General features: G+C 52.0%; 98 protein-coding genes and 4 pseudogenes (1 of these 102 cut by a window edge). 32 read left to right on the top strand and 70 right to left on the bottom strand.

Annotated features, from left to right (window positions below):
• On the top strand, positions 1 to 221 hold a 221-nt coding region (locus tag ACJHXA_RS10380), incomplete at its 5' end, for an integrase core domain-containing protein (RefSeq protein ID WP_025653426.1).
• Between the two features lie 374 nt (positions 222 to 595).
• On the opposite strand, the gene ypaB is transcribed toward ACJHXA_RS10380, so the two are convergent.
• Positions 596 to 739 carry a protein YpaB gene (gene ypaB / locus ACJHXA_RS10375; RefSeq protein ID WP_001300064.1) on the bottom strand — a complete coding sequence of 48 codons (144 nt, stop codon included), beginning with the start codon at positions 737 to 739 and terminating at the stop codon, positions 596 to 598.
• 127 nt (positions 740 to 866) lie between these two features.
• Here ypaB and nrdA point away from each other — a divergent pair, with 127 nt between their 5' ends.
• The 3 genes from nrdA to yfaE all read left to right on the top strand — a co-directional run bounded on the left by nrdA (position 867) and on the right by yfaE (position 4,625).
• Complete coding sequence (gene nrdA, locus ACJHXA_RS10370; RefSeq protein ID WP_001075170.1) at positions 867 to 3,152, top strand: class 1a ribonucleoside-diphosphate reductase subunit alpha; 2,286 nt, start codon at positions 867 to 869, stop codon at positions 3,150 to 3,152.
• A gap of 88 nt (positions 3,153 to 3,240) precedes the next feature.
• On the top strand, positions 3,241 to 4,371 hold the full coding sequence (gene nrdB, locus ACJHXA_RS10365; RefSeq protein ID WP_000332036.1) for a class Ia ribonucleoside-diphosphate reductase subunit beta: 1,131 nt from the start codon (positions 3,241 to 3,243) through the stop codon (positions 4,369 to 4,371).
• Complete coding sequence (gene yfaE / locus ACJHXA_RS10360; protein ID WP_000135040.1) at positions 4,371 to 4,625, top strand: ferredoxin-like diferric-tyrosyl radical cofactor maintenance protein YfaE; 255 nt, start codon at positions 4,371 to 4,373, stop codon at positions 4,623 to 4,625. The genes nrdB and yfaE overlap by 1 nt, the downstream gene beginning before the upstream one ends.
• A gap of 53 nt (positions 4,626 to 4,678) precedes the next feature.
• Here the strand turns inward: yfaE and inaA are convergent, their stop codons facing one another.
• Positions 4,679 to 5,329, bottom strand: a complete 651-nt coding sequence (gene inaA / locus ACJHXA_RS10355; protein ID WP_000301050.1) for a lipopolysaccharide kinase InaA — start codon at positions 5,327 to 5,329, stop codon at positions 4,679 to 4,681.
• 79 nt (positions 5,330 to 5,408) lie between these two features.
• A pseudogene (locus tag ACJHXA_RS10350) lies at positions 5,409 to 5,513 on the bottom strand (hypothetical protein); the annotation flags it as partial.
• Here ACJHXA_RS10350 and ACJHXA_RS10345 point away from each other — a divergent pair.
• Positions 5,508 to 5,750: pseudogene (locus ACJHXA_RS10345) on the top strand (LysR family transcriptional regulator); the annotation flags it as partial. The pseudogenes ACJHXA_RS10350 and ACJHXA_RS10345 overlap by 6 nt on opposite strands.
• Before the next feature lie 41 nt (positions 5,751 to 5,791).
• On the opposite strand, the gene glpQ reads toward ACJHXA_RS10345, so the two are convergent.
• Entirely contained in the window at positions 5,792 to 6,868 is a 1,077-nt protein-coding gene (glpQ, locus tag ACJHXA_RS10340; protein ID WP_000779084.1) for a glycerophosphodiester phosphodiesterase, read from the bottom strand.
• Between the two features lie 4 nt (positions 6,869 to 6,872).
• Positions 6,873 to 8,231, bottom strand: a complete 1,359-nt coding sequence (gene glpT, locus ACJHXA_RS10335) for a glycerol-3-phosphate transporter (protein ID WP_000948732.1) — start codon at positions 8,229 to 8,231, stop codon at positions 6,873 to 6,875.
• A 272-nt stretch (positions 8,232 to 8,503) separates the two neighbouring features.
• Here glpT and glpA point away from each other — a divergent pair, with 272 nt between their 5' ends.
• From glpA to ACJHXA_RS10315, 4 genes are all read left to right on the top strand, one after another.
• On the top strand, positions 8,504 to 10,132 hold the full coding sequence (gene glpA / locus ACJHXA_RS10330; RefSeq protein ID WP_000857257.1) for an anaerobic glycerol-3-phosphate dehydrogenase subunit A: 1,629 nt from the start codon (positions 8,504 to 8,506) through the stop codon (positions 10,130 to 10,132).
• Positions 10,122 to 11,381 carry a glycerol-3-phosphate dehydrogenase subunit GlpB gene (glpB, locus tag ACJHXA_RS10325; RefSeq protein WP_001209921.1) on the top strand — a complete coding sequence of 420 codons (1,260 nt, stop codon included), beginning with the start codon at positions 10,122 to 10,124 and terminating at the stop codon, positions 11,379 to 11,381. The genes glpA and glpB overlap by 11 nt, the downstream gene beginning before the upstream one ends.
• Positions 11,378 to 12,568 (top strand): anaerobic glycerol-3-phosphate dehydrogenase subunit GlpC, encoded by a 1,191-nt coding sequence (gene glpC / locus ACJHXA_RS10320; RefSeq protein ID WP_001000358.1) that lies wholly within the window; start codon positions 11,378 to 11,380, stop codon positions 12,566 to 12,568. The genes glpB and glpC overlap by 4 nt, the downstream gene beginning before the upstream one ends.
• A gap of 193 nt (positions 12,569 to 12,761) precedes the next feature.
• On the top strand, positions 12,762 to 13,664 hold the full coding sequence (locus ACJHXA_RS10315; RefSeq protein WP_000140553.1) for an ISNCY family transposase: 903 nt from the start codon (positions 12,762 to 12,764) through the stop codon (positions 13,662 to 13,664).
• A gap of 40 nt (positions 13,665 to 13,704) precedes the next feature.
• Here ACJHXA_RS10315 and ACJHXA_RS10310 read toward each other — a convergent pair.
• The 3 genes and pseudogenes from ACJHXA_RS10310 to ACJHXA_RS10300 form a co-directional block, all read right to left on the bottom strand.
• Positions 13,705 to 14,166, bottom strand: a pseudogene (locus ACJHXA_RS10310) (aldolase/citrate lyase family protein); the annotation flags it as partial.
• A gap of 63 nt (positions 14,167 to 14,229) precedes the next feature.
• Positions 14,230 to 15,432, bottom strand: a complete 1,203-nt coding sequence (locus ACJHXA_RS10305) for a nicotinamide mononucleotide deamidase-related protein YfaY (RefSeq protein ID WP_000921643.1) — start codon at positions 15,430 to 15,432, stop codon at positions 14,230 to 14,232.
• A gap of 99 nt (positions 15,433 to 15,531) precedes the next feature.
• Positions 15,532 to 16,074, bottom strand: a complete 543-nt coding sequence (locus ACJHXA_RS10300; RefSeq protein WP_000717009.1) for a YfaZ family outer membrane protein — start codon at positions 16,072 to 16,074, stop codon at positions 15,532 to 15,534.
• Positions 16,075 to 16,352: 278 nt separating this feature from the next.
• On the opposite strand from ACJHXA_RS10300, the gene nudI reads away from it, so the two are divergent.
• Complete coding sequence (nudI, locus tag ACJHXA_RS10295; RefSeq protein WP_001249889.1) at positions 16,353 to 16,778, top strand: nucleoside triphosphatase NudI; 426 nt, start codon at positions 16,353 to 16,355, stop codon at positions 16,776 to 16,778.
• Between the two features lie 38 nt (positions 16,779 to 16,816).
• Here nudI and ais read toward each other — a convergent pair whose 3' ends face one another.
• Complete coding sequence (gene ais / locus ACJHXA_RS10290) at positions 16,817 to 17,419, bottom strand: lipopolysaccharide core heptose(II)-phosphate phosphatase Ais (RefSeq protein WP_001297077.1); 603 nt, start codon at positions 17,417 to 17,419, stop codon at positions 16,817 to 16,819.
• 307 nt (positions 17,420 to 17,726) lie between these two features.
• Between ais and arnB the strand changes: the two genes are divergently transcribed.
• The 7 genes from arnB to arnF are packed head-to-tail and all read left to right on the top strand — an operon-like array spanning position 17,727 to position 25,077.
• Entirely contained in the window at positions 17,727 to 18,866 is a 1,140-nt protein-coding gene (gene arnB, locus ACJHXA_RS10285) for a UDP-4-amino-4-deoxy-L-arabinose aminotransferase (protein ID WP_001342601.1), read from the top strand.
• A gap of 3 nt (positions 18,867 to 18,869) precedes the next feature.
• Positions 18,870 to 19,838 (top strand): undecaprenyl-phosphate 4-deoxy-4-formamido-L-arabinose transferase, encoded by a 969-nt coding sequence (gene arnC, locus ACJHXA_RS10280; RefSeq protein ID WP_283512303.1) that lies wholly within the window; start codon positions 18,870 to 18,872, stop codon positions 19,836 to 19,838.
• Positions 19,838 to 21,820, top strand: a complete 1,983-nt coding sequence (arnA, locus tag ACJHXA_RS10275; RefSeq protein ID WP_283512302.1) for a bifunctional UDP-4-amino-4-deoxy-L-arabinose formyltransferase/UDP-glucuronic acid oxidase ArnA — start codon at positions 19,838 to 19,840, stop codon at positions 21,818 to 21,820. Before arnC ends, arnA begins: the two co-directional genes overlap by 1 nt.
• A complete protein-coding gene (gene arnD, locus ACJHXA_RS10270) occupies positions 21,817 to 22,707 on the top strand; it encodes a 4-deoxy-4-formamido-L-arabinose-phosphoundecaprenol deformylase (RefSeq protein WP_000169738.1) in 891 nt (296 codons plus the stop codon). The genes arnA and arnD overlap by 4 nt, the downstream gene beginning before the upstream one ends.
• Complete coding sequence (gene arnT, locus ACJHXA_RS10265; RefSeq protein WP_000844046.1) at positions 22,707 to 24,359, top strand: lipid IV(A) 4-amino-4-deoxy-L-arabinosyltransferase; 1,653 nt, start codon at positions 22,707 to 22,709, stop codon at positions 24,357 to 24,359. Before arnD ends, arnT begins: the two co-directional genes overlap by 1 nt.
• Positions 24,356 to 24,691 (top strand): 4-amino-4-deoxy-L-arabinose-phosphoundecaprenol flippase subunit ArnE, encoded by a 336-nt coding sequence (arnE, locus tag ACJHXA_RS10260; RefSeq protein WP_000638031.1) that lies wholly within the window; start codon positions 24,356 to 24,358, stop codon positions 24,689 to 24,691. The genes arnT and arnE overlap by 4 nt, the downstream gene beginning before the upstream one ends.
• Positions 24,691 to 25,077, top strand: coding sequence for a 4-amino-4-deoxy-L-arabinose-phosphoundecaprenol flippase subunit ArnF (arnF, locus tag ACJHXA_RS10255; RefSeq protein WP_000523005.1), 387 nt, complete (start codon positions 24,691 to 24,693; stop codon positions 25,075 to 25,077). Before arnE ends, arnF begins: the two co-directional genes overlap by 1 nt.
• On the opposite strand, the gene pmrD is transcribed toward arnF, so the two are convergent.
• The 9 genes from pmrD to ACJHXA_RS10210 form a co-directional block, all read right to left on the bottom strand.
• A complete protein-coding gene (gene pmrD / locus ACJHXA_RS10250) occupies positions 25,071 to 25,337 on the bottom strand; it encodes a signal transduction protein PmrD (protein WP_001297080.1) in 267 nt (88 codons plus the stop codon). The two genes, arnF and pmrD, sit on opposite strands and share 7 nt — an antisense overlap.
• Positions 25,338 to 25,446: 109 nt before the next feature.
• Positions 25,447 to 26,802 (bottom strand): o-succinylbenzoate--CoA ligase, encoded by a 1,356-nt coding sequence (gene menE, locus ACJHXA_RS10245; protein ID WP_000577556.1) that lies wholly within the window; start codon positions 26,800 to 26,802, stop codon positions 25,447 to 25,449.
• Positions 26,799 to 27,761 carry an o-succinylbenzoate synthase gene (gene menC, locus ACJHXA_RS10240; protein WP_001255609.1) on the bottom strand — a complete coding sequence of 321 codons (963 nt, stop codon included), beginning with the start codon at positions 27,759 to 27,761 and terminating at the stop codon, positions 26,799 to 26,801. The genes menE and menC overlap by 4 nt, the downstream gene beginning before the upstream one ends.
• Positions 27,761 to 28,618, bottom strand: coding sequence for a 1,4-dihydroxy-2-naphthoyl-CoA synthase (menB, locus tag ACJHXA_RS10235; protein ID WP_000639996.1), 858 nt, complete (start codon positions 28,616 to 28,618; stop codon positions 27,761 to 27,763). The genes menC and menB overlap by 1 nt, the downstream gene beginning before the upstream one ends.
• Before the next feature lie 14 nt (positions 28,619 to 28,632).
• Positions 28,633 to 29,391: a 2-succinyl-6-hydroxy-2,4-cyclohexadiene-1-carboxylate synthase gene (gene menH, locus ACJHXA_RS10230; protein WP_000600496.1), complete on the bottom strand. Its 759-nt coding sequence runs from the start codon at positions 29,389 to 29,391 to the stop codon at positions 28,633 to 28,635.
• Positions 29,388 to 31,058, bottom strand: a complete 1,671-nt coding sequence (menD, locus tag ACJHXA_RS10225; RefSeq protein ID WP_001297082.1) for a 2-succinyl-5-enolpyruvyl-6-hydroxy-3-cyclohexene-1-carboxylic-acid synthase — start codon at positions 31,056 to 31,058, stop codon at positions 29,388 to 29,390. Before menD ends, menH begins: the two co-directional genes overlap by 4 nt.
• 88 nt (positions 31,059 to 31,146) lie before the next feature.
• Entirely contained in the window at positions 31,147 to 32,442 is a 1,296-nt protein-coding gene (gene menF / locus ACJHXA_RS10220) for an isochorismate synthase MenF (protein ID WP_001191399.1), read from the bottom strand.
• Positions 32,443 to 32,520: 78 nt separating this feature from the next.
• A complete protein-coding gene (gene elaB, locus ACJHXA_RS10215; protein WP_000070621.1) occupies positions 32,521 to 32,826 on the bottom strand; it encodes a stress response protein ElaB in 306 nt (101 codons plus the stop codon).
• Positions 32,827 to 32,880: 54 nt separating this feature from the next.
• On the bottom strand, positions 32,881 to 33,342 hold the full coding sequence (locus ACJHXA_RS10210) for a GNAT family N-acetyltransferase (protein WP_000574091.1): 462 nt from the start codon (positions 33,340 to 33,342) through the stop codon (positions 32,881 to 32,883).
• A gap of 64 nt (positions 33,343 to 33,406) precedes the next feature.
• On the opposite strand from ACJHXA_RS10210, the gene rbn reads away from it, so the two are divergent.
• The 4 genes and pseudogenes from rbn to ACJHXA_RS10190 all read left to right on the top strand — a co-directional run bounded on the left by rbn (position 33,407) and on the right by ACJHXA_RS10190 (position 37,355).
• Positions 33,407 to 34,324, top strand: coding sequence for a ribonuclease BN (rbn, locus tag ACJHXA_RS10205; RefSeq protein WP_001300687.1), 918 nt, complete (start codon positions 33,407 to 33,409; stop codon positions 34,322 to 34,324).
• Positions 34,325 to 34,511: 187 nt separating this feature from the next.
• Complete coding sequence (elaD, locus tag ACJHXA_RS10200; protein ID WP_103262048.1) at positions 34,512 to 35,732, top strand: deubiquitinase ElaD; 1,221 nt, start codon at positions 34,512 to 34,514, stop codon at positions 35,730 to 35,732.
• 384 nt (positions 35,733 to 36,116) lie between these two features.
• Positions 36,117 to 36,749, top strand: a pseudogene (locus tag ACJHXA_RS10195) (hypothetical protein).
• A gap of 102 nt (positions 36,750 to 36,851) precedes the next feature.
• Complete coding sequence (locus ACJHXA_RS10190; RefSeq protein ID WP_000525365.1) at positions 36,852 to 37,355, top strand: YfbM family protein; 504 nt, start codon at positions 36,852 to 36,854, stop codon at positions 37,353 to 37,355.
• Positions 37,356 to 37,421: 66 nt separating this feature from the next.
• Here the strand turns inward: ACJHXA_RS10190 and nuoN are convergent, their stop codons facing one another.
• The 14 genes from nuoN to lrhA all read right to left on the bottom strand — a co-directional run bounded on the left by nuoN (position 37,422) and on the right by lrhA (position 54,015).
• Positions 37,422 to 38,879 carry an NADH-quinone oxidoreductase subunit NuoN gene (gene nuoN / locus ACJHXA_RS10185; RefSeq protein ID WP_000156701.1) on the bottom strand — a complete coding sequence of 486 codons (1,458 nt, stop codon included), beginning with the start codon at positions 38,877 to 38,879 and terminating at the stop codon, positions 37,422 to 37,424.
• A gap of 6 nt (positions 38,880 to 38,885) precedes the next feature.
• The gene (gene nuoM / locus ACJHXA_RS10180) at positions 38,886 to 40,415 is read right to left on the bottom strand and encodes an NADH-quinone oxidoreductase subunit M (protein ID WP_000926441.1); all 1,530 of its coding nucleotides are present in this window, start codon (positions 40,413 to 40,415) and stop codon (positions 38,886 to 38,888) included.
• 163 nt (positions 40,416 to 40,578) lie between these two features.
• On the bottom strand, positions 40,579 to 42,420 hold the full coding sequence (gene nuoL / locus ACJHXA_RS10175; protein WP_001533105.1) for an NADH-quinone oxidoreductase subunit L: 1,842 nt from the start codon (positions 42,418 to 42,420) through the stop codon (positions 40,579 to 40,581).
• Positions 42,417 to 42,719 carry an NADH-quinone oxidoreductase subunit NuoK gene (nuoK, locus tag ACJHXA_RS10170; protein ID WP_000612644.1) on the bottom strand — a complete coding sequence of 101 codons (303 nt, stop codon included), beginning with the start codon at positions 42,717 to 42,719 and terminating at the stop codon, positions 42,417 to 42,419. Before nuoK ends, nuoL begins: the two co-directional genes overlap by 4 nt.
• The gene (gene nuoJ / locus ACJHXA_RS10165; RefSeq protein ID WP_000393511.1) at positions 42,716 to 43,270 is read right to left on the bottom strand and encodes an NADH-quinone oxidoreductase subunit J; all 555 of its coding nucleotides are present in this window, start codon (positions 43,268 to 43,270) and stop codon (positions 42,716 to 42,718) included. Before nuoJ ends, nuoK begins: the two co-directional genes overlap by 4 nt.
• An 11-nt stretch (positions 43,271 to 43,281) precedes the next feature.
• Positions 43,282 to 43,824 (bottom strand): NADH-quinone oxidoreductase subunit NuoI, encoded by a 543-nt coding sequence (gene nuoI, locus ACJHXA_RS10160; protein WP_000172749.1) that lies wholly within the window; start codon positions 43,822 to 43,824, stop codon positions 43,282 to 43,284.
• A gap of 14 nt (positions 43,825 to 43,838) precedes the next feature.
• Positions 43,839 to 44,816, bottom strand: a complete 978-nt coding sequence (nuoH, locus tag ACJHXA_RS10155) for an NADH-quinone oxidoreductase subunit NuoH (RefSeq protein WP_000118507.1) — start codon at positions 44,814 to 44,816, stop codon at positions 43,839 to 43,841.
• Positions 44,813 to 47,539 carry an NADH-quinone oxidoreductase subunit NuoG gene (gene nuoG, locus ACJHXA_RS10150; RefSeq protein ID WP_001560196.1) on the bottom strand — a complete coding sequence of 909 codons (2,727 nt, stop codon included), beginning with the start codon at positions 47,537 to 47,539 and terminating at the stop codon, positions 44,813 to 44,815. Before nuoG ends, nuoH begins: the two co-directional genes overlap by 4 nt.
• A 52-nt stretch (positions 47,540 to 47,591) precedes the next feature.
• A complete protein-coding gene (gene nuoF / locus ACJHXA_RS10145; RefSeq protein ID WP_000789502.1) occupies positions 47,592 to 48,929 on the bottom strand; it encodes an NADH-quinone oxidoreductase subunit NuoF in 1,338 nt (445 codons plus the stop codon).
• Positions 48,926 to 49,426, bottom strand: coding sequence for an NADH-quinone oxidoreductase subunit NuoE (nuoE, locus tag ACJHXA_RS10140; protein ID WP_000545042.1), 501 nt, complete (start codon positions 49,424 to 49,426; stop codon positions 48,926 to 48,928). The genes nuoF and nuoE overlap by 4 nt, the downstream gene beginning before the upstream one ends.
• 2 nt (positions 49,427 to 49,428) lie before the next feature.
• On the bottom strand, positions 49,429 to 51,231 hold the full coding sequence (gene nuoC, locus ACJHXA_RS10135) for an NADH-quinone oxidoreductase subunit C/D (protein WP_000247878.1): 1,803 nt from the start codon (positions 51,229 to 51,231) through the stop codon (positions 49,429 to 49,431).
• A 93-nt stretch (positions 51,232 to 51,324) separates the two neighbouring features.
• The gene (gene nuoB, locus ACJHXA_RS10130) at positions 51,325 to 51,987 is read right to left on the bottom strand and encodes an NADH-quinone oxidoreductase subunit NuoB (RefSeq protein WP_000386733.1); all 663 of its coding nucleotides are present in this window, start codon (positions 51,985 to 51,987) and stop codon (positions 51,325 to 51,327) included.
• Positions 51,988 to 52,002: 15 nt separating this feature from the next.
• On the bottom strand, positions 52,003 to 52,446 hold the full coding sequence (nuoA, locus tag ACJHXA_RS10125; RefSeq protein WP_000062997.1) for an NADH-quinone oxidoreductase subunit NuoA: 444 nt from the start codon (positions 52,444 to 52,446) through the stop codon (positions 52,003 to 52,005).
• Between the two features lie 630 nt (positions 52,447 to 53,076).
• A complete protein-coding gene (gene lrhA / locus ACJHXA_RS10120) occupies positions 53,077 to 54,015 on the bottom strand; it encodes a transcriptional regulator LrhA (protein ID WP_000622286.1) in 939 nt (312 codons plus the stop codon).
• 919 nt (positions 54,016 to 54,934) lie between these two features.
• Here lrhA and alaA point away from each other — a divergent pair.
• Together alaA and yfbR are read left to right on the top strand one after the other, a co-directional pair.
• Positions 54,935 to 56,152: an alanine transaminase AlaA gene (gene alaA / locus ACJHXA_RS10115; protein ID WP_000074527.1), complete on the top strand. Its 1,218-nt coding sequence runs from the start codon at positions 54,935 to 54,937 to the stop codon at positions 56,150 to 56,152.
• 83 nt (positions 56,153 to 56,235) lie between these two features.
• Complete coding sequence (yfbR, locus tag ACJHXA_RS10110; RefSeq protein WP_000813848.1) at positions 56,236 to 56,835, top strand: 5'-deoxynucleotidase; 600 nt, start codon at positions 56,236 to 56,238, stop codon at positions 56,833 to 56,835.
• A 58-nt stretch (positions 56,836 to 56,893) separates the two neighbouring features.
• Here yfbR and ACJHXA_RS10105 read toward each other — a convergent pair whose 3' ends face one another.
• From ACJHXA_RS10105 to yfbV, 4 genes are all read right to left on the bottom strand, one after another.
• Complete coding sequence (locus ACJHXA_RS10105; RefSeq protein ID WP_001012899.1) at positions 56,894 to 58,726, bottom strand: SLC13 family permease; 1,833 nt, start codon at positions 58,724 to 58,726, stop codon at positions 56,894 to 56,896.
• A gap of 86 nt (positions 58,727 to 58,812) precedes the next feature.
• A complete protein-coding gene (gene hxpA / locus ACJHXA_RS10100) occupies positions 58,813 to 59,463 on the bottom strand; it encodes a hexitol phosphatase HxpA (protein ID WP_001203410.1) in 651 nt (216 codons plus the stop codon).
• Positions 59,464 to 59,473: 10 nt separating this feature from the next.
• On the bottom strand, positions 59,474 to 59,968 hold the full coding sequence (locus tag ACJHXA_RS10095) for a YfbU family protein (protein ID WP_000426124.1): 495 nt from the start codon (positions 59,966 to 59,968) through the stop codon (positions 59,474 to 59,476).
• Positions 59,969 to 60,050: 82 nt separating this feature from the next.
• Positions 60,051 to 60,506 carry a terminus macrodomain insulation protein YfbV gene (yfbV, locus tag ACJHXA_RS10090; protein WP_000106627.1) on the bottom strand — a complete coding sequence of 152 codons (456 nt, stop codon included), beginning with the start codon at positions 60,504 to 60,506 and terminating at the stop codon, positions 60,051 to 60,053.
• A 337-nt stretch (positions 60,507 to 60,843) separates the two neighbouring features.
• Between yfbV and ackA the strand changes: the two genes are divergently transcribed.
• The 3 genes from ackA (at position 60,844) to yfcC (ending at position 65,975) form a co-directional block, all read left to right on the top strand.
• Complete coding sequence (gene ackA, locus ACJHXA_RS10085; RefSeq protein WP_000095707.1) at positions 60,844 to 62,046, top strand: acetate kinase; 1,203 nt, start codon at positions 60,844 to 60,846, stop codon at positions 62,044 to 62,046.
• Positions 62,047 to 62,120: 74 nt separating this feature from the next.
• The gene (gene pta / locus ACJHXA_RS10080; RefSeq protein WP_000086722.1) at positions 62,121 to 64,265 is read left to right on the top strand and encodes a phosphate acetyltransferase; all 2,145 of its coding nucleotides are present in this window, start codon (positions 62,121 to 62,123) and stop codon (positions 64,263 to 64,265) included.
• A 189-nt stretch (positions 64,266 to 64,454) separates the two neighbouring features.
• Complete coding sequence (yfcC, locus tag ACJHXA_RS10075; RefSeq protein WP_001274481.1) at positions 64,455 to 65,975, top strand: putative basic amino acid antiporter YfcC; 1,521 nt, start codon at positions 64,455 to 64,457, stop codon at positions 65,973 to 65,975.
• Positions 65,976 to 66,007: 32 nt separating this feature from the next.
• Here yfcC and yfcD read toward each other — a convergent pair whose 3' ends face one another.
• From yfcD to yfcF, 3 genes are read right to left on the bottom strand one after another with little or no spacing between them, the layout of a single operon-like run.
• Positions 66,008 to 66,550 (bottom strand): NUDIX hydrolase YfcD, encoded by a 543-nt coding sequence (gene yfcD, locus ACJHXA_RS10070; protein WP_000437935.1) that lies wholly within the window; start codon positions 66,548 to 66,550, stop codon positions 66,008 to 66,010.
• Positions 66,551 to 66,607: 57 nt separating this feature from the next.
• Positions 66,608 to 67,159 (bottom strand): phosphodiesterase, encoded by a 552-nt coding sequence (yfcE, locus tag ACJHXA_RS10065; RefSeq protein WP_000772452.1) that lies wholly within the window; start codon positions 67,157 to 67,159, stop codon positions 66,608 to 66,610.
• A gap of 55 nt (positions 67,160 to 67,214) precedes the next feature.
• Complete coding sequence (gene yfcF, locus ACJHXA_RS10060; RefSeq protein WP_000042440.1) at positions 67,215 to 67,859, bottom strand: glutathione transferase; 645 nt, start codon at positions 67,857 to 67,859, stop codon at positions 67,215 to 67,217.
• A gap of 135 nt (positions 67,860 to 67,994) precedes the next feature.
• Here yfcF and yfcG point away from each other — a divergent pair, with 135 nt between their 5' ends.
• The 3 genes from yfcG to ACJHXA_RS10045 are packed head-to-tail and all read left to right on the top strand — an operon-like array spanning position 67,995 to position 69,975.
• Positions 67,995 to 68,642 carry a GSH-dependent disulfide bond oxidoreductase gene (yfcG, locus tag ACJHXA_RS10055; RefSeq protein WP_000566471.1) on the top strand — a complete coding sequence of 216 codons (648 nt, stop codon included), beginning with the start codon at positions 67,995 to 67,997 and terminating at the stop codon, positions 68,640 to 68,642.
• Positions 68,643 to 68,698: 56 nt separating this feature from the next.
• On the top strand, positions 68,699 to 69,061 hold the full coding sequence (folX, locus tag ACJHXA_RS10050) for a dihydroneopterin triphosphate 2'-epimerase (protein WP_000068457.1): 363 nt from the start codon (positions 68,699 to 68,701) through the stop codon (positions 69,059 to 69,061).
• A gap of 20 nt (positions 69,062 to 69,081) precedes the next feature.
• On the top strand, positions 69,082 to 69,975 hold the full coding sequence (locus ACJHXA_RS10045; protein ID WP_001028343.1) for a TIGR01777 family oxidoreductase: 894 nt from the start codon (positions 69,082 to 69,084) through the stop codon (positions 69,973 to 69,975).
• A gap of 47 nt (positions 69,976 to 70,022) precedes the next feature.
• On the opposite strand, the gene rpnB is transcribed toward ACJHXA_RS10045, so the two are convergent.
• The 16 genes from rpnB to pdxB form a co-directional block, all read right to left on the bottom strand.
• Complete coding sequence (rpnB, locus tag ACJHXA_RS10040) at positions 70,023 to 70,925, bottom strand: recombination-promoting nuclease RpnB (protein ID WP_000156113.1); 903 nt, start codon at positions 70,923 to 70,925, stop codon at positions 70,023 to 70,025.
• A 196-nt stretch (positions 70,926 to 71,121) separates the two neighbouring features.
• The gene (hisP, locus tag ACJHXA_RS10035; protein WP_001293612.1) at positions 71,122 to 71,895 is read right to left on the bottom strand and encodes a histidine ABC transporter ATP-binding protein HisP; all 774 of its coding nucleotides are present in this window, start codon (positions 71,893 to 71,895) and stop codon (positions 71,122 to 71,124) included.
• A gap of 7 nt (positions 71,896 to 71,902) precedes the next feature.
• The gene (locus ACJHXA_RS10030; RefSeq protein WP_000569958.1) at positions 71,903 to 72,619 is read right to left on the bottom strand and encodes an ABC transporter permease; all 717 of its coding nucleotides are present in this window, start codon (positions 72,617 to 72,619) and stop codon (positions 71,903 to 71,905) included.
• Complete coding sequence (gene hisQ, locus ACJHXA_RS10025) at positions 72,616 to 73,302, bottom strand: histidine ABC transporter permease HisQ (RefSeq protein ID WP_000965518.1); 687 nt, start codon at positions 73,300 to 73,302, stop codon at positions 72,616 to 72,618. The genes ACJHXA_RS10030 and hisQ overlap by 4 nt, the downstream gene beginning before the upstream one ends.
• Positions 73,303 to 73,391: 89 nt before the next feature.
• Positions 73,392 to 74,174 (bottom strand): histidine ABC transporter substrate-binding protein HisJ, encoded by a 783-nt coding sequence (gene hisJ, locus ACJHXA_RS10020; RefSeq protein ID WP_000737621.1) that lies wholly within the window; start codon positions 74,172 to 74,174, stop codon positions 73,392 to 73,394.
• Between the two features lie 220 nt (positions 74,175 to 74,394).
• Positions 74,395 to 75,177, bottom strand: coding sequence for a lysine/arginine/ornithine ABC transporter substrate-binding protein ArgT (gene argT, locus ACJHXA_RS10015; protein WP_000748261.1), 783 nt, complete (start codon positions 75,175 to 75,177; stop codon positions 74,395 to 74,397).
• A 265-nt stretch (positions 75,178 to 75,442) separates the two neighbouring features.
• Entirely contained in the window at positions 75,443 to 76,012 is a 570-nt protein-coding gene (gene ubiX, locus ACJHXA_RS10010) for a flavin prenyltransferase UbiX (RefSeq protein WP_000825704.1), read from the bottom strand.
• 94 nt (positions 76,013 to 76,106) lie between these two features.
• Positions 76,107 to 77,624, bottom strand: a complete 1,518-nt coding sequence (gene purF, locus ACJHXA_RS10005; protein WP_000334220.1) for an amidophosphoribosyltransferase — start codon at positions 77,622 to 77,624, stop codon at positions 76,107 to 76,109.
• A gap of 36 nt (positions 77,625 to 77,660) precedes the next feature.
• Positions 77,661 to 78,149, bottom strand: coding sequence for a colicin V production protein (cvpA, locus tag ACJHXA_RS10000; protein ID WP_000262113.1), 489 nt, complete (start codon positions 78,147 to 78,149; stop codon positions 77,661 to 77,663).
• 258 nt (positions 78,150 to 78,407) lie between these two features.
• Positions 78,408 to 79,070, bottom strand: coding sequence for a cell division protein DedD (gene dedD / locus ACJHXA_RS09995; protein WP_103262126.1), 663 nt, complete (start codon positions 79,068 to 79,070; stop codon positions 78,408 to 78,410).
• Positions 79,060 to 80,328, bottom strand: coding sequence for a bifunctional tetrahydrofolate synthase/dihydrofolate synthase (gene folC / locus ACJHXA_RS09990; RefSeq protein ID WP_000584575.1), 1,269 nt, complete (start codon positions 80,326 to 80,328; stop codon positions 79,060 to 79,062). Before folC ends, dedD begins: the two co-directional genes overlap by 11 nt.
• A 69-nt stretch (positions 80,329 to 80,397) precedes the next feature.
• Positions 80,398 to 81,312 carry an acetyl-CoA carboxylase, carboxyltransferase subunit beta gene (gene accD / locus ACJHXA_RS09985; protein WP_000118404.1) on the bottom strand — a complete coding sequence of 305 codons (915 nt, stop codon included), beginning with the start codon at positions 81,310 to 81,312 and terminating at the stop codon, positions 80,398 to 80,400.
• Positions 81,313 to 81,467: 155 nt separating this feature from the next.
• Positions 81,468 to 82,127, bottom strand: a complete 660-nt coding sequence (locus ACJHXA_RS09980; protein WP_000364331.1) for a DedA family protein — start codon at positions 82,125 to 82,127, stop codon at positions 81,468 to 81,470.
• An 82-nt stretch (positions 82,128 to 82,209) separates the two neighbouring features.
• Positions 82,210 to 83,022 carry a tRNA pseudouridine(38-40) synthase TruA gene (gene truA, locus ACJHXA_RS09975; protein ID WP_001283590.1) on the bottom strand — a complete coding sequence of 271 codons (813 nt, stop codon included), beginning with the start codon at positions 83,020 to 83,022 and terminating at the stop codon, positions 82,210 to 82,212.
• The gene (locus ACJHXA_RS09970; RefSeq protein ID WP_001289162.1) at positions 83,022 to 84,035 is read right to left on the bottom strand and encodes an aspartate-semialdehyde dehydrogenase; all 1,014 of its coding nucleotides are present in this window, start codon (positions 84,033 to 84,035) and stop codon (positions 83,022 to 83,024) included. The genes truA and ACJHXA_RS09970 overlap by 1 nt, the downstream gene beginning before the upstream one ends.
• A 65-nt stretch (positions 84,036 to 84,100) precedes the next feature.
• On the bottom strand, positions 84,101 to 85,237 hold the full coding sequence (gene pdxB / locus ACJHXA_RS09965) for a 4-phosphoerythronate dehydrogenase PdxB (RefSeq protein WP_000699121.1): 1,137 nt from the start codon (positions 85,235 to 85,237) through the stop codon (positions 84,101 to 84,103).
• Positions 85,238 to 85,335: 98 nt separating this feature from the next.
• On the opposite strand from pdxB, the gene flk reads away from it, so the two are divergent.
• Complete coding sequence (gene flk / locus ACJHXA_RS09960) at positions 85,336 to 86,331, top strand: flagella biosynthesis regulator Flk (protein WP_000615813.1); 996 nt, start codon at positions 85,336 to 85,338, stop codon at positions 86,329 to 86,331.
• Here the strand turns inward: flk and ACJHXA_RS09955 are convergent.
• The gene (locus ACJHXA_RS09955; RefSeq protein WP_000127762.1) at positions 86,328 to 87,506 is read right to left on the bottom strand and encodes an MFS transporter; all 1,179 of its coding nucleotides are present in this window, start codon (positions 87,504 to 87,506) and stop codon (positions 86,328 to 86,330) included. The two genes, flk and ACJHXA_RS09955, sit on opposite strands and share 4 nt — an antisense overlap.
• 301 nt (positions 87,507 to 87,807) lie before the next feature.
• On the bottom strand, positions 87,808 to 89,028 hold the full coding sequence (gene fabB, locus ACJHXA_RS09950; RefSeq protein ID WP_000817178.1) for a beta-ketoacyl-ACP synthase I: 1,221 nt from the start codon (positions 89,026 to 89,028) through the stop codon (positions 87,808 to 87,810).
• A 158-nt stretch (positions 89,029 to 89,186) separates the two neighbouring features.
• Here fabB and mnmC point away from each other — a divergent pair, with 158 nt between their 5' ends.
• A complete protein-coding gene (mnmC, locus tag ACJHXA_RS09945; protein WP_001533118.1) occupies positions 89,187 to 91,193 on the top strand; it encodes a bifunctional tRNA (5-methylaminomethyl-2-thiouridine)(34)-methyltransferase MnmD/FAD-dependent 5-carboxymethylaminomethyl-2-thiouridine(34) oxidoreductase MnmC in 2,007 nt (668 codons plus the stop codon).
• Between the two features lie 120 nt (positions 91,194 to 91,313).
• On the opposite strand, the gene ACJHXA_RS09940 is transcribed toward mnmC, so the two are convergent.
• From ACJHXA_RS09940 to prmB, 6 genes are read right to left on the bottom strand one after another with little or no spacing between them, the layout of a single operon-like run.
• On the bottom strand, positions 91,314 to 91,592 hold the full coding sequence (locus ACJHXA_RS09940; RefSeq protein WP_000559764.1) for a YfcL family protein: 279 nt from the start codon (positions 91,590 to 91,592) through the stop codon (positions 91,314 to 91,316).
• Between the two features lie 33 nt (positions 91,593 to 91,625).
• Positions 91,626 to 92,174 carry an elongation factor P hydroxylase gene (gene epmC / locus ACJHXA_RS09935; protein WP_001089235.1) on the bottom strand — a complete coding sequence of 183 codons (549 nt, stop codon included), beginning with the start codon at positions 92,172 to 92,174 and terminating at the stop codon, positions 91,626 to 91,628.
• Complete coding sequence (locus ACJHXA_RS09930) at positions 92,174 to 92,983, bottom strand: sulfite exporter TauE/SafE family protein (protein ID WP_000447359.1); 810 nt, start codon at positions 92,981 to 92,983, stop codon at positions 92,174 to 92,176. The genes epmC and ACJHXA_RS09930 overlap by 1 nt, the downstream gene beginning before the upstream one ends.
• Positions 92,983 to 93,807 (bottom strand): penicillin-insensitive murein endopeptidase, encoded by an 825-nt coding sequence (gene mepA / locus ACJHXA_RS09925; RefSeq protein WP_001043821.1) that lies wholly within the window; start codon positions 93,805 to 93,807, stop codon positions 92,983 to 92,985. Before mepA ends, ACJHXA_RS09930 begins: the two co-directional genes overlap by 1 nt.
• A gap of 3 nt (positions 93,808 to 93,810) precedes the next feature.
• A complete protein-coding gene (gene aroC, locus ACJHXA_RS09920) occupies positions 93,811 to 94,896 on the bottom strand; it encodes a chorismate synthase (RefSeq protein WP_000918470.1) in 1,086 nt (361 codons plus the stop codon).
• 34 nt (positions 94,897 to 94,930) lie between these two features.
• Positions 94,931 to 95,863 carry a 50S ribosomal protein L3 N(5)-glutamine methyltransferase gene (gene prmB, locus ACJHXA_RS09915; RefSeq protein WP_001295704.1) on the bottom strand — a complete coding sequence of 311 codons (933 nt, stop codon included), beginning with the start codon at positions 95,861 to 95,863 and terminating at the stop codon, positions 94,931 to 94,933.
• Between the two features lie 165 nt (positions 95,864 to 96,028).
• On the opposite strand from prmB, the gene smrB reads away from it, so the two are divergent.
• The gene (gene smrB, locus ACJHXA_RS09910; RefSeq protein ID WP_000730816.1) at positions 96,029 to 96,580 is read left to right on the top strand and encodes an endonuclease SmrB; all 552 of its coding nucleotides are present in this window, start codon (positions 96,029 to 96,031) and stop codon (positions 96,578 to 96,580) included.
• A gap of 72 nt (positions 96,581 to 96,652) precedes the next feature.
• Here smrB and ACJHXA_RS09905 read toward each other — a convergent pair whose 3' ends face one another.
• The 7 genes from ACJHXA_RS09905 to ACJHXA_RS09875 form a co-directional block, all read right to left on the bottom strand.
• Entirely contained in the window at positions 96,653 to 97,504 is an 852-nt protein-coding gene (locus ACJHXA_RS09905) for a StfH/YfcO family fimbrial adhesin (protein WP_001315753.1), read from the bottom strand.
• A gap of 1 nt (position 97,505) precedes the next feature.
• The gene (locus ACJHXA_RS09900) at positions 97,506 to 98,045 is read right to left on the bottom strand and encodes a fimbrial protein (protein WP_000844750.1); all 540 of its coding nucleotides are present in this window, start codon (positions 98,043 to 98,045) and stop codon (positions 97,506 to 97,508) included.
• Positions 98,042 to 98,530 carry a fimbrial protein gene (locus tag ACJHXA_RS09895; protein ID WP_000714139.1) on the bottom strand — a complete coding sequence of 163 codons (489 nt, stop codon included), beginning with the start codon at positions 98,528 to 98,530 and terminating at the stop codon, positions 98,042 to 98,044. The genes ACJHXA_RS09900 and ACJHXA_RS09895 overlap by 4 nt, the downstream gene beginning before the upstream one ends.
• Positions 98,527 to 99,036 (bottom strand): fimbrial protein, encoded by a 510-nt coding sequence (locus ACJHXA_RS09890; RefSeq protein WP_000018471.1) that lies wholly within the window; start codon positions 99,034 to 99,036, stop codon positions 98,527 to 98,529. The genes ACJHXA_RS09895 and ACJHXA_RS09890 overlap by 4 nt, the downstream gene beginning before the upstream one ends.
• A gap of 15 nt (positions 99,037 to 99,051) precedes the next feature.
• Entirely contained in the window at positions 99,052 to 99,804 is a 753-nt protein-coding gene (locus ACJHXA_RS09885) for a fimbria/pilus periplasmic chaperone (protein WP_000482748.1), read from the bottom strand.
• Between the two features lie 19 nt (positions 99,805 to 99,823).
• Positions 99,824 to 102,466 (bottom strand): fimbrial usher protein YfcU, encoded by a 2,643-nt coding sequence (yfcU, locus tag ACJHXA_RS09880; protein WP_001315754.1) that lies wholly within the window; start codon positions 102,464 to 102,466, stop codon positions 99,824 to 99,826.
• 81 nt (positions 102,467 to 102,547) lie between these two features.
• Positions 102,548 to 102,828: the 3' end of a fimbrial protein gene (locus tag ACJHXA_RS09875; protein ID WP_000033328.1), read on the bottom strand. Its footprint extends 283 nt past the window's final position; only the last 281 of its 564 coding nucleotides appear in the window; its start codon lies off the right edge, out of view — the gene reads right to left on this strand; the stop codon is at positions 102,548 to 102,550.

Raw genomic sequence — 102,828 nt, 5'->3', positions numbered from 1 at the left:
GTAACGGCATAGCAGAGAGCTTCGTGAAAACGATAAAGCGTGACTACATCAGTATCATGCCTAAACCAGACGGGTTAACGGCAGCAAAGAACCTTGCAGAGGCGTTCGAGCATTATAACGAATGGCACCCGCATAGTGCACTGGGTTATCGCTCGCCACGGGAATATCTGCGGCAGCAGGCCAGTAATGGGTTAAGTGATAACAGGTGTCTGGAAATATAGGGGCAAATCCAATCTTTCTTTTGTAAATTGTCCAACCCGATGCAATGGCTATTTTGTTATTATTTGATGAATAATATCAGTGCGTCATAATTCAAGTTAATAACCTTAAGGGATACCAGTTATATTTAAACTAAATTAAAGTAATGAATAATTTTCTTATAATATAAGGTAAATTAACAAAATGGCTTCGCATTTAACAATAACCGAATAGAAAACAACCATTTCGACATCAACAATCGCTTACATTCGTTTATATATTGACCACAACTGATACATCAGATTATGTGATGACTCGTGCTTAGATCAATTTTTGCAATCATTAGCAAAAAGATTAATAAACCATCTATATCAATTTATCCAACCTATTCTGCCGTTCAAGAAATCGCCGAACAGTTATTTTTAACAAATTTTTCTCTTCCCATTGACTTTCCCGGACACCTTGTCTGACCTAAGGTGCGCGAAAGCCACTTTTTCCTTCCTGAGTTATCCACAAAGTTATGCACTTGCAAGAGGGCCATTTTCACACTATCTTGCAGTGAATCCCAAACATACCCCCTATATATAGTGTTCTAAGCAGCTTCCCGTACTACAGGTAGTCTGCATGAAACTATTGCGGAAAGAATTCCAAAAACAGGTACGACATACATGAATCAGAATCTGCTGGTGACAAAGCGCGACGGTAGCACAGAGCGCATCAATCTCGACAAAATCCATCGCGTTCTGGATTGGGCGGCAGAAGGACTGCATAACGTTTCGATTTCCCAGGTCGAGCTGCGCTCCCACATTCAGTTTTATGACGGTATCAAGACCTCTGACATCCACGAAACCATTATCAAGGCGGCCGCAGACCTGATCTCCCGTGATGCGCCGGATTATCAGTATCTCGCCGCGCGCCTGGCGATCTTCCACCTGCGTAAAAAAGCCTACGGCCAGTTTGAGCCGCCTGCGCTGTACGACCACGTGGTGAAAATGGTCGAGATGGGCAAATACGATAATCATCTGCTGGAAGACTACACGGAAGAAGAGTTCAAGCAGATGGACACGTTTATCGATCACGACCGTGATATGACCTTCTCTTATGCTGCCGTTAAGCAGCTGGAAGGCAAATATCTGGTACAGAACCGCGTGACCGGCGAAATCTACGAAAGCGCCCAGTTCCTTTATATTCTGGTTGCCGCGTGCCTGTTCTCGAACTACCCGCGTGAAACGCGCCTGCAATATGTGAAGCGTTTTTACGACGCGGTTTCCACATTTAAAATTTCGCTGCCGACGCCAATCATGTCCGGCGTGCGTACCCCGACTCGTCAGTTCAGCTCCTGCGTACTGATCGAGTGCGGTGACAGTCTGGATTCCATCAACGCTACCTCCAGCGCGATTGTGAAATACGTTTCCCAGCGTGCCGGGATCGGCATCAACGCCGGGCGTATTCGTGCGCTGGGTAGCCCGATTCGCGGTGGTGAAGCGTTCCATACCGGCTGTATTCCGTTCTACAAACATTTCCAGACAGCGGTGAAATCCTGCTCTCAGGGCGGCGTGCGCGGCGGTGCGGCAACGCTGTTCTACCCGATGTGGCATCTGGAAGTGGAAAGCCTGCTGGTGTTGAAAAACAACCGTGGTGTGGAAGGCAACCGCGTGCGCCATATGGACTACGGGGTACAGATCAACAAACTGATGTATACCCGCCTGCTGAAAGGTGAAGATATCACCCTGTTCAGCCCGTCCGACGTACCGGGGCTGTACGACGCATTCTTCGCCGATCAGGAAGAGTTTGAACGCCTGTATACCAAATATGAGAAAGACGACAGCATCCGCAAGCAGCGTGTGAAAGCCGTTGAGCTGTTCTCGCTGATGATGCAGGAACGTGCGTCTACCGGTCGTATCTATATTCAGAACGTTGACCACTGCAATACCCATAGCCCGTTTGATCCGGCCATCGCGCCAGTGCGTCAGTCTAACCTGTGCCTGGAGATAGCCCTGCCGACCAAACCGCTGAACGACGTCAACGACGAGAACGGTGAAATCGCGCTGTGTACGCTGTCTGCTTTCAACCTGGGCGCAATTAATAGCCTGGATGAACTGGAAGAGCTGGCAATTCTGGCGGTTCGTGCACTTGACGCGCTGCTGGATTATCAGGATTACCCGATCCCGGCCGCCAAACGTGGAGCGATGGGGCGTCGTACGCTGGGTATTGGTGTGATTAACTTCGCTTACTATCTGGCGAAGCACGGTAAACGCTACTCCGACGGCAGCGCCAACAACCTGACGCATAAAACCTTCGAAGCGATTCAGTATTACCTGCTGAAAGCGTCTAATGAGCTGGCTAAAGAGCAAGGCGCGTGCCCGTGGTTTAACGAAACCACTTACGCGAAAGGGATCCTGCCGATCGATACCTATAAGAAAGATCTGGATGCCATCGCTAATGAGCCGCTGCATTACGACTGGGAAGCATTGCGTGAATCAATCAAAACGCACGGCCTGCGTAACTCCACGCTTTCTGCCCTGATGCCGTCCGAGACCTCTTCGCAGATCTCTAACGCCACTAACGGTATTGAACCGCCGCGCGGTTACGTCAGCATCAAAGCGTCGAAAGACGGTATTTTGCGCCAGGTGGTGCCGGACTACGAGCACCTGCACGACGCCTATGAGCTGCTGTGGGAAATGCCGGGTAACGATGGCTACCTGCAACTGGTAGGTATCATGCAGAAATTTATCGATCAGTCGATCTCTGCTAACACCAACTACGATCCGTCACGTTTCCCGTCAGGAAAAGTGCCGATGCAGCAGTTGCTGAAAGACCTGCTCACCGCCTACAAATTCGGGGTCAAAACGCTGTATTATCAGAACACCCGTGACGGCGCTGAAGACGCGCAGGACGATCTGGTGCCGTCAATCCAGGACGATGGCTGCGAAAGCGGCGCATGTAAGATCTGATAATCCCCCAGCCTTTGCACCAAACCGTCCCCTCTCCCCTTGCGGGAGAGGGTTAGGGTGAGGGGTAATAAAACCACAGGACACACTCATGGCATATACCACCTTTTCACAGACGAAAAATGATCAGCTTAAAGAACCGATGTTTTTTGGTCAGCCGGTCAACGTGGCTCGCTACGATCAGCAAAAATATGACATCTTCGAAAAGCTGATCGAAAAGCAGCTCTCTTTCTTCTGGCGTCCGGAAGAAGTTGACGTCTCCCGCGACCGTATCGATTACCAGGCGCTGCCGGAGCACGAAAAACACATCTTTATCAGCAACCTGAAATATCAGACGCTGCTGGACTCCATTCAGGGTCGTAGTCCGAACGTGGCGCTATTGCCGCTTATTTCTATTCCGGAACTGGAAACCTGGGTCGAAACCTGGGCGTTCTCAGAAACGATTCATTCCCGTTCCTATACTCATATCATTCGTAATATCGTTAACGATCCGTCTGTTGTGTTTGACGATATCGTCACCAACGAGCAGATCCAGAAACGTGCGGAAGGGATCTCCAGCTATTACGATGAACTGATCGAAATGACCAGCTACTGGCACCTTCTGGGCGAAGGCACCCACACCGTTAACGGTAAAACTGTGACCGTTAGCCTGCGCGAGCTGAAGAAAAAACTGTATCTCTGCCTGATGAGCGTTAACGCGCTGGAAGCGATTCGTTTCTACGTCAGCTTTGCTTGTTCCTTCGCATTTGCAGAACGCGAATTGATGGAAGGCAACGCCAAAATTATTCGCCTGATTGCCCGCGACGAAGCCCTGCACCTGACCGGCACCCAGCATATGCTGAATCTGCTGCGCAGCGGCGCGGACGATCCTGAGATGGCGGAAATTGCCGAAGAGTGTAAGCAGGAGTGCTATGACCTGTTTGTTCAGGCAGCTCAACAGGAGAAAGACTGGGCGGATTATCTGTTCCGCGACGGTTCGATGATTGGTCTGAATAAAGACATTCTCTGCCAGTACGTTGAATACATCACCAATATCCGTATGCAGGCAGTCGGTTTGGATCTGCCGTTCCAGACGCGCTCCAACCCGATCCCATGGATCAACACCTGGCTGGTGTCTGATAACGTGCAGGTTGCTCCGCAGGAAGTGGAAGTCAGTTCTTATCTGGTCGGGCAGATTGACGCGGAAGTGGACACCGACGATTTGAGTAACTTCCAACTCTGATGGCCCGCGTTACCCTGCGCATCACTGGCACACAACTGCTGTGCCAGGATGAACACCCTTCCCTTCTGGCGGCGCTGGAATCCCACAATGTGGCGGTTGAGTATCAGTGTCGCGAAGGTTACTGCGGCTCCTGTCGCACCCGTCTGGTTGCAGGTCAGGTTGACTGGATTGCCGAACCGTTAGCCTTTATTCAGCCGGGGGAAATTTTGCCCTGTTGTTGCCGGGCAAAAGGCGATATTGAAATCGAGATGTGAATTGGTTGTAGTGCCAGATACAACGCTTATGCGTCTTATCTGGCCTACAACGATTACATGGCGTAGTAATACGCTTTCACCTGCTCCCAGTCCGCTTTGGGGATTGGCTCCAGATATTTTTCCAGCTGGCGGAAGTCATGATTAATCGCTTTATCGCGACGCAAGCGGCGACGACTTTTCTCCAGGTCAAGAAAACCAGCTTCTGCATTACCTTCTGTTTTCACATAGATATGGCGAACATAACAACAGCCATGCTGACGATTAATGCTATGCATTTTCTTAAACGCCAGCGCCACTGCTTTCAACATGGCTTGCCGTACTTCGTCAGAATAAGGCGATACTGCATGCTGGGCATACCAGTCAGCAATGCTGATGAACCCCGCCATATCTTCAGTCACCAGCAACGCTCGCCATTCACCCTCAATTTTCACCGCTTCACCAAAAACGATCTTCGGCACGATGACACCGGCCCGTTCCAGTTCTTTAATTACCGCAACCTCACGGACAATCGTTGGTCGGCCGAACGGATAACGTACGGAATGAAACAGATGATGCGTCATGCGCTTTACATACAGCTTTTTGCCGTTGCGCTCGACGCATTGCACCCCGCTCATACCATTACGGCGATAGTTAGGCTCTTCAACCCAGTCGCCCTCTGTTGCCCACCAGTGATTAAATTCGTCGTACTTTGCTGAAACTGCCATACCCTATCGCCTGTTATTTTTATTAACGACAATGACTATAGGTGGTTACCTGAGGAAAATCTTAATGAAACGTGTCGTATTAATGAATTTCTTTTGCCACTACTAGCTTGACACCGCTTTTACCCTTCATTTGCAGCGCATAGATTCCACCAGCCACTACCACTAATAGTGCGCCCAGCAGATAAAATGTGAATTTAATCAGGCGGATACAGCGATGAATTTTATTCGACAGGGATTAGGCATCGCCTTACAACCAGAGTTAACGCTGAAAAGCATTGCAGGTGAATTGTGTTCCGTTCCTCTCGAACCAACTTTCTATCGACAGATTTCGTTGCTGGCTAAAGAAAAGCCGGTAGAAGGCAGTCCACTGTTTTTACTACAAACGTGTACGGAACAACTCGTGGTGAATGGAAAAATTTGATGTGAGACAGGATGGCGCATGAACGCCATCCTGCAGTAGCATTACTCTTTATTAAGGAATTTTACTGCCTTATCAGGGAAATCAGTAAACAGCCCATTTACACCCGCTTTGTTATACAGAGCATCATATAACTGATTCACATCAGTAGTGTATTCAGGCAGTTTATCTGACCGCACGGTATAAGGATGCACTACCAGTTTATTCTGCTGAGCATCTTGCACCATGCCAGTGAGTTTGATATTACCCGGCTGCGATGTTTCCTCAATCAACATATGGTAATCCGGCCCGATACCGTCGGCATATTCCGCCACCTGTTTCATAGCACCCGGCTTAAACATCCAGTCGTAGTTGTAATTAACCCAGCTTCCATCCGGCTGTTTCTGCTGCGTTTCATTCCAGTCGGTATAGGCAATCAACTGTACCAGATTGAGATCCATGCCCATTTTAGGTTCCAGCTCATTCTTAATACGCTTCAGCTCATCAGCATCAAAACATTGCAAATAAACTTTGTCGTCCTTACCGGTGTAACCATATTTCTTCAGCACTTCCAGCGTTTTTGCCGCAATATCCTTCCCTTCCTGATGATGGAACCACGGCGCTTTGATTTCAGGATAAATACCGATATTTTTCCCGGTAGAGTGATTTAACCCCTGAACAAATTCAATCTCTTCTTCAAAGGTGTGCACCCGGAAGTCGGACTTACCCATTGGGAAACGCCCCGGATAAGTCTGCACTTTTTTACCGTTTTCAATATCGAAACCTTCGGTAAATTTCAGCGACTTAATTTCATCCAGCGTGAAATCTATCGCGTAGTAACGACCGTCTTTGCGCGCCCGATCCGGGAAACGATCGGCAACATCAGTAACACGATCGAGATAATGGTCATGCAGAACAACCAGATGGTCGTCTTTGGTCATCACCAAATCCTGTTCCAGATAATCCGCTCCCTGCGCATACGCCATCGCTTTTGCTGGCAGCGTATGCTCCGGCAAATATCCACTGGCACCGCGATGGGCGATGACTATTTTTTCGTTGCTGTCCGCCGCCATTGCACTGCTTCCCATGACTATAGTGCTCATCATGATCGCCATGCTAAGGTTTTTCAGCGTCAATTTCATGCCATTAGCCTCCGTTGCGTTTTTGCAGTAATTGTTCATGGCGACGTTTTTCGCCAATCATCACAACAATCAACAAGATAACCGCCAGAATGCTGCCGCCAATCATTACCATAAAGCCGCCATCCCAGCCGAAGAAGTCCACGGTGTAGCCAACAATCGCGCTCGCCGCCACCGAACCGCCCAGGTAACCAAACAGCCCGGTAAAGCCCGCTGCCGTACCTGCCGCTTTTTTCGGTGCCAGTTCCAGCGCATGCAGACCGATCAGCATCACAGGACCGTAGATCAGGAAGCCGATAACAATCATACAAATCATATCGACGGTTGGGTTACCTGCCGGGTTCATCCAGTAAACGATAGTCGCGATGGTCACCAGTGTCATAAAGAAAACGCCGGTTGCCCCACGGTTGCCACGGAAGACTTTATCCGACATCCAGCCGCACAGCAGAGTGCCCGGAATACCTGCATATTCATAAAGGAAGTAGGCCCAGGAGGATTTATCCAGCGCGAAATGCTTAACCTCTTTCAGATAAGTCGGTGACCAGTCGAGGATGCCGTAACGCAGCAGATAAACGAACACGTTGGCGATGGCGATATACCACAGCAGTTTGTTCGGCAGTACGTACTGCATGAAGATTTGCTTCGCCGTCAGCTCCTGTTCCGCTTTTTCGTTATAGTCGTCCGGATAATCATTTTTGTACTCTTCGATCGGCGGCAAGCCACAGGATTGCGGGGTATCGCGCATCATCGCAAAGGCGAATAATGCCACCAGAATGGCGCAGAAAGCAGGCATATAGAGCGCCGCATGCCAGTCATTGAACCAGGCCATCCCCAGCAGGAACAGCAGCGGCGGAATACCACCACCGACGTTGTGCGCACAGTTCCACACTGACACAATGCCGCCACGTTCTTTCTGCGACCACCAGTGCACCATAGTACGACCACACGGCGGCCACCCCATCCCCTGGAACCAACCGCAGAGGAACAACAGTACAAACATCACCGCAATGCTCGACGTCGCCCATGGCACAAAGCCCATAAACAACATCACTGCCGCCGCCAGAATCAAACCTGCGGGCAGGAAAACGCGCGGATTCGAGCGATCCGATACCGAACCCATGATGAATTTCGAAAATCCATAAGCAATCGAGATCCCCGAAAGGGCAAAACCTAAATCACCGCGTGAGAATCCCTGCTCAACCAGATAAGGCATAGCAAGCGCAAAGTTCTTACGAACCAAATAGTAAGCCGCATAGCCAAAGAATATCCCCAGGAAAATTTGCCAGCGCAATCGACGATAAGTCGGATCGATCTCCGCAGCAGGTAAGCGCGCTTTGTGTGGCGCTGGTTTAAAAATACTCAACATTGAAAGCCTCCGTGGCCCGTGGTCTTATTTATGATTAACAGACTGATTCAGTGGGAGAACCTGCCGTTTCTTTAGTTGCCGCGATGTTAAGAAAACATTCAGAAATTAAATGTGAATTGCCGCACACATTATTAAATAAGATTTACAAAATGTTCAGAATGACGCATGAAATCACGTTTCACTTTCGAATTATGAGCGAATATGCGCGAAATCAAACAATTCATGTTTTTACTATGGCTAAATGGTAAAAAACGAACTTCAGAGGGATAACAATGAAAACTCGCGACTCGCAATCAAGTGACGTGATTATCATTGGTGGCGGCGCAACGGGAGCCGGGATTGCCCGCGACTGTGCCCTGCGCGGGCTGCGCGTGATTTTGGTTGAGCGCCACGACATCGCAACCGGTGCCACCGGGCGTAACCACGGCCTGCTGCACAGCGGTGCGCGCTATGCGGTAACCGATGCGGAATCGGCCCGCGAATGCATTAGTGAAAACCAGATCCTGAAACGCATTGCACGTCACTGCGTTGAACCAACCAACGGCCTGTTTATCACCCTGCCGGAAGATGACCTCTCATTCCAGGCCACTTTTATTCGCGCCTGCGAAGAAGCAGGGATCAGCGCAGAAGCTATAGACCCGCAGCAAGCGCGCATTATCGAACCTGCCGTTAACCCGGCACTGATTGGCGCGGTGAAAGTTCCGGATGGCACCGTTGATCCATTTCGTCTGACCGCAGCAAACATGCTGGATGCCAAAGAACACGGTGCCGTTATCCTTACCGCTCATGAAGTCACGGGGCTGATTCGTGAAGGCGCGACGGTGTGCGGTGTTCGTGTACGTAATCATCTCACCGGCGAAACTCAGGCCCTTCATGCACCTGTCGTGGTTAATGCCGCTGGGATCTGGGGGCAACACATTGCCGAATATGCCGATCTGCGCATTCGCATGTTCCCGGCGAAAGGATCGCTGCTGATCATGGATCACCGCATTAACCAGCATGTGATCAACCGCTGCCGTAAACCTTCCGACGCCGATATTCTGGTGCCTGGCGATACCATTTCGCTGATTGGTACCACCTCTTTACGTATTGATTACAACGAGATTGACGATAATCGAGTGACGGCAGAAGAGGTTGATATTCTGCTGCGTGAAGGGGAAAAACTGGCCCCCGTGATGGCGAAAACGCGCATTTTGCGGGCCTATTCTGGCGTGCGCCCGCTGGTTGCCAGCGATGACGACCCGAGCGGACGTAACGTCAGCCGTGGCATCGTGCTGCTCGACCATGCTGAACGCGATGGTCTGGACGGATTTATCACCATCACCGGTGGCAAACTGATGACCTATCGGCTGATGGCTGAATGGGCTACCGACGCGGTATGCCGCAAACTGGGCAACACGCGCCCCTGTACGACTGCCGATCTGGCACTGCCTGGTTCACAAGAACCCGCTGAAGTTACCTTGCGTAAAGTCATCTCCCTGCCTGCCCCGCTGCGCGGTTCTGCGGTTTATCGTCATGGCGATCGCACGCCTGCCTGGCTGAGCGAAGGCCGTCTGCATCGTAGCCTGGTATGTGAGTGCGAAGCGGTAACTGCGGGTGAAGTTCAGTACGCGGTAGAAAATTTAAACGTTAATAGCCTGCTGGATTTACGCCGTCGTACCCGTGTGGGGATGGGTACCTGCCAGGGCGAACTCTGCGCCTGCCGCGCTGCCGGACTGCTGCAACGTTTTAACGTCACGACGTCCGCGCAATCTATCGAGCAACTTTCCACCTTCCTTAACGAACGCTGGAAAGGCGTGCAACCCATCGCCTGGGGAGACGCACTGCGCGAAAGCGAATTTACCCGCTGGGTTTATCAGGGACTGTGTGGTCTGGAGAAGGAGCAGAAAGATGCGCTTTGATACTGTCATTATGGGCGGCGGCCTCGCCGGATTACTCTGTGGCCTGCAACTGCAAAAACACGGCCTGCGCTGTGCCATTGTCACGCGTGGTCAAAGCGCGCTGCATTTCTCATCCGGTTCGCTGGATTTGCTGAGCCATCTGCCTGATGGTCAACCGGTGACAGACATTCACAGTGGACTGGAATCTTTGCGTCAGCAGGCACCAGCCCATCCTTACAGTCTTCTCGAACCACAACGCGTGCTCGATCTCGCTTGCCAGGCGCAGGCATTGATCGCTGAAAGCGGTGCGCAATTGCAGGGCAGCGTGGAACTGGCCCATCAGCGCGTTACCCCGCTCGGCACTTTGCGTGCAACCTGGTTAAGTTCGCCAGAAGTTCCCGTCTGGCCGCTACCCGCGAAGAAGATATGTGTAGTGGGGATAAGCGGGCTGATGGATTTCCAGGCGCATCTTGCGGCGGCTTCGTTGCGCGAACTGGATCTTTCGGTTGAAACCGCAGAAATAGAGCTGCCGGAACTGGATGTCCTGCGCAATAACGCCACCGAATTTCGCGCTGTGAATATCGCCCGTTTCCTTGATAATGAAGAAAACTGGCCGCTGTTACTTGATGCGCTTATTCCTGTCGCCAATACCTGCGAAATGATCCTGATGCCCGCCTGCTTCGGCCTGGCCGATGACAAACTGTGGCGTTGGTTGAATGAAAAACTACCTTGTTCACTGATGCTTTTGCCAACGCTGCCGCCTTCCGTGCTGGGCATTCGTCTGCAAAACCAGTTACAGCGCCAGTTTGTGCGCCAGGGTGGCGTGTGGATGCCGGGCGATGAAGTGAAAAAAGTGACCTGTAAAAATGGCGTAGTGAATGAAATCTGGACCCGCAATCACGCCGATATTCCGCTACGTCCACGTTTCGCGGTTCTCGCCAGCGGCAGTTTCTTTAGTGGCGGACTGGTAGCGGAACGTAACGGCATTCGCGAGCCGATTCTCGGCCTTGATGTGCTACAAACCGCCACGCGGGGTGAATGGTATAAGGGCGATTTTTTTGCGCCGCAACCGTGGCAGCAGTTCGGTGTAACCACTGATGAGACGCTACGCCCGTCGCAGGCAGGGCAAACCATTGAGAACCTGTTTGCCATCGGTTCGGTGCTGGGCGGATTTGATCCCATCGCCCAGGGATGCGGCGGCGGTGTTTGTGCCGTCAGTGCTTTACATGCCGCTCAACAGATTGCCCAACGCGCAGGAGGCCAACAATGAACGACACCAGCTTCGAAAACTGCATTAAGTGCACCGTCTGCACCACCGCCTGCCCGGTGAGCCGGGTGAATCCCGGTTATCCAGGGCCAAAACAAGCCGGGCCGGATGGCGAGCGTCTGCGTTTGAAAGATGGCGCACTGTATGACGAGGCGCTGAAATATTGCATCAACTGCAAACGTTGTGAAGTCGCCTGCCCGTCCGATGTGAAGATTGGCGATATTATCCAGCGCGCGCGGGCAAAATATGACACCACGCGCCCGTCGCTGCGTAATTTTGTGTTGAGTCATACCGACCTGATGGGTAGCGTTTCCACGCCGTTCGCACCAATCGTCAACACCGCTACCTCGCTGAAACCGGTGCGGCAGCTGCTTGATGCGGCGTTAAAAATCGATCATCGCCGCACGCTACCGAAATACTCCTTCGGCACGTTCCGTCGCTGGTATCGCAGCATAGCGGCTCAGCAAGCACAATATAAAGACCAGGTCGCTTTCTTTCACGGCTGCTTCGTTAACTACAACCATCCGCAGTTAGGTAAAGATTTAATTAAAGTGCTCAACGCAATGGGTACCGGTGTACAACTGCTCAGCAAAGAAAAATGCTGCGGCGTACCGCTAATCGCCAACGGCTTTACCGATAAAGCACGCAAACAGGCAATTACGAATGTAGAGTCGATCCGCGAAGCTGTGGGAGTAAAAGGCATTCCGGTGATTGCCACCTCCTCAACCTGTACATTTGCCCTGCGCGACGAATACCCGGAAGTGCTGAATGTCGACAACAAAGGCTTGCGCGATCATATCGAACTGGCAACCCGCTGGCTGTGGCGCAAGCTGGACGAAGGCAAAACGTTACCGCTGAAACCGCTGCCGCTGAAAGTGGTTTATCACACTCCGTGCCATATGGAAAAAATGGGCTGGACGCTCTACACCCTGGAGCTGTTGCGTAAAATCCCGGGGCTTGAGTTAACGGTGCTGGATTCCCAGTGCTGCGGTATTGCGGGTACTTACGGTTTCAAAAAAGAGAACTACCCCACCTCACAAGCCATCGGTGCGCCACTGTTCCGCCAGATAGAAGAGAGCGGCGCGGATCTGGTCATCACCGACTGCGAAACCTGCAAATGGCAGATTGAGATGTCCACGAGCCTTCGCTGCGAACATCCGATTACGCTACTGGCCCAGGCGCTGGCTTAACCGACCTTTTGATGCCCGGTAAGCACATTGCTTATCGGGCATTTTTGCGAGCGCGATTCCACGCACCATGTATGCGTTGCAACGCTTTGAAAATTCCTCTGAAAATGTCTCGCAAAGGCTGAAACTGACAGATGTCAAAGGCCCGGGATAGACGTAATGTCGCGTCATCATAAATATCAGGTGACGGACAACCATGACCGAATCAACAACATCCTCCCCGCATGATGCGGTGTTTAAAACCTTTATGTTCACACCCGAAACCGCAGGGGATTTTCTCGAAATACATTTACCAGAACCACTGCGCAAGCTTTGCAACCTGCAAACCTTACGCCTGGAACCCACTAGTTTTATTGAAAAAAGTTTACGCGCTTACTACTCGGATGTTTTGTGGTCCGTGGAAACCAGCGACGGTGACGGCTATATCTACTGCGTGATTGAACATCAAAGCTCTGCAGAAAAGAATATGGCTTTTCGGCTAATGCGCTATGCCACTGCCGCCATGCAGCGTCACCTGGATAAAGGCTATGACAGAGTTCCGCTGGTGGTGCCATTGCTGTTTTATCATGGCGAAACATCGCCCTACCCGTACTCACTTAACTGGCTGGATGAGTTTGACGATCCGCAACTTGCCCGGCAGTTGTACACCGAAGCTTTTCCGTTGGTGGATATCACCATCGTACCTGACGATGAGATCATGCAACATCGGCGTATAGCTCTGCTGGAACTGATTCAAAAGCATATTCGCGACCGCGATTTAATCGGCATGGTCGACAGGATCACCACGCTTTTGGTTAGAGGCTTCACTAATGACAGCCAGCTACAAACACTGTTTAATTATCTGCTGCAATGCGGCGATACCTCCCGTTTCACCCGTTTTATTGAGGAGATTGCCGAACGTTCACCACTACAAAAGGAGAGATTAATGACTATTGCTGAACGGCTACGGCAGGAAGGGCATCAAATTGGCTGGCAGGAAGGTATGCATGAACAAGCCATTAAAATTGCTTTGCGCATGCTGGAACAGGGCATTGATCGTGACCAGGTGCTCGCGGCCACCCAGCTAAGCGAAGCCGATCTGGCAGCGAATAACCACTAATTAACACAGGCCCACAGCCGATCCCCATGGGCCTTTGATATCAATAACTACCTTTTATGCGTGGCCCATTTTTGCCTGATTTAAACATCGCCAGTCGTTGATCCAGGGCATCGCTGTAGAGCATCGTGTCAACGCCAACAGCGACAAAGTTCGCTCCCCACGCCAGGCATTGCTGCGCCATATCAGGAGCCACAGCCAGAAAACCAGCCGCTTTACCCGCAGCACGGATCCGCCGAATGCTGGTTTCAATAATTCGCTGCACTTCCGGGTGCCCGGCGTTATCCGGGTAGCCCAACGACGCAGAAAGATCCGCTGGTCCAATAAACACGCCATCAATCCCTTCGACGTCGAGGATCTCGTCCAGGTTATCCAGTGCCGTTTTACTTTCCACCTGCACCAACAGACAAAGTGAATCGTTAACTTGCGCCATGTAATTCTCAATGCGTCCCCAGCGCGCAGCCCGTGCCACACTGGCCCCAACACCACGCTCACCGTAGGGAGGGTTGGACAAGTTTTGCCGGAGGGGGAATGTGCCGGTGCAGTAAACCGGCACAGAGTGGCGGAATCAGACAGATAAGGTCATGGACTCAACAACCTCAATCCAGCCATGCTCACTGGCGATGTCCTGGCCGTTTAACCAACGGCGCAGCATATTCAGTGCCATCATTGCGCACACTTCCTGACGGATAGCCAGGCTGTAGCGTGTAGTGCTGAAACGCACACGCAGAGCGAAAGTGCCGTCTGGCGTGGCTAGCGCAAAGTTGAGATGCTCGTTCTCGAAACCCGAAACAGCCAGTGCCAGCCCGGCAAAATGGTTGGCCCGCCGTTCTGTAATCCAGTGCGCAGTTTGCGCCAGGGTTTCTTCCTGTGAAGGAACCACTTCACACGCCAGCAATGGAGCACCTGCGCGAGAAAGTTGCAAAGCCAATAAACCGCCGGTGAATTGCTCGCTCAACGTCAGGCTGAACTGGCGGTTTTGCAATTCGCGACTGATCTGCGCGGGCAGTCCTTCGGTGCCTTCGAAAATCACGCTCTGTCCGGCAACACGTTTAACGTCCAGCCACAGTTTTTCCATCGCCTGTTGCTCGCTTGCCGGTCCGGTGAGTTTCAGTTCGATAATCGGCATTGAAGAGCGATAGCCCATTGTTACGCCCGGCGGCAGTTGTAGAGTGTCCAGGCTTTGTGCCAGATCGCTTTCCGAACGACCAAAGGTAGTTAAACGCAGACAAACCGGCGGCTGTGGTAAAGAAAAACGCTCGCGCAGACGCGGCAGGATTTCGTGCTCGACCATCACCTTAAATTCTGACGGTACGCCGGGAGTAAAGAACATCAGGCAACGATTAAGCTGCACGGCAAAACCACAGGCGGTGCCTACCGGGTTATTGATAAATTCAGCACTGGCAGGCAGCTCCGCTTGTTTACGGTTGCTCGGTGCCATTACTCGTCCACGTTCGTGGAAATAGCGTTCCATCTCTTTGAGCCAGGCTTCATGCAGCACCATGCCTTCACCTTTTGCTGTCGCAGCGGCGAGTGCGCTTAAATCATCGCTGGTCGGTCCCAGCCCGCCGTTAACGATCAGCACATCGGCGTGCTGACTACGTTCGCGAAGAATGGTGACTAAGTCATCAAGGTTATCCCCCACCGTATTGCGGCGAGATAATGGCAGCCCCTGATGAAAGAAAAAATCGGCCAGCCAGGCAGCGTTAGTGTCAACGATTTGCCCGTGTAACACTTCATCCCCGGTGGATAGCATTTCCACTTTTAACATGGTTATCTCCTGCTTTTGTTATCGAATCACTATAACGCAAAGGGAGATAAGGCGTAGTAAGAAACTGAATGGCGCGACAGAATGCCGCGCCGGAAGGGATCAGAAACTGGCGTTAACCCCAACATACGGGCCGTCAGCCACGGCGTTGTCGCGGTTACCGTCTTTACCCGACAGATTCAGGTAGCGATAACCCGCCTCAATACTGACTGGACGCATAATGGTGTAACGCGCGCCAGCATTCGCTTCCTCATAACTTTGAATACCGCTGGAGAGCGAATCCGGAGAGTAGTAATACTCGCCAAACAAACGGAAGCTGTTGCCAATTTTCCACTGCAAACCACCTCCTACCGCTGCGGCATAACCTTCATCGCCGTAATTCGGGTTGGTGTAAACGCCTTTTCCGCCAACGGTCGCCATTAACGGCCCGAGAGGCAGATTCAACCCCAGCCCCACGCCCGCGACGTCACCGTCGTCGTCGTTATGTGTCCAGTTACCGCTTAAAGCCAGGCCCGTCGATTCAGTCCCAAAACCGACACCAATATTGGTGTATTCTTTACCCGCCTGGCCGCTGATGCTCATTGCATTGACCGATGCAGAAACCAACAGCATTCCGGCCAGACCTGCTAGCGCAATTTTTTTCATTATCCCCTTTCCCACAAGCAATTAATCAAAATTCCCAAAGCTGCGGGATTGTACTGCCTGGCACAGAGGATTCAATGAGCGAAAAAAGGGATCTAGTCACTTATTGTAACTAAATACTTCTTAAATAATTAAACGCCGAAAAAATAAACACACTTTACCGATACACACAAAAATAATAATAAGTGCAGTTATCATTGCAAAAGAGATTACTGTCACTTTCACATATTTCTGAGTTACCGTATTCTCATGGTTTCTTTTTATTTATAAGGAATACCCCTATGCGACAACGGACTATTGTATGCCCTTTGATTCAAAATGATGGTGCTTATTTGCTGTGTAAAATGGCCGACGATCGCGGCGTTTTCCCCGGTCAATGGGCGCTTTCGGGTGGCGGCGTGGAGTCTGGCGAACGAATTGAAGAGGCACTACGCCGCGAAATTCGCGAAGAACTGGGAGAACAGCTGCTTTTGACAGAAATCACGCCGTGGACCTTCAGCGATGATATTCGCACCAAGACGTATGCAGATGGTCGCAAGGAAGAGATTTATATGATTTACCTGATTTTTGACTGCGTTTCTGCCAACCGAGAAGTGAAAATAAACGAAGAGTTTCAGGACTACGCGTGGGTAAAACCTGAAGATCTGGTGCATTATGATTTAAATGTTGCCACCCGAAAAACGTTACGTTTGAAAGGTCTTCTTTAACAATGATGACAGCCATCACTGGCTGTCAGATTGAAAATTTAGTGGTTAACGAATTCCCCATCCAGATAAACTTTGCCTTTTTCCACATGCATGACTAAACCATCCAGATAATCAGGTTTAAATGTCGCATCACGCTTATTTTTAGCAATATATGTCAGGCAATGATTATGGGTGAAAATAACGATATTTTTATCAGGCGCTTTGCTTTGTAAGTCCTTAATTGCACTATAAATCTCATTACCGCACTGAAGAAGTCGTTTATCTACCGTCAGCTTTTTACCCGCGGAAAACCAGGTCGCCGACTGAATGGTCCGGACGGTATTACTGGAATAAAGATCGAAATCAGGGATGTCAGCGCTAAAAGCGTTGCCCAGTTCACGGGCATCCTGGGTACCTTTAACCGTAATACCTGTTTTATCTGACAAGCATTGATTGGTTGAACGATCGCAACGTTCAGCATGGCGAAACAAAACGACAACCGGGTGCTGCTGTGCCAGTCTGGCCAATGTTTTATTGTCGATACGTGGCAAACCATTGCTACTCCAGGCGGCATGAGTACCCAGTCCGGCAATTGCAGCGAGCGCCAGTAAAATGATGAAATATTTTTTTGACTTCAATGATGAGCGGCAAAAAGCTAACACGTAAACTCCACCTATAGACAAGCGCAACCAGACAATTACCGTAAAATTGAGCGACATTTCTGGCGATAATTAGCAGTTGGTGTAATATTAAAAATCCTACGATGTCGGCAAAATGCCTCAAAATTTTGCCAAATGCAAAGCCTAAATAAGAAAAAATATAAAAATTTCAATATTTACGTCTAATATTAGTTTCTTAAGGTTAAGTTAATATTCTATCCTTAAAATTTCGCTCCAAATGGCAAAATATACACAACACTCTTTATAGCAAATATAAGTGGACAGGTATTCAATGGCGGAAGGAAAAGCAATGTCAGAATTTTTGCCTTTTTCGCGACCAGCAATGGGCGTGGAGGAACTCGCTGCAGTTAAAGAGGTTCTCGAATCCGGTTGGCTCACAACCGGTCCGAAGAATCAGGCGCTTGAGCAAGCCTTTTGCCAGTTGACGGGAAATCAGCATGCCATCGCGGTCAGTTCAGCCACCGCCGGAATGCATATCACGCTAATGGCGTTGGAAATTGGCAAGGGCGATGAAGTGATTACGCCTTCCCTGACCTGGGTTTCAACCCTCAATATGATTTCCTTGTTGGGTGCAACGCCGGTAATGGTGGATGTCGACCGCGATACGCTGATGGTCACGCCTGAAGCGATCGAGTCAGCCATAACGCCACGCACTAAAGCCATCATTCCGGTGCATTATGCCGGTGCGCCAGCAGATATTGACGCCATTCGCGCCATTGGCGAACGTTACGGCATCGCAGTTATCGAAGATGCTGCCCATGCCGTCGGTACGTATTACAAAGGGCGACATATTGGCGCAAAAGGTACCGCTATTTTTTCATTTCATGCCATTAAAAATATTACCTGTGCGGAAGGTGGCCTGATTGTAACTGATAATGAAAACCTTGCCCGCCAGCTACGGATGCTGAAATTTCACGGTCTGGGTGTCGATGCCTATGACAGACAAACCTGGGGCCGTGCACCGCAGGCTGAAGTCTTAACACCGGGCTATAAGTACAATCTGACCGATATTAACGCCGCAATTGCCCTGACACAGTTAGCAAAATTAGAGCACCTCAACACCCGTCGGCGCGAAATTGCCCAGCAATATCAGCAAGCACTGGCAGCTCTCCCCTTTCAGCCATTAAGCCTTCCCGCCTGGCCGCACGTTCACGCCTGGCATCTGTTTATTATTCGTGTCGATGAACAACGTTGTGGTATCAGTCGCGATGCGTTGATGGAAGCGTTAAAAGAACGAGGCATTGGTACCGGGTTACATTTCCGCGCCGCTCACACACAAAAATATTATCGCGAGCGTTTTCCCACGCTGTCGTTACCGAATACCGAATGGAATAGCGAACGCATCTGTTCTTTGCCGCTGTTCCCGGATATGACTACCGCCGATGCCGACCGTGTCATCACAGCCCTTCAGCAACTCGCAGGACAATAAGCCATGTTTGAAATCCACCCTGTTAAGAAAGTCTCGGTGGTTATTCCCGTTTATAACGAGCAGGAAAGCTTACCGGAATTAATCAGGCGCACCACCACAGCCTGTGAATCGTTGGGGAAAGAGTATGAGATCCTGCTGATTGATGACGGCAGTAGCGATAATTCCGCGCATATGCTGGTCGAAGCCTCACAAGCGGAGAACAGCCATATTGTGACTATTTTGCTTAACCGCAATTACGGGCAACATTCAGCGATTATGGCGGGATTCAGTCACGTTACCGGCGACTTAATTATTACCCTTGATGCCGATCTCCAGAATCCGCCAGAAGAAATCCCCCGCCTGGTGGCAAAAGCCGATGAAGGTTACGACGTGGTAGGGACTGTACGCCAGAACCGCCAGGACAGCTGGTTTCGTAAAACAGCTTCGAAGATGATTAACCGGCTTATTCAGCGCACCACCGGCAAAGCGATGGGTGACTACGGTTGTATGCTGCGCGCCTATCGCCGTCATATTGTCGATGCGATGTTGCACTGCCATGAACGTAGCACCTTTATCCCGATTCTGGCGAATATCTTCGCCCGCCGTGCCATTGAAATTCCAGTACATCATTCCGAGCGTGAGTTTGGTGAATCCAAATACAGTTTTATGCGCCTGATTAATTTGATGTACGACCTGGTGACCTGCCTTACCACAACGCCGCTACGTATGCTGAGTCTGCTCGGCAGCATTATTGCGATTGGAGGTTTTAGCATTGCGGTGCTGCTGGTGATTTTACGCCTGACCTTCGGACCACAATGGGCGGCAGAAGGCGTCTTTATGCTATTTGCCGTGCTGTTTACTTTTATTGGCGCTCAGTTTATCGGCATGGGATTACTCGGTGAATATATCGGCAGGATCTACACCGATGTCCGCGCCCGCCCCCGCTATTTTGTTCAGCAAGTTATCCGTCCATCCAGCAAGGAAAATGAATAATGAAAACCGTCGTTTTTGCCTACCACGATATGGGATGCCTCGGTATTGAAGCTCTGCTGGCTGCCGGTTACGAAATTAGCGCCATTTTTACCCATACCGATAATCCCGGTGAAAAAGCCTTTTATGGTTCGGTGGCTCGTCTGGCAGCGGAAAGAGGCATTCCGGTTTATGCGCCGGATGACGTTAATCATCCGCTGTGGGTGGAACGCATTGCCCAACTGTCGCCAGATGTGATTTTCTCTTTTTATTATCGCCATCTTATTTGCGACGAAATTTTGCAGCTCGCTCCCGCAGGTGCATTTAATCTGCATGGTTCGCTGTTACCAAAATATCGTGGTCGCGCGCCGCTGAACTGGGTGCTGGTCAACGGTGAAACGGAAACTGGCGTTACATTGCACCGAATGGTGAAACGTGCCGATGCCGGGGCCATTGTGGCGCAACTGCGCATTGCCATTGCGCCAGACGATATCGCTATTACGCTGCATCATAAATTGTGCCATGCCGCGCGCCAGCTACTGGAACAGACATTACCCGCCATTAAACACGGTAATATTCTGGAAATCGCCCAGCGCGAAAACGAAGCCACCTGTTTTGGTCGCAGAACGCCGGATGACAGTTTCCTTGAATGGCATAAACCGGCATCCGTACTGCACAACATGGTACGTGCCGTTGCCGATCCGTGGCCGGGTGCCTTCAGCTATGTTGGCAATCAGAAATTCACCGTCTGGTCGTCGCGTGTTCATCCTCATGCCAGCAAAGCACAGCCGGGGAGCGTGATTTCTGTTGCGCCACTGCTGATTGCCTGTGGCGATGGCGCGCTGGAAATCGTCACCGGACAGGCGGGCGACGGCATTACTATGCAGGGCTCGCAATTAGCGCAGACGCTGGGCCTGGTGCAAGGTTCACGCTTGAATAGCCAGCCTGCCTGCACCGCCCGACGCCGTACCCGGGTACTCATCCTCGGGGTGAATGGCTTTATTGGCAACCATCTGACAGAACGCCTGCTGCGCGAAGATCATTATGAAGTTTACGGTCTGGATATTGGCAGCGATGCGATAAGCCGTTTTCTGAATCATCCGCATTTTCACTTTGTTGAAGGCGATATCAGTATTCATTCCGAATGGATTGAGTATCATGTCAAAAAATGTGATGTCGTCTTGCCGCTGGTGGCGATAGCCACGCCGATTGAATATACCCGCAACCCGCTGCGCGTATTTGAACTCGATTTTGAAGAGAATCTGCGCATTATCCGCTACTGCGTGAAGTACCGTAAGCGAATCATCTTCCCGTCAACTTCAGAAGTTTATGGGATGTGTAGCGATAAATACTTCGATGAGGACCATTCTAATTTAATCGTCGGCCCGGTGAATAAACCACGCTGGATTTATTCGGTATCAAAACAATTACTTGATCGGGTGATCTGGGCCTATGGCGAAAAAGAGGGTTTACAGTTCACCCTCTTCCGCCCGTTTAACTGGATGGGACCGCGACTGGATAACCTTAATGCGGCACGAATCGGCAGCTCCCGCGCTATTACGCAACTCATTCTCAATCTGGTAGAAGGTTCACCGATTAAGCTGATTGATGGCGGAAAACAAAAACGCTGCTTTACTGATATTCGCGATGGTATCGAGGCGTTATACCGCATTATCGAAAATGCGGGAAATCGCTGCGACGGTGAAATTATCAACATTGGCAATCCTGAGAACGAAGCGAGCATTGAGGAACTGGGCGAGATGCTGCTGGCGAGCTTCGAAAAACATCCGCTGCGCCATCATTTCCTACCGTTTGCGGGCTTTCGCGTTGTCGAAAGTAGCAGCTACTACGGCAAAGGATATCAGGACGTAGAGCATCGTAAACCGAGCATCCGCAATGCCCACCGCTGCCTGGACTGGGAGCCGAAAATTGATATGCAGGAAACCATCGACGAAACGCTGGATTTCTTCCTGCGCACCGTTGATCTTACGGATAAACCATCATGACCAAAGTAGGCTTACGCATTGATGTCGATACCTTTCGTGGCACCCGTGAAGGCGTGCCGCGTCTGCTGGAAATCTTGAGTAAGCATAATATTCAGGCCAGCATTTTTTTCAGCGTCGGCCCGGACAATATGGGCCGCCATCTCTGGCGACTGGTGAAGCCACAGTTTTTGTGGAAGATGCTGCGCTCAAATGCGGCATCGCTTTATGGCTGGGATATTTTACTGGCAGGTACGGCCTGGCCAGGTAAAGAGATTGGTCATGCCAATGCCGATATCATTCGTGAAGCGGCTAAACATCACGAAGTCGGCCTGCACGCCTGGGATCACCATGCCTGGCAAGCCCGTAGCAGTAACTGGGATCGGCAAACAATGATCGACGATATTGCACGCGGTCTTCGCACTCTGGAAGAGATTATCGGTCAACCGGTAACCTGTTCTGCCGCTGCGGGCTGGCGTGCCGACCAGAAGGTGATCGAAGCAAAAGAAGCGTTCCATTTGCGCTACAACAGCGATTGTCGTGGGGCCATGCCGTTCCGTCCATTGCTCGAATCAGGAAACCCTGGCACTGCGCAAATTCCGGTGACCTTACCCACCTGGGATGAAGTGATTGGTCGGGATGTGAAAGCAGAAGATTTTAACGGTTGGTTACTCAACCGCATCCTGCGAGATAAAGGCACGCCGGTTTATACCATTCATGCAGAAGTTGAAGGCTGCGCTTATCAGCATAATTTTGTGGATCTCCTCAAACGCGCAGCTCAGGAAGGCGTGACATTTTGCCCTTTAAGCGAACTGTTATCAGAGACGTTGCCGCTCGGACAAGTTGTTCGCGGAAATATTGCCGGACGTGAAGGCTGGCTGGGTTGCCAACAAATTGCGGGTAGTCGCTGATGAAATCGGTACGTTACCTTATCGGCCTCTTCGCGTTTATTGCCTGCTATTACCTGTTACCGATCAGCACGCGTCTGCTCTGGCAACCCGATGAAACGCGTTATGCGGAAATCAGTCGAGAAATGCTGGCATCCGGCGACTGGATTGTGCCCCATCTGTTAGGGCTACGTTATTTCGAAAAACCCATTGCCGGATACTGGATTAACAGCATTGGGCAATGGCTATTTGGCGCGAATAACTTTGGTGTGCGGGCAGGCGTTATCTTTGCGACCCTGTTAACTGCCGCGCTGGTGACCTGGTTTACTCTGCGCTTATGGCGCGATAAACGTCTGGCTCTACTCGCCACAGTAATTTATCTCTCATTGTTTATTGTCTATGCCATCGGCACTTATGCCGTGCTCGATCCGTTTATTGCATTCTGGCTGGTGGCGGGAATGTGCAGCTTCTGGCTGGCAATGCAGGCACAGACGTGGAAAGGCAAAAGCGCAGGATTTTTACTGCTGGGAATCACCTGCGGCATGGGGGTGATGACCAAAGGTTTTCTCGCCCTTGCCGTGCCGGTATTAAGCGTGCTGCCATGGGTAGCGACGCAAAAACGCTGGAAAGATCTCTTTATTTACGGCTGGCTGGCGGTTATCAGTTGCGTACTGACGGTTCTCCCTTGGGGACTGGCGATAGCGCAGCGGGAGCCTGACTTCTGGCACTATTTTTTCTGGGTTGAGCATATTCAACGCTTTGCACTGGATGATGCCCAACATAGAGCTCCGTTCTGGTACTACGTGCCGGTCATCATTGCCGGTAGCCTGCCGTGGCTGGGATTACTCCCCGGTGCACTGTACACAGGCTGGAAAAACCGCAAGCATTCCGCAACCGTCTATTTGTTGAGCTGGACGATAATGCCGCTGCTGTTTTTCTCCGTCGCTAAAGGTAAATTGCCCACCTATATTCTTTCCTGCTTTGCATCTCTGGCAATGCTGATGGCGCATTACGCTTTGCTGGCAGCAAAAAATAATCCTCTGGCGCTGCGGATTAATGGCTGGATTAACATCGCTTTTGGCGTCACTGGCATTATTGCCACATTTGTGGTCTCCCCGTGGGGACCAATGAACACGCCGGTGTGGCAAACCTTCGAGAGCTATAAAGTCTTTTGTGCCTGGTCGATTTTTTCGCTATGGGCATTTTTCGGCTGGTACACCTTAACAAACGTCGAAAAGACCTGGCCTTTTGCCGCGCTTTGCCCGCTGGGGCTGGCGTTGCTGGTAGGATTTTCAATTCCTGACAGAGTTATGGAAGGAAAACATCCGCAATTTTTTGTCGAGATGACACAAGAATCACTTCAGCCAAGCCGCTATATTCTTACTGATAGCGTCGGTGTTGCCGCAGGTCTGGCATGGAGCCTGCAACGCGATGACATCATCATGTATCGCCAGACAGGTGAGTTGAAATACGGCCTTAATTATCCGGATGCGAAAGGGAGATTTGTCAGCGGTGATGAGTTCGCAAACTGGCTTAATCAACATCGTCAGGAGGGGATTATTACTCTCGTGCTTTCGGTTGACCGCGATGAAGATATCAACAGTCTCGCCATTCCGCCCGCAGATGCCATCGATCGTCAGGAGCGTCTGGTGCTGATTCAGTATCGTCCCAAATGATCTGGCTAACATTAGTCTTTGCCAGCTTGCTTAGCGTTGCCGGGCAGTTGTGTCAGAAACAGGCAACCTGCTTTGTGGCGATAAACAAACGGCGCAAACATATCGTGCTGTGGCTGGGACTGGCGCTGGCTTGTCTTGGTCTTGCCATGGTGCTCTGGCTGCTGGTCTTGCAGAACGTACCGGTAGGCATTGCCTACCCGATGTTAAGTCTGAATTTTGTCTGGGTGACGCTGGCTGCAGTAAAACTGTGGCACGAACCGGTATCGCCGCGTCACTGGTGTGGGGTGGCGTTCATTATTGGTGGCATTGTGATCCTCGGGAGTACGGTGTAATGGGCCTGATATGGGGATTATTCAGCGTCATTATTGCCTCAGTTGCGCAATTAAGCCTGGGTTTTGCGGCAAGTCATCTGCCGCCGATGACGCACTTATGGGATTTTATCGCGGCTCTGTTAGCTTTTGGCCTGGATGCCCGGATACTGTTACTCGGGCTGCTGGGTTATCTGCTTTCCGTTTTTTGTTGGTATAAAACGCTACATAAACTTGCGCTAAGCAAAGCCTATGCCTTGCTCAGTATGAGTTATGTGCTGGTATGGATTGCTTCAATGGTACTTCCCGGCTGGGAAGGGACTTTTTCGCTGAAAGCACTACTGGGAGTAGCCTGTATTATGAGCGGGTTGATGCTGATTTTCCTGCCCACGACAAAACAACGTTACTGAGTTTTCCCTGCCGCTGTACACTGCCGTTCCCACTCATCGGGGCTATAACTGCTTGCCGAGAGGACTTTCACCGTATGCAGCTTTTCACGATTAATACAATAAAGCGCATTCTGCAAAGGCGAGAGTAAATCCCCCACTTTCACGGCGAAGTCACTCTTCACTTCGGCGATCATTTTTATCGCGCCGCCAGCATCGCAGAGCATAAGTACATGTCTGTTATCTTGTTTATTGCAGCACGATTTTTTGACCAGCCATTCCATTGCATTATCCTGTTTGCTAAGAGTTTTCACATCAATTTACAGATTAACAGATAAACTCTTTATCAACGGCAATGGAATGGCAGAAATGAGAAGTGAAACGGAGGGTTAATTATTGCTGACGTTGCACCCACTCTTTTAGCGCCTGACGTGAAATTTTAATACCGCCGTTTTTCAGCTCCGGCGGTAAAGTCAGCCAGCGCACCGGTTGTTGAAAACGAGCCAGCTTATCTTTCACCCATTCGCCAAGATCAACGGTTTGCTGGTCATACTCCACCACCGCTACCGGCCGATGACCAAACTCCTTGTCGGCAACGGGAACGATAAACACCTGCAAAACCGCAGGATGTGCAGCAATAACACGCTCGACTTCTTCCGGCTGAATACCCTCACCGCCACTGAAGAACAGATTGTCTAAACGTCCGACAATGGTCAGCTTGCCATTATGCATCTCACCGCGATCGCGCGTAGCGTACCAGCCTTCGTCATTAACCAGTGAAACCAGTTGCCCGTTACGCCAGTAACCTTCTGCCATACTGGCAGCCCGCAGCCACACTTCATTATTAACGATTTTCACTTCCCGACCCGGCAGCGGCGAACCAACGTCTGCCAGGCCGTCGGCTTCTTTCGCACACACCGTGGAGGCAAACTCGGTCAGACCATAGCCGCAAAAGCAACGAATCCCCTGCTCGCGCGCCTGTTCCGTCAACTCGACCGGGATAGCCGCGCCGCCAAGTAACACCGCTTTCAGGGAAACGGAACTGCGGTTAACCAGCAAACGCCAGAGTTGTGTTGGCACCAGTGAAGCGTGAGTACAGCCTGCCAGCATTTGCTCCAATGGCTGTTTATCACGCACCGTCATCCGCGCACCAGCGTATAACCAGCGCCACATAATTCCCTGACCGGAGACGTGAAACAGCGGTAAAGAGAGCAACCAGTCATCGTGATCGCCAAACGGAATCAACGATAACACCCCTTCGGCACTGGCAAGATGGGCCTGATAAGTATGGACAGCGGCTTTCGGCAACCCGGTAGAACCCGAGGTCAACGTCATTGAGCACAGACGCGTCGGCTGCCACGTAGCGGCATGTGCGCCTTCAACCCGCTGAATGTGCAGCGACGTTAACGCCGGAAACGTGTTTTCCCCATCCGGCACCAGCGCAAATTGCAGCGTCAGATTGGGCAGCAATTCTTCAAGCAACGGTTGCGGCAGCTGAGGGTTCACGGGCAACACCCGCGCCCCGCATTGCAGTAACGCCAGCCAGGCGAGCAGCGTTTGCGGCGTATTCCACGCCCGCAACATCACGCCGCTGCCCTCAACAACGCCCTGCGCCGCAAAGCCTGAGGCTAATTCATCGACGCGAGCACAAAGCTCGCGCCAGTTAAGTTGCTCGTCATTAAGACGTAAGGCGATGGCTTCTCCCCGCACTTGCCGCCAGTGACGCCACGGCCAGTCAGAGAAGATCATAACAACCGCTCCAGTGCATCAACTTCCACGACAGGCAGCGTGCTACCCGGCCAGCGACGTACCTGCTGCGCCTGCATCAGATCCAGCGTGTCCAGCCCTGGAATGGTGTCCGGCGTTAACCAGGCGGCAATCCGCGCCAGTTGCGTTAAGCCTAAGCTCGATTCAATGGAAGAACTGATCACCGCCGTCAGCCCCAGCGCGTGCGCCGCCTGTACCTGCTCGCGTACTTTCTCCAGACTGCCCGTGAGCGTGGGTTTGATAACTACCGCGCGCACGCCCTCTTCAGCCACAAAGGCAAAATCCGGCTCGCGCAGGCTTTCATCCCAGGCAATGGCAATGCCGGTTTCACGGGCAAACGCTCGCGAATCATCGCGGGTTTTGCACGGCTCTTCGAGAAACGCGATGCGGTGGCGATAATCCGGGTTAACATATTTGGCAAACTGCTGGCCTTTCAGCGGTGTCCAGGCGCGATTTGCGTCAAGACGCAAATGCAGATCCGGAATTGCCTCCAGCAACAGATTAACCACCATGCCGTCGCGCACGGCTTCGTACAATCCCACTTTGACCTTCGCCACTTTCTCGCCTGGCATATCAGCAAGTTTGAGGATCAGATCGTCAGGATCGCCATTACACAGTGGTGCCGCACGGTAATTGGCCGCCTGCGGGAGCGTATCTGCCAGCTCCGCCAATGCACAGCTTACGCCAAAGGCAACGGAAGGCATCTGCGGTAGCTCGCAATCGCCTGCCAGCCAGTTATTTACCCAGGCAAGCAGCACGCTTTGCGCCTCTTCCCAGGTTTCCTGGCTGAAGCCCGGCAGTGGGGAGATCTCCCCCCACCCTTCGCGCTCGCCCTCACGCAGGCAAACGTACAGCCCGTCGCGGGTTTTTAACCGCCTGTCGCGCAGAACCACCCCCGCGTCCATGGGGATCTGCCAGCGGTATACCTGCGCGCTACGCATTACGGATTCCGTTTAAATTTGCTGAAATCAGGCTGACGTTTCTGGTTGAAAGCGTTGCGACCTTCCTGACCTTCTTCCGTCATGTAGAACAGCATGGTGGCGTTGCCCGCCAGCTCCTGCAGCCCCGCCTGCCCGTCACAGTCGGCGTTCAGCGCAGCTTTCAGGCAGCGCAGCGCCATCGGGCTGTTTTGCAGCATTTCGCGGCACCAACGGACGGTTTCTTTTTCCAGATCCGCCAGCGGTACCACGGTGTTGACAAGGCCCATATCCAGCGCCTGTTTTGCGTCGTACTGACGGCACAGGAACCAGATTTCTCGCGCTTTTTTCTGCCCGACGATACGAGCCATGTAGGAAGCGCCCCAGCCGCCGTCGAAGGAACCGACTTTCGGGCCAGTCTGACCGAAGATGGCATTATCTGCTGCGATAGTCAGGTCGCACATCATGTGCAGAACGTGACCACCGCCGATGGAGTAGCCAGCCACCATCGCGACAACCGGTTTCGGACAGGTACGGATCTGACGCTGGAAGTCCAGCACGTTCAAGTGATGTACGCCGGAATCATCTTTATAGCCGCCGTAATCACCACGCACTTTCTGGTCACCACCGGAGCAGAACGCTTTATCGCCTGCGCCAGTCAGAATGATCACGCCGATATTGTCGTCATAACGCGCATCTGCCAGTGCCTGGATCATCTCTTTTACCGTCAGAGGACGGAAGGCATTGCGCACCTGCGGACGATTAATGGTGATTTTTGCGATACCGTCGGTGGATTTTTCATAACGAATGTCCTCGAAACCTTCGGAGCAGTCGTGCCATTCAACCGGTGCGTAAAGCATTGCTTCATCAGGATAAATCATATTGTGTCCTTTAGTCAGAAACGCAAGATCTGCGCCAGACTTGCGATAACGCCAGCGGGATTTTCCCGATGCGCGTTATGTCCGGCGCGAGGAATGACATGGCAGTCGGCAGCCAGTTCCGCCGCCAGGGCGCGGAATTTGCTGTCACGTTCACCACATAAATAATAAAACGCAAATGTGCGGGCGCTAAGGTTAGCACGTAAATCAGGCTGGACGGCGAGAGAAGTCGCCTCCAGCATGGCGGCAAGGGTTGCGCCATTATTGTTGCTGCGCAGCGCCACCAGCTCCCGGCGTTGATCGTCATTGAGCGAGGCAAAAACAGGCTGTTGATACCAGTCGGCAAATACCGCCGTTAACGGTTCTGTGCGAAAACGCTGCGCCCATTGGCGATCGGAACGCTGACGTTCCGCACGTTGTTCAGCATTTTGCAGCCCCGGATGCCCGCCTTCGACAATAACCCCACAAAGCCCCGCCAGCCCCTGGCAAGCCGCCATCATCGCCACCCGTCCGCCAAGCGAGTACCCCACCAGCCAAAAGTCAAGGATGTTGTAACTAACCAAGGTTTTACGCAGTAAGTCGGTGACATCATCAAATCCATCGACGCTAATCGCCGCCGAACCACCATGACCTGGGAGATCAACATACAACCGTGAGTAGTCGGCAAACGCCTCGCCCACTTCTTGCCATTCGTGGCAATCGCCGGAAAAACCGTGCAAAAACACCAGCCAGGGTAAACCTGGTTTTCCGTGTTTTGCCTGCGCGTGCAGGATCATAAATGGCTTACCTGCGCCAGAAGTTGCTGGAGCGTTTGCGCACCATCGGTGTCGTTAACCACCATTTCAATCACCGTGGTGGTTGGCGTGCGCCAGGCGTCGGCAAATGCCGTTTCAAGTTCCTGCCAGTTTTGCGGACGATGATATTTCAGCTCGAACATCGCGGCGGCGTGCTCAAAATGGACGTTTTGCGGCATCAGATAGAAACGCTCACGCTCGCTTTGCGGCGTTGGCAACAGCGAGAAAATTTGCCCGCCGTTGTTGTTCACCACAATTAATACCAGCGGCGCAGAAACCTGACGCAATAACGCCAGCGCGTTGAGATCGTAAAGTGCGGAGAGATCGCCCACAATCGCCAGCGTCGGTTTGCCGCTTGCCCGCTGAACGCCTGCGGCGGTCGAAAGCAGTCCGTCGATACCGCTGGCCCCTCGGTTGCTGTACACCGGGTAACCTGCCGGAAGTTGCGAAAGCGCATCAATCAGACGTACCACCAGGCTGTTACCAACAAACAATTGCCCCTGTTCAGGCAGATAGTCGCAGATGCGATGCGCCAGTTGCGCTTCGCCAAACGCATCACGGCGGGCAATAACCGCCTGCATTGCCTGTTCCGCCAGGCGCGGGATTTCAACGCACCAGGGCTGGCGTTTTTCTGCCGGATGCAGCTCCAGCCAGTCGGCAATATTGGCAATTAAGCGACGTCCGCGATGGTGTGCCGGATCAAGTCGCCCTTCAATGTCATCAACAATCCAGTACTCTTCTGGTTCACAGCTTGCCTGCCATTGCAGGAGCCGTTTGCCCGTCAGGCTGCTTCCCAGTTGCACCACAATTTGCGCCTGCTGCAGCTCGCTGGTCGCTTTGGCATTGCCTAACCAAAGATCGGCACACGGCAGCGGCTGCCCGGTTTGTGACAGCACATCGCCAATCAGCGGCCAGCCAAGAGTTTGCGCCCACAGGGCAACTTTTTTGCCCTCTTCCGCACTCATGCGCCCGGCAACCACCACGCCGCGCTTTTGTCGCCAGAAGAACCAGTCGCGCTGTTTTTCACTTTCCAGACGAGGCGCTTCACGCAGCCACGGTTTGTCGTCCTGCCACCAGTCACCCAGACGCTGTTGCCAGCTAAGCCCGGTATCGTCCATTTCGCCATACAGCGGTTCAGCAAACGGGCAGTTGATATGGACTCCCCCCGCATGAAGCGTACCGAGAGCGTGGTCGATGGTAGAAACCAGCCAACGTGCGGGGATATCCCGGGTCGGGCGCGGCAATGAAATACTGTGCGTGGGGTGAGAGGCGAACATTCCCGGCTGGCGAATTGCCTGATTCGCGCCGCAGTCAATTAGCTCCGGCGGGCGATCGGCGGTTAACAGGATCAGTTTTTCTCCGGTTAACCCAGCTTCAATCAGTGCCGGATAGAGATTTGCTACCGCCGTGCCGGAGGTCACAATCACCGCCACCGGCTGCTTGCTGACTTTCGCCAGCCCCAGCGCCAGATGTCCCAGTCCACGCTCATCGAAATGGGTGTGGTGAATGAATGTGGAATTCTCCGCCGCCGCTAACGTTAACGGTGTAGAACGCGAGCCAGGGGCGATACAGATGTGTCTGACGCCGTGACGCGTTAATGCTTCCAGAATGACCGCCGCCCAGCGTCGGTTAAATGCGCTTACTGACATGAGTTTGTCCGGTATCAATATTGCGGCTAAGTATAAGGAGCTACAAAAATAGATTATTGATATGAATCGGTAATGATGCGACTCATTACTATTCCATCTGTAATAAAGTACGCAGCCCTGCCGCTTTGTTGTCGATTTCCTGCCACTCTTGCTCGGGGTCGGAACCACGGACAATGCCCGCGCCAGCATATAATCGCACGACATTGCCGCTAATTTTTGCTGAGCGCAGGGAAACGCAGAATTCGCTTTGTTGTAATGAGAGATAGCCCGCAGAACCGGCGTACCATTCTCGGGTGAACGGTTCGTGACGGGCGATAAACTGTCGCGCCAGATCGCGCGGTAAGCCAGCAACTGCTGCCGTTGGCTGCAACTGATGTAAACAGATCACATCATCCGCTTTGTTGAGTGAAGTCCAGATACAGCGGCGAAGATGCTGCACTTTACGCAGACGCAGTACCTGCGGCGGTAAAACATCCAGCGTCTGGGTATCGGCCTGTAATCGTTGGCAGATATCTTCCACCACCAGCATGTTCTCGCGCTGGTTTTTATCATCCGCCATCAGCCACTCTCCTAACTGCTGCGCCTGCTTATCATCAGGATTATTTGCTACTGTTCCCGCCAGCGCTTCAGTACGCAGCGCTTTGTCACGCCGCCGCCATAACCGTTCCGGTGAAGAGCCAAGAAAAGCATTTTCGCCATCAAAGGCCATGTAAAAATGGTAGCAATTCAGATTCAGTCGACGACTGGCAGCCATCATCGCCGCCGCGTTGACCGGACTTGCGAAATGCAGGTCAGTTGCCCGAGCGAGCACCACTTTGTCGAGCTCACCTTCGGCGATGGTTTTCGTTGCCAGTTCGATTAATTGCGTCCAGCCCGTTTTGTCCGGCCAGTGTTGTTCTCGCGTGGTGGTTAAATGTAACCCAGGCAAGGGCTTGATACTCACCAGTGTGGCGATAAATTCTTTTGCCTGAATCGCATCGTGCTGAAGGGAGCTTTCGCTGAATAGCGTCAGCCGCAGCGTAGCTTTACCGCCACAGCGTCGCCATTCCAGGCGGGGTAAAAGTAAATTGCCCTGCGACGGGTCAAAAGCATTCAGCCCCCAAATGCGTAAGTCGGCGTGTTCCGGGTGCTGGCGAAGAAAACGTTGTGCCTGGTCCAACGACGTAAAACGGGTAATCGCGCCCAGGACGGCAGCTTCTTCATCACCATTACGTTGTTGCCAGTAGAATTGCGGGTACGTTTGCTGACTGGCCAGCCAGCTCAAGGCATCAAAAGCGTCTTTGAGAGGGAAAGGAATATCGATAACCCGAATGCCGGGTGTCGCCGGAATCTCTTGCGACAAATGGCGCAGTAGATTTTCCAGCGCCGTAGTAAGTGATTGCACGCGGACCTCTCCCTGTTAAAAGCCTCACATTATACGGGGTACTACAAAAAAAATGCAGTACCCCGGTGTAGGGAGGTTTTAACGGCGTGCCAGCAACAGTCCTAGTACCAGCCCAACGGCCGCGCCCACACCAATTCCTTGCCAGGGTTTTTCGTGGACGTAGTCATCAGCACGATAAACTGCCTGCTTCGCCCGATAGTAATAACTGTCTGAAGCCTGGCTAACCCGTTTTTTCACATCATCCAGCGCTTTTTCTGCACGCGCTTTCAGCTCAACATATTTCTGATCGGCGGGATCGCCAGAGGAGCGGAGCACCTCTTCCAGTGTTTCACTAAGCAGCGTCAGGTCGTCATCGATACGTGTATCACCAAACTGATTAGACATTCTCGTTCTCCATTTGCGTAAAACCTGTCACTAACTATAGACAAGGGTTGTTGATTACGCCTGAATTACCTCGCGTGCCATCCCAATGTGTGGGATACCATCTTCTTCATAGACCTCCGTCACAGGGATAAAACCGAAACTCTGGTAGAAGTTTTGCAGATGCGCCTGCGCCCCGAGGTAAACAGGCTTATCAGGCCAGTGATGCGTACATGTTTCGAGTGTTTTACTCATCAGCTGCTGCCCCACTTTTTCGCCACGCAACGCTTCACTGACAATCACCCGACCTATAACGACCGGCTCAAGATCATCATCACTTTTCAGAATCCTCGCATACGCCACCAGTTCATCATTTTTCCAACCGAGAATATGGCGATTATCCCCCGTCAAATCATCACCATCGATATCCTGATAAGGGCAATTCTGCTCGACAACAAACACCGCGCAACGCAGTTGTAATAAGGCATAAAGCTGGGAAACCGATAATTCAGAGTGATGCAGATCTTGCCATTCAATCATAATGCTCTCCTTTTAGATGTATGCCTTATACTAGCCGGAATATTTTTTGAAACGTGATGAACTCATGGAATTAATTTTTTTAGGTACTTCAGCCGGTGTGCCAACCCGCACGCGCAATGTCACGGCAATATTGCTTAACCTGCAACATCCGACCCAGAGCGGACTTTGGTTGTTTGACTGCGGTGAAGGCACCCAGCATCAGCTACTGCATACCGCCTTTAACCCTGGAAAACTGGACAAGATTTTTATCAGTCACCTTCATGGCGATCATCTTTTTGGTTTACCCGGCTTGCTGTGCAGTCGTTCTATGTCAGGCATTATCCAACCCTTAACGATTTATGGTCCGCAAGGTATCCGTGAATTTGTGGAAACCGCGCTGCGGATTAGCGGCTCATGGACCGATTATCCGCTGGAAATTGTCGAAATTGGCGCTGGCGAAATTCTCGATGATGGCCTGCGCAAAGTAACCGCTTATCCGCTGGAACACCCACTGGAATGTTATGGCTATCGTATTGAAGAACATGATAAACCGGGTGCATTAAATGCCCAGGCATTAAAAGCTGCTGGCGTGCCGCCTGGCCCACTGTTTCAGGAATTAAAAGCGGGCAAAACAATCACGCTGGAAGATGGAAGGCAGATTAACGGCGCAGATTACTTAGCTGCTCCAGTGCCAGGTAAAGCGCTCGCTATTTTCGGCGATACCGGCCCCTGCGATGCCGCACTTGACCTGGCTAAAGGTGTCGATGTCATGGTGCACGAAGCGACGCTGGATATAACCATGGAAGCCAAAGCCAATAGTCGCGGCCATAGCTCTACACGCCAGGCTGCGACACTAGCCCGTGAGGCTGGAGTCGGTAAGCTAATCATTACCCACGTCAGCTCGCGCTATGATGACAAAGGTTGTCAGCACCTGTTACGTGAATGCAGGTCAATTTTCCCGGCGACTGAACTAGCGAATGATTTCACCGTGTTTAACGTTTAACTCTGCTTATTATTAAAAACAGGGCGAAACTTGCCCTGTTATCGCAACCCGCGCTACATATATCCACCCACACGGGCATATTGAGCGATTTTTGATATTTATTCATCTCCTCACGCACTATATTCAGAGCAATAAGTTGCCTCTATTTATCTTGATTCAGCACAACCTTTGCAACTAAAAGGAGCCCATGATGGTTACAGTTGTCAGCAATTATTGTCAATTATCTCAAACGCAACTCAGTCAGACATTTGCAGAAAAATTTACTGTGACCGAGGAATTACTGCAGTCTTTAAAAAAAACAGCGTTATCCGGAGATGAAGAAAGCATTGAGTTACTGCATAATATTGCGTTAGGCTATGATGAATTTGGAAAAAAAGCTGAAGATATTCTTTACCATATTGTTAGAAACCCAACAAATGAGACCCTATCGATTATCCGACTTATCAAAAATGCTTGTTTAAAATTATATAATTTGGCACATGCCGCAACCAACTCCCCCCTTAAACCAGCTGGTCCGGATAATTCAGAGGATCTCCTGTTCAAAAAGCTATTCTCCCCTTCGAAATTAATGACAATTATCGGTGATGAAATTCCTCTTATATCTGAAAAACAGTCGCTTTCGAAGGTGCTTTTAAATGATGAGAATAATGAACTGAGTGATGGTACAAACTTCTGGGATAAAAATCGTCAATTAACCACAGATGAAATAGATTGCTATCTTCAGAAGATCGCCGCTAATGCAAAAAATACTGAAGTCAATTATCCTACTGGTCTCTACGTCCCCTACTCCACCAGAACTCACCTGGAAGACGCTCTCAATGAAAATATTAAGAGCGATCCATCATGGCCGAAAGCAGTCCAGTTATTCCCCATAAATACTGGCGGACACTGGATATTAGTTTCGCTACAGAAAATAGTAAATGAAAAAAATAATACACAACAAATAAAATGCGTCATATTCAACTCATTGCGCGCACTAGGCCATGATAAAGAAAATTCACTTAAGCGTGTCATTAATAGTTTTAATTCTGAATTCATGGGAGAAATGTCGAATAATAATATAAAAGTTCATTTAACTGAACCCGAGATAATATTTTTACATGCCGATCTTCAGCAATATTTAAGCAAAAGTTGCGGTGCATTTGTGTGCATGGCAGCCCAGGAAGTGATTGAACAAAGGGAAAGCAATTCTGACAGCGCCCCCTATACGTTATTAAAAAACTATGCTGACAGATTTAAAAAATATTCAGCAGAAGAGCAGTACGAAATTGATTTTCAACATAGACTGGTAAACAGAAATTGTTATTTAGATAAATATGGCGATGCACGAATCAATGCTTCTTATACACAATTAGAAATAAAACACTCACAACCCCAAAATAGAGCATCCGGCAAAAGAGTGAGTTAACATCATTGTTAATTAATTCGACCAGTCAGCAAATATGCTGACTGGTCGAACATAGTTTGCTAAACAGTCATCACTGACTGATGTCAGTCACACCATCCGCCAGTTCAATCTTCGGGTATTTCCAGCGTATCTCGGCACGCGATTGCTGGTCTGTTGATGTAGTGGATTGTTGTTGCTGACTTTTCTTACCCTCAGAGTTCTGCCCCCTGTCAACTCAATCTGCCAATAAATAACATAATTATATTTTTCCTTATATGAATTCCTTTTTAAAATAGCGAAGCCACTGTAAAAGATACTTTTTGTATAGATCTAACAACCGTAATAAAACAAACACTCATAACTCATTATAAATAATGATAAAATAACGTCTTTTATTGATAATTTATATATGAAAAAAATCCTTTTGTTATATTATTTCTGATTTCACTCCCTCTGATTATTTTTACCAACCCTGGGTCACTGCATTATCGCCAACGCCCCGACACGTCAGTCCTGAGCAATTAGAAAAAACAGTTCGTTATCTTACACAAACTGTGCATCCACGTAATGCCGACAATATTGATAATCTGAATAGGTCCGTAGAGTATATAAAAGAGTTCTTTGTCAGTAGCGGTGCCAGAGTTACCGCGCAGGGCGTCCCCGATTGGCTATTACGACTCTGCGCCTGGTAGCCAGGATTACCCTTACCCGCAATGTCCTGGCTTTATCCCGATCGGGGGGACTTTATTGCCTGGTCGGCAGAATACAGGATATCAACGCCGTTCGTCAGGTAAAAACGGCATTGTTATCATCCCGGGATTTATCTGTTTATTCTATGAATGCCCCATGGTTTATTCCCGGTATTGATTTCTCTGACCACCTGAATTATTGGCAACACGATATTCCCGCCGTAATGATTACTGACACCGCTTTTTATCGTAATAAACAATACCACTTGCCCGGTGATACAGCAGACAGATTGAATTATCAGAAAATGGCTCAGATGGCGTTATAACCTTGTTACACAACAGTAAATAATAAAAATTTCTCGAGGCGGGTCCAGAAACAGCGACATGTACATTTTATTTTCCCTCGTCTGTTTTAAGATGCGAAACATAAAATTCAATGGAGGAAAAATAAATGGGAATGATTGGTTATTTTGCAGAAATTGACTCAGAAAAGATTAACCAACTGCTTGAGTCTACTGAAAAACCTTTGATGGATAATATACATGACACGCTTTCAGGATTACGCCGACTGGATATTGATAAACGCTGGGATTTTTTACACTTTGGGCTGACAGGCACCTCTGCTTTTGATCCCGCGAAGAATGATCCGCTGAGTCGTGCCGTGCTTGGTGAACACAGCCTCGAAGATGGCATAGATGGCTTCCTGGGATTGACCTGGAATCAGGAGTTAGCCGCGACAATCGACCGACTGGAATCACTGGATCGAAGTGAGCTGCGTAAACAGTTTTCCATTAAGCGACTCAATGAAATGGAGATTTATCCGGGAGTGACCTTTTCAGAAGAGTTAGAGGGGCAACTCTTTGCTTCGATCATGCTTGATATGGAAAAGCTGATTAGCGCGTATCGACGTATGCTGCGACAAGGGAATCATGCGCTGACGGTTATTGTTGGGTGATGGTGTCAGGGCACCAAAAAAAACCGCCGAACATGTCGGCGGCTTTCTGACTTACAAACTGATAGCTTACATCAGCGGCATTGCTAACCGCACAATGCTAATCAGCGGTTGTGGCCATACACCCAGCACCAGTACCAACAGTGCAGAGATCAGCACCACGATACCGCCTGCGCTGTACTGCCAGTTTGACGGTGCATCGCGACCCGGTTGTTCCGGGGCGTGCAGGTACAGGCTCACCGCCACGCGCAGGTAGTAGTAAAGGCCGATTGCCGAACCGACAACCACGGCGCCCACCAGCCACCACAAGTGTGCCTGGACACCGACCGCCAGCACGTAGAACTTACCAATAAAGCCCAGCGTCATCGGAATACCGGCCAGAGACAGCATCATCACCGTCATCACCGCCGCGAGGATCGGGCGATGCCAGAACAGACCGCGGTAAGAGAACAGGGAATCAGCATCCGGGCCACGGTACGGGCTGGACATCAGGCTGACCACGCCGAACGCGCCGAGGCTGCTGAACAGATAACCGGCCAGGTAAACTCCTACCGCTTCCATCGACATCTCGCCCGTTTGCAGCGCAATCAGCGCCACCAGCAGATAGCCGAGGTGAGAGATAGATGAGTAACCGAGCAGACGTTTGATATTGGTCTGGCTCAGCGCCATCAGGTTACCGAAGATGATAGAGGCAAAGGCGATAATCGCCAGCACTACCCGAATCGCTTCGCTGTCACCCACCGGTGCGTAGAGGAACAGACGCATCACCACACCGAAGATAGCGATTTTGCTCGCCGTCGCCAGGAAAGTGGAAACCGGCGCAGGCGCGCCCTGGTATACGTCTGGCGTCCACAGGTGGAACGGCACCAGAGAGAGTTTGAAGCCGAGGCCAACAATCATCAGTCCGAAACCTGCCAGCAACAGCGGCTCGTTGAGCATACCGTCGCCGAGGTTTTTACCCAGCGCGACAAACGACAGGTCGCCAGACTGTGCATACACCAGCGCCATACCAAACAGCAGGAAAGAAGACGCTGCGGCAGAAAGGATGGTGTATTTGATACTGGCTTCCAGCGAACGTTTCTGGCGGAAAGCGTAACCGACCAGGCCAAACAGCGGCAAAGAGATCAGTTCAATACCGAGGAACAAAGACGCCAGATGGTTGGCATTCGCCAGCAGGATCCCGCCCAGCGCGGCAATTAACACCAACAGGTAGAACTCATCCTTGTTGTCGTTATAGCCTTCAAGCCACGGGTAGGCGAAAGTACAGGTGGCGAGGCTCGCCAACAATACCAGCCCGGTGTAAAGCATGGCGAAACCATCAACGCGCATCAGCGGCGTAACGTCCATAGCGCCCGCCTGGCCGACAAACCAGAGCGAAACCAGCGCCGCGTTAAGCCCAATAACCGAGAGCGTAGCGTTGAGGAAATGATTGCGTCGCCACGCAATGGAGAGCATCACAACCACCACCGTCAAGCCGACGATCAGCAACGGTAGCAGTGCGATCAGGTTTTGTGGAGTTATTGTCATGGCGATTTACGGCCTTGTAGTAGTAACGGAATTAACAAACCACTGCTGGATATTGCCAATCGCGGAGTGCGAGGTATCCAGAATCGGCTGCGGATAGAAGCCCAGCAGTACCAGCAGCACCACCAGCAACAGGATCATAAACAGCTCACGCAGCGACATCCCTGGCAGTTCCTGGCTGGCAATCTGGCTTTTCGCTTTACCGAAGTAAGCGCGATGCAACATCGCCAGCGAATAAACAGATGCAAAGACCAGCCCAAAGGTAGAGATAACGGTAATCACCGGGACAACCTGGAAGCTGCCGAACAGAATCATAAATTCGCCGACGAAGTTACCGGTGCCAGGCATCCCAAGCGTTGCCACCGCAAAGAACAGCGACAGTGCTGGCAGCCATTTCATCTTGCTCCACAGACCGCCCATCATGCGCATGTCGCGGGTATGGATACGTTCATAAAGCTGACCACAAAGAATAAACAGACCCGCCGCCGACAAGCCGTGCGCAATCATCTGGATTACCGCGCCCTGGTAGGCCAACTGGCTGCCGGTGTAGATAGCAATCAGCACGAAGCCCATGTGGGAAACCGAGGTGTAGGCGATCAGACGTTTGATATCGGTCTGGGCGAAAGCCATCCACGCACCGTAGAAGATGCCGATAACCCCCAGCCACATAGCGATTGGCGCAAACTCTGCCGATGCGTTCGGGAACAGCGGCAGGGAGAAACGCAGCAAACCGTAAGCGGCAGTTTTCAGCAAGATCCCCGCGAGGTCAACGGAACCGGCGGTCGGAGCCTGAGAGTGCGCATCCGGTAGCCAGCCATGCAGCGGAACCACCGGCATTTTGACTGCGAAGGCGATGAAGAAGCCCAGCATTAACAGGTATTCCACACCACTGGACATTGGCGTATTCAGCAGCTCTTCATAGTTGAAGGTCCAGACGCCGGTCGCATTGTAGTGAACAAAAACCAGCGCCAGGATGGCAATCAACATCACCAGGCCACTCGCCTGGGTGTAAATGAAGAACTTGGTTGCCGCCGTGATACGCGTTTTACCGTCAGAGGCTTTATGCCCCCACAGTGCGATCAGGAAGTACATCGGCACCAGCATCATTTCCCAGAAGAAGAAGAACAGGAACATGTCGATGGCAAGGAACACGCCGATAACGCCGCCCAGGATCCACATCAGGTTGAGGTGGAAGAAGCCCTGATATTTTTCGATCTCTTTCCACGAACATAGTACCGCCAGCACACCGAGCAGACCGGTCAGCACGACCATCAGCAGCGACAGCCCGTCAATGGCGAGATGAATAGAGATACCAAAACGCGGGATCCACGGCATGTCGAATTCAGACTGCCACTGCGGAATTCCGGCGGATTGCGTCAGTGAATAACCGCCCTGCAACCACAGTTGCAGCGACAGCGCCAGCGTCAATCCCATGGTGATCAGCGCGATCCAGCGTGGCACCTTGACGCCAAAGCGTTCGGTCTGCCAGCACAGGAAGCCGCCAATAAAGGGAATTAATATTAGCCAGGGTAGTAACATGGCGATCTTTATTCCTTGTAAAAGTCCCGTCAGGACCGGATTTTCAACGAATTCTCACGACAGAAAATTCTCTTCGGACTGGGGGTAGTGTCGGATGCACCGCGAAGGCGGCTTATCCGACCTACGTTCTTATATGCCCAGGGGCAATCCCACAATCCTTAACTCAACGCAGTACCATCAACAGTGCCAGCACCACGACCGCACCGATGCTCATGGATGCCACATACCAGCGCAGATAGCCGTTCTCACTTAACAGCAGACCTTTACCTGCAAAGCGGGAAAGAACCGCCGGGATGTTCATCATTGAGTTCAGCGGATCGCGTTTCAGCAACCAGGCAATACCCAGGAACGGCTTGACGAACACTTTGTCGTACAGCCAGTCAAAGCCCCAGGCGTTGTACCACCAGGTACTCAGCAGGCGGCCCGGCGCACTGTTGGCGATGGAGGTCACCAGAGTACGTTTACCCAGCCACAGCCAGGCTGCCAGCAGAATGCCGACCACCGCGACCACGCCAGAGGTAATTTCCAGGGTCAACATGCTGCCGTGCGCCAGTTCCGTCGTTTGCGGAAGCACGCCCTGCAGCGGCGGTACAATCAGTGCGCCAACGAAGGTGGAAAGGATCAGCAGCACAATCAGCGGCAGGCTGTGAGTTACCCCTTTCACGGCGTGAGCGTGAATTTGTTCTTTTCCGTGGAAGACGATGAAAATCATACGGAAGGTGTAGAGCGAGGTCATAAACGCACCGACCAGACCTGCCACCATCAGATTGATATGACCATTCGCCATCGCACCCGCGAGGATCTCATCCTTACTGAAGAAGCCCGCAGTGACCAGCGGCAGTGCCGACAGTGCTGCGCCGCCCACCAGGAAGCAGAGATAAACCAGCGGAATAGATTTACGCAGACCGCCCATCTTGAAGATGTTCTGTTCGTGATGGCAGGCCAGAATGACGGAACCGGATGCCAGGAACAGCAGCGCTTTAAAGAACGCGTGAGTCATCAAGTGGAAAATCGCCGCATCCCATGCCTGCACGCCAAGCGCGAGGAACATGTAGCCAATCTGGCTCATGGTAGAGTAAGCGAGAACACGTTTGATGTCGGTCTGTACCAGCGCGGCAAAACCGGCCAGCAGCAGCGTAACCGCCCCGACAATACCCACCAGATGCAGAACTTCCGGCGTCATCAGGAACAGGCCGTGGGTACGGACGATCAGGTAGACACCCGCGGTTACCATCGTTGCGGCGTGGATCAGCGCGGAGACAGGCGTCGGGCCAGCCATCGCATCGGCAAGCCATGTCTGCAACGGCAACTGCGCAGATTTACCGACCGCACCGCCCAGCAGCATCAGCGTCGCCCACATCAGCATGTTATTGCCGTCAGCAAAGTGCGCTGGTGCCAGTTCCACCATTTCGCGGAAGTTCAGGGTGCCCAGTTCGTTGTAAAGAATGAACAGTGCGAAAGCGAGGAACACGTCACCCACACGGGTCACGACGAACGCTTTCATTGCCGCTGCGCCATTCTTCGGATCGGTGTAATAGAAACCGATCAGCAGATAGGAGCACAGGCCCACGCCTTCCCAGCCGAGGTACATCAGCAGCAGGTTGTCGGCAAGCACCAGAACTACCATGCTGGCGATGAACAGGTTGGTGTAGGCGAAGAAGCGAGAGTAGCCCTCTTCACCGCGCATGTACCAGGAGGCGTACATGTGAATAAGGAAACCCACACCAGTGACCACCGAGAGCATGGTCAGCGACAGGCCGTCCAGCACCAGATTGAAACCGATGTTAAAGTCGCCTACCGACATCCACGTCCACAGCGGCTGGCTGTATGACTGCTCGCCGTTAGCGAAGAAATCAACGCCGATAAAGGCGGTTACCAGCGCCGCCAGGCCCACAGAGCCAACGCCGACGATCGCCGAAACGTTTTCAGACCAGCGCCCACGGGAGAACGCCAGCAGGACGAAGCCAATCAATGGCAAAATAATGGTTAAGGCAAGCATGTTCATCCGCGCATCTCACTTACTGAATCGATGTTCAGGTTCTGGCGACGACGGTGAAGTTGCAGCAGCAGCGCAAGGCCGATACTCGCTTCTGCCGCCGCGAGGCTGATGGCGAGAATGTACATCACCTGACCGTCGGTCTGACCCCAGTAGCTTCCGGCGACCACAAAGGCCAGCGCGGAGGCGTTAATCATGATTTCCAGACCAATCAGCATAAACAGCAGATTGCGACGGATAACCAGACCGGTTAAGCCAAGAACGAATAAGATTGCCGCGAGGATCAGTCCATGTTGTAAGGGGATCATGCGTGCTCCTCCGTTTTTCTTTTCGCGCTGTCGTCTTTACGATTGCTCAGCACTTCACCCGCACGCTCTTCACGACCGACGTGGAAGGCCACAACCAGACCCGCGAGCAGCAGCATAGAAGCCAGTTCCACCGCCAGTACGTAAGGCCCGAACAGCGTAATACCCACTGCTTTAGCACTGATTGGCGTACCGTCGATACCCTGATCATTAACACCAAGGATGGCGTAAACAATCACCACCAGCATGATGGCCGACAAAATTGCCGGACCAATCCACACCTGCGGTTTCAGCCACTGGCGTTCCTGTTCGATTTCTGAACCGCCCAGGTTGAGCATCATCACCACGAACACGAACAGCACCATAATGGCACCCGCGTAGACGATAATTTCCAGCGCACCGGCGAAGTAAGCGCCCAGTGAGAAGAACACCCCGGAAATCGCCAGCAGCGAAATAATCAGGTACAGCAGTGCGTGTACCGGATTGGTATGGGTGATCACTCGCAAGGTCGCAAGTATGGCTATCAGGCCACAGATATAAAAAGCGAACTCCATTGCCCCTCTCCTTACGGTAACAGGCTCTTGACGTCGATAGGCTTGGCTTCGTTCTCTGCTTCGCCCTTATCTTTGCCGTCGATTGCCATACCTGCCATCCGGTAGAAGTTATATTCCGGGTATTTGCCCGGACCGGAGATCAGCAGATCCTCTTTTTCGTAAACCAGATCCTGGCGCTTGTATTCCCCCATTTCGAAATCCGGGGTTAACTGAATCGCCGTGGTCGGACAGGCTTCTTCGCACAGACCACAGAAAATGCAGCGTGAGAAGTTGATGCGGAAAAATTCCGGGTACCAGCGACCGTCTTTGGTTTCTGCTTTTTGCAGCGAGATACAGCCGACCGGGCAGGCTACCGCGCAGAGGTTACAGGCTACGCAACGCTCTTCGCCGTCCGGGTCGCGGGTCAGAACGATACGACCACGATAACGGGGCGGCAGATAGACCGGCTCTTCCGGGTACATTCGCGTTTCGCGTTTGGCGAACGCGTGCAGGCCGATCATCCAGATACTACGAACCTGGGTGCCGAAACCTACTAACAATTCTTTTAAGGTCATGGTCTTATTGCCCCTTATTGCGCCTGCCAGAGAATGACAGCCGCCGTTACCAGCAAGTTGATCAGCGTCAGCGGCAGGCAGATTTTCCAGCCGAAGGACATTACCTGGTCATAACGCGGACGCGGTAACGACGCACGAATCAAAATGAACATCATCATAAAGAACGCGGTTTTCAGCGCGAACCAGATGAATGGCGGTAACAACGGGCCTTGCCAGCCACCGAAGAACAGCGTCACCATCAATGCAGAGATGGTCACAATCCCGATGTACTCACCCACGAAGAACAGACCGAACTTCATACCGGAATATTCAATGTGGTAACCATCCGCCAGTTCCTGCTCGGCTTCCGGCTGGTCAAACGGGTGACGGTGACATACCGCCACGCCCGCGATGGCAAAGGTAATAAAACCAAAGAATTGCGGGATAACGTTCCACACATGCGCCTGGCTGTTGACGATGTCGGTCATGTTGAATGAACCGGCCTGCGCCACCACGCCCATCAGGGAAAGCCCGAGGAACACTTCGTAGCTCAGGGTCTGCGCAGAAGCACGCATCGCACCCAGCAACGAGTATTTGTTGTTACTTGACCAGCCCGCAAACAGCACCGCGTAAACCGCCAGACCTGCCATCATCAGGAAGAACAAAATCCCGATGTTCAGGTCGGCAACCACCCAACCCGGACTGACTGGCACAATCGCAAAGGCCAGCAGCAGCGAGGTAAAGGCAATCATCGGTGCCAGGGTAAAGATGACGCGATCCGAGAATTTCGGGATCCAGTCTTCTTTAAAGAACATTTTGATCATGTCCGCAACCAGCTGGAGCGAACCGCCCCAGCCAACACGGTTAGGTCCGTAACGGTTCTGGAACAGACCCAGCAGGCGACGTTCGCCAAAGCTCATGAATGCCCCGCAGGTGACAACCACCAGCAGGATCACCACCGCTTTGAGGATGGTCAGCAGGATCTCAATCAGTTCCGGTGATATCCAACTCATTGTTGTGCCTCCTTGAGATCCTCAAGATGCGCGCCAGCCAGCACCGGAGCAATGCCGGACATACCCATCGGCAAACCCACCTGCCCTGCCGTCAGCCCTTCAGCGATTTCAACCGGCAGCGTGACCGTGTTGCCATCGTAACTAAAGGAGACGCGAGCGCCTGCGTTCACGCCCAACTTCGCGGCATCCGCTGGGTTGAGTTTGATGTACGGCTGCGGCATACGGCTCTGGAAGACCGGAGCACGCTGTGACAATTCATCGCTGCCAAACAGGTGGTAATACGGCGCGATACGCCATTTCCCGTCCTGCGGCTGGAAGCGTGCCGGTACGCTGGTGAAGTAATCCAGACCATTTTCGCTGGTTTCAAACAGACGCACGCCCGGATCGCCAAAGCGCAGTTTGCCGCCCACTTCGTCCTGGAATTTGTTCCACGCCTGCGGGGAGTTCCAGCCCGGCGCCCAGGCAAACGGCACTTGCGAACGGTGCGCAGTCGGCTGGTTGTTACCTTCCATCGAGAAGGTGAACATGGTGTCAATATCCTGCGGCTGACGCGGCTCATGAACGCTGATATTGGCGCGCATGGCGGTACGACCGCTGTAACGGTGCGGTTCACGGGCCAGTTTCTGCCCACGAATACGGAATGTCGCATCCGGCGCAGCATCTTTGATACCTGCCAGTTCCGGGATTTTCGCCACAACAGCGTCAATCACATGGTCGAGCTGCGTCCAGTCCACTTCACGGCTCAGCAGGGTGCTGTGCAGCGAGTGTAACCAGCGCCAGCTTTCCAGCATGACAGTTTTGCTGTCGTAATAAGCAGGATCGTAAACCTGGAAGAAACGTTGGGCGCGGCCTTCGTTGTTGATCACCGTACCGTCGCTTTCAGCAAAGCTGGCAGCAGAAAGTACCAGATGGGCGTTTTCCATAATCGCTGTGCGTTGATGATCAACCACCATCACCAGCGGCGCTTTAGCCAGCGCAGCATTCACGCGGGTAGCGGAAGCGTGACGATGCAGATCGTTTTCCAGCACCACCACCGCGTCGGCGCGTCCGGTTTCCAGTTCGGTCAACGCTTCTTCAAGCGAACCGCCACCCATAATGCCCAGCCCCATGCTGTTGACGGAACGGGCAATCATGGTGATACCAACGTCAGCGCCGCGACCTTTCAGGGCTTTCGCGACGTTAGCCGCAGCCTGAATCACCTCTATGCTACCGGCGTTCGTCCCGGAGATAATCAACGGTTTCTTCGCACCTGCCAGTGCCTGCACGATGACGTCGATTTTGCTTTGCAGCTCAGGTTCGATACCGTCAACCGCTGGCGCAGAGTTATCCAGCGCATGGGCGATGGCAAAACCTAAACGCGCCTGATCTTCAACCGGTGCGCGGTAAGTCCACGCCGCGATATCATCCAGACGGGTGTCATCAACGTTGGTAACAAACAGCGGATGCTTCGCACGTTGACCGATGTTGAGGATTGCCGCAATCTGCCAGTCAGCCACTTTCTGTGCTGCCGCCATTTCGCGCGCTTTACCTTTCACAGCCTGACGCACTGCCAGCGCGACGCGCGCGCCGGTCTGGGTAACGTCTTCGCCCAGCACCAGTACCGCATCGTAAGATTCGATTTCGCGCAGAGCCGGAGTATAAATGCCGCCTTCACGCAGCACTTTCAGCGCCAGTTGCAGACGTTCCTGCTCACCGTGAGCGATACCGGTGTAGAAGTTTTCTTCGCCCACCAGTTCACGCAGCGCAAAGTTGCTTTCCACGCTGGCACGCGGAGAACCAATACCGATCACTTTCTTCGACTGACGCAGAATATCTGCCGCGCCCTGCATTGCCTGTTCGGCGTTGAGGGTAATGAAATCATCGCCACGACGCTGTACTGGCTGACGCGGACGATCCCTCAGGTTGACGTAACCGTAACCGAAACGACCACGGTCGCAGAGGAAGTAGTGGTTTACCGTACCGTTGTAACGGTTTTCGATACGACGCAGTTCGCCGTAACGTTCACCGGGGCTGATGTTACAGCCGATGGAACATTGCTGGCAGATGCTCGGCGCAAACTGCATATCCCATTTACGGTTGTAACGCTCGGAGTGCGTTTTGTCGGTAAATACGCCGGTCGGGCAAATTTCGACCAGGTTACCGGAAAATTCGCTTTCCAGCGTGCCGTCTTCCGGGCGACCGAAGTAGACGTTGTCGTGCGCACCGTAAACGCCCAGATCTGTACCGTCAGCGTAATCTTTGTAGTAACGCACACAGCGGTAGCAGGCGATGCAGCGGTTCATTTCGTGAGAGATGAATGGCCCCAAATCCTGATTACGGTGGGTACGTTTGGTGAAACGGTAGCGACGGAAGCTGTGTCCGGTCATCACGGTCATATCCTGAAGATGGCAGTTACCGCCTTCTTCACATACCGGACAGTCGTGCGGGTGGTTGGTCATTAACCACTCGACCACACTTTCACGGAACTGTTTCGCTTCTTCGTCGTCAATGGAAATAAAGGTGCCATCGGAAGCCGGTGTCATACAGGACATCACCAGGCGACCACGCGTGTCTTCCGCGTTTTGGTATTGCTTCACCGCACACTGGCGGCAAGCACCGACGCTTCCCAGCGCCGGATGCCAGCAAAAGTAAGGAATATCAAGGCCCAGAGACAGACAAGCTTCCAGCAGGTTGTCCGCTCCGTTGACCTCGTATTCTTTGCCGTCTACATGAATTGTAGCCATTAGCATGCTTCCAGTTTTCTCGGTCAGGGACCGAGCGTTAATCGAAATTCGGTTACCAGCGCTCTTTCAGCAGGTTCGGCTGAATCCCATTAATCAAATGGGTATTGCTGAACGGCTGTTTGATTCCCGCCTCAAATTCTTCGCGGAAATATTTGATGGCGCTCTGTAACGGCTCCACTGCACCAGGTGCGTGGGCACAGAAAGTTTTACCCGGGCCTAAGAATCGACACAGTTGCTCAAGTGTTTCGATATCGCCCGGCTGACCTTCACCACGCTCCAGCGCACGCAGAATTTTCACGCTCCACGGCAGACCGTCGCGGCACGGCGTACACCAGCCGCAGGATTCACGGGCGAAAAACTCTTCCAGGTTACGCACCAGCGACACCATGTTGATCTCATGGTCAACCGCCATCGCCAGCGCCGTACCCAGACGGCTTCCCGCTTTACCGATACTTTCGAATTCCATCGGCAGATCAAGGTGCGCTTCGGTCAGGAAGTCAGTCCCCGCGCCGCCTGGCTGCCAGGCTTTAAATTTCAGACCATCACGCATACCACCGGCGTAATCTTCGAGGATCTCGCGTGCGGTGGTGCCGAACGGCAGTTCCCACAGTCCCGGATTTTTCACCCGACCGGAGAAGCCCATCAGCTTGGTGCCAGCATCTTTACTTTTCGAGATGTTCTGATACCACTCCACGCCGTTAGCGAGGATCGCCGGAACGTTACACAGGGTTTCGACGTTGTTGACACAGGTCGGTTTGCCCCATACGCCGGAGGTTGCCGGGAAGGGGGGTTTCGAGCGTGGGTTAGCACGACGCCCTTCCAGGGAGTTGATTAACGCTGTTTCTTCCCCGCAGATGTAGCGCCCTGCCCCGGTATGGACGAACAGTTCGAAGTCGAAACCTGTTCCCATAATGTTTTTGCCAAGCAAGCCCGCTTCAGTGGCTTCGGCAATGGCGCGGCGCAGATTTACTGCCGCTTCGATATATTCGCCACGCAGGAAGATGTAGCCACGGTAAGCTTTCAGCGCAAACGCGGAGATGAGCATACCTTCCACCAGCAGGTGCGGCAGTTGCTCCATCAGCAGGCGGTCTTTATAGGTGCCTGGCTCCATTTCATCGGCGTTACACAGCAGGTAACGGATGTTCATGGATTCGTCTTTCGGCATCAGGCTCCATTTCAGGCCGGTAGAAAAGCCCGCGCCACCGCGCCCTTTCAGACCAGCGTCTTTTACCTGATTAACGATTTCGTCCGGAGACAGCCCGGTCAGCGCCTTACGCGCGCCTTCGTAACCGTTTTTGCTGCGATATTCGTCCAGCCACACTGGCTGTTTGTCATCGCGCAGACGCCAGGTCAGCGGATGCGTTTCGGGAGTACGGATAATGTTTTTCATTTATACCGCTCCAGCAGTTCAGGGATCGCTTCCGGGGTCAGATGCGCGTGAGTATCCTCATCGATCATCATGTTTGGCCCTTTATCACAGTTCCCCAGGCAGCAAGTTGGCAGCAGCGTAAAGCGACCGTCAAATGTCGTTTGCCCTGGTTTGATGTTTAGCTTTTTCTCGAGCGCCGCCTGAATACCCTGGTAACCGTTGATATGACAGACCACGCTGTCGCAATAACGGATCACATGGCGGCCAACCGGCTGGCGGAAGATCTGGCTGTAGAACGTTGCCACACCTTCGACGTCGCTTGCCGGAATACCCAGCACATCGGCGATCGCGTGGATCGCACCATCCGGCACCCAGCCACGCTGCTTCTGAACGATTTTCAGCGCTTCAATGGACGCCGCACGCGGGTCTTCGTAGTGGTGCATCTCGTGCTCAATCGCTTCACGCTCTGCCGCACTCAGCTCAAAAGCCTCGGTTTGTGGTTGTTGATTCTCGTGCATAATTAGCGGTCCACATCTGACATAACAAAATCGATACTGCCCAGATAAACAATCAGGTCAGACACCAGGCTGCCGCGGATCGCCGCCGGAATTTGCTGCAAATGCGCATAACTCGGCGTGCGGATACGAGTGCGATAACTCATGGTGCTACCGTCGCTGGTCAGGTAGTAACTGTTGATCCCCTTGGTCGCCTCAATCATCTGGAAAGATTCATTGGCAGGCATCACCGGCCCCCACGACACTTGCAGGAAGTGGGTGATCAGGGTTTCGATATGTTGCAGCGTGCGCTCTTTCGGCGGCGGCGTGGTCAGCGGGTGATCCGCTTTGAACGGGCCTTCCGGCATGTTGTTGAGGCACTGCTCAAGAATGCGCAGACTCTGGCGCAGCTCTTCCACTTTCAGCATTACGCGGGTGTAGCAGTCAGAAACACCACCACCAACCGGGATTTCAAAGTCGAAGTTTTCATAGCCAGAATAAGGACGCGCCTTACGCACGTCGAAGTCGATCCCGGTAGCACGCAGGCCCGCGCCAGTGGTGCCCCACTCCAGCGCCTCTTTCGCGCCATAGGCGGCAACGCCCTGGGAACGACCTTTCAGAATGGTATTTTGCAGCGCCGCTTTCTCGTAAGACGCCAGACGTTTCGGCATCCAGTCGAGGAACTCACGCAGCAGGCGATCCCAGCCGCGCGGCAGGTCGTGCGCTACGCCGCCAATACGGAACCACGCCGGGTGCATACGGAAACCCGTGATCGCTTCCACCAGATCGTAAATTTTCTGACGATCGGTAAAGGCGAAGAACACGGGCGTCATTGCGCCGACGTCCTGAATAAAGGTCGAGATGTACAGCAGGTGGCTGTTGATACGGAACAGTTCGGAGAGCATAACGCGAATGACGTTAACGCGATCCGGCACGGTGATCCCGGCCAGTTTCTCTACCGCCAGCACGTAAGGCATTTCGTTAACGCAGCCGCCGAGGTATTCAATACGGTCGGTATACGGAATGTAGCTGTGCCAGGACTGGCGCTCGCCCATTTTCTCCGCACCACGGTGGTGGTAGCCGATGTCTGGTACGCAGTCGACAATCTCTTCGCCGTCGAGTTGTAAAACGATACGGAAAGCCCCGTGCGCCGACGGGTGGTTCGGACCGAGGTTGAGGAACATGAAGTCCTCGTTTTCGGTGCCGCGCTTCATCCCCCACTCTTCCGGTTTGAAGGTCAGGGCTTCCATCTCCAGATCCTGTTTGGCTTTGGTCAGCTCAAACGGCGAGAATTCGGTAGCGCGCGCCGGGTAATCTTTACGCAGCGGGTGACCTTTCCAGGTTTGCGGCATCATGATGCGGCGCAGGTTCGGGTGACCGTCGAAAGTAATGCCAAACAGATCCCAGGTTTCACGCTCATACCAGTTAGCGTTCGGGAACAGTTTGGTGAAGGTCGGTACGTGCAGGTCGTTTTCTGCCAGCGCCACCTTCAGCATGATGTCGCGGTTACGATCGATAGAAATCAGATGGTAGAAAACGGAAAAATCCGCGGCAGGTAACCCTTCGCGGTGTGTGCGCAGACGTTCGTCCATGCCGTGTAAGTCAAACAGCATGACGTAAGGTTTCGGCAGTTTCTTTAAGAAATCGCCAACTTCCAGTAATTGTTCACGCTTGATCCACACAACGGGAACCCCGGTGCGAGTCGCCTGAACAGTAAAGGCATCCGGCCCAAAACGGTTGCGCAGTTCGCCAATCACCGGATCATCAAGATGATCGCGGGTCTGCCAGGCGGGTTCTTGCGCGGTTAAGTCGGTCATATTGTTCACCATTGCAAATGGTCCGTGGTGACTGTCGGCGCAGTAAGCTTCGCGAAATAGATTTAGGAATAAGCGAAGAAAAATCCCTTTGCCGACAGGCGCAAATTAAATCTCGTCAGGTGTACGCAGGTTGGTTACGGCAATGCGTTCACCGCGCTTGCGTTCGCGCTCTGATTGCATATTGGCGCGATAAACGCCCTGATCGCCAACCACCCAGGAGAGCGGACGACGTTCTTTGCCGATAGATTCCTGCAACAGCATCAGTGCCTGCATGTACGCTTCAGGACGCGGCGGGCAGCCCGGGATATACACATCAACCGGGATGAATTTATCGACGCCCTGCACAACGGAATAAATATCGTACATACCGCCGGAGTTGGCACAGGCACCCATTGAGATAACCCATTTTGGTTCCAGCATCTGGTCATACAGACGCTGAATAACCGGTGCCATTTTGGTAAAGCAGGTTCCTGCAACCACCATCAGGTCAGCCTGACGCGGCGAAGCACGCAATACTTCTGCGCCAAAACGCGCCACGTCATGCACCGCGGTAAACGAAGTCACCATCTCAACGTAACAGCAGGAAAGACCGAAGTTATACGGCCAAATTGAGTTTTTACGACCCCAGTTAACCATGTCATTGAGCTTGCCCATAAACACGTTTTTGTTAACTTCTTGCTCCAGAGGGTCGGTTACGATCTCCTGCTTTTGCAGGGGGTAACGGTCGTTCTCACCGTTGGGATCTATGCGGGTGAGCGTATAATCCATCTTAATGCCTCGCGGTTAGCGTTGACGATTAGCGATACTGTTCGTTTCCGGGTTCATACGCTCGCGGCGTGAACGCGCGGGCGTCCAGTCCAGCGCGCCAATACGCACCAGATAAACCAGACCTGCCAGTAACACAAAAATAAAAATTGCAGCTTCCACAAAGCCTACCCAGCCGCTTTCGCGGATAGAGGTTGACCATGCGAACAGATACAGCGCTTCAACGTCGAAGATAACGAAGAACATGGCCACCAGATAAAACTTGGCGGACAGGCGTAAGCGGGCGGAGCCGACCGAGTCGATACCGGATTCAAACGGCACGTTTTTCGACCTCGCGCGTGCGCGACCGCCTAAAAACCAACCGCCTACCAGCATCAGGCAACACAGGCCAATGGCAACGATAAGAAAGATAGCGAATGCCCAGTGATGAGCGATGACTTCAGTGGATGTTGACATACTCATTGCTTACTCATCAAAAGTAGCGCCAGATTCACTGCTCTTCACGGCAGATGGACGCCACATCGATTCATGGGGAGGAATAAAAAAAACCTTACAATCACTGTAGAAATTCTTTTATACAGCTAATTGATGTGGTCTTTTACTCCTTTCTATAACCTTTTGTCAACTTTAACAAAAGTTTCTTCACATTAGTTTACATAATATCAACACCATTAGCATTTAATGCCCTTTCACCCCAGATCCTTGACGACTCCAGGATAATTAGATGTTGTTGAATCGTGTCCGTTGTGAAGCAATGGAAAAAATACGGGTCTATTTTGACAGGAATTTGTGTCGATTCCTCCCCCCAAAAGAGAGTATTTTCTTGATCTGTGACACGCTTTTGTCATTCCATAACAAAAACGCAGCAACAAATTTACGTATTTTTTAACATCATTGTAGCAGGTGATTTTTTTCAGGCGATTATTTGTGCGTTCGGGACGTGAATCTCTGGTGATTGAAAAATGAACAGTTTTGTACGTTCTGCACTATGCGAGGAAGGATTTTTACTAAAAAAAAGCCGCTGGGGTTTAAAACACCCCCAGCGGCTCGTTTTTTACACTATTGTCTCAGGAATTATCTATCGTCCGTCGATTACTCGATATCCCTTTCAATCAACAATGAATCATCCCCTTCCGGAGCAGACATTGGGCTGTATTGCCACGGATTATGGTAGCTCTCCATCGCCTGATAGATCACCTGGGCCAGCTCATTATTACTGGACGGGTCATAGCACAGCAAATATTCGGTATCAGGTAGCGGCGGTAAGCCATCTACTCCACTCAGCACACGCAGGTCCGGGCTCATCATCTCAACCGGCCTTGCCGTCACGCCAAGACCGGCTTTCACTGCCGCACGAACGGCCGGAAGCGTCGAGGCGACATAAGCCAGTCGCCATGGAATATCTGCTTTATTAAGCGTCGCCAGCACCATATCGCGAAACGGACTTGGATCATCCAGCAATACAAGAGGGATCGGCTCGCCTTTTTGCAATACGTATTCCGCTGCGCAGTACCAGTGTGTTGGCGAGGTACGCAGGTTCAATGCCTTAAACGCTGAAGGACGATGGGTGGTTACCATCAAATCCACTTCCTGGGATTCCAGCATTTCTGCCATATAGGCATTACGTTTAACGCGGACATCCAGCGCTAATTTCGGATAAACCGAACTCACGCGATTTAACAGGAAAGGTAAGATCGTATCGGCAGATTCATCTGAAGCACCGATAGTTAACACGCCCTGAAGATTACTGAACATTAATGATGAGCAGGCCTCATCATTAAAACGCAGGATTTTCCTGGCGTAACCAAGAAGTTGAATGCCATGTTCAGTTAACAGTTTGTTGCGACCGTGACGAGCGAACAGTTCTTTCCCAACGAGTTGTTCCAGACGCTGCATTTGCTGACTTACGGCGGACTGAGTACGACACACAGCGGCAGCTGCGGCAGCAAAAGTGTTCAGATCGGCAACAGCAACAAATGTTCTCAGCAGATCGAGGTCGAGGTTAATTATCGGACGATTTGCACTTATCATATATTATCACTTACTGGCGGCTCATACTGAGCTGGTTAATGCTGTGCACACACAAACAAGCAATTCCATTTGTAATGTGCCTCCCTGGCAGTTTCATCCGGAACCCGGACGAAAGTAAAAATGCATATGAGTTGCACTAAAAAAGCGACTCACATTGTTCCGTTATAATGCCTGAAGTAGATCACAGAATATATCTTCAGGGATCGCATATCTATTAAGTTACTCACTCTTTTCTATTTATGACATGCGCGTGTTTGTATAAATGTAAATGTGAGTCCTTGTTCCACTCTCGTGCAGCATCGCTGGTCATACGCGAACACGTACAAACAGCAATGGTGAGGCGGCATCAAGAGCAGGGATCCGTCATTTATGCGAGCATTTTACCCCAAAAACCTTTTATTTATAAGGGTCATTGCGAATTATCTGATGCAAAGTTATGTTATGTTAGGCAAAGTAATCTTCTATTATTAATAAGCACATCAAAACCTTTTTGAATATTAAATAATAATTAATTAGCATCATCCTCATTCATTAATTCCGCTTAACAATAGTTTCACACCTTGCCCCCATTACGACACCTCGGAAATCATCACGCTGTTAAACTCTCCGTAATGCGGAAATATCATCATCGCGTTTCATTAGTGAATTCTTAAATGAGGCATTTTCACACAATTATCTTACAGATAAAAAAACCATACTTACAATTAAGAATCAGAACAATTCACTATATAACATTGCATGTAAAGCATATACACCTCATTATTTTGTCATTATTAAGTTATTAACAGCACAATCGAGCCTTCCCCTCTGGCAAAATCTTATTCTGCAGACCTTCAAAACACCGTCCTGGGGGAGTACATTGTTCTAAGCTGACTTCCACGGCAGGGAGTGGCGATAACAGCAAAAAAGGTCAAGATTCATGTCCCCCATTGAAAAATCCAGCAAATTAGAGAATGTCTGTTATGACATCCGTGGTCCGGTGCTGAAAGAAGCAAAACGCCTGGAAGAAGAAGGTAACAAGGTACTGAAACTGAACATCGGCAACCCAGCCCCGTTCGGTTTTGACGCGCCAGATGAAATCCTCGTTGACGTGATACGCAACCTGCCTACCGCTCAAGGGTATTGCGATTCCAAAGGTCTTTACTCCGCGCGTAAAGCCATCATGCAGCACTACCAGGCTCGTGGCATGCGTGATGTTACCGTGGAAGATATTTACATCGGCAATGGTGTATCGGAGCTTATCGTTCAGGCAATGCAGGCATTGCTGAACAGCGGGGACGAAATGTTGGTTCCTGCACCAGATTACCCACTATGGACCGCGGCGGTTTCGCTTTCCAGCGGTAAAGCGGTGCATTATCTTTGCGATGAATCCTCTGACTGGTTCCCGGACCTCGATGATATTCGCGCTAAAATTACGCCTCGTACGCGTGGGATCGTTATTATCAACCCAAATAACCCAACCGGCGCGGTATATTCCAAAGAGCTTTTAATGGAGATTGTGGAGATTGCACGTCAGCATAATCTCATTATCTTCGCCGATGAAATTTATGACAAAATTCTTTACGACGACGCTGAGCATCACTCAATTGCGCCGCTGGCACCTGACCTGCTGACCATTACCTTTAACGGACTGTCGAAAACGTACCGCGTTGCAGGCTTCCGTCAGGGGTGGATGGTGTTGAACGGGCCGAAAAAACACGCCAAAGGCTACATCGAAGGTCTGGAAATGCTGGCTTCAATGCGCCTGTGTGCTAACGTTCCTGCGCAACACGCCATTCAGACCGCGCTGGGTGGTTATCAGAGCATCAGTGAATTTATTACCCCTGGCGGTCGTCTTTATGAGCAGCGTAACCGCGCGTGGGAACTGATCAACGATATTCCGGGCGTTTCCTGCGTGAAACCTCGTGGTGCGCTGTATATGTTCCCGAAAATCGACGCCAAACGCTTTAACATTCACGACGATCAGAAAATGGTGCTGGATTTCCTGTTGCAGGAAAAAGTTCTGTTGGTGCAAGGGACGGCATTCAACTGGCCGTGGCCGGATCACTTCCGCATTGTCACGCTACCGCGTGTCGATGATATCGAGCTGTCTTTGAGCAAGTTCGCGCGTTTCCTTTCTGGTTATCATCAGCTGTAATCTTAATTTCACTGCCGGAGATTGCATCCGGCAGCGTTATCCCGCCACAATGACCTGATGATGTCATCATACGTAAGGTCACTATGAAACAGAGCCATTTTTTTGCCCATCTCTCCCGCCTGAAACTCATTAACCGCTGGCCGCTAATGCGCAACGTGCTGACGGAAAATGTGTCCGAACACAGTTTGCAGGTAGCGATGGTCGCCCATGCGCTGGCAGCTATCAAAAATCGAAAATTTGGCGGTAATGTCAACGCCGAACGTATCGCTTTACTGGCGATGTACCACGATGCCTCAGAAGTGCTCACCGGCGATCTCCCTACTCCGGTGAAATACTTCAATTCGCAAATCGCTCAGGAGTACAAGGCTATTGAAAAAATCGCTCAGCAAAAACTGGTCGATATGGTTCCGGAAGAGCTGCGGGATATCTTTGCGCCGTTAATTGACGAGCATGCATATAGCGATGAAGAAAAATCGCTGGTGAAACAGGCAGATGCACTGTGTGCATATCTGAAATGTCTGGAAGAACTCGCGGCCGGAAATAATGAATTCTTGCTGGCAAAAACGCGACTGGAAGCGACGCTTGAATCGCGTCGCAGCCAGGAGATGGACTACTTCATGGAAGTATTTGTTCCCAGCTTCCATCTTTCGCTCGATGAGATTAGCCAGGATTCACCGCTGTAAGCAGCCGGAGTCTGCGTCGCATCAGGCAATAAGCGCCGGATGCGACATCAGGCTCTTGTCAAAACGGAAACAGCATCGGGATCATCACCACACAAACCGCCATCACAATAATGGTGAACGGTACCCCCAACTTCACAAAGTCACTGAAGCTGTAATTTCCCGGACCTAAAACCAGTGTGTTAACAGGTGAAGAAACCGGTGTCATAAAGGCGGCGGATGCTGCCATCGCCACGACCATCGCGAATGGATAAGGCGACACCCCCATCGTTTTGGCAGCAGCCAGCGCAATCGGAGCCATCAACACCGCCGTCGCGGTATTAGAGATAAATAGCCCAATAACCGCCGACAAGACAAACAAACAACCCAGCATCATATGTGGCCCGTAACCACCGCCAATGTCCATCAGCCCTTTCACCGCCAGCGCGACACCTCCCGTTTTCTGTAATGCCACAGCAAACGGCATCATCCCAACGATCAAAATAATGCTCGGCCAGTGAATGGATTTATAGGCGCTTTCAGCATCTATACAGCGGAATTTCCCCATCAGCAGGCAGGCGATGATAGCGGCAACAGGATTAGGAATTTCATCTGTCAGCATTAACGCCACCATTAGCACCAGACAGAAAATGGCATGGGGTGCCTGGCTGTGCGCGGGCGATGCTTCACTCACCTCTTCCGGTAAGTTCAGCGCTACGAAGTCGCGGCCCTGTTTGGCCAGCATACCGATCAGTTTCCAGTTACCCACAACCAGGATGATATCGCCCAGCAGCAGAGGCTCATCCGCCAGCGAACCTTCCAGCGCCACGCCATTGCGCTTTAGCCCCACCACATTCAGTCCGTAGCGGGTACGAAAACCAATTTCGCGCACCGATTTACCAATCAGTTCTGACTCAGGAATTAATGAAATCTCTGCCATGCCCACATCAAGGGCCTGGTCAGAAAAATACTCGCCGCGCAGTACCATCGGCTCCAGCAATTGCTCACTACAAAATTGCCGGAGATCGACATCAGCCGCAGACATATCAATAAGCAAAACGTCACGCGCGCGAAATTCAGAAACCCCATTAACGTTCACGATAACGCGACGAAAACGCCGCCAGCGTTCAACACCGATGACGTTAGCGCCATAACGCTCACGTAATTTGAGATCATCCAGCCGTTGACCAATCATTGGCGATCCGGGGCGAATAGCCAGACGTCGCGCACGCCCGGTCAGTCGATATTCACGGATAAGATCGCGAAAGGTTCGACGCGTCCAGCCTTCGCGCTGCGGGGTCTGGGTATCCCCTTTCAGCATGAAACGCATCACTAACATATACAAAATACCCAGCACCAGCACGACCAGGCCAATAGGTGTTACGCTAAAGAAACTGAAGCCGTGATAGCCTTCACGCAGCAATTCACTGTTGACTACCAGGTTCGGCGGCGTCGCCACCAGCGTCATCATGCCGCTTATCAGCCCGGCAAAACTCAACGGCATCATCAGACGTGACGGCGAAGTTTGCATACGCATGGCAACGCTTAACACCACGGGAATAAAGATAGCGACAACGCCGGTTGAACTCATAAACGCGCCAAGCCCCGCGACGGTCAGCATCAACAAAACCAACATTTTGATTTCACTGTTGCCCGCAACTTTGACCAGCCATGTTCCCATTACGGTGGCAACACCGGTACGGACCAAACCATCGCCAATAATAAACAAGGCGGCAATCAGGACAACGTTAGGATCAGAAAAGCCGGAAAATACTTCGGGGACTGTCAGCGTTCCGCTTAATGCAAACGCGACAATAACAAACAAAGCGACCGCATCCATACGCACTCTGCCCGTCGCAAACAAGACAATGGCAACGGCCAGTAATGAAAGAACCCAAATCAATTCACCGTTCACAACTTATCCTTGTTAATTGAGGGAGATGTCTTGATTCTGCCATAAAAAAGCCCCGACGAGACGGGGCTAAATCATGATCAGGTGTTTCACTGAATAATAACATCGCCATTTGGCTGTTTGGTCACAGTAATTTGCTCCAGACTGTGGAGGACCAAATCGACCTCATTCAGGCGCGGGGTATCTGCCGGAGCGTTAACCGCAATGACATGGCAACCCGCCGCCAGGCCAGAAAGCACGCCAGCGGGAGCATCTTCCACCACCACACACTCCTGCGGCGCAAGCCCCAGCAGCTGCGCGCCTAACAGATACGCATCAGGTTCTGGTTTTCCGCGCTTCACTCGCTCAGCGGTTACAAACACCTCTGGTGCGGGAAGCCCAGCTATTTTATGGCGCGCTCGCGCTACCGGCATGGAGCCAGAAGTCACAATGGCCCACGGAATACCTGCTTTATTCAAATGATTGAGTAAGGCGATTGCCCCCGGAAGCGCGGTAATACCTTCGGTTTCCGTGGCCTCGATGTACTCCAGACGCGTAAATTCGGCGGCAATATCAGCCTCGGATTTGCCCGCCATAAAATGGCGCAAAGAGGTGATCGCCTGTTTACCGTGAATGAAAGCCAGCACCTCTTCCGGCGCTAACCCATGACGTCTGGCCCAGTTGCTCCACGCCCGTTCTACCGCAGGCAGGGAATCCACCAGCGTTCCATCAAGATCAAACAGAAAACCTTTGCACCGCACGCGGGCCTCCTCAGGCGTTGATAATTTGATTAATTTCGTTGGCGCTCAAATGGTACTGACGCGGGCAGGCATGCCACACATTAAGCATGCGCTGATATTTTTCCCACATTGGCGTCTGGGCGTTAAAACCGTGAGTTCCGGCGTCAAAATGGGTATAGCGCCCTTCCACATTAACCATAAAGCGGACATAACCGAGGTAACGTGCTTCAGTGGCGGCGTCAAAGCCGAGGAAGGTGACACGACGTTCATCGATGGATTGCTGGTCCTGCAAATTAGACCAGGAAACATGCAACGCATGATACATCTCCATAATGTCGATGATAGTGCGGCAGGTTTCTTCTTTCAGCTCGCCAAACTCGCGATCCAATTCACGCATCTGTAATCCGTAACCACGCTCAATAATTGTTTGCAGGCGACGGTAACGTTCAGCATTTGCCGGATCGAGCATAGTCATCATCTTGTACTGATTAGACAAAATAAGACGTTGCGCGTTGGTCATTTCCATTGTTGACTCCTGTATCACTCTACTACGGTGAAAAAAAAGAAGGCTGAGTATGCCTTCTTTTATATGCGTAATCAGGGGTCAATTACAAATCATCAAGGAAAGTTTTATCCAGTTGTTTGAAGGCGCGCTTAAGCGTGTCAGCTAATGCCTGGTAATCAGGCTTGCCTTCAACGGGTGCCAACACCTGTCCAGACTCCTGCAATTTACCGCGAACTTCATAAAACCAGTTGAGGATAGCAGGGGGTAATGGCGTTACAGAACGCTTGCCCAGCCACCATAATCCCTGCATGGGTAAACTTAAGGCGAACAGCGCAGTGGCAACTGCCGGCCCAAGCTGACCGCCCAGGGCAATCTGCCAGCAGAGAGTAAATACGGCGATCGGCGGCATAAAACGGATCGCATAACGCGTCATCTTGATAACGCGATTTTCGACAAAGACCGGGGCAAGGCGTTTTTCCAGCGGCCACGTCTTTGAGTAATGCTGTCCCCGGCGAAACAAGCTAAAAAAATTAACAGAACGATTATCCGGCGTTGACATGCTTCACCTCAACTTCACATATAAAGATTCAAAAATTTGTGCAAATTCACAACTCAGCGGGACAACGTTCAAAACATTTTGTCTTCCATACCCACTATCAGGTATCCTTTAGCAGCCTGAAGGCCTAAGTAGTACATATTCATTGAGTCGTCAAATTCATATACATTATGCCATTGGCTGAAAATTACGCAAAATGGCATAGACTCAAGATATTTCTTCCATCATGCAAAAAAAATTTGCAGTGCATGATGTTAATCATAAATGTCGGTGTCATCATGCGCTACGCTCTATGGCTCCCTGACGTTTTTTTAGCCACGTATCAATTATAGGTACTTCCATGTCGAGTAAGTTAGTACTGGTTCTGAACTGCGGTAGTTCTTCACTGAAATTTGCCATCATCGATGCAGTAAATGGTGAAGAGTACCTTTCTGGTTTAGCCGAATGTTTCCACCTGCCCGAAGCACGTATCAAATGGAAAATGGACGGCAATAAACAGGAAGCGGCTTTAGGTGCAGGCGCCGCTCACAGCGAAGCGCTCAACTTTATCGTTAATACTATTCTGGCACAAAAACCAGAACTGTCTGCGCAGCTGACTGCTATCGGTCACCGTATCGTACACGGCGGCGAAAAGTATACCAGCTCCGTAGTGATCGATGAGTCTGTTATTCAGGGTATCAAAGATGCAGCTTCTTTTGCACCGCTGCACAACCCGGCTCACCTGATCGGTATCGAAGAAGCTCTGAAATCTTTCCCACAGCTGAAAGACAAAAACGTTGCTGTATTTGACACCGCGTTCCACCAGACTATGCCGGAAGAGTCTTACCTCTACGCCCTGCCTTACAACCTGTACAAAGAGCACGGCATCCGTCGTTACGGCGCGCACGGCACCAGCCACTTCTATGTAACCCAGGAAGCGGCAAAAATGCTGAACAAACCGGTAGAAGAACTGAACATCATCACCTGCCACCTGGGCAACGGTGGTTCCGTTTCTGCTATCCGCAACGGTAAATGCGTTGACACCTCTATGGGCCTGACCCCGCTGGAAGGTCTGGTCATGGGTACCCGTTCTGGTGATATCGATCCGGCGATCATCTTCCACCTGCACGACACCCTGGGCATGAGCGTTGACGCAATCAACAAACTGCTGACCAAAGAGTCTGGCCTGCTGGGTCTGACCGAAGTGACCAGCGACTGCCGCTATGTTGAAGACAACTACGCGACGAAAGAAGACGCGAAGCGCGCAATGGACGTTTACTGCCACCGCCTGGCGAAATACATCGGTGCCTACACTGCGCTGATGGATGGTCGTCTGGACGCTGTTGTATTCACTGGTGGTATCGGTGAAAATGCCGCGATGGTTCGTGAACTGTCTCTGGGCAAACTGGGCGTGCTGGGCTTTGAAGTTGATCATGAACGCAACCTGGCTGCACGTTTCGGCAAATCTGGTTTCATCAACAAAGAAGGTACCCGTCCTGCGGTGGTTATCCCAACCAACGAAGAACTGGTTATCGCGCAAGACGCGAGCCGCCTGACTGCCTGATTTCACACCGCCAGCTCAGCTGGCGGTGCTGTTTTGTAACCCGCCAAATCGGCGGTAACGAAAGAGGATAAACCGTGTCCCGTATTATTATGCTGATCCCTACCGGAACCAGCGTCGGTCTGACCAGCGTCAGCCTTGGCGTGATCCGTGCAATGGAACGCAAAGGCGTTCGTCTGAGCGTTTTCAAACCTATCGCTCAGCCGCGTACCGGTGGCGATGCGCCCGATCAGACTACGACTATCGTGCGTGCGAACTCTTCCACCACGACGGCCGCTGAACCGCTGAAAATGAGCTACGTTGAAGGTCTGCTTTCCAGCAATCAGAAAGATGTGCTGATGGAAGAGATCGTCGCAAACTACCACGCTAACACCAAAGACGCTGAAGTCGTTCTGGTTGAAGGTCTGGTCCCGACACGTAAGCACCAGTTTGCCCAGTCTCTGAACTACGAAATCGCTAAAACGCTGAATGCGGAAATCGTCTTCGTTATGTCTCAGGGCACTGACACCCCGGAACAGCTGAAAGAGCGTATCGAACTGACCCGCAACAGCTTCGGCGGTGCCAAAAACACCAACATCACCGGCGTTATCGTTAACAAACTGAACGCACCGGTTGATGAACAGGGTCGTACTCGCCCGGATCTGTCCGAGATTTTCGACGACTCTTCCAAAGCTAAAGTAAACAATGTTGATCCGGCGAAGCTGCAAGAATCCAGCCCGCTGCCGGTTCTCGGCGCTGTGCCGTGGAGCTTTGACCTGATCGCGACTCGTGCGATCGATATGGCTCGCCACCTGAATGCGACCATCATCAACGAAGGCGACATCAATACTCGCCGCGTTAAATCCGTCACTTTCTGCGCACGCAGCATTCCGCACATGCTGGAGCACTTCCGTGCCGGTTCTCTGCTGGTGACTTCCGCAGACCGTCCTGACGTGCTGGTGGCCGCTTGCCTGGCAGCCATGAACGGCGTAGAAATCGGTGCCCTGCTGCTGACTGGCGGCTACGAAATGGACGCGCGCATTTCTAAACTGTGCGAACGTGCTTTCGCTACCGGCCTGCCGGTATTTATGGTGAACACCAACACCTGGCAGACCTCTCTGAGCCTGCAGAGCTTCAACCTGGAAGTTCCGGTTGACGATCACGAACGTATCGAGAAAGTTCAGGAATACGTTGCTAACTACATCAACGCTGACTGGATCGAATCTCTGACTGCCACTTCTGAGCGCAGCCGTCGTCTGTCTCCGCCTGCGTTCCGTTATCAGCTGACTGAACTTGCGCGCAAAGCGGGCAAACGTATCGTACTGCCGGAAGGTGACGAACCGCGTACCGTTAAAGCAGCCGCTATCTGTGCTGAACGTGGTATCGCAACTTGCGTACTGCTGGGTAATCCGGCAGAGATCAACCGTGTTGCAGCGTCTCAGGGTGTAGAACTGGGTGCAGGGATTGAAATCGTTGATCCAGAAGTGGTTCGCGAAAGCTATGTTGGTCGTCTGGTCGAACTGCGTAAGAACAAAGGCATGACCGAAACCGTTGCCCGCGAACAGCTGGAAGACAACGTGGTGCTCGGTACGCTGATGCTGGAACAGGATGAAGTTGATGGTCTGGTTTCCGGTGCTGTTCACACTACCGCAAACACCATCCGTCCGCCGCTGCAGCTGATCAAAACTGCACCGGGCAGCTCCCTGGTATCTTCCGTGTTCTTCATGCTGCTGCCGGAACAGGTTTACGTTTACGGTGACTGTGCGATCAACCCGGATCCGACCGCTGAACAGCTGGCAGAAATCGCGATTCAGTCCGCTGATTCCGCTGCGGCCTTCGGTATCGAACCGCGCGTTGCTATGCTCTCCTACTCCACCGGTACTTCTGGTGCAGGTAGCGACGTAGAAAAAGTTCGCGAAGCAACTCGTCTGGCGCAGGAAAAACGTCCTGACCTGATGATCGACGGTCCGCTGCAGTACGACGCTGCGGTAATGGCTGACGTTGCGAAATCCAAAGCGCCGAACTCTCCGGTTGCAGGTCGCGCTACCGTGTTCATCTTCCCGGATCTGAACACCGGTAACACCACCTACAAAGCGGTACAGCGTTCTGCCGACCTGATCTCCATCGGGCCGATGCTGCAGGGTATGCGCAAGCCGGTTAACGACCTGTCCCGTGGCGCACTGGTTGACGATATCGTCTACACCATCGCGCTGACTGCGATTCAGTCTGCACAGCAGCAGTAATCTCGTCATCATCCGCAGCTTTGCGCTGCGGATATCTGAACCGGAAATAATCACTATTTCCGGTTTTTTATTCTCTTAATCTGCATTAATCCTTTCTGATTATCTTGCTTAACTGCGCTGCATCAATGAATTGCGCCATTTCACTTTGCATACTTACCACTTTGTTTTGTGCAAGGGAATATTTGCGCTATGTCCGCAATCACTGAATCCAAACCAACAAGAAGATGGGCAATGCCCGATACGTTGGTGATTATCTTTTTTGTTGCTATTTTAACCAGCCTTGCCACCTGGGTAGTTCCGGTGGGGTTGTTTGACAGTCAGGAAGTGCAGTATCAGGTTGATGGTCAAACAAAAACACGCAAAGTCGTAGATCCACACTCATTTCGCATTCTGACTAACGAAGCAGGCGAACCTGAGTATCACCGCGTACAGCTGTTCACGACGGGCGATGAACGCCCGGGCCTGATGAACTTCCCGTTTGAAGGATTAACCTCAGGATCGAAATACGGGACAGCTGTTGGCATCATCATGTTTATGCTGGTGATTGGCGGCGCGTTTGGCATTGTGATGCGTACAGGAACCATTGATAACGGTATCCTGGCGCTTATTCGCCATACCCGCGGGAATGAAATTCTCTTTATTCCTGCGCTGTTTATTCTGTTTTCACTTGGCGGCGCGGTATTTGGTATGGGAGAAGAGGCCGTCGCCTTTGCCATTATCATCGCACCGCTAATGGTCCGGCTGGGCTATGACAGTATTACCACCGTCCTGGTGACCTATATTGCCACGCAAATCGGTTTTGCCAGTTCGTGGATGAACCCGTTTTGTGTGGTCGTTGCTCAGGGGATTGCCGGCGTTCCGGTGCTTTCTGGCTCCGGGTTGCGCATCGTGGTGTGGGTTATCGCCACTCTGATTGGCCTGATCTTTACCATGGTGTACGCCTCACGAGTGAAAAAGAATCCTCTTCTGTCACGCGTGCATGAGTCCGACCGCTTCTTTCGTGAAAAGCAGGCTGATGTTGAACAACGTCCGTTTACCTTTGGTGACTGGCTGGTATTGATTGTCCTGACCGCCGTAATGGTCTGGGTGATTTGGGGCGTGATCGTTAATGCCTGGTTTATTCCAGAAATTGCCAGCCAGTTCTTCACCATGGGTCTGGTGATTGGCATCATCGGCGTTGTTTTCCGCCTTAACGGCATGACGGTTAATACCATGGCTTCATCCTTTACCGAAGGGGCGCGAATGATGATCGCCCCTGCCCTGCTGGTGGGTTTCGCCAAAGGGATTTTGCTGCTGGTCGGTAATGGTGAAGCAGGTGATGCCAGCGTGTTAAATACCATCCTCAACAGCATTGCCAATGCCATTAGCGGTCTGGACAACGCTGTCGCGGCCTGGTTTATGTTGCTCTTCCAGGCGGTATTTAATTTCTTTGTGACATCCGGTTCTGGTCAGGCGGCGTTAACCATGCCGTTACTGGCACCGCTTGGCGATCTGGTCGGTGTTAACCGTCAGGTTACCGTGCTGGCATTCCAGTTTGGTGATGGCTTCAGCCACATCATTTACCCAACCTCAGCTTCGTTAATGGCGACGCTCGGTGTTTGCCGGGTGGACTTCCGTAACTGGCTGAAGGTGGGCGCGACACTGCTTGGACTGCTGTTTATTATGTCCAGCGTCGTGGTGATCGGCGCTCAGTTGATGGGCTACCACTAAAAATGTTAAGAGCCGCAATTGCGGCTCTTTTTTCATTCTGCCGTTTCAGTCTCTACGGCTTCATTTTTGGCATTACGCTTCATCCACAACGCCAGCGCTTTCAGCGAGTCTGGAGTGAACTCATCGCAGCGTGCGGTGATTTCTTCCGGCGTCAGCCAGCAAACTTCACTGACTTCATCTTCCTGTAGGGCGAAGGGACCGTGAGAGACGCAGCTGAACAATGCGCCCCAGACACGGCAATTTTTATCTTCGAAATAGAACTGCCCGTGCTCAGCAAAGGGGACACCGGCAATGCCCAACTCTTCTTCCGCTTCGCGACGCGCGGATTCCAGCAGTTGCTCATCGGCCTGGACCACACCGCCTGCGGTCGCATCTAACATGCCGGGTAAAAAGTCTTTTGTCTCGGTACGACGCTGGACCAGAATTTTGCCCATGCCATCATGCACGACGATGTAAGTTGCACGATGACGCAGACACTGTGCCCGCATTTGTTCCCGGCTGGCTTGTGCAATGACTTCGTTCTCTTCATTGACAATATCCACCCATTCAGTACTTGCCAAACGACGCTGTTCCATTATCAGGAAACCTTCTTTTTCTGGCGCTCTTACGGCGCATTTTGAGTTGTGGGTAAATTACGGATTAATCGCGACCTGCGCAATGATACTTTGATCATTGAGTGCGATTACACTAAGTACGTCATTATCCAGCATGCCATAACTCGCCGGATTACCGCCTTTCGGAATACTCACCGAGCCGGGGTTGAAGTGGAAAATCTCCCCCCGCTGTTCTGCCACTGGCAGATGGGTATGACCGTACACCAGCACATCGTTCTGGTTTAAAGCAGGTAGATTTTCCGGGCCAAAAAGATGACCATGCGTCAAAAACAGACGTTGTTTTTCCAGTAATACCTGTTGCCACGGCGCGGTTATCGGGAAATGCAGCAGCATTTGATCCACTTCGCTGTCGCAGTTGCCGCGCACAGCGATAACCTTATGTGCCACTTCATTAAGCCGTTCAGCGACTTTGGCTGGCGCGTAACCCTCCGGTAAAGCATTACGCGGGCCGTGATTCAACACGTCGCCAAGGATCACCAGCCACTGGGCACCGCTTTGGGCAAACAACTCCAGAACACGTTCCGTCGCCGGTAACGACCCATGAATGTCCGATGCAAACATCAGTTTCATCACTCACTCCTCGTCGAAAAAACGTAAGCTATGATACTGGATTCTGTCGTTGCTATCAGCCAGATTGCTTCGCCGAAAGTGCAATAAAACGCTGGACAGACGCTCGCTGCCACTGGAATGTCGCATAATCCACCAGGCGTTCTGGCACCTCATCGCCATGTAGTACCAGGCGGTTAATCATTAGCGCCAGATCAGTATCAGCAATGCACCATTCACCAAATAAATTCGGCTGACCCAGTGCTAACAAATGTTCTGCCATCGCGAACAGTTTCTCTGCACTGGCTTTTCCCTCGGCCGTTAGTGGCGCTTTTTTCGCCCCCGCAAAGACAACATCCGTCGGACGCTCTTCGCGGATGGGCATCAGATCGCTGCGCAGCCAGGCCTGAATCTGTCGTGCACGCGCACGATTTTCTAAATCAAGCGGATAAATACGTTCCCAGGTCGGTGGCGCAAATCGATCTTCCAGATACTCCGCAATGGCAGAAGATTCACTCAACTCAAAATCATCGATTTGTAATAACGGCACACGGCGTGTCTGACCGTAACCTTGCCACGTCGGCTGCAAATGTTCACCGCTGTCGAGGTCGATGGTCTTGATATGAAACGACAGGCCTTTTTCCTGCAACGCCACCCAGGCGGATAACACATAAGGGGAGAAAAAGTGGGCATCTGACCAAAGCGTGATAGCGGGTTTACTCATTATGTCCTCGGCAATAAAGGGGGCTGGCTATCAAACTATAGAGCCTTTTTGTCACTGTCACGTGACGAATACTCACGTAAGTCGCCGCGCTTTCTATACTTGTGGTGTTCAGATGATTAAACAACCGGAGCTGCAATGATCGATCTCTATTTCGCCCCGACACCCAATGGTCACAAAATTACGCTGTTTCTCGAAGAAGCAGAGCTTGATTATCGCTTGATTAAGGTAGACCTGGGGAAAGGCGGTCAGTTTCGTCCGGAATTTTTGCGCATTTCGCCCAACAACAAAATTCCGGCAATTGTTGATCATTCTCCTGCCGATGGCGGCGAACCGTTAAGCCTCTTTGAGTCTGGTGCCATTTTGTTGTATCTGGCTGAGAAAACAGGACTCTTTTTGAGTCATGAAACGCGTGAGCGCGCCGCCACATTACAGTGGTTATTCTGGCAGGTAGGCGGACTGGGGCCGATGCTTGGGCAAAATCATCATTTTAATCACGCAGCCCCCCAAACCATTCCTTACGCTATTGAACGTTATCAGGTTGAAACTCAGCGTCTTTACCATGTACTGAACAAGCGGCTGGAAAACTCGCCCTGGCTGGGAGGCGAGAACTACAGCATTGCGGATATTGCCTGCTGGCCGTGGGTTAATGCCTGGACTCGCCAGCGAATTGACCTCGCAATGTATCCGGCAGTCAAGAACTGGCATGAGCGGATCCGTTCGCGCCCTGCCACCGGGCAGGCACTGCTAAAAGCACAACTCGGTGATGAGCGTTCGGATAGTTAACAGAAACAGGTTCTCGTGTATTATTTCATCCTAAGTAAAACAACGGAGAACCTGCAATGGCACAACCTGCCGCTATTATTCGTATAAAGAACCTTCGTTTACGTACGTTTATCGGAATTAAGGAAGAAGAAATTAACAACCGTCAGGATATTGTTATCAATGTGACGATCCACTACCCCGCCGATAAAGCGCGTACCAGTGAAGATATTAATGACGCGCTGAACTATCGCACCGTCACCAAAAACATCATTCAACATGTAGAGAATAACCGTTTCTCTTTGCTGGAAAAATTAACTCAGGATGTGCTCGATATCGCACGTGAACATCACTGGGTGACGTATGCTGAAGTGGAGATCGATAAACTACACGCGCTGCGCTACGCCGATTCGGTATCCATGACCTTGAGCTGGCAGCGTTAACCGCCATATCGGGAGGCTGCATGAACATAGTGATCACCGGAGGGACGGGATTAATTGGTCGCCATTTGATTCCGCGTTTGCTGGAGTTGGGCCATCAAATCACGGTAGTGACGCGTAACCCGCAGAAAGCCAGTTCCGTTCTCGGCCCTCGGGTGACACTATGGCAAGGGCTAGCCGATCAAAGCAACCTCAACGGCGTTGATGCGGTAATCAACCTGGCCGGAGAACCGATTGCTGATAAACGCTGGACTCACGAGCAAAAAGAGCGTCTCTGCCAAAGCCGCTGGAATATCACGCAAAAACTGGTCGATTTGATTAATGCCAGCGACACGCCGCCGTCGGTACTCATTTCCGGCTCGGCAACGGGCTATTATGGCGACTTAGGTGAAGTGGTGGTTACCGAAGAGGAACCGCCGCATAACGAATTTACTCATAAACTCTGCGCCCGCTGGGAAGAGATTGCCTGCCGGGCGCAAAGTGACAAAACGCGAGTGTGCCTGCTGCGAACCGGCGTGGTACTGGCACCGGACGGCGGTATTCTCGGTAAAATGCTGCCACCGTTTCGTCTTGGCCTGGGCGGGCCGATTGGTTCCGGTCGGCAGTATCTTGCCTGGATTCAAATCGATGATATGGTCAACGGCATTCTCTGGCTGCTGGATAACGAGCTGCGCGGGCCATTTAATATGGTTTCGCCCTACCCGATACGCAATGAACAATTTGCCCATGCGCTCGGTCATGCGCTGCATCGCCCGGCTATTTTGCGCGTCCCCGCAACCGCCATTCGGTTGTTAATGGGCGAATCTTCAGTACTGGTATTAGGTGGACAACGCGCGCTGCCTAAACGGCTGGAAGAAGCGGGTTTTGCGTTTCGTTGGTACGATTTAGAAGAGGCGCTGGCGGATGTCGTTCGCTGATGTGGTTTACTGCAAACATCCGCCAGTTAACTCCCGGTGTTACAGGGTTAGTGGCTTTGCGCTATAAGATCGTCTGGCGATAGTCGGGTCACCATCATAACTAACTCTCTGTCTAAACCTCTATCCAGCATCTCCTGAGCAATACGCAGGGCTTCTTCGCGTTTGCCCAGAATTAATCCATCATTCCGCCCTTCTTCACGTAATCTGTCAGCAATGGTCATCAGTTTCTCCTTTTCTTGTGGTGCGCGTTCTGCTATCTCACCAATAAATGCACGGAAACGCTGGGCATCTCCCGTTTGTAATACATAATTAAACAGGGCTTTTAGCTGTCTGTCATTAGTGTTCCCTGTAACTAGCAGCGAAACAATTTGGTCGACTAATCCCAACAGATCGCGCTGACGAATATGTTTCTGAATTAACTCCAACAGCGCCATTTTGCGGTGTTGCATAATCTCGTCATCCGGCACCACGGTAATATCCACCAACGGAAAAGCCGATGAATATATTTTACGGGCAATCGCAGGCTCAGCAAATTCATCAAGCCAGCAGAGTGAATAAGGATAAGGACTTCTGCAACCATGATAAAACAGCATCGGGATCACCAATGGAAGCTCTTTATAGCCCGCATCAAGATGGTTTTGCATTGCCGCAATGGAATAACGCATCATGCGAAAAGCCATTAATTCTTCCGGCTTACTTTGGTGCTCTATCACTACATAAATATAACCCACTCCCTCCTGCGTTTTCACAGACCACAAGAGGTCGGAATAATATTGCCGCAGGTCGTCATCAATAAAACTGTTTGGTTCCAGTTTAAGCGTCGTTAAATCACACAGTTTGCGCAGCGGCGCGGGAAGATGAATATCAATAAAATCCCGCGCGGTGTCTGGATGGCGTAAAAAAGATTTAAATACCGCATCATGCGGCGTGGAAGTTGTCGATATTGTCATGGCGTTCCGTCACCCATCAAATTTAAGATGACGCGACAATAACCACGATTAACACCCAATGCAGCAGGCAGTTTTTATCTTTGGACAGCGAATTCAGAAGTATTTTTAGCGGACTGCAACTTTTACATTTCAGCGGAAGCTGACTCGCAAATTCCCCATGAAAATACTCCGGCAGCGTTAGCCACCGGAGAGGAAATTATTTCAGCGATCCCTTAAGGAACTGTTGCAGACGAGGGCTTTGCGGGTTGCCAAATAACTGCTCCGGCGCGCCCTCTTCTTCTATTTTCCCCTGATGGAGGAAAATGACGTGAGTAGAAACATGGCGAGCAAAGCCCATTTCGTGAGTCACTACCACCATGGTTTTCCCCTCTTCTGCCAGTTGCTGCATAATACGTAACACTTCGCCTACCAGTTCAGGATCGAGCGCCGAGGTAGGTTCATCAAACAGTAAAACTTCCGGTTCCATCGCCAGCGCCCGCGCGATAGAAACACGCTGTTGCTGACCGCCGGAAAGATGCACCGGATATTTCCCCTGCGCACGTTCGTCTATCCCGACTTTTGCCAGATACTTCACCGCCCGCTCGCGCGCTTCCTGCTTGCTCAGGCCCAACACCTGAATCGGCGCTTCCATGACGTTTTCCAGCACCGTCATATGGCTCCAGAGATTGAAGTGCTGGAATACCATCGTCAGGCGTGTGCGCAGTAAGCGCAGTTGATTTTTATCGGCGACTTTGAGTTGACCGTCTTTGTCGCGCACCAGATTGATCGTCTGGCCATTGACCACGATCGACCCTTCACTCGGTTTTTCGAGGAAGTTAATGCAGCGCAGAAAGGTACTTTTCCCCGATCCCGACGATCCGATGATGCTTATTACATCTCCGGCATTCGCTTGCAGTGAGACCCCTTTCAGCACTTCATGTTCGCCGTAGCGTTTGTGCAAATCGATAACGTTTAATTTATTCTCGGACATCGTATTCTCAGTGCGTTGAAGAAGGTTTCACATGCTGCAACCAGCGTTTTTCCGCTCTGCGAAAGAGGCTGATCAGGACATAAGAGATGATTAAATAGAGCACCGCGGCAATGCCGAAGGCGGTAAAAGGTTGATACGTGGCGGCGTTAATATCGCGGGCTATTTTCAGCAGATCCGGCACAGTGGCCGTAAACGCCAGCGCAGTAGAGTGCAGCATCAGGATCACTTCGTTGCTGTATGCCGGTAACGCAATACGCAGCGCAGAAGGCAAAATAATGCAACGATACATTTTAAAAGTCGAGAAGCCATAGGCTCTGGCGGCTTCAATTTCCCCATGCGGAACCGAACGGATTGCCCCAGCAAAAATCTCGGTAGTGTAAGCGCAGGTGTTAAGCGTCAGCGCCAGCACGGTACAGTTCAGGCCACTGCGGAAGAAAGCGTTAAGGAATTCGGTTCCCTTAACAATCTCAAGCGTGTACATGCCGGAATAGAACACCAGCAACTGAACATACAGCGGCGTACCACGAAAAATATAGGTAAATAACCAGATTGGAAACTGGATGTATTTATTACTGGAGACACGACCAATCGCCAGAAACAGCGCCAGGACTCCGCCTATCACTACCGACAAAATAAGCAGCCACAGAGTGATCGCCACACCAGTAAAGCGATAACCGTCGGTCCACAGCAGCGGTTTCCAGTATTCATGTAAGATTTCGATCACAGGTCAGCCCTCTTCACACCCACGGAGTAGCGGCGCTCAAGGAACAGCAGCACACCATTGGAAACAGTGGTGAAAACCAGGTAAATCACGCCACAGACGATGGCGAAATAGAACGGTTCCCAGGTACTTTTGCCTGCCAGTTGGGTGGCTTTGACCACATCTTCCAGGCCGAGTAACGAAACCAGTGCGGTAGATTTGAGGATCACCTGCCAGTTGTTGCCAATGCCTGGCAGGGCGTAACGCATCATCGCCGGAAACATGATCCGCCGAAACACTTGCCCACGAGTAAAACCGAACGCCGTCGCCGCCTCTATATGCCCTTTCGGCACTGCCATAAACGCGCCACGGAACGTTTCGGTAAAATAAGCACCGTAGATAAAACCGAGAGTAATAATACCAGCGACCATCGGATCGATATCAATCTGCCCGACGCCCATCGCCTCCGTCACCGTGTTTAGTGCAATCTGCAAACCGTAGAAAATCAGCAGCATCAACACCAAGTCCGGCACGCCTCGAATCAGCGTGGTGTACCCTTCGAAAATCAGCCCCGAAAGCCGATTTTGCGAGAGCTTACCGCCAGCGCCAATTAAACCGATGATTACAGCGAGCACTACAGAACTGATAGCCAGCTCCAGCGTGACGAGCGCACCCTGTAAAATAACACCTGAAAACCCATACAACATGCTGCCTGTCCTGTCGTGTGTGGTGAATTACCGCCTCTTGTCTCCCTCCGGTTACCCGAAGGGAGCGGGCTTTCTTTCACCGATGGCGATTAACCGCCATAAACATCAAAATCGAAGTACTTTTTCGCTAATTTCTCGTAAGTACCGTCAGCGCGCATTTCGGCAAAGGCTTTGTTCAGTGCCTCGCGCAGTTCGTTATCTTCTTTACGCAGGCCCATGCCGGTCCCTACGCCAAACAGTTTTTCATCTTTAACAGACGGGCCACCGAATTTGTAATCTTTACCGACAGGTTGTTTGAGGAAACCTTCGCTGGCAGCGACCTCATCCTGGAACGCGGCATCAATACGTCCGGCAGTCAGGTCAGAATAAATGTTGTCCTGCCCCTGATACGAGACGATTTCAATGCCTTTTGGTGCCCAATGTTCATTACCGAACGTCTCCTGGGTGGTGCCCTGCAATACGCCTACCCGTTTGCCTTTCAGCGACTCGACTGTCGGCTGAATGTCGGAATTTTTCGCCACCACCAAACGAGAATCGGCAGCGTACAGTTTGTCGGTGAAGGCTATTTCTTGCTGACGTTTTTCCGTAATGGAAAGCGATGACATGATGGCGTCAATCTTCTTCGCTTTTAAGGACGGGATTAACGCATCCAGCGGATTTTCGACAAACGTACATTGCGTATTGATGCGTTTGCATAATTCCTTTGCCAGATCGATATCGAAGCCAACCAGTTCGCCTTGTGAATTTTTTGATTCAAATGGCGCATAGGTCGGGTCGGTACCGATGCGGATGTTTTGCGGAATCGCAGCAAACGCCGCAGTTGCGCTGGAGAAGGCCAGAACCAGAGAGAGCGATAGCACCAGTTTTTTCATAATGTCCTCAACTGACAGTCTTTTTATAGGGAATATTTACAGGTTTGTTACACTTATCGTGCCATAAAATTGACCATCAAGGCAAAATATCCCGCCCCGTTAGACGTATTATTTTTCATTAAAAATGCTTAAGTATGCATTTCAATGCACCACGATAGTGCAACAAACCTGGCGTGCACCATGATGATCATTCCATCAGGTACAGCTTCCCAGCGACGTATCAGTCACCGTAGACATTAAAGTCGAAATACTTTTTCGCCATCTTGTCGTAGGTGCCGTCCTGACGCAGCTCGCCAAGCGCCTTATTGAAGGCAGCCGTCAGTTCAGCATCATCTTTACGTAGCCCTACACCGGTGCCATCACCGAAGTATTTTTTGTCTTTTACTGATGAGCCAGCAAAGGCGAAATCTTTACCAGCAGGTTGCTTGAGGAATCCTTCGCTGGCAGCAACTTCATCTTGTAACGCAGCATCCAGACGTCCTGCAGCCAGATCGGAATAGACCAAATCCTGGTTGGCATAGGCCACCACATCCACGCCTTTGCTACGCCAGGTCTCGTTAGCGTAAGCTTCCTGGGTTGATCCCTGCAGCACACCAACATGTTTACCTTTCAGTGAATCCAGCGTTGGCTGAATCGGTGAACCTTTGGCAGCAATCAAACGAGAATCTGCGGCGTACAGCTTGTCGGAGAAGGCAATCTCCTGCTGACGTTTATCGGTAATGGAAAGCGACGAAATAATGGCGTCGATTTTTTTCGCTTTCAGTGAGGGGATCAGCGCGTCAAAGTCACTGGCAACCCAGGTACATTTCACCTGCATCCGTTTGCACATCTCGTTACCGAGATCGATATCAAAGCCAACAAAATCACCTTTAGCATCTTTCGACGAGAACGGCGCATAGGTGGTATCGGTTCCGATACGTACCGTCTCCGGTAGCGCCGCATAGCTGGAAGCCGCTGCGGAGAGACCGACTAACAAAGACAGAGCGAGAATCGACTTCTTCATACATAACCCTCAAGTGAAAATGGCTTTTTTATGTTGTGTATTGTGTTGTGTGTTTGCAGGCTCTTTCATGCAGGTCTTATGCCATCTTGACGACAACAGTAACATTCAACGTTAAATATGTTAATAAGACGTTGCATTATTGTCCTGAAGTTGAAGATAGCAGGTATAGCGGTTGAATCGCAGCGTTTCGATTGAATGGCAGAAACAAAATGTCGAGGATTTGATCGCGGTTGCAAAATTGCCCTGAAACAGGGCAACAGCGGAGTTATGCGCCCTGCCAGCGGGCAAAGAGATCTTCAGGAAGGGTTATTGCAAACTGGTCAAGAACACGATTAACCGTCTGATTTATCACATCATCAAGGGATTGCGGGCGATGATAAAACGCCGGAACGGGAGGCATAATCACCGCACCGATTTCTGCCGCCTGAGTCATTAAACGCAGATGGCCTAAGTGCAATGGTGTTTCACGCACGCAGAGCACCAACGGGCGACGCTCTTTCAGCACCACATCTGCCGCACGGGTCAGTAAGCCATCAGTATAGCTATGGACAATGCCGGAAAGGGTTTTGATTGAACAGGGTAAAATCACCATCCCCAGCGTCTGGAAAGAACCGGAAGAGATGCTGGCGGAAATATCGCGCGCATCGTGCGTGACATCAGCTAATGCCTGCACTTCGCGCAGGGAAAAATCCGTTTCGAGGGATAAGGTCTGGCGCGCCGCCTGGCTCATCACCAGATGCGTTTCGATATCTGTGACATCGCGCAGAACCTGTAATAAGCGCACGCCATAAATCGCGCCGCTGGCACCGCTGATGCCTACAATGAGTCGTTTCATAAATAGTTGCCCTGTCAGACTTGCAGGCAGACTTTGCAGTATTTCGGCGGGAGTTGCAAGTCAGGGTGCCAGACCGGCACCCTCAGCGAAGGCATCATCCTTCGTTATGCATTTCGAGATTTTCCACTTCGTTCTGACGTTGCACTGCTTTGGCGTCATCATTACGTAACGTATCGAGGAAATCGAGGTAGCCCTGATCAACATCTTTGGTGACGTAGACGCCGTTGAACACCGAGCATTCAAACTGCTGGATATCCGGATTTTCAGCGCGAACGGCGTCGATCAGATCGTTCAGATCCTGGAAAATCAACCCGTCAGCACCGATGATCTGGCGAATTTCATCAACTTCGCGACCGTGAGCGATCAGTTCCGTGGCGCTCGGCATATCAATACCATAAACGTTCGGGAAGCGAATTTCCGGTGCCGCAGAAGCGAGGTACACTTTCTTCGCTCCGGCTTCGCGTGCCATCTCGATAATCTGCTCAGAAGTGGTGCCACGGACGATGGAGTCGTCGACCAGCAGGACGTTTTTATCGCGGAACTCGGCGCGGTTGGCATTCAGTTTACGGCGCACGGACTTACGACGCAGCTGCTGGCCCGGCATGATAAAGGTGCGGCCAACATAGCGGTTTTTAACGAAGCCCTGGCGGTACGGTTTGCCCAGAATACGAGCAATTTCCAGCGCGATATCACACGAGGTTTCTGGGATCGGGATCACCACGTCGATATCCAGATCTTCCCATTCGCGGGCAATTTTCTCGCCCAGTTTCGTGCCCATATTCACACGCGCGCTGTAAACGGAAATTTTGTCGATGAACGAGTCCGGGCGAGCAAAGTATACATACTCAAACAGGCACGGATTGCTGACCGGATTGTCAGCACATTGACGGGTAAACAACTGCCCTTCTTCAGTGATGTAAATCGCTTCGCCCGGCGCGACGTCACGCAGGAAATCAAAGCCCAGCGTATCGAGCGCTACGCTTTCGGAAGCGACCATATATTCTGTACGGTTCTCGTCAATATCACGTTTTCCCAGTACCAGCGGACGAATCCCGTTTGGATCGCGGAAAGCAACCATACCGTGGCCGATAATCATCGCCACACAGGCATATGCGCCGCGGATTAAGCGGTTTGTGGCAGCAATGGCAGCGAAAATATTGTCGGCTTCCAGCGGGTAGTGGCGGAAGTTGTCCAGCTCGCTAGCGAAGATATTAAGCAGAATTTCCGAGTCGGAAGTGGTGTTGATGTGGCGGCGTTTTTCTTCAAACAGTTTTTTACGCAACTCGTGAGCGTTGGTCAGATTGCCGTTGTGGGCAAGCGTAATGCCATACGGGGAGTTAACGTAAAACGGCTGCGCTTCAGAGGCGCTGGAGCTGCCAGCCGTAGGGTAACGCACATGACCAATGCCCATATTGCCCTGCAAACGCTGCATATGGCGAGCTTCAAATACATCGCTCACCAGCCCGTTCGCTTTACGCAAACGGAAGCAGTTATTGGCATCTATGGTGATGATGCCGGCGGCATCCTGACCGCGATGCTGAAGCACCGTTAAGGCATCATAAATCGACTGGTTAACCGGCATAACACCGGCGATACCGACAATACCGCACATACGTCTTTTTCCTCGTTAAGCCACATCTCAGAGCACTTACGCTCTGGGCAAGAAACTTGACGAGCTTTGCAGATAATCAAAAAACCATCTGATGATAAAACTGAACTGCGGGATCAGCTGTGATTTGCTCCAGTCTTCGCTTTTCGACACCCCGGTAAAGGAGTCGAGAAAGAAGAGAATGGCGGCAACAATCAACACACCGCGCAACGCACCGAAACAGACGCCCAGCACCCGATCGGTGCCTGACAACCCCGTTTTCTCCACCAACTGGCCTATCACGAAGTTCACGATAGCACCAACGATCAGGGTAGCGATAAACAGTACCGCGATGGCAATTCCATTTCGAACCAGTTCGTCTTCAAAGCCCGTAAACCAGACTGACAGGTAAGTGTAGTAATGACTGGCAACAAAGAAAGCACAACCCCATGTCACCAGCGATAACGCTTCACGAACAAAGCCGCGGATCAGGCTAACCAGAGAGGAAAAAGCAATCACCGCGATTATGGCGTAATCAATCCAGACCATATGTGTCCCACGATTTTACGCCCTGTCATCCTGTTCGGGGCGCATTCTAACAGAAAAAGAAAACGTTTGCGTAGGGATTTCCTTCCCGCGCATCAATAAAAATGGCGCTGAAAAAATATTCAACGCCATCGACTTTTTATGCCTTTGCGGCATCGTGCAATGCGTGTCGGATGCGGCGTAAACGCCTTATCCGACCTACGGTTCTAACACTGCCCAGGCCTGATAAGACGCGCCAGCGTCGCATCAGGCAAGACTGTATTAATTCGGCGTATAGCCCATTACCACGCCACTTAAGCCAGAAAGTTGCTTCAACTCACCCAGCGAACCTTTCAGCTTATCTTTCGAGGCATCCGGCCCAACCAGAATACGGGTAATTTTACCCTGCACTGGCGTGGATGGCGACGTATAAACCCGATAACCGGCACCGCGCAGCTTACCGACAATCTCATTCACTTTATCGGCATTTTTCAGCGCACCCAGTTGCACAACATAGGCTTTACCCGTTGGCGCTGCTTTTTCTTCCACGACCGGCTTCGGTTCTGGCTTCGGCGCAGGTGGTGCTTCAACCTTCGGTTTAGGCGGCTCCACCGGTTTCGGCTTCGGTGGGGCGACCGGTGCAGGTTCCGGTTCAAACTCGGTGTTATTGGCTGCAATAGTGGTCGGATCGAGCGACGGTGCTGCGGCATCACCTGCCCGCACCTCTTCCGCTGCGCCTTCCGGCGGCTGCGTCGGCAACGCCTGGGTGGCGGCTGGCATCATATCAGGCTCATCGCGATCGCCCGCTTTCGGCACCAGCGGGATAGCCGCGAACTCATCCTGATAATGTTTTTTCTGCCCGTCCAGCAGCCCTGGAAGTACAATCACCCCCAGCGCCGCCAGCACGATCGTGCCCACTAACCGATTCTGAAACTTACTTGCCACCGCTTCTCCTCGCGTCAATCACTTCCATGACATGTGCGACAGTGTGGAAAGAACCACACACCAGCACGGTGTCTTCCGCTTTAGCGTCCGCCATTGCGGCATCCCATGCCTGCGCAACGCTATCAAATGATTTGCCGTTACCCAAATGCTCAAGCAGTTGTTCTGCCGTGGCACCGCGCGGCCCTTCCAGTGGCGCACAATACCAGTCATCAACCACGCTTTTCAACCAGGCCAGAGTTCCGGCAATATCTTTATCATGTAGCATACCGATAACCGCCAGCACGCGCCCGTTTTTCGGTAGCGCTTTCATACGCCCGGTGAGATATTCCGCCGCATGTGGATTATGCGCGACATCAAAAATAACGCGTGGCGACTCGCTCACAATCTGGAAACGTCCCGGCAAAATTGCGCTGGCAATCCCGTCGCGAATGGCATTTTCACTGACTTCCAGCCCGCTGGCACGCAGTGCCGCCAGCGCCGTTGCGGCATTCGGTTGCGGGACAAGCGGCAACGGCAGATTTTCCAGCGTGCCGTGAGCATCGCTAAACGCCCAGTCATGATCGGTGACGGAATAGTTCCACTCAACGCCCCGACGTTGTAACAGTGCACCTTTTTCCTGTGCCACATCAGCAATGGTAGAAGGCATTTCCGGCTCACCGACAATTGCCGGTTTTTCGCTGCGGAAGATGCCTGCTTTCTCGCGACCAATACTTTCGCGATCTGGACCCAGCCAGTCGGTATGATCCAGCGCAATACTGGTTACTACCGCGACATCGGCATCGACAATATTGGTTGCGTCCAGACGACCGCCCAGCCCTACTTCCAGAATCACCACGTCAAGTTGTGCCTGCTTGAACAGCCACAACGCCGACAGCGTACCGTACTCGAAATAGGTCAGGGAAATATCACCGCGTGCCGATTCAATCTCCGCAAAAGAGGCGGTGTGGGCCGATTCCGGCAATTCCTGGCCCTGCACACGTACGCGCTCGGTATAACGCACCAGATGCGGTGAACTGTAGACGCCCACTTTGTACCCTGCCGCCATCAGAATCGACTCCAGCGTACGGCAGGTGGTGCCTTTGCCATTCGTACCCGCAACGGTAAACACAAATGGCGCTGGTTTCAGAACGCCAAGACGCGCCGCGACCTGGCTCACGCGCTCAAGGCCGAGATCGATAGTTTTACTGTGCAGGTTTTCCAGATAAGAAAGCCACGAAGCCAGAGGCGACGCGGCTTGAGGAGTGCGTTTGATAATCATGGTATCCGCTGATTCGTTACGGTGAGAATAGCAAAAGGGCAGAGCCAGTGGCCCTGCCCTTATCAGTTATCAGGCCTCAGGTTCCTGATCCGGTACCGGGGGTACCACTACGCCTTCACGCGGCGCTTCAGGATTCGGCGCTGGCAGATTCATCAACTTCGCCAGAATGCTCGCCAGTTTCAGGCGCATTTCCGGACGACGGACGATCATGTCGATCGCGCCTTTCTCGATCAGGAATTCACTGCGCTGGAATCCTGGCGGCAGTTTTTCGCGAACGGTCTGTTCGATAACACGCGGACCGGCAAAGCCGATTAACGCTTTCGGTTCAGCGATGTTGAGATCGCCCAGCATGGCGAAACTTGCAGAAACACCGCCCATCGTCGGGTCGGTCAGCACGGAGATGTACGGCAAGCCGCGCTCCTGCATTTTTGCCAGTGCCGCAGAGGTTTTCGCCATCTGCATCAGCGACATCAGTGCTTCCTGCATACGTGCGCCACCAGAGGCGGAGAAGCAGATCAGCGGGCAGTTATCTTCCAGCGCCTGCTCAACGGCACGCACGAAACGTGCACCCACAACAGACCCCATTGAACCGCCCATAAAGGCGAACTCGAATGCCGCAGCGACAACCGGCATTCCATACAGAGTGCCTTTCATCACCACCAGCGCATCTTTTTCGCCAGTTTCTTTCTGCGCAGATGCCAGACGGTCTTTATACTTCTTGGAGTCACGAAACTTCAGCACATCTTTCGGCTCAAGCTCGCTACCCAGCTCCACAAGGCTTCCTTCATCTAACAGGCTATGCAGGCGATTACGCGCTGTCATACGCATGTGATGGTCACACTTCGGACAGACCTCAAGATTACGTTCCAGCTCAGCGCGGTATAAAACCTGACCGCAGCTATCACACTTAGTCCACACCCCTTCAGGAATGCTCGCCTTGCGGGTGGGAGTAATGTTGCTTTTAATTCGTTCAATCCAGCTCATTAGGGACCTTTCTGTCTGAACCTGGTTCGATGCCAGTTTTATCTTTGGGGACGCATAATGCCATTTTTGCCCCCAACAGACCATGAATGTTGCACATTAAAACATAACAGCCCGAAACTTTGGATAAAAAAGTGGTCGAACCGCGGAGTTACTTTTTATTTTGCGGCGCGTGCCGCAGCGCGTTTGTGACGAATAAATTCGAAAACCCCAGGCAATATTGAAACAAAAATAATGCCAACAATCATCAGCTTAAGGTTGCTCTGAATGAAGGGGAGCGTGCCGAAGAAATAACCCGCGTAGGTAAAAATCAGTACCCACAACAGTGCGCCGATCACGTTATAAGCGGCGAAATGACGGTACGACATGTGGCCCATTCCCGCAACAAACGGGGCGAACGTTCTGACGATCGGTACAAAACGGGCGAGAATAATCGTTTTGCCTCCATGTCTCTCGTAAAACTGATGAGTCTTATCAAGATAACTGCGACGAAAGATTTTCGAATCCGGGTTACTGAACAGTTTGTCACCAAATAACCGTCCAATGGTATAGTTCACTGCATCACCGACAATAGCGGCAATCAACATAAGCACCACCATCATATGGACATTGAGATCGTTAGTTTCCAGCGACGCCAATGCACCAGCAACAAACAGCAGCGAATCACCAGGCAGGAATGGCGTTACCACCAGCCCCGTTTCGCAGAACAGAATCAAAAACAGAATGGCATAAACCCAGACGCCGTACTCCGCGACCAGCTCTGCCAGATGCACGTCAATGTGCAGGATAAAATCGATGAGGAAATAAATCAGGTCCATATTTGCCTATGCCTTGTACTCGTCATCTTTCAGGCTGTAACTACGTTGGCTACAGCCTGAAATGTTCCGAGCATTATTCTCGTTAGTCCGCCAGAAATAGCGGGCCCATTGGCGGTTTTGGAAGATCATACCGGTCAGGGTAATCCACCGCGACCAGATACAGCCCTTCCGCTTTTGCCGTTGCTGCCGCCAGCGTTCTGTCCTTTGCCGCCAGCAACTCTGCTATCCAGCTCTCCGGCTGGTTGTGGGCACCGACTTCCATCAGGCTGCCGACAATATTCCTGACCATATGATGTACAAAGGCATTCGCTTTGATATCTACCACCACATAAGGACCGTGACGCGTGACATTAATATGCATAACGTTACGCCACGGGGTTCGGGACTGGCACTGCACCGCACGGAACGAGGTGAAATCATTCTCGCCCAGCAAGCATTGCGCAGCCCGATGCATCCGTTCAGCGTCCAGCGGTTCGTAAAAATGGGTTACCCCTTTACTCAGTACCGCCGGGCGCAGCCGATGATTGTAGATGATGTAGCGATAACGGCGAGCCGTGGCGCTAAATCGGGCATGAAAATCATCAGGTACAGCTTTAACCCAACGCACGGCGATGTCACCAGGTAAATTCGCATTTACGCCCAAGGTCCACGCCGCGTCTTTGCGCTGCGCGGTCGTTTCGAAATGCACTACCTGCCCGGTACCGTGTACACCAGCGTCAGTACGCCCGGCGCAGAAGACGGTAATGGGTTCGTTCGCCACCTGGGAGAGCGCCTTTTCCAGCTTCTCCTGCACACTGCGGACTTCATTCTGCCGTTGCCAGCCGTAATACTTACTGCCGTCGTACTCAATGCCCAGCGCAATTTTATAAACTGGCGGTTGTTGCTGGTCGGACATTAGTACAGATACTCCTGCACCAGTTTCTCGGCGATTTTTACTGCCATCAGCGCGCCGCCAAAGCGAACGTTATCGGCCACCGACCAGAACTGGACTTGCTCCGGCATACCGTAGTCATTACGCACGCAGCCAACAGAAAGATGCGGCGTACCCGAAGCATCCCCTACCTGAGTCGGGAATTCGTTCTCTTCAGAGAGCACAATATCTTCGCCCTGAGCAAACGCATCACACGCTTCTTCTGCCGCCAGCGGACGCAGTGCTTCAAAGTTGACCATCTGGGCATGACCGTAGAATACCGGTGCCTGGACGACGCTTGCCGAAATCATCAGCCCTTCGTCCTGCAGGATTTTGCGTACTTCGTCAACGATACGACGTTCTTCACGCACGCTACCTTCGCTATCCGGCAACAACGGCAGCATATTGAACGCCAGTTGACGACCGAAGAAATCTTCTTCGTCAATCGGAATGCCGTTGAGCAATTTCGCACTCTGCCCCGCTAACGCATCGACCGCTTTTTTGCCCTGGGCGGAGGCTGAAATCAGGCTGGTAACACTGATACGCGACAAACCGCCCTGATCGATTAACGGTTTCAGTGCCGCCAGCAGCTGGCTGGTCAGACTGTCTGGTACGGCGATGACATTCCGGTTGCGGTAATCGGTCAGTACAAACGGGTTTACTTCCGGCACCACCAGCGGTACGTCGGGTTCGAGAGCAAACAGTCCGCTGCTGTCGATCACCAGGCAACCTGAGTTGGTCGCTTCTTCAACCCAGGCAGCGGTAGCTTCTTTGCCTGCGACAAAAAATGCCAGCTGCGCCTGCGTCCAGTCGAATTCAGCGGCATCCTGCACGGTGATTGTCTTACCACCAAAGCGCAGTTGTTCGCCTGCGCTTTCGTTACGTGCCAGTGCATAAATTTCCCCAACCGGGAACTGACGTTCAGCCAGCGTTTCAAGCAGGGCTTCGCCCACAGCGCCAGTTGCGCCCAGGACGGCAATGTTCCAGCCTTCAGACATGGTGGTTTACTCCAGAAATAGCAAAGCTCCCTGCCAATGTTACAGCAGAGAGCATGAAGAAGAGATTAACGTGCCGGATGATGAACGGCGTTAAAACCCAGTTTACACAGCAATGATGCCGCACTGGCGTCATCACAAATTACATACAGAGATGACCATTCACGGCGCTCAAGATAGTTTTTGCGCAGTTTATCGAACTCACCCGGTATCCCGGCGACTTTACGCAGCGGTGCGTCATCGCGGCGCACATCATACACCAAATGCACCAGCCTTTTCAGCGTCGGTTGATCGAGCGGGCCATGCAGCGTAATGCGACCAAACTCTGGCGCGGGCAGTAATGTATCCAGCGCAACGTGCTGTTCATGCCCAATAAACTTGCTATAGGCTTCAAACACTTGCGTAGTACCGCGTGCTTTACCTTCCAGGGTATAGCCTGCGATATGCGGCGTGCCGATATCCACTTTTGTCAGCAATTCCACGTTAAGTTCCGGTTCGCCTTCCCAGACATCCAGCACTACGCTTAACTTCTGGCCTTCATTCAGGCAGGTCAGCAACGCAGTATTATCGACGACTGCGCCACGGCAGGCGTTAATCAGAATCGCTCCCGGCTTCAGGCTACGGATCAGTTTTTCATCCGCCAGATGCAGCGTTTTGTACGGCCCATCTTTGAAGAGTGGCGTATGGAAAGTCAGAATATCCGCATGCTGAACTAATTCATCCAGCGAGCGGAAATCACCCTCATCCCCACGGTCAGCGCGAGGCGGATCGCAAAGCAAGGTTTTAATCCCTAACGCTTCCAGTCGCGCTTGCAATCGACGTCCAACGTTACCAACGCCCACGATCCCCACCGTACGGTCGTGCAGTGAAAATCCATCGCGTTCGGCAAGCATCAGCAGGGAGGAGAAAACATATTCCACCACCGCAATCGCATTACAGCCAGGTGCCGCGGAAAAACCAATTCCCGCCTGCTTTAACCATGCTTCATCGACATGGTCGGTCCCTGCTGTGGCAGTACCAACAAATTTAATGGGTTTTCCTGCCAGCAAAGATTCATTCACTTTCGTGACCGAACGCACCATCAGCGCATCCGCGTCTGCCAGTTGAGCGACGGGGATTGGACGCCCGGGAACCGCGGTCACCTCACCCAAACGGCTAAATAAGTCGCGGGCATAAGGCATATTTTCATCAACAAGGATTTTCACGTTTGTGTTACCTGTATGAGACGAGAGTTAACCGGACAAGTGTGCCATAATCTCGCGGCCAGGCATACTTGCGAAGATTTCAGGTATAAGGATACGTAATGATACAACCTATTTCCGGCCCTCCTCCTGGGCAACCACCAGGTCAGGGAGATAACCTGCCGTCTGGCGCGGGCAATCAGCCTTTATCCAGTCAGCAACGTACTTCGCTGGAAAGCTTAATGACGAAAGTGACCTCACTGACGCAACAGCAAAGAGCAGAACTGTGGGCGGGTATCAGGCACGATATTGGTCTGTCGGGAGATTCACCGCTGCTTTCGCGTCACTTCCCTGCCGCTGAACATAATCTGGCGCAACGTCTGCTGGCCGCGCAAAAAAGCCATTCTGCCCGCCAGCTTTTAGCGCAATTAGGCGAGTATTTACGTCTGGGGAATAATCGTCAGGCGGTCACGGATTATATCCGTCATAACTTTGGTCAGACGCCGCTGAATCAGCTCTCACCGGAGCAATTAAAAACCATTCTCACCCTGTTGCAGGAAGGGAAGATGGTTATTCCGCAACCGCAGCAGCGCGAGGCGACCGACCGTCCTTTATTACCGGCGGAGCACAATGCGCTCAAACAGCTGGTGACCAAACTTGCGGCGGCAACGGGGGAACCCAGCAAACAGATCTGGCAATCGATGCTGGAACTTTCCGGGGTGAAAGATGGCGAGTTAATTCCAGCGAAACTGTTTAACCATCTGGTGACCTGGTTGCAGGCGCGCCAGACGTTAAGCCAGCAAAATACGCCGACGCTGGAATCACTACAGATGGCGCTAAAACAACCTTTAGATGCCAGTGAACTGGCGGCGTTATCGGCATATATCCAGCAAAAATATGGCCTTTCTGCGCAATCATCGCTTTCTTCTGCCCAGGCCGAGGATATTCTTAATCAGCTTTATCAACGGCGGGTTAAAGGGATTGATCCGCGTGATATGCAACCGCTGCTTAATCCTTTTCCACCGATGATGGACACGTTGCAAAATATGGCAACGCGTCCCGCGCTGTGGATACTGTTAGTCGCGATTATCCTGATGCTGGTCTGGCTGGTTCGTTAGCCCCGACGAAATGACAGTATCGTGACAATAATTCCCAGCACCGCAGAGATCGCCCCGGCAAGAAATACCGAAGAGTAACCAAACGTGGTCGCCAGCATTCCCGCCAGCGGCCCGGAGACGCCGAGGGCGATATCCTGAAACGCGGCGTAACCGCCCAGTGCGGTGCCGCGAACTTGTGAGGGGACGCGTTTAACCACCTCCACGCCCAGCGCAGGAAAGATAAGCGAACATCCGGCTCCGGTTAACGCCGCGCCCGCTAATGCGACCCACGCACCTGGGGCTTGCCAGAGCAACAACAAGCCCACCGTTTCTACAAGCAGAGAGACAATCGCCACTTTCACGCCGCCAAAACGGTCCGGCATCCAGCCAAACATGACGCGCATCACGACAAATGCGCCGCCAAACGCGGTAAGAGTAAAGCCCGCCATCGCCCATCCTTTGCTGGCAAAGTAGAGCGAAACGAAAGTCCCGATAACCGCAAAACCAACGCCTTGTAGTGCCAGCCCTAACCCTGGTTTCCAGATAAACCCGACAACGCTCCACAGCGATGGACGTTCTCCCGCCAGGGCCGGTACTTTGCGCACTGTGCCGTTACAGGCCCACGCCAGTAAGGGTAATACCATTGTGGTGATCGCCAGTGCGGCAAAACCGTAATGGCTATGAATCAACAGGCCAAGCGGAGCACCAACAGCGAGGGCACCGTAAATCGCCATTCCATTCCATGACATCACTTTGCCAGAGTGTTTTGCCCCTACGATGCCTAACCCCCAGGTCAGAGCGCCTGTCAGTAACTGGCTTTCACCAAACCCAAGAATCAAACGCCCGATGACCAACAGGGCAAATTTGAACGGTGCGGAGACAGGCAAAATCGCCGCCAGCAGCAACGCGCCGCCAGCCAGACCACAAGCTAACATCCCCTGAAGCGCCGAACGTTTTGCGCCATATTGATCGGCCAGTCGCCCGGCATAGCCACGCGTCAGCACCGTAGCCAGAAACTGAATCCCGACGACAATCCCGACCATGGTATTGCCATAGCCCAGATCATGATGAACAAACAGCGGGATAACCGGCAACGGCAGCCCTACGGTCATGTAGGTGAGAAAAACCGCAAAAGCGATGCGGAAGAGCGAAAAATTGGCAGAAGATCGTGTTTCGGTTTGGCTTACAGCAGTCATGCATTACTCCAGAATGCAGCGCAAGGCGAGGAGTATCCCCGTCTCATCTCTCTGGTTTCAGGGTTACAGTGCGTTGGCAGGATTTAACGCGTACGTCTTTTCAGAAGGAAATCGACAAAGCGGGAAGTTTGCCTGGAACAGGCGGCGATTGTCAATGATGTGAAAAAGGGAACCATCAGGTTCCCTTTTGCGTTAGTGCCGGAGGCCGCATTAGCGCGTAACGTAGGATGCGACGCTGGCGCGTCTTATCCGACCTACTCCGACTACTCCGACTACTCCGACTACTCCGGCCTACTGCGAATTAATCTTTCAGCTTGCGCATTACCAGCGTGGCGTTGGTGCCGCCGAAGCCGAAGCTGTTAGACATAACGGTGGTCAGTTCGCGATCGGTCGTTTCGGTCACGATGTTCAGACCTGCAGCCTGCTCGTCCAGCTCTTCAATGTTGATGCTCGGGGCGATAAAGCCGTGTTCCAGCATCAGCAGAGAGTAGATAGCTTCCTGTACGCCAGCAGCGCCCAGAGAGTGACCGGTCATGGCTTTGGTTGCAGAAATCGCCGGGCTCTTATCGCCGAACACTTCACGGATAGCTGCCAGTTCTTTCACGTCGCCAACCGGAGTCGAAGTACCATGAGAGTTCAGGTAATCGATTGGGGTATCAACGCCGTGCATCGCCATCTTCATGCAGCGTACTGCGCCTTCGCCAGACGGAGCAACCATGTCTGCACCATCAGAGGTTGCGCCGTAGCCAACGATTTCAGCATAGATGTGAGCACCACGCGCCAGCGCGTGTTCCAGCTCTTCAACCACTACCATACCGCCGCCGCCAGCGATAACGAAACCGTCACGGTGAGCGTCGTAAGTACGGGAGGCTTTTTCCGGGGTGTCGTTGTATTTAGTAGACAGCGCACCCATCGCGTCGAATTCGCAGGCCATTTCCCAGCACAGCTCTTCGCCGCCGCCAGCAAACACGATGTCCTGTTTGCCCAGTTGGATCTGCTCTACTGCGTTACCGATACAGTGTGCGGAAGTCGCACACGCGGAGCTGATGGAGTAGTTAACGCCATGAATTTTAAACGGCGTGGCGAGGCAGGCAGAAACGCCGGATGCCATCGCTTTGGTGACCACATACGGGCCAACCGCTTTCAGGCCGCGCGGGCCGCGCATTGCGTCAGCGCCGAACACCTGGAAACGCGGGGAACCGCCGCCAGAACCTGCAATCAGGCCAACGCGCGGGTTATTCTGGTAAGCTTCCGGAGAAAGGCCCGCATCTGCGATTGCCTGCTCCATAGAAAGGAATGCATAAATGGATGCGTCGCTCATAAAGCGCACAACTTTGCGGTCAATGAGGCCAGTGGTATCCAGTTTTACGTTGCCCCAGACGTGGCTACGCATGCCGGAATCCTTCAGCTCCTGAGAGAAAGTGATCCCTGAACGTCCTTCACGCAGAGATGCCAGGACTTCCTGCTGGTTATTACCGATGCTGGAAACAATGCCCAGGCCAGTAATCACTGCACGTTTCATTCAATACCTCTGTAAGTCGCACATAGAGTAAGTTTCGAATGCACAATAGCGTACACTTGTACGCCGAACAAGTCCGATCAGCCATTTAATAGAGAAATTTGCGCAGCCTTACACACATCGCTAAGATCGAGCCACCGCCTGTAAGACGAGTAACTTACGTGAAACACTACTCCATACAACCTGCCAACCTCGAATTTAATGCTGAGGGTACACCTGTTTCCCGAGATTTTGACGATGTCTATTTTTCCAACGATAACGGGCTGGAAGAGACGCGTTATGTTTTTCTGGGAGGCAACCAATTAGAGGTACGCTTTCCTGAGCATCCACATCCTCTGTTTGTGGTAGCAGAGAGCGGCTTCGGCACCGGATTAAACTTCCTGACGCTATGGCAGGCATTTGATCAGTTTCGCGAAGCGCATCCGCAAGCGCAATTACAACGCTTACATTTCATTAGTTTTGAGAAATTTCCCCTCACCCGTGCGGATTTAGCCTTAGCGCATCAACACTGGCCGGAACTGGCTCCGTGGGCAGAACAACTTCAGGCGCAGTGGCCAATGCCCTTGCCCGGTTGCCATCGTTTATTGCTCGATGAAGGCCGCGTGACGCTGGATTTATGGTTTGGCGATATTAACGAACTGACCAGCCAACTGGACGATTCGCTAAATCAAAAAGTAGATGCCTGGTTTCTGGACGGCTTTGCGCCAGCGAAAAACCCGGATATGTGGACGCAAAATCTGTTTAACGCCATGGCAAGGTTGGCGCGTCCGGGCGGCACGCTGGCGACATTTACGTCTGCCGGCTTTGTCCGCCGCGGTTTGCAGGACGCCGGATTCACGATGCAAAAACGTAAGGGCTTTGGGCGCAAACGGGAAATGCTTTGCGGGGTGATGGAACAGACATTACCGCTCCCCTGCTCCGCGCCGTGGTTTAACCGCACGGGCAGCAGCAAACGGGAAGCGGCGATTATCGGCGGTGGTATTGCCAGCGCGTTGTTGTCGCTGGCGCTATTACGGCGCGGCTGGCAGGTAACGCTTTATTGCGCGGATGAGGCCCCCGCACTGGGTGCTTCCGGCAATCGCCAGGGGGCGCTGTATCCGTTATTAAGCAAACACGATGAGGCGCTAAACCGCTTTTTCTCTAATGCGTTTACTTTTGCTCGTCGGTTTTACGACCAATTACCCGTTAAATTTGATCATGACTGGTGCGGCGTCACGCAGTTAGGCTGGGATGAGAAAAGCCAGCATAAAATCGCACAGATGTTGTCAATGGATTTACCCGCAGAACTGGCTGTAGCCGTTGAGGCAAATGCGGTTGAACAAATTACGGGCGTTGCGACAAATTGCAGCGGCATTACTTATCCGCAAGGTGGTTGGCTGTGCCCAGCAGAACTGACCCGTAATGTGCTGGAACTGGCGCAACAGCAGGGTTTGCAGATTTATTATCAATATCAGTTACAGAATTTATCCCGTAAGGATGACTGTTGGTTGTTGAATTTTGCAGGAGATCAGCAAGCAACACACAGCGTAGTGGTACTGGCGAACGGGCATCAAATCAGCCGATTCAGCCAAACGTCGACTCTCCCGGTGTATTCGGTTGCCGGGCAGGTCAGCCATATTCCGACAACGCCGGAACTGGCAGAGCTGAAGCAGGTGCTGTGCTATGACGGTTATCTCACGCCACAAAATCCGGCGAATCAACATCATTGTATTGGTGCCAGTTATCATCGCGGCAGCGAAGATACGGCGTACAGTGAGGACGATCAGCAGCAGAATCGCCAGCGGTTGATTGATTGTTTCCCGCAGGCACAGTGGGCAAAAGAGGTTGATGTCAGTGATAAAGAGGCGCGCTGCGGTGTGCGTTGTGCCACCCGCGATCATCTGCCAATGGTAGGCAATGTTCCCGATTATGAGGCAACACTCGTGGAATATGCGTCGTTGGCGGAGCAGAAAGATGAGGCGGTAAGCGCGCCGGTTTTTGACGATCTCTTTATGTTTGCGGCTTTAGGTTCTCGCGGTTTGTGTTCTGCCCCGCTGTGTGCCGAGATTCTGGCGGCGCAGATGAGCGACGAACTGATTCCGATGGATGCCAGTACGCTGGCGGCGTTAAACCCGAATCGGTTATGGGTGCGGAAATTGTTGAAGGGTAAAGCGGTTAAGGCGGGGTAATCTGCTCTCGCAGTGTTTGCCGGATGCGGCGTGAACGCCTTATCCGACCTACGTGTGACGTGTAGGCCTGATAAGACGCGATAAGCGTCGCATCAGGCATGGTGCTCCAGACGCCGCAACTTACTGCTGTGACGCCTGCTGAAACAGGTTTTCCCACATATCGGTCACCAGCGCCTGGTCACGCGGCGACAATTCACCGGCACCAATGGCTTTTTCCAGACTCTGGCTAACGGTCGTATGCACCGCCTGAGCGGAGTGGTCATCACCACTTTCCAGTTCTGCGATGGCTAATGTCAGGTGGCCACGCAAATACCCACTGGCAAACAACTCATCATCACTGGCATGGTCAACCATACCGTCGATTAATGCCAGAATGCGTGATTCAAACTCCGCGATCATCTTCTTTCCTCATTGTAAAACGTGGCGCTGGCTTTAGTTGAGCGCTTCCGGCCACGGGAACTGTTCCGCCGTAAGTTCCGGCGTGTGATAATAATTTTGTAGTGCTTTAATGAAGCGTGCCGGGCGTTCAGGAATGCCGTTTGCTAGGTAATCCATCACCTGCGCATGTACCCGCCGTTGAAACACCACACGATCCGGTTCGAAGTCGCCTTCCAGATTGTCGCAACTGACGTTAAACGGATATCCCGCCGCCACACAGAACAACCAGTCGAGTGCCTGCGGCTTCACTTCAACATCTTCAAACTGGCTTTGCGTTTGGGCATCACGCCCATCCGGGCAATACCAGTAGCCGAAATCAACCAGCTCACGGCGCGCTTTCCCGGCAATACACCAGTGCGAAATCTCATGAATTGCGCTGGCATAAAAGCCATGAGCAAAGACGATTCGGTTATACGGTACTTCCGCATCAGCAGGAAGATAGATCGGTTCGTCGTCGCCTTTAATCAGACGGGTATTAAATTCATCGGCAAAGCAGCTATTAAAAATTTCAATCAACTGCTCATAGTGGTGTGTACTGTTCATTAGTTCATCCCCAACCAGTGGAGGATCTCCTGTCCGTGGCTATCAAAAAGTAATTTGGCACTCATCACCGCTGAGACAATAACAATCATCGGGCGGATCAGCTTTTGTCCTTTGCTCAACACCAGTCGTGAACCCATGCGCGCGCCGAGGAACTGCCCCACCAGCATGACAAAGCCCGTCGCCCAAATCACTTTGCCACCGAGAATAAACAGCAGTAAACCGCCGATGTTTGACGTTGCGTTGAGTAATTTGGCGTGCGCCGTGGCTTTGGCGAGGTTGAATCCGCACAGCGTAACAAAGGCCAGTGCGTAAAACGATCCGGCTGCCGGACCAAAGAATCCGTCATAAAAACCGACGCAGCCACCGGCAATTAACGCGAAGGGTAAACCGTACATCCGACGCTGGCGATCTTCTTCACCCAGCTTTGGCATCAGCAAGAAATAGAGGCCGATACAAATTACCAGAATGGGCAAAATCTGCCGTAAGACATCAGCCTGAACGTATTGCACCAGCAGTGCGCCGCTCATTGAGCCGACAAAGGTCATGGCGATATTGAGTTTCTGATCGCTTAAACTAACCACTTTGCGGCGAATAAAGTAGATAGTGGCGGAAATAGAGCCGCCGCAGGCTTGCAGTTTATTGGTTGCCAGCGCGTTAGCGGGAGACATTCCCGCAGCCATCAATGCCGGAATGGTGAGTAACCCACCGCCACCGGCAATCGAGTCGATAAATCCCGCCAGCATGGCGACAAAAAAGAGAACTCCCAGCAACAGCGGGGAAACCATAAACAGGCTATTAAACGTTTCCATTAGATCACGTGCTCATCCAGTAGCGCCTGGCAGGAAGGCGGCAACGGAGGCGGTGTCTTCTTCTCAGGCTTTGTTGTTCCCGGTTTTGGAGGTTCAAACCAGCTTTGCAGTTCTGCCCCGCAACCATCGCCTGGTGGCGGTAAAGGTTGATCTTCACACTCCAGACTATCGGCAGGACAACGTAATCGTACATGCATATGCGCGCGATGCTGGAACCAGGGTCGCACTTTGCGCAACCAGTCGCGATCGGTGCCCGCATCAAGGCAAAGTTGTTGTTTAATCGCCGGATTAACAAAAATGCGCGTGACGTCTTTGTCCTGGGCGGCGAGTTTGATCAAGCTGAAAATTTCTGGCTTCCACAGCGTGGAGACAACGTGTTTACCGTCGCGGGAAACTAAGTCCAGTGCTTGCGGGCGCAAGAGCTGCGCGGAGGTCCAGCGAGTTTTCGGCAGTTGCAGAAAGATATCGACATCCAGTCCGGTCTGGTGGCTGGCATGACCGCCGTTGAAACGCCCACCAGCAGGCATCCCCATATCGCCAATCAGCACCGTACCCATGCCCAGATTGCTCACCTGGCTACTCAGACGCTGGATAAACATCACCAGGTCCGGGTGACCGAAATAGCGACGCTGATCGGTACGCATGACCTGATAATGTTCGGACTGTATCGGCAGCGTGTCAGCGCCGACGATACAGCCATTAGAAAAACTGCCTATCGATTGTGCGCTACCCGGCACAGGTTGGGTTATTTTTTGCCACGGCGTCGCTGCCAGGCTAGCGCTACTGGCAAGCAGAGCCAGCAGCGCAATCGCGGTTTTGTTCATTTTTTACCAGCGTGGAATATCAGTCTTCACATCGGCATTTTGCGCCCGCTGCCGTAGCAGGTGATCCATTAAAACGATCGCCAGCATCGCTTCAGCGATCGGCACCGCGCGGATCCCGACACAGGGATCGTGACGGCCTTTGGTGATCATCTCAACTTCTTCGCCAAAGCGGTTAATAGTGCGCCCCGGCACGGTAATGCTGGAGGTCGGTTTCAGCGCCATATGGGCAATGATTTGCTGCCCGCTGCTGATACCGCCGAGAATGCCGCCCGCATGGTTGCTCTGGAAACCGTCTTTGGTGATTTCGTCGCGGTTCTGGCTGCCGCGCAGCGCCACTACGTCAAAACCGTCGCCAATTTCCACGCCTTTCACCGCGTTGATGCTCATCAGCGCATGGGCGATGTCGGCATCCAGGCGGTCAAAGACCGGCTCGCCAAGTCCGGCGGGGACACCACTGGCAACAACGGTGACTTTCGCGCCGATGGAGTCGCCCTCTTTTTTCAGCGCGCGCATCAGTTCATCTAACGCGTCGATTTTGTCCGGGTCCGGGCAGAAGAACGGATTTTGTTCAACCAGCGACCAGTCTTTGATTTCCAGCGGAATGTCTCCCATCTGGGTCAGGCAGCCGCGGATTTCAATACCAAATTTCTCGGCGAGATATTTTTTGGCAATCGCCCCTGCCGCCACGCGCATGGCGGTTTCGCGGGCGGAAGAACGTCCACCGCCGCGATAATCGCGCAGACCGTATTTTTGTTCGTAGGTGTAATCGGCATGGCCTGGACGGAAAACGTCCTTAATCGCACTATAATCCTGAGAACGCTGGTCGGTATTTTCGATCAACAAGCCAATGCTGGTGCCGGTAGTAACGCCTTCAAAAACACCGGAGAGAATTTTGACCTGATCCGGCTCGCGGCGCTGGGTGGTATAGCGCGATGTCCCAGGGCGACGACGGTCGAGGTCATGTTGCAGGTCCGCTTCCGTCAGCGGAATGCCTGGCGGAACACCATCGACGATGCAGCCGAGCGCCAGCCCGTGCGATTCGCCGAAGGTGGTTACGCGAAAGAGTTGTCCAATTGTGTTTCCAGCCATCACGGCTCCGTTATTGTTGTGTTTGCGTGTTTACTTAATCTTTATAAATCGCGAAATATTCACGGGCCGCCAGCAGCTGCTCTTTGGTGAGCATAAACACACCATCGCCGCCGTTATCAAACTCCAGCCAGGTGAACGGAACATCCGGATATTGTTCCATAAGATGTACCATGCTGTTGCCGACTTCACAAATCAGCACACCATCATCAGCAAGGTAATCTGCCGCGTTACCGAGAATGCGACGCGTCAGTTTCAGGCCGTCGGTGCCAGATGCCAGGCCCAGTTCCGGCTCGTGGCGGTATTCATTTGGCAGGTCGGACATATCTTCCGCATCGACATACGGCGGGTTAGTGACAATCAGATCGTACTGCACTTTCGGCAAGTCGCGGAACAGATCGGAACGAATCGGAATGACGTTGTGGATCAGACCGTGTTCTTCGATGTTCTGTTCGGCAACCGCCAGCGCGTCGGGAGAGATATCTACCGCGTCGACTTCCGCTTCCGGGAAGGCATAAGCACAGGCAATGGCGATGCAGCCACTACCGGTACACATATCTAAAATATGCTGCGGTTGCTTGCTGATAAGTCCGGCAAATTTATTGTTGATCAGTTCACCAATCGGCGAGCGCGGCACCAGCACGCGTTCATCGACGTAAAATTCATGGCCACAGAACCAGGCTTTGTTGGTCAGGTAGGCCACCGGAATGCGCTCGTTGACGCGGCGAATCACGCGCTCAACAATACGGTGTTTTTCGCTGGAGGTCAGACGCGCGGTGCGCATGTCTTCCGGGATATCCAACGGCAGGTAGAGCGAAGGCAACACCAGTTGCACGGCTTCATCCCACGGGTTGTCAGTGCCGTGGCCGTACCAGATATTCGCCGCGCTGAAGCGGCTCACCGACCAGCGCAACATGTCCTGAATGGTTTGCAGCTCATTTACTGCTTCATCAACGAAAATTTTATCCACGTATTCCTCCAGGGCATGATCGCAATAATTTCGGCGGCTAGTTTGCCATGAAGATGACGATAAATCAGCATTCACGCGCGGTGAGTGAGGAAAAATACGTTTAAAACGATCGATTGCGCTACGAGTCGGGTAAACTGTAGGAAAATTAGAAATAGAGACAGATAAATGAAAAAGAAAACAACACTTAGCGAGGAGGACCAGGCTCTGTTTCGCCAGTTGATGGCGGGGACTCGCAAGATTAAGCAGGACACGATTGTCCACCGACCGCAGCGTAAAAAAGTCAGCGAAGTGCCGGTGAAGCGGTTGATTCAGGAGCAGGCTGATGCCAGCCATTATTTCTCCGATGAGTTTCAGCCGTTACTGAATACCGAAGGTCCGGTCAAATATGTTCGCCCGGATGTCAGCCATTTTGAGGCGAAGAAACTGCGCCGTGGCGATTATTCGCCGGAGTTGTTTTTGGATTTGCACGGTCTGACGCAGCTGCAGGCCAAGCAGGAACTGGGCGCGTTGATTGCCGCCTGTCGCCGCGAACATGTGTTTTGTGCCTGCGTGATGCATGGGCACGGGAAGCATATTTTGAAGCAACAAACACCGCTGTGGCTGGCACAACATCCGCATGTGATGGCATTTCACCAGGCACCGAAAGAGTACGGCGGTGATGCGGCTTTGTTGGTGTTGATTGAAGTGGAAGAGTGGTTGCCGCCGGAGTTGCCCTGAGGAGTTGAGCGTGTTGTGCCAGGAGCGCGGAATGGCAGGGGCGAATGACCCTGCCAGGTGAGAAAAGGTGCGCTAATACATATTCAGTATGTAAGTGAATCGGCAGGTAGAATCTATGGGCTGTCGAGATGTCGTGTCCACGCGTAGCTTCATATCATGCAGTTGCCTGGACGTGATCGGTTGCGGCTCTGGCGTCACCGTCACTTTGGCATTATCACAGCCGGAAGTCGAGAAGGTCATCTGCTGTGCGACAAAACGGCAGTAGGCTCCACGCTCGTCAAAATTACTGCCATCACACAGTTTGCCGTTTTCCATCAGGAAAGTGGGCAGTGTTTGCTCAATAACACCACCTGTTGACTGCAACCTGACGACTTTGTTATGTACAACATAATTTTCATTCCAGGAAACATCATACGGTGCCAGGGACTCTGTCGGGCAGTCAGAGCTAACTTTTGTTGGTCCTATAAAAATTCCGGCCCCGAAACGCTGATCCATAGTACTGGCGCTTTCAACATAAGACGACACAATCCAGGGACAACCGTGTAAATCTCCATCGTAATAAACGCCAAGTACTAATTCATTACATGACCAGGCCGTTACTGGAGAGAGAGCATCATACTCTTCTAATCCGGGGCAGGTAGAATCCGGTAAGGTTGTATTATTGCGCTCCATCCTGAGTTCAGGGCCGGGAGGACTCCCGGTCCAACTAACTAAAGGCAAACTTGCTGCCGCAGTTGAATTAGATTCATACGTGCCATATTCAACTGATTGAGGGGTCAGGACTGAAAGATGAAAACGATACTTTGCAACAACGCTGGTCGTCCCCGCGGGTACATAGAGTGTGGCGATCTTTGTCGCAGCCTGTATCCCAGAAGCGCACAGAGCCAGCACCAATAAACATATAACATGACGTATTTTATGCATTTTATATATACTCAAACGTAGCTGTCAGGCTGGCGGTGAAATCACCGATGGTTACATCACGACCGCTTTTCGCCTGGATCCAGGCCCGGAAATTAATATCATTGTTGCCGTTGGTAAGCGCAAAAGTCGCCCCGGTGGTGTTGTTAATATCCACCCGCTTGCCGTCGAGCGTTTCCATCCCTATCCCCACGCCCTGCGCGGTGGAGGTGTCATCGACTGCCAGAAAACCCGGCTGACCGCTGTCTTCCGTTCCGGTGAGGGTGACTTTGACGTTGTATCCCGCCGGCCCTTTGCAGTCTTTCAGCTTAAACACAACCGGCAGATGCGCGGACTGCCCGGCGACCATCAAATCCCGGTTGCTGACGGTGGGAAAATGAATTTCCGCCAGATTGGCACCATCCACCACCAGCGTGCAGGATTTACTCAGCAGGTTGCCGTAAAAATGCAGGTTGTTATCGACTGCCCGTGCCCCCGTGCTGGCGGTCAGCAGCAGGCCTGCTAACAGCGCATAACCGGGTGAATAAATGTGTGCTGTTTTCATTGGTAATCCACCCGTAAGGTTGCGTAAGCAGAAAAATTCGTGTCCGTCAGCACCGCATCAGCCGCTTTGACCGGTACCGCCTCCAGCTTTGGCTTCTGGCTAAAATCGGTGGCGTTAATGGAAAGCGGCTCGTTGAGCTTAAAACGCTGACCGTCATGCTGAAGCTCAATTCCGAAGCCCGGTACATCCGTCTCAATAGCAGAGTCGTTGTAGGAGGTGGCAGTCCCCGTCCAGGAGAGTGTCATATTCCACTCGGGATCGCGGACATCCGAGTCGCAGCTCAGTTCGTAGTCCACTTTCTGACGACCATAATTGCCATCAATGCTGTCGATAATAAGATCGCGAAATTGCACTTCGATGGTTTGCCCGCCGCTGATGCTACAGGCGGGCGGCGACATCAGCGTACCGTGGAATGTGATGTCATCTTCCGCCGCCAGCACAGCCCCGCAACCAGCGCACAGTAAAAGGAGCAGGAATTTTTTCATTGGTAATCCACCACCATGGTCATCGTGGCGTTAAACTCCGACGGCGTCAGTTGCACCCCGCTCTGTTTTACCGGCACCGCTTTCAGCTGAGGCTGAGTGTTGACATTAAAAGGCGTCCAGTTATTTTCACCAACTGCAAACAGGGAGTTGTCGGCGGCGTTTTCTATCCGCACCCCCAGGCCGGCGATATCCGTGCTGAGAACCGTTTCTCCGTTGATCACGGCGGTATTGCCTTTGAGCTGCATCCGTAAGTCATCGCTGACTTTATTACCGCAGTTGAGGGTGTATTTCGCATCCTGTTGGTAATTGGTACCATCGATCCTGTTGATTATCACATTGCCAAATTTCACAGCGCTTCCCTTCACGGAGCAAGGCGGCGGTCCATCGACCAGGATTCGCAGCGTCAGATCCACCTGTTTGATATCACTGCCAGCAACAGCCAAACCGCTGATGCCCCATCCGGCCAGCACCAGCAACCCTGCGCCCGCTACAAACTTGTGACTCATAAGTCCCTCCCGGCATCAGCCTTTGCGGCTCTGCTCTTCATCCACCTGGCAGCTGTTGCCGGTGCATATGAAGTACAGCGGCATCCGCGCGCCGTAGTCGTTGATGTAAGTCAGCACCGGCACGCTGTCCATCTTCGCATTCAGCGGTGCGGAGGTTTTCGGCTCCATCATCAGCGGTGTGAATCCCGCCGGCGGGTTGCCGCCTTTTTTAGCGCTGGCGTTGCTGATGATCACGTAGTACGGCGTCGGGTTATTGACGGTGAAGTCCTGGCCGTTACGGATGAGCGTCACCTTATGCTGCCACGGACTTTTCATGCTGGTGTTCTCCAGCGCCTTCGGTCGCCAGAACAGTTTGATACGCGTCTGCAGCGCAATCTGCAGTGTGTTCGGTTTATTTGATTTCGGCGGAATTTCGCGCACGTTGAAATAGAACACGCTCTCGCGGTCGGCCGGCAGTTTGTTGATATCCGGCAGCCCCTGCACCTTCACCTGGCCGTTCATCATCGCATCGATGCGCTGCACTGGCGGAAGCACCGCAAGCGGCGAGCTGATTTTGTTGCCCTTTGCATCCTCTATCCAGCTCTGCGCCAGATAAGGCAGTGTGGGATCGTTGTTGCGCAGCGTGACGCTGATGGACTTGTCGCTTTCGTTAAACACCAGCCGTGTCCTGTCGGGCGTCACCGAAGCGTGGCTGGAGAAACTGACCGCTGTCGCCAGCAGCGCCAGTGCCGGGACAACGATTTTTGCAGTGTTAGTCAGATTAAACATGGATCATTCCTTAATCACGTTACTGGTTTACTGAAATTGAAGTCGGAGGTTCCGTTGGCGTCACCCGCTGTGTCTGTTCCTGAATCGCCGGTTTGACCGCCGGCGAAGTGATAGGTGCTACATTGCCTTTATGCTGGCATGGCAGTAACAAGCCGTTAAACAGATCGGCAGGCAGCGGGTCCGGCAGGTTGATATCGCAATGCGCAACACCACTCCAGAACACACTCATGTGTTCGCCAGGTTTCACCCCAGCCAGATAAACATTGCCGTCATCATCGACAAGGCCCACTGTCTGCTCGTTATCATTTTTTACTTCTGCGCCAAACGGAGGATGGCTGCCGTCGCTCAGGCGCAGCACCGCCATCGCTTTTTGTCCGCTAATGACAGCAAATTTACGGTAGCCAATGGCACCTTCAGTTAGCGTGGCTTGCACCACCGACTGGGTTGCTTCAGCGTTTTCAGGCAATCTGTTGAGGTCGATATACGCCTGATTGCGGTAATAGTTATTGACGTCAGAAACGACGGCTTTACCAAACATATTGGTATAAACAGCAGCCCCGTTACCTTCCACCGGAACATCGGCAACGCCATCGGCATCAATCAACAAGCGTGTCCCGCCCATATTCTGGGTACGGTGAAGTGCGCCACCGTGGGCAGTAAGCGTTGCGCCGCCCTGTAACGACAGGCCCGCAGAGGTGTATTGCCCTTCATGGTAGTTCGCACTGAGGTCAACCTGCGCCAGCGAACCATCATGGCTGTAATAGCCGTCAACGCTGGTGTGTTTGTCACTGGTGCCGACGTTCAACTGATAGTGAGTCGCGTCATCGACACGGCTGAAATAACCGACCTGACTGCTGTCCGTCCCACTGCCATAGTTACCGTTATAGCTAACGGTACTGTTGTCGCCCCACGGCATACTGAGCGAAATGTACATGCCTTTGTCGGCCTGGTTGTCATACTCGTAACGGTAGCCAGTCATCGAGATGCTGACATTACGAATACTGCCCATATTGAAATAGTGCGAGAGCATGATGTTGTAGTTTGTCTGCTCCTCGCGATCCCAGTAGGTATGGCGGGTATAGTTGAGATAAACCGAAACACCCGCATCGCGGAAGTTCTGGTTATAAGTGGCGGTGTACATCTCTTTGTCGTTGCCCGTGCGTACCATTCCGCTGTCACTGGCATCCAGATACTCGCTCATGGTCATAAAGTTCTCTTCCGAGAAGCGATATCCAGCAAAAGTAACGCGGCTGTTGAGCTGGTCAAAGTCTTTGGAATAACTCACACGGAAGGAGTTACCGTCCAGCGAACCTTTGCCATAAGCGGTGTCTTTATCCAGTTTGGTGTGCGAGTGAGTAACATCAAACGCGACCGCGCCGAATGTAGACAAATCGCGACCGACGCCAAGCGCCGCAGACTGATAGTTTTCATCTCCCAGTGCGCCGCCATATAACGACCAGCCGTTAGCGATCCCCCAGGAAGCTTCAGCACCAGAAAAAAATTCACCCTCGACATGGTGTCCCCACTCTTGCGGACGGCCCATCATGATCTTATAGCGAACCTGACCTGGGCGAGTGAGGTATGGCATCGAGGCGGTGCTGATGTCATATTCCTGCACCTGGCCGTTCTGTTCTTCAATGCGAATATGCAACGTACCGGAGACAGAATCACCAAGATCCTGAATACGAAACGGTCCAGCCGGAACCTGCGTTTCGTAAATCACACGCCCCATCTGGCTGACGGTCACTTTTGCTGTGGTGTGTGCCACGCCGGAAATGTCTGGCGCGTAGCCGCGCAGATTGGGAGGCAACATTTGATCGTCAGTACTGACACTGCCACCAACATAGTTAAAACCATCAAAAATATCGGATCTGAGGTAATCCTCGCCCAGCGCCAGTTTGGCTTTTAATGATGGTAACGCCCGCCAGGCATAGTAGCGACTCCACTCCCATTTTTTTTGAGTTTCATCGCCGCTGAATTCATCGTCATCATTACTGCGAGTATGTTGATAGTTAGTCTGCCAGTCAGCACGCATACGCCACGGCCCCAGGTTAACCCCGACCGTCCCGTTGCCGCTGATCTCGTTACTATCATCACCGCCATTTTCTTCGTGCCGGGTTTGTGCGTTGATGCTGTAGTCCGCGACGATCCCGGAGATGCCGTCATCCCAACGTGAAGGCGGATCCCAGTCGGGGTAAGTATATTCGAGGTAAGCCTGTGGCAGTGAAATGACTAATGCGGACTGGCTTAAATCAGCCTTAATTTCCATGCCTTCCAGTTGACCGGATTTCAGGCATTTAGCATCGTGGCTCCATTGCAGATTTTTCGCCACGTCTTCTTTTAAACCAAACTGCGCTACCAGTTCCGGTGTCAGACAAGCATAGCTTTTGCTCGCGTCATCTTCACCAGCATACCAGTAAATATCGTACTCTTCCGCCAATGGCTGTTTATTTAGTTGAACCTGTAAATTGTATTTTCCGGGCTCAACATATCCCTGGCTGGAAAAACGCTTCAGATCAATTTTTGTGTCGCCTTTTAATTCCAGAAAACGGGAATCAAACTGAATGTCGTCTTCAGCCCAGACACTGCTATAACTCCCTGACATTGCCAGCGCAATGCACCACGGAAGAATCCGTAATCGAAAAAGAGAATGGTCAGGCATACACGTTTCTATCCGTTTTTATTCTTGTTCGGTCAAAATCCATTTAAATCCCCCATAGCAGTGTCGCTATGGGGGTATGCCTTACAGGTAAGTAATCTGGAAGGTGGTATTTGCTTCGAAATTACCCAGATCTGGCGCATCAGCTGCGCCGACCAGCCAGGCTTTAAAGTTCAGTGTCTGCTTCGCTTTGCCTTTATTGGTAGAAGTGTCTTTCACTATTTTCTGGTCAATACCCATGCCGCTTTTGTAAGAGGTACCCAGAGAGTCACCGATCGCCAGGCTAACATTGTTAAATGCCGCACCGGTATCGGTATTGAAAATGGTGTAATAATTGCCGCTATTTGCAGAAGAAACGGTACCAG

Origin of the sequence: Escherichia sp. WS33, from assembly GCF_046486385.1 — a bacterium.
Lineage (GTDB): Bacteria > Pseudomonadota > Gammaproteobacteria > Enterobacterales > Enterobacteriaceae > ECMA0423.
The sequence above is the reverse complement of the archived record's forward strand: the minus strand, read 5'-3'. Positions and strand labels throughout refer to the sequence as shown.

Excerpts from the sequence above, each read along its gene's own strand:
- ypaB (WP_001300064.1), bottom strand. The coding sequence starts at position 739 with ATGGCCCTCTTGCAAGTGCATAACTTTGTGGATAACTCAGGAAGGAAA.
- nrdA (WP_001075170.1), top strand. The coding sequence starts at position 867 with ATGAATCAGAATCTGCTGGTGACAAAGCGCGACGGTAGCACAGAGCGC.
- nrdB (WP_000332036.1), top strand. The coding sequence starts at position 3,241 with ATGGCATATACCACCTTTTCACAGACGAAAAATGATCAGCTTAAAGAA.
- yfaE (WP_000135040.1), top strand. The coding sequence starts at position 4,371 with ATGGCCCGCGTTACCCTGCGCATCACTGGCACACAACTGCTGTGCCAG.
- inaA (WP_000301050.1), bottom strand. The coding sequence starts at position 5,329 with ATGGCAGTTTCAGCAAAGTACGACGAATTTAATCACTGGTGGGCAACA.
- glpQ (WP_000779084.1), bottom strand. The coding sequence starts at position 6,868 with ATGAAATTGACGCTGAAAAACCTTAGCATGGCGATCATGATGAGCACT.
- glpT (WP_000948732.1), bottom strand. The coding sequence starts at position 8,231 with ATGTTGAGTATTTTTAAACCAGCGCCACACAAAGCGCGCTTACCTGCT.
- glpA (WP_000857257.1), top strand. The coding sequence starts at position 8,504 with ATGAAAACTCGCGACTCGCAATCAAGTGACGTGATTATCATTGGTGGC.
- glpB (WP_001209921.1), top strand. The coding sequence starts at position 10,122 with ATGCGCTTTGATACTGTCATTATGGGCGGCGGCCTCGCCGGATTACTC.
- glpC (WP_001000358.1), top strand. The coding sequence starts at position 11,378 with ATGAACGACACCAGCTTCGAAAACTGCATTAAGTGCACCGTCTGCACC.
- ACJHXA_RS10315 (WP_000140553.1), top strand. The coding sequence starts at position 12,762 with ATGACCGAATCAACAACATCCTCCCCGCATGATGCGGTGTTTAAAACC.
- ACJHXA_RS10305 (WP_000921643.1), bottom strand. The coding sequence starts at position 15,432 with ATGTTAAAAGTGGAAATGCTATCCACCGGGGATGAAGTGTTACACGGG.
- ACJHXA_RS10300 (WP_000717009.1), bottom strand. The coding sequence starts at position 16,074 with ATGAAAAAAATTGCGCTAGCAGGTCTGGCCGGAATGCTGTTGGTTTCT.
- nudI (WP_001249889.1), top strand. The coding sequence starts at position 16,353 with ATGCGACAACGGACTATTGTATGCCCTTTGATTCAAAATGATGGTGCT.
- arnB (WP_001342601.1), top strand. The coding sequence starts at position 17,727 with ATGTCAGAATTTTTGCCTTTTTCGCGACCAGCAATGGGCGTGGAGGAA.
- arnC (WP_283512303.1), top strand. The coding sequence starts at position 18,870 with ATGTTTGAAATCCACCCTGTTAAGAAAGTCTCGGTGGTTATTCCCGTT.
- arnA (WP_283512302.1), top strand. The coding sequence starts at position 19,838 with ATGAAAACCGTCGTTTTTGCCTACCACGATATGGGATGCCTCGGTATT.
- arnD (WP_000169738.1), top strand. The coding sequence starts at position 21,817 with ATGACCAAAGTAGGCTTACGCATTGATGTCGATACCTTTCGTGGCACC.
- arnT (WP_000844046.1), top strand. The coding sequence starts at position 22,707 with ATGAAATCGGTACGTTACCTTATCGGCCTCTTCGCGTTTATTGCCTGC.
- arnE (WP_000638031.1), top strand. The coding sequence starts at position 24,356 with ATGATCTGGCTAACATTAGTCTTTGCCAGCTTGCTTAGCGTTGCCGGG.
- arnF (WP_000523005.1), top strand. The coding sequence starts at position 24,691 with ATGGGCCTGATATGGGGATTATTCAGCGTCATTATTGCCTCAGTTGCG.
- pmrD (WP_001297080.1), bottom strand. The coding sequence starts at position 25,337 with ATGGAATGGCTGGTCAAAAAATCGTGCTGCAATAAACAAGATAACAGA.
- menE (WP_000577556.1), bottom strand. The coding sequence starts at position 26,802 with ATGATCTTCTCTGACTGGCCGTGGCGTCACTGGCGGCAAGTGCGGGGA.
- menC (WP_001255609.1), bottom strand. The coding sequence starts at position 27,761 with ATGCGTAGCGCGCAGGTATACCGCTGGCAGATCCCCATGGACGCGGGG.
- menB (WP_000639996.1), bottom strand. The coding sequence starts at position 28,618 with ATGATTTATCCTGATGAAGCAATGCTTTACGCACCGGTTGAATGGCAC.
- menH (WP_000600496.1), bottom strand. The coding sequence starts at position 29,391 with ATGATCCTGCACGCGCAGGCAAAACACGGAAAACCAGGTTTACCCTGG.
- menD (WP_001297082.1), bottom strand. The coding sequence starts at position 31,058 with ATGTCAGTAAGCGCATTTAACCGACGCTGGGCGGCGGTCATTCTGGAA.
- elaB (WP_000070621.1), bottom strand. The coding sequence starts at position 32,826 with ATGTCTAATCAGTTTGGTGATACACGTATCGATGACGACCTGACGCTG.
- ACJHXA_RS10210 (WP_000574091.1), bottom strand. The coding sequence starts at position 33,342 with ATGATTGAATGGCAAGATCTGCATCACTCTGAATTATCGGTTTCCCAG.
- rbn (WP_001300687.1), top strand. The coding sequence starts at position 33,407 with ATGGAATTAATTTTTTTAGGTACTTCAGCCGGTGTGCCAACCCGCACG.
- elaD (WP_103262048.1), top strand. The coding sequence starts at position 34,512 with ATGATGGTTACAGTTGTCAGCAATTATTGTCAATTATCTCAAACGCAA.
- ACJHXA_RS10190 (WP_000525365.1), top strand. The coding sequence starts at position 36,852 with ATGGGAATGATTGGTTATTTTGCAGAAATTGACTCAGAAAAGATTAAC.
- nuoN (WP_000156701.1), bottom strand. The coding sequence starts at position 38,879 with ATGACAATAACTCCACAAAACCTGATCGCACTGCTACCGTTGCTGATC.
- nuoM (WP_000926441.1), bottom strand. The coding sequence starts at position 40,415 with ATGTTACTACCCTGGCTAATATTAATTCCCTTTATTGGCGGCTTCCTG.
- nuoL (WP_001533105.1), bottom strand. The coding sequence starts at position 42,420 with ATGAACATGCTTGCCTTAACCATTATTTTGCCATTGATTGGCTTCGTC.
- nuoK (WP_000612644.1), bottom strand. The coding sequence starts at position 42,719 with ATGATCCCCTTACAACATGGACTGATCCTCGCGGCAATCTTATTCGTT.
- nuoJ (WP_000393511.1), bottom strand. The coding sequence starts at position 43,270 with ATGGAGTTCGCTTTTTATATCTGTGGCCTGATAGCCATACTTGCGACC.
- nuoI (WP_000172749.1), bottom strand. The coding sequence starts at position 43,824 with ATGACCTTAAAAGAATTGTTAGTAGGTTTCGGCACCCAGGTTCGTAGT.
- nuoH (WP_000118507.1), bottom strand. The coding sequence starts at position 44,816 with ATGAGTTGGATATCACCGGAACTGATTGAGATCCTGCTGACCATCCTC.
- nuoG (WP_001560196.1), bottom strand. The coding sequence starts at position 47,539 with ATGGCTACAATTCATGTAGACGGCAAAGAATACGAGGTCAACGGAGCG.
- nuoF (WP_000789502.1), bottom strand. The coding sequence starts at position 48,929 with ATGAAAAACATTATCCGTACTCCCGAAACGCATCCGCTGACCTGGCGT.
- nuoE (WP_000545042.1), bottom strand. The coding sequence starts at position 49,426 with ATGCACGAGAATCAACAACCACAAACCGAGGCTTTTGAGCTGAGTGCG.
- nuoC (WP_000247878.1), bottom strand. The coding sequence starts at position 51,231 with ATGGTGAACAATATGACCGACTTAACCGCGCAAGAACCCGCCTGGCAG.
- nuoB (WP_000386733.1), bottom strand. The coding sequence starts at position 51,987 with ATGGATTATACGCTCACCCGCATAGATCCCAACGGTGAGAACGACCGT.
- nuoA (WP_000062997.1), bottom strand. The coding sequence starts at position 52,446 with ATGAGTATGTCAACATCCACTGAAGTCATCGCTCATCACTGGGCATTC.
- lrhA (WP_000622286.1), bottom strand. The coding sequence starts at position 54,015 with ATGATAAGTGCAAATCGTCCGATAATTAACCTCGACCTCGATCTGCTG.
- alaA (WP_000074527.1), top strand. The coding sequence starts at position 54,935 with ATGTCCCCCATTGAAAAATCCAGCAAATTAGAGAATGTCTGTTATGAC.
- yfbR (WP_000813848.1), top strand. The coding sequence starts at position 56,236 with ATGAAACAGAGCCATTTTTTTGCCCATCTCTCCCGCCTGAAACTCATT.
- ACJHXA_RS10095 (WP_000426124.1), bottom strand. The coding sequence starts at position 59,968 with ATGGAAATGACCAACGCGCAACGTCTTATTTTGTCTAATCAGTACAAG.
- yfbV (WP_000106627.1), bottom strand. The coding sequence starts at position 60,506 with ATGTCAACGCCGGATAATCGTTCTGTTAATTTTTTTAGCTTGTTTCGC.
- ackA (WP_000095707.1), top strand. The coding sequence starts at position 60,844 with ATGTCGAGTAAGTTAGTACTGGTTCTGAACTGCGGTAGTTCTTCACTG.
- yfcC (WP_001274481.1), top strand. The coding sequence starts at position 64,455 with ATGTCCGCAATCACTGAATCCAAACCAACAAGAAGATGGGCAATGCCC.
- yfcD (WP_000437935.1), bottom strand. The coding sequence starts at position 66,550 with ATGGAACAGCGTCGTTTGGCAAGTACTGAATGGGTGGATATTGTCAAT.
- yfcE (WP_000772452.1), bottom strand. The coding sequence starts at position 67,159 with ATGAAACTGATGTTTGCATCGGACATTCATGGGTCGTTACCGGCGACG.
- yfcF (WP_000042440.1), bottom strand. The coding sequence starts at position 67,859 with ATGAGTAAACCCGCTATCACGCTTTGGTCAGATGCCCACTTTTTCTCC.
- yfcG (WP_000566471.1), top strand. The coding sequence starts at position 67,995 with ATGATCGATCTCTATTTCGCCCCGACACCCAATGGTCACAAAATTACG.
- folX (WP_000068457.1), top strand. The coding sequence starts at position 68,699 with ATGGCACAACCTGCCGCTATTATTCGTATAAAGAACCTTCGTTTACGT.
- ACJHXA_RS10045 (WP_001028343.1), top strand. The coding sequence starts at position 69,082 with ATGAACATAGTGATCACCGGAGGGACGGGATTAATTGGTCGCCATTTG.
- rpnB (WP_000156113.1), bottom strand. The coding sequence starts at position 70,925 with ATGACAATATCGACAACTTCCACGCCGCATGATGCGGTATTTAAATCT.
- hisP (WP_001293612.1), bottom strand. The coding sequence starts at position 71,895 with ATGTCCGAGAATAAATTAAACGTTATCGATTTGCACAAACGCTACGGC.
- hisQ (WP_000965518.1), bottom strand. The coding sequence starts at position 73,302 with ATGTTGTATGGGTTTTCAGGTGTTATTTTACAGGGTGCGCTCGTCACG.
- hisJ (WP_000737621.1), bottom strand. The coding sequence starts at position 74,174 with ATGAAAAAACTGGTGCTATCGCTCTCTCTGGTTCTGGCCTTCTCCAGC.
- argT (WP_000748261.1), bottom strand. The coding sequence starts at position 75,177 with ATGAAGAAGTCGATTCTCGCTCTGTCTTTGTTAGTCGGTCTCTCCGCA.
- ubiX (WP_000825704.1), bottom strand. The coding sequence starts at position 76,012 with ATGAAACGACTCATTGTAGGCATCAGCGGTGCCAGCGGCGCGATTTAT.
- purF (WP_000334220.1), bottom strand. The coding sequence starts at position 77,624 with ATGTGCGGTATTGTCGGTATCGCCGGTGTTATGCCGGTTAACCAGTCG.
- cvpA (WP_000262113.1), bottom strand. The coding sequence starts at position 78,149 with ATGGTCTGGATTGATTACGCCATAATCGCGGTGATTGCTTTTTCCTCT.
- folC (WP_000584575.1), bottom strand. The coding sequence starts at position 80,328 with ATGATTATCAAACGCACTCCTCAAGCCGCGTCGCCTCTGGCTTCGTGG.
- accD (WP_000118404.1), bottom strand. The coding sequence starts at position 81,312 with ATGAGCTGGATTGAACGAATTAAAAGCAACATTACTCCCACCCGCAAG.
- ACJHXA_RS09980 (WP_000364331.1), bottom strand. The coding sequence starts at position 82,127 with ATGGACCTGATTTATTTCCTCATCGATTTTATCCTGCACATTGACGTG.
- truA (WP_001283590.1), bottom strand. The coding sequence starts at position 83,022 with ATGTCCGACCAGCAACAACCGCCAGTTTATAAAATTGCGCTGGGCATT.
- ACJHXA_RS09970 (WP_001289162.1), bottom strand. The coding sequence starts at position 84,035 with ATGTCTGAAGGCTGGAACATTGCCGTCCTGGGCGCAACTGGCGCTGTG.
- flk (WP_000615813.1), top strand. The coding sequence starts at position 85,336 with ATGATACAACCTATTTCCGGCCCTCCTCCTGGGCAACCACCAGGTCAG.
- ACJHXA_RS09955 (WP_000127762.1), bottom strand. The coding sequence starts at position 87,506 with ATGACTGCTGTAAGCCAAACCGAAACACGATCTTCTGCCAATTTTTCG.
- fabB (WP_000817178.1), bottom strand. The coding sequence starts at position 89,028 with ATGAAACGTGCAGTGATTACTGGCCTGGGCATTGTTTCCAGCATCGGT.
- ACJHXA_RS09940 (WP_000559764.1), bottom strand. The coding sequence starts at position 91,592 with ATGATCGCGGAGTTTGAATCACGCATTCTGGCATTAATCGACGGTATG.
- epmC (WP_001089235.1), bottom strand. The coding sequence starts at position 92,174 with ATGAACAGTACACACCACTATGAGCAGTTGATTGAAATTTTTAATAGC.
- ACJHXA_RS09930 (WP_000447359.1), bottom strand. The coding sequence starts at position 92,983 with ATGGAAACGTTTAATAGCCTGTTTATGGTTTCCCCGCTGTTGCTGGGA.
- mepA (WP_001043821.1), bottom strand. The coding sequence starts at position 93,807 with ATGAACAAAACCGCGATTGCGCTGCTGGCTCTGCTTGCCAGTAGCGCT.
- aroC (WP_000918470.1), bottom strand. The coding sequence starts at position 94,896 with ATGGCTGGAAACACAATTGGACAACTCTTTCGCGTAACCACCTTCGGC.
- smrB (WP_000730816.1), top strand. The coding sequence starts at position 96,029 with ATGAAAAAGAAAACAACACTTAGCGAGGAGGACCAGGCTCTGTTTCGC.
- ACJHXA_RS09905 (WP_001315753.1), bottom strand. The coding sequence starts at position 97,504 with ATGCATAAAATACGTCATGTTATATGTTTATTGGTGCTGGCTCTGTGC.
- ACJHXA_RS09900 (WP_000844750.1), bottom strand. The coding sequence starts at position 98,045 with ATGAAAACAGCACACATTTATTCACCCGGTTATGCGCTGTTAGCAGGC.
- ACJHXA_RS09895 (WP_000714139.1), bottom strand. The coding sequence starts at position 98,530 with ATGAAAAAATTCCTGCTCCTTTTACTGTGCGCTGGTTGCGGGGCTGTG.
- ACJHXA_RS09890 (WP_000018471.1), bottom strand. The coding sequence starts at position 99,036 with ATGAGTCACAAGTTTGTAGCGGGCGCAGGGTTGCTGGTGCTGGCCGGA.
- ACJHXA_RS09885 (WP_000482748.1), bottom strand. The coding sequence starts at position 99,804 with ATGTTTAATCTGACTAACACTGCAAAAATCGTTGTCCCGGCACTGGCG.
- yfcU (WP_001315754.1), bottom strand. The coding sequence starts at position 102,466 with ATGCCTGACCATTCTCTTTTTCGATTACGGATTCTTCCGTGGTGCATT.